Source organism: Flavobacteriales bacterium, assembly GCA_025210295.1.
In the GTDB taxonomy this organism is placed as follows: Bacteria; Bacteroidota; Bacteroidia; order Flavobacteriales_D; family Parvicellaceae; genus S010-51.
Window position 1 is genome coordinate 1 of record JAOASC010000047.1, and the last position, 115,343, is coordinate 115,343.

Below are 115,343 nucleotides of genomic sequence, written 5' to 3' on the forward strand. Positions count from 1 at the left end.
GTGGTTCATATACTTGGACTGATGGAAATACCTATACAGCTTCCAATAATACAGCTACGCAAACCTTAACTTCTATACAAGGGTGTGATTCTGTTGTGACGTTAAACTTAACAATCAACGAATACCCATCTAATTCGGTTAGCCTCAATGGATTAACAATGACATCTGGAGAAATCAGTTCTTCTGATGTAAGCTTCCAGTGGATTGATTGTAATAATAATGCCCCTATTAGCAACGAAACAGAACAAAGCTATGTCGCAGTTGAAAATGGAAATTACGCCGTTATTGTCAACAATAGTCAATGTATAGATACTTCAGAATGTGTAGAAATTAACACTGTTAGTGTTGAAGCATTATATAAAGAGCAATTAATAACGTTTTATCCTAACCCTATAAAAGAGAACTTTACTATTAGGTTTAACAAAACAAGCTCTGGAATAATTAGAGTTTATGATATTTTAGGAGAACAAGTTTTAAGTGAAGTATTTACCAATGTTAGCAGTTGTAATGTAGCACTTAACTTACCCTCTGGAAATTATTTTGTCAAAGTAAAAACTAATGATCAAAACGCTATAATGCAATTCATAAAAAAATAGTGTTCCCCCTTAATTACCGTACATTCATTTTATATGGGAATACAATCAAACCTATATAGATAACCTAAAAAACGGAATTTTAATTCTATTAAATTTAAGAATATGAATGAGCAATTTATTTTATATAAGCCCAGAAGTAAAAAACTAAGGGCTTATATTAAAGACTATTATTTTCATAAAGATTATAATAAAAGTAAGACAAAAAAAATTGTGTATTATCCGACTATATATACAGGGTTAACCATCTATAAATCTTCTAAAGTTCTATTTATTTCTCCCTCTCACTCTATAGCTATACCAGACGAACATACAGATTATTTTTATTGTTTTACATCAGCATATTACCAAGCTGGCACAGCTGAAATTCGACCTCCTTTTCAAAAAATAGGTATTGTATTTGAACCTTTTGGTATTAATCAGTTTATAGAGCATCAATCACTCTTTCAACTAACCAAAGGGAAAAGTATTTGTATGATGAATTATTTTAAACAACAAATGGATATGATAATTGGCGAACTGTTTAGTGAAATAAGTGACCTAAAAAAAATAGAAATTTTAGATGAATATTTTGAACGTCAGTTTTTGTTAAATGATTGTAAAATTATTAAACAAGCTATAGCTTTTATAGAACATTCACCTAGCAAACCAAAAGTCAATGAATTGGCTCAACACCTAAATATACATCGAAGAACATTATTAAGGAATTTTAGAACCCATTTAAACTGCTCTATTCAGAACTATATTAAAGCCTATCAATTCAGAAAAGCGTTTAATTATTACCTAAACGCTATTAAAAAGCCCTCATTAATAGATCTCTCATATCAATTCAATTATTATGATCAAGCTGAATTTAACAAACAATTTAAAACTTTAGCTGGAGCCTCTCCAAAAACTATTTTTAGTAATATACGAAAACTAGCCCAAAACGATTATTTTTGGAAAATAGAATAAGGATATTTAGCATTATGATACTGGTATTAATAGCATACTTTATTTTGCTTTTTTTCAAAGAACTAACAATCCCTTTTTTACTATAAAACATACTTATAACTTAACAACTTATAGTATAACTTAGCCATTAAAAAATCTGAAGATTTTTCTATTTCATTGGGACACAATTCTACGATATCAAAACCTACGACGTTTTTTTCTTTAAACACTTTCTTTAAAAATTGTAGGGTTTCATTCCAATATAAGCCTCCTGGTTCTGGTGTACCAGTAGCTGGAACAATGGCAGGATCAAACGCATCTAAATCTATGGTGATATAAACATTGTTGGTCATTAAATTAACGGCTTTTTCTTGCCAATGTTGATCCGCTCTAAAATTATGAGCAAAAAAGACTTGCTCTTTTTTCATTACAGCCTTTTCCGAACTATCCATACTTCGTATTCCCAATTGAATCAAATTGGTTGTTTGGCTAGCTTCGTATAAAGCACATGCATGATTACAAGTAGAGCCCTCATATTCTTTTCTTAAGTCGGCATGGGCATCCAATTGTAAAACCGTTAAGTTTTCGAATTTTTCATTGTATGCTCTTATAGCCCCTATAGCCACAGAATGCTCCCCTCCTATTACCGTAACCATTTTGTTATTGTTCAAATGTTTTTTAGTTACCTGATATACAGCTTCAACCATTTCTTCTGGAGATGATTTTTCAACTACAGAATCTGCTAAAAAGACACCCTGCTGATACACTTCAGAATCGGTTTCTATATCATAAAGTTCCATGTTTTCAGAGGCTTCTAAAAATGCTTCAGGACCTTTATCTGCACCTTTTTGCCAAGTACTCGTTTCATCATAAGGAACAGGTAAAATAACAACTTTAGAAGTTGTATATCCTGCATACTCATCTGGTATCCCTGCATATCTTCTATTCATACCCTAAAATCTTTAAAAAATCAGCTGCTTTTTGTTCTTCTTTAAACAAATAATCTTGTTGTTTCCCCTCCTTATCTTTATAGATCATGATATGTTGGGGTTGAGGAATTAAACAGTGTTGTAATCCTCCATACCCTCCTATCGTTTCTTGATAAGCTCCCGTATTAAAAAAGCCAAGATAAAGCGGGGCTTCTTTTTTATATTTGGGAAGGTAAATCGCATTAATGTGTTGCTCAGAATTATAGTAATCATCGCTATCGCAAGTTAGCCCTCCCAACAGCACTCTTTCATAATGAGTATCCCAACGGTTGATAGGCAACATAATAAAACGTTTATTGATCGCCCAACTATCAGGTAAGGTGGTAATAAAAGAAGAATTAATCATATTCCATTTCTCTTTATCATTCTGTTGTTTTTGATAAAGTACTTCATAAATAGCACCTGCACTTTCACCAACTGTGTAAGACCCAAATTCCGTAAATATATTAGGTTCCGCAACCCCTTCTTCCTCACAAGTAGCTTTAATTAGCCCAATAATTTCATTAACCATATAAGCATAATCATAATGAAATGCCAGCGAGTTTTTGATTGGAAAGCCTCCTCCTATATTAAGGCTATCTAAGGTCGGGCATATTTTTTTTAATGCGGTATATACTTTTAAACATTTGGTCAATTCATTCCAGTAATAAGCATTATCTTTTATTCCTGTATTGATAAAGAAATGCAACATTTTTAACTCCACTTGTGGATTATTTTCTATTGCACGTTGGTAATAGTCCACAATATTTTTATAGCCTATTCCTAATCTACTGGTATAAAAAGCAAATTTAGGTTCCTCCTCAGAAGCAATTCTAATTCCAACCTTAAAAGGTCGTTTAGTTTCAGATTGAATTAACCCTAACTCTTCATAATTATCAATAACAGGAATACAATTGGTAAAGCCTTCATTAATTAGTCCTGCGATCTTTTGGATGTATAAATCTCTTTTAAAACCATTGCAAATGATATAATCTGATTGTTGTAGTTGATTAGCTTTATATAATTTTAGCACGATATCAATATCAAATGCAGAGGACGTTTCAATATGTGTATCATTTTTTAAAACTTCCTCTATTACAGGTTTAAAATGGGAGCTTTTAGTGCAATAACAATAATAATATTGACCTTGATAATTATGTTGCTCAAATGCTTCCTGAAACCATTTTTTTGCTTGCTGAATATTGGTTGAGATTTTGGGTAAATAACTAAATTTTAGCGGTAGTCCATAACGTTTCACTAGATTCAATAAATCAATTCCATGAAATGAAAGCTCTCCATTATTTACACTAAATTCATCCTGTGGGAAGTCAAATGTTTGTTGTATTAGATCGTTATATTTTGTATTCATTTTTTACACGGCATAAAAAAAGCCCTTAGTTATAAAAATAAGGGCTTTTCTGAAATACAAGTTATTTTATTCTTCTTTATTTTCCTCATCTTGATTGGTTGCCTCTTCTGATTGTTGCGCTTCAACCTCATCAACTGTATTTTCAACTTCAGGATTTTGAAGTTTCACCTCCTCAGCTTCCACTTCTTCTTTTGTTTCCTTTGTTTCAACAGCTTCCTTATCAAATGGTCTCTTTCCAAAAATCAGTTCTAAGTCCTCTTTAAAGATAACCTCTTTTTCAATTAGCTTATCAGCTAATAAATTTAATTTATCCTTATGCTCAGTTAAAATAGCTATTGCTCTTTGATATTGAATATCGGTAATTTTCTTAACCTCTTCATCCATTAAGGCTGCAGTTCGTTCACTAAATGGTTTGGTAAACCCATCTCCCATATTGTAATAAGAGACATTACCGACTTTTTCATTTAGTCCATAGATTGATACCATGGCATGTGCTTGTTTCGTTACTTTTTCAAGATCACTTAACGCTCCTGTAGATACTTTTCCAAACGCTACATACTCAGCTGCTCTACCACCTAATGCAGCGCACATCTCATCTAAAATTTGCTCAGTAGTTGTAATTTGACGTTCTTCTGGTAAGTACCAAGCCGCACCTAAACTTCTTCCCCTTGGGACGATAGTTACCTTTACCAATGGATTAGCATATTCACACATCCAACTCACTGTAGCGTGTCCAGCTTCATGAATGGCAATAGCACGTTTTTCCTCTGGGCTAATAATTTTATTCTTTTTCTCTAATCCACCTATAATACGGTCAACAGCATCTAAGAATTCCTGTTTTTCGATTACTTTTTTCTTTTTACGAGCAGCAATTAATGCGGCTTCATTACAAAGATTTGCAATATCAGCTCCACTAAATCCAGGAGTTTGTCTAGCTAAAAAGTCACGATCTAAATCTGCTGCAATTTTTAATGGTTTAAGGTGTACATCAAATATAGCTCTACGCTCATTTAAATCTGGCATATCAGCAAATATTTGACGATCAAAACGTCCAGCTCTCAATAAGGCTTTATCCAATACATCTACTCTATTGGTTGCAGCCAAAATAATAACTCCACTATTGGTTCCAAAACCATCCATTTCAGTTAACAACTGATTCAATGTATTCTCCCGTTCATCATTAGATCCCATGTTAGGATTCTTCCCTCTTGCTCTACCAATTGCATCAATCTCATCTATAAAAATAATACTTGGAGATTTTTCTTTGGCTTGTTTAAACAAATCACGTACACGTGAGGCTCCAACACCGACAAACATTTCAACAAAATCAGATCCTGAAAGAGAAAAGAAAGGAACTTTAGCTTCTCCTGCAACAGCTTTAGCCAATAATGTTTTTCCTGTACCTGGAGGACCTACAAGTAGTGCACCTTTAGGAATTTTAGCTCCAAGCTCTGTATATTTCTTAGGGTTTTTAAGAAAGTCTACAATTTCTTTAATTTCTTCTTTAGCCCCTTCTAATCCTGCTACATCTTTAAATGTAGTATTGGTACTTTCTCCTTGTGAACCAAACATCTTAGCTCTTGATTTTCCAACGTTGAAAATTTGAGAGCCACCTCCCATTCCTCCGCCAGTAACTCTACGCATGATAAACATCCATATCGCTAACATAATTCCGAAGAAGATTAACCAACTAAAAATTTCTTGTCCTAATTTATTGGTTTCATAAGCATCATACTTAATTCCGTAGCTAGACTCTTGTCCCCATTCTACCAATTGTTTAGAAAAGTTTTCACTATTCAATACTCTAAATTGAAAATGTGGTCCACTATTTCCTCCACCGCCTAATAGCGGTCTTTTCGCTTTAAACTTATTTTGATAAAACTCTTTTTTTAAACTTTCAGGTTTAATTGTTACATGAGCAATTGTTCTATCTACCAGATCAACACGTTCTACATCGTTGCCTTTCAGCATTACTTCTCTGAACTCTTGTTGTGTAGTACTTCTAATCCCTCCATCTGATTGAACAAATGTTAGTGAAATTAAGATTACTGCGATAATCGCATATATCCAATAAAAATTGAATGTCGGTTTTTTTGAATTTTGTTTATTTGCCATTCTATCTATTTCGTCATAAATTAATTATTCATCTTCAGAAATAACTTCTATTTCTGCATCTCCCCACAAGCCCTCAATGTTATAAAATTCTCTTGAATCCTTATAAAATACATGAGCAACCACATCTACATAATCTAATAGTACCCACTCAGCATTTTGTTTTCCTTCTTGGTGCCAAGGCTTCTCTCCAATATCATCTAAAACTACGTCATAAATCGACTTAGAAATAGATTCAACCTGTGTATGCGAATCACCATGACAAACAACAAAAAAGTCAGAAACTGCTCCTGGAATACCTCTCAAATCAATACACACTATATTTTTAGCTTTTAGTTCCTGCATACCTTTAATTACTTCTTCTTTTAGTAATACAGAACTTGCTTCATTATTTACACTCATTAATTCTTTTTTATTTTACAATATATTTACGATGTCAGTTATTGTGCCACAATGTTCAAATGTCAGAACAAAAGACATTATGGCCTAAAGAATCTTAACGTTTGTTAATCCAATAGAAACACATGACACCTTGACAGTTTATAAGCTATACAAAACTAAGAATTCTAACGATTTTTAATTCATAAATTTTATTAAATTTGAAGAAATATTTACTACTTAAATTATGGAATGGTTTGAAACTTGGTTTGATTCTAAGTATTATCATATACTCTATAAAAATAGAGACGATGAAGAAGCGCAAGCTTTTATAGATGTTTTACTTGATGCAATTGGACTTGAAGATGGTTCAAACATATTGGATTTAGCCTGTGGTAAAGGAAGACATTCTATTTATCTCTCGAGTTTAGGTTATCGTGTTAAAGGAGTTGATTTATCCGTTAACAGTATTGAAGCCGCTCAAAGTAATGAACACGAAAACCTCAGCTTTGAAGTAAAAGATATGCGTACTCCTTTTACCGAAGATGAATATGATTTAGTAGCAAATTTATTTACAAGTTTTGGTTATTTTGATGATATCAATGATAATCTAAAAGTCTTGAACAGCATAGAAACCATGATGAATGAGGACGGGCATTTTGTCATTGATTTTATGAATGTCGAAAAAGTTCTTCGTACATTGGTTTCAGCAGAAGAAAAAGAGATTGACGGCGTTTTATTTCAAATCAAACGTCAACACCTTGACGGGTATATTGTTAAAGACATCACTGTAATAGATGGTGATAAAACCTTTGAGTTTCAGGAAAAAGTACAAGCCTTAACTATCGATAATTTTAAAGAATTAATTGCTAAAACCGATTTAATTGTTGATCATTTTTATGGTAGTTATGACCTCACGATATTTGATGCTGATACTTCTGATCGCTTAATTATTGTTGGTACTAAATGGTAAACACTTTTGATCTTTAAAGTTAACATATTAGGTTGTGGTAGTGCTACACCAACATTAAGACGCAATCCTACAGCACAAGTGGTTAATGTGTTGGAACGTCATTTTCTAATTGATTGTGCTGAAGGAACACAATTACAAATGCGAAAATATGGAATCAAATTCCAAAAAATCAATCACATCTTTATCAGTCACCTTCACGGAGATCATTACTTAGGATTAATAGGTTTTATCTCTACACTTCATTTATTAGGCCGAACAAAAGAACTTCACCTGTATGGACCAGAGCCTCTTGGTGAAATTATTTTTAGTCAACTAAGAGCCAGTAAATCTTACCTTAGTTTTCACATAGAGTTTCATCCCTTAACCTCAAAAGAAAGCGAGTTAATATATGAAGATGAAAAAGTAACGATAGAAACCATACCTTTAAAACATCGTATCTATTGTAACGGTTTTTTGATCAAAGAAAAACAACACGACTATAGAATAGACATTAAAGCTGTTCAAGCCCACAATGTTCCTATAGCATGGTATCAACATCTAAAAAAAGGAAAAGATTATGAATTAGAAAATACTAAAATCCCTGTTTCCGAATTAACATTTCCTCCCTATCAACGAAGGAGTTATGCTTATTGTTCTGATACAGCCTATTTAGAAAGTATTATTCCAATCATTGAAAATACACATTTACTTTACCACGAAGCAACTTTTTTAAGTGACCAAAAAGATCGTGCAAAGCAAACGATGCATAGTACAATTGAGGAGGCCTGCTTAATCGCTCAAAAAGCTAAAGTTAAACAGCTACTTGTAGGGCATTATTCTGCTCGTTATAAAACTACAGAAAAGTTTATCGAAGAAGCGACTCCCCTTTTCAAAAATACGATTGCTGTTGAAGATGGAGATGAATTTACAATTCCATTGAAGTAAATTGTTTTTTAATCATTTTTCGATCCAATTTCTTAAACTTTGTTTGATTATCAAAAAAATCGATCCATTCTAATGCCTCAAATTTTTCTGGTTCATTGAGGAAGAAATCATGGTCTTTTTCAAGAAGTACAAAATAATTTCTTTCGTGTAAGATTCCTTGTTTCACTTCAGTCAATAAACCACACCAAGTGATATCTTTGGCTCCAATTTTTATACTTGCTTCTTCCTTTGCTTCTCTTATCATCGAGGCAGTGGGGCGCTCTTTTTTTTCAATGTTTCCCCCAATTAAACTATAACGATCCTGCCCTCTTTTCTTAAAAGCCAAGACAAAAGGATAATTCAGTACTAATAAACGTGCTTTTCTATTAACCAAAATATTGAACGTAGTTTTTATCAGACAAATATAAAAATAAAAAAAGGGATGTAGAAAACTACATCCCCGAAAAAATCAGTTACTTCTAAAAGCAACTATTTATTTGACTACCCCAACACAAATATATAGCATTTTTATATTGCAAATATATTTTTTAGACTAACAATGGTTTTTTAACCCTTCAAAGCAAAATATATCGATAAAACTATTTTTTTAGACATAAAAAAAGGGATGTAGAAACTACATCCCCGAAAAAATCAGTTGCTAAAAGCAACTATTTATTTGACTACCCCAGTGCAAAGTTATAAAAGAAATGTAGTTTTCTAAAAAAAACTATGCTTATAACACTATTTTAACACTTTTAATTAATTACACCACTGCCGATTAATTCTTCTCCTTGATACCAAGCCACAAACTGTCCAGCAGCAACTCCTCTTTGCATTTCTTCAAACTCAATATACAATCCATCTTCTTTTTGGTGCAACGTATAGTTAGAAAGCGCTTGTCTGTATCTAATTCTTCCAGAATAAGCAATGCTTTGGCCAGGCGTTAACTTAAGATCTTCCCTTACCCAATGTATATCTTCATTGAGGACTTTTAATCCTTTTCTATACAACCCTTTATGGTTTGTTCCTTGACCAACATACACATGGTTCAATTGCGTATCAGTACCTATTACAAATAGTGGCTCTTTCATTCCTCCTACAGCTAAACCTTTTCTTTGTCCCTCTGTAAAATAATGTGCTCCCTGATGTTCTCCAACAATTTTCCCTACTCCTTTTTTTAAGTTATAGGGTGCTGCAATCGTAACTAAATCATCGTTGGTGTAATCGAACACAACATCTTCATTATCTAACTCTATTATTTTTCCTGTTTTAGGTTTTAACTGTTGTTGTAAAAATACAGGCAGTTTTACTTTTCCTATAAAACATAATCCTTGTGAATCTTTTTTATTGGCAGTACTTAACCCAATTTGGTTGGCAATTGCTCTAACTTCTGGTTTTTCTAGGTGTCCTATAGGAAATAAAGCTTTACTTAACTGTTCTTGACTTAGTTGACATAAAAAATAACTTTGGTCCTTATTGTTATCTTTCCCCGCTAAAAGTCGATATACTTTTTTTCCTTCTATTTCAAGCTCTTCCTTTCTACAATAATGTCCAGTTGCGACATAATCAGCACCTAGTTCTAGTGCTTTTTCCAGGAAAATATCAAATTTAACTTCTCTATTACAAAGTACATCTGGATTAGGTGTTCTACCAGCTTGATATTCAGAAAACATATAGTCGACTATTCTTTCTTTGTATTCTTTACTGAAATCAATTACCTGAAATGGAATTCCCAAAGACTCAGCAACTTGTAAAGCATCATTACTATCATCTATCCAAGGGCATTCATCGTGCTCTATCACCGAATCATCATGCCAATTACGCATGAACATTCCGATGACTTCATAGCCTTGCTCTTTTAATAAATATGCTGTTACACTAGAATCTACACCTCCAGACAACCCTACAACAACTCTTTTACCTTTACTCATTCCTATAAAATTAATAGTACAAAGGTAAGTATTCCTTTTAAACATAAATTCGCTTCCGATAAATAATCCAACGACAGATTTGATCAATAAAAAATTAGAATTAATTGAAATAATCATTTATTTTTGAAAAACGACGGATAATTGATGCTATAGAATGAGGACTTTTAGAAAAATATTTCACCCCCCTAATACGGTTTACACCACTTTTTATGAAAAGTACAAGTTTAATTTGGTGTGGAAAATATTTTCTATCCTTACTCCTTTTTTCTTCATCCTTTCTTCTGTCCATTTTTTATTAGGGGGCAAAAGCTTTAAAACTACGGCATTGGCTTTTCTAATGTCGCTATTAGTGCTTATTTCCTTAAAATTTTCTAAAAAATACAACATTTCAGTAATTGCTGTATTTATTATTGGAACGGCCATTAATCAATATACGATGTATACGGCATTAAACGTGGAAAGGATTGTTGATTTGTTGTGGATGCTTTCTGTCTCTGTATTTGTCTTTTATATGTTTGGTTCACGTTACGGAATTGGCAGTATGGCGATTAACTTTGTAGGGTTAATTGGAGCAATACTCTATGTCCCTAAAGAAGTCATTATCGAAACCATTCAAAATCAAACATTAAATGTTGAACTCGCTCATATTATAAACATTATTGTTTCTACGGTTATTACGGGGTATTTTATCAAAAAAATAATTGAATACTCTAATTATAATGAAGAAAAACTAAAAGAAGCTAACATTGATCTATTGCAACAACGCGATGAAAAAATTGTAATGCTTCAGGAGATTCATCATAGAGTAAAAAACAACCTTCAAATTGTTTCCAGCCTTTTAAGACTACAATCAAGCCAATTGGATAATGAGGAGATGGTTACTCAATTTAGAGAGGCCATTAATCGAGTTTCTTCAATGGCTTTGATTCATGAAAAAATGTATCAAACGGATGATTTATCTAATGTAGACATTAAAAACTACCTTAATTCTTTAATTAAAGATATTATACGAACCTATTCATTTAAATCGCATATTAGCATAGATATTCAATCTAATATTTATAATTTTAGCTTAGATAGTTTAGTCCCTCTAGCGTTAATTTTTAACGAGTTAATTACAAACTCAATTAAACATGCTTTTAATGAAAGTTCAGATGGAAAAATCACCATATTAATCCAAAAAGAATCTGAAAGTAAAACAACAATTACCTACAAAGACAATGGTCAAGGTTTTAATGAAATTCCTACTGAAAATTTTGGTTCTGTGCTTATTGAAACATTTTCAGAGCAATTAGATGGAGAATATTCAATTAAAGATACTAAAGGTATTGGGGTGGAGTATTATTTTGTTTTTAAAAACCTAAAATAATGACTAGAATATTTCTTTCATTTCTTTTCATTACCTCCGCCTGTTTATTATTCAGCCAAACAGATTCAACAGTTTCCAAATTCACTAAGATAAAACCATACATTGTGCCCAGTTTTCTAATTTCTGGAGGAGTATACATCCATCATACATCCGGTCAACTTAGTCGATATAACCTTCAACAAAAAATACTGACACGATATCCTAACTCTCAAACGCATTTAGACGATTATTTACCTTTTATTCCAATTGGACAAATGTATTTGGGGAAAGCACTTGGAATGAAAAGTAAAAACAATTATTTTAACCAAAGTAAACAATTATTTTTTTCTCAATTCTTTACTTCTATCCTAACCCACACTTTAAAACGTACCACTCAAGTTACACGACCAGATCAAACCCCTCATGCTTTTCCTTCTGGACATACCTCTATGGCTTTTTCTTCTGCCTCAACGTTATTTTATGAATACAAAACACATCATCCTGTTTATGCCTATTCAGGCTTTATTTTTGCAAGTGCTACTGGTGGACTAAGAGTATTGAATAATCGACATTGGGTTTCTGATGTATTGGTTGGCGCAGGTATAGCGATATTAACGACTCATTTAGTCTATCATTTTGAGCCTTTAAAAAATTGGAACCCTTTTAATAAAAATAACAATACATCAACTAGAAACTTTTATTAAAAATGCATTGCTAAACAATCAAAAAGCCCAAATCTCTTGATTTGAGCTTTGAAAAACGATGTTTGATTTATTATTTTTCGTTTCCTATTTCCAGTAAGATTTCTGCAAGCTTTTCAGGCTGAGAAAAATTTGGTGTATGACTAGAATTTAGTGTATACGATTTCTTTACTTTTCCTTTATACATTGCTTGTTGTACACTAATTGGTATTGCTCTATCTTCGGTACACTCAATATAATACTTAGGTATTTTTCCAAAGTTTTCTGCTGTAATTTCCAATTCATACATCAATGGAGTCACTGGCTCTGGGACTATATACGATTTAGCTTTATTAAATGCTTCTTCTGAAATATCATGAGCAAAGGCATTTTGAATTTCATCTTCTTTAACTAATCCATATTTTTGATCTTCTGATAAATAAAAGTTTTCTACAGCCAAAGAGCCCTCTACCCCTTGTACTGCTTTGAAAAACGAACCTCCATTTGGCAATAGAAAAGCCGTTAAATAAACTAAACTTTTGACTTTATTCGGCCTTAACTCTGCTACTCTACTGACAGTAATACCATTAAAACTATGACCTACTAAAATAACAGGTTCTTCTTGATTGTCAATAATATTAATAATTGTATTCACATAATCATCCATAGTAATCGCTTCTGATGGTGTTTGGTCGTTTCCGTGGCCTGGCAAATTAGGGGTAAATACCTTGTGTCCATTTTTTATTAAAACTTCCGCAACATTCCCCCATTGCCAGCCTCCTAACCAAGCTGAATGTACCAAAACATACGTTGCTTTTTGCTTTTGGGCTTTCAATTCTCTATTAACCTCAAAAAAATCTTTGGTAAGCTTCCACTTATCATTTGTTTTCTCCCAGGTTTCATTAATTATCAAACCACTCCCCACGTTCATACTCCAATCAGCAGAAACAATGGCTTTTGTTGAATTAACAACCCTTACTTTTACATTCGTATATTTTAAATTGGAAGCTCCAGATTGAATAAAAGGCTCCCAAAATTGGATAATAGCCTCTTGTCCTTTATAAGTCCCATATGGTTTAGCTTCCATAACCGCATCTTTTGCATAAGCCTTTTTAATTGCTTTAATATTTCCTTTATTAAAATTAGAAATCCATGTTTGACTTGCTTTTAGCACTTCTGCTTCTACCTCTTCTTTGGTTGCATTTTTGCAGCCTATATTAAACAATAAGCATAATAATGGTGCAATTAATAACTGTTTACTTTTGATCATTTTAGATATGAAATTTGTTAATAATTAATGATTAACAAATGTAAAAGCCCCTAAAATGATTTACCTGTACCTTTTGATACAAGTCTTGAAATTAATTGCTATTAAATTATTTTTTCTGGTATAAATAATAGCGATTTAACTTCACTTCATCAAGCAATTCAAAGTTTTCTACTTCCTCTTTTTGCTTTGATAAATAGTAATTTTCGCCTACTGTTTCATCAAATGTTAAACTAACTGAATGGTATCTTGCAAAATACCCCCTCAAGGACCAATCTTGAGAAAGAGATGGAGGAATTGTAATGATGCTCTTGGGTGGTATTACTTCACTTATTTTTTGGATATCTTCAATCATTTCTTGGTCTCTCCCTACTCTATTGAATTGAAATGCTGTAATGATTAAACTTACAAACAACAAAAACAAGCTGATCAATTTTACTCCTTTATATCGTTTAGTATTTAATTCTAATTGCTCAACTCCTTTTTTCCAAAACGGAACGAGTAATAACCCTAATGCCAACGCGAAAAAAGGATAAGTCGACACAATATAAAAATCTCGCTGTTTTAAACTTATAATAATCGGTAAAACTCCACTTAATCCTATAGCAACTAGAAAAAACACTTTCTGTAATCTATTGGTGTCTAGTTTAATCCATTGCTTTCTGTTCAAGAAAAAAGTTAGCAAAACTAGCCCCAATAAAGGTATTAATTGCTGAAAAAGACTACCAAGGATAAAGTAACGATTCGAAATTTCTACTTTATTTAAACTGTGTACGACCTGGGCTTGAAAATAATTATTGAGACTGTCTATAGCTTCGGGGACAAAAAGGTATAAAAAACTAAACGGCAACAATAACCCTATGAGCATGATAAAAGACAACAAGATTCCTGATTTTATTGAAACTTTATGATCAAAAAGACTAATAAAGAAAATACTTGACAATGGAAAAAGTCCAACTAATCCCTTGGTTAAAAAAGCCATAAAAATAAAACCTCCTGCAAGTAAACTTAAGCCTAGTTGGCTCATTGTTCCTTTTTGATTTACTGCTAATAAAGCACTATAAAAAGATAATAATACAAAAAGCGTCATTGTATTTTCCAACATATTATTAGCAACAGCCCAACCAACTACACCAATGATTGAGTGCAATAACAGAGGGATCCAGAAGAATTTTCGATGCGGTCTGTCGACTAACTTTAGCCATATCTTCACTAACAGGTAACTAGAAGCTATAAATAACGTTAATGAATAGAGGTGTTCAACATGAATATGATCTCCAAAAATGCTATAAAACAATGCTTGCATTCCCATTGCCAAAGGTGGATGCCCATGAAAATGCTGGTTGTATGTTTCTGTATAAAATAAATCCCAGAAAGTACCCTCTCCAAAAGCCAAATTTCGACTAATTGTGGAATAGAAAAGTCCATCCATAAACATCCCCTCAGAGAAAAGAGCTGGGGCATTTATTCCTAAGAATAATGCAATAACAATAAGCAGATAAGGCCAACTTTGTTTCATAGGTTACCCTAAAAAATTAATAGCATTTGGCCCTTCATTAAATAATAAATCTAAAATACTGAGGTTGGGGATAAAACCATTTCTATCGGAAAAAACCTGAGTGTATTCTTCTTCTTGATAATTTGAAGTTGCTTCTTTTTTAGGATGTATTAAATCACGAAAATCATTAGTTGCTATTTTTTGATAACTTTCTGTTTTTAAAAATTGACTATCAAGATCTAATAGCTCAACAATTTTATTTTGAATCGCCTCGTTAAACTCTACTAATACTTCATACTTTTCTTCATAAAAAGGTAAAATTTCATCTTCATAATATTCAAAATAAGGAGAAGAACGATAAGCTGATTGAATAGAGCGCCAATGTAGGTTTTGCCAACGTTGAGAATTATCAATTTTAACAGCCTCCATTTTCGTTCTAATTCCTCTTTTAGCTAAAGGAATAATTAAGTTTAAAGCTCCATTTGCCCCATGTATTACACTTCGATTTCGATAAGATTGCTTTTGAAAATGCTCTTTAACATCTATAATGATCTCTGGGTTTTGATTAATGATGGTATAGTAATCTATATTTCCCAAATAAACTGAACTTAGTGTAATACTCATGGTTAAAATTTTAGAAAGGCAAAAATACAACAATTAAATAAAATCTATTGTTTCATTGACTATAGTTTGTAAATGATTGGGTAAAGCTATTTCTTTCCATGGATGTTTGCTACCAAAAGTATGGTTTCCCCCTTTAACAAGCTTTAATACAGCTTTAGGATTCCATAATTTTAAAGCCTCTGCCTCTTTAATTGAAACGGCTTCATCTTGATCTCCATGAATAATCAGTTGTGGTTTATTAAGCTGTTTAATCGCCCCTTTAATGGTTAACCGCTGCTCATTCTCAACAAAATCTGTATAAAAAGAGAAAAAATGAGGCATATCTTGTTTCGTTCTTCCATTTTTGACATAAAAAACGCCTTGGTCTTTCCATGCTTCAAACTTTTCTTTTTTAGGAAAGCGCTTTTTATAATCTGAAACACCTGCCCAAGTTACTAACTTTCTTACGGCCTTGTGCTCTTTTGCCACAATAGAAACAATCCCTCCTCCTCTACTATGTCCAATTAAAGTTATCGAATCTTTTAAAATTGGCAAACCATTATTGGCTTGAGCCCAGTTAATTACAGTATGTAAGTCCTCAACTTCTTTGGTATAGGTGTTTTCTCCAAAAGCTTGTAAATCTGGGAAGTCTATTGGTTGTGCTAAAGTTCCCCCATTATGAGAAAAATTGAACTTTAAAAATACAAAACCAGCTTGTACAAATGCTTCTGCAACTAAATTCCAAGCCCCCCAATCTTTGTAGCCTTTATAACCATGACAAAAGATGACCAATGGTTTATCTTTATCATTGTCTTTATAACTGATATCGGCTAAGATATCTCGTTCTCTCTTGGTAGGTATAATTAGTTGCTTTTTATTCATTTTTTTTAATTGTGTAATAAGGGATTGGATGGAGTTTTCATTCTGTTTTATGCTGATTACGTTTTTCTTTGTCCTATTCTAATCAGCCAATTACCCACCTCTTTTCATCGCCTCCAGAATCATCTCAATTGAAATTTTCTCCATTGCTTGTTGAGCACATTGTTGATCTGCCTCTGATTTTAGTTTTCCATATACAGTACAGGGCCTACATGGCAGCTCTTCTTTTGGTACTTGAACCATATATGCTTCATTGTTATATGGAGAAAAACCTAGATAGGGATGTGTAGCTCCCCAAATGGAAACAACTTTAGTATTTACTAATGCTGCTAAATGCATATTACCACTATCCATAGCTACCATTACTTCCAATTTACTCATCAACATTAACTCTTCTTCAAACTTTAATTTCCCTACAATTGATTCACAATTCGAAAATTGATTCGCTAGCTCTTCTAACAACTGCTGTTCTTGCTCTCCTCCACCAAACAATACAACAAAATTCTCCTCTTCTTGCGTGAGTGCTTGAATTAACGCCTTGATTTTTGGTAATCCTAATTCTTTACTTTTATGGGCGGCAAATGGGGCAATTCCAATTATTTTTTGATATTGTCCTATTGAAGCATTGATAAACTGCTCCACTTTCGAATTAACTTCAATAGTTAAGAAAGCATCTTTTTTTAATTCAACCTGAACACCTGCTTTTTTGAATACCTCAACATATCGTATTTGTGTATGTTTTAACGCTTGGAATGGAATTTTACCAGCGATTAATTCCTGTTTTTCTTTCCTCCCTTTATCTATTACATAAACAGGAACTCCAGCTAATCTAAAAAAGGAACGTAGAATTTTCGTTCTTAATACATCATGTAAATCAAGAACTGCATCAAACTTTTCGACCTTTAATTCTTTATACAATTTTCTCAACCCATTAATCCCTTTATGTTTTCCTTTTAAATCTGCTGATTTAAAAGAAAAACTTGGATAAAGATTAAATAGAGGTTGAAAAAAACCGCGTGATAAGTATTTGATTTCTAAGTGTGGATTTTGCTCCAAAGCAGCATGAATAACTGGAGCTGTAAGCGCAACATCTCCCATTGCTGAGAATCTTATTACAAGAACTTTTTTCATTTACAATTACACAAATCGTTCGTCTACTTCCATTTCAGCTCCACATGAATTACAAGTTCTTAATTCTTGAGAACCATAATATTTTCTAAAAACTGGTAAAAAATCTTTTTCTATGTCTTTTAATTCGAAATATTCCTCAAATAATTTGTTATTGCAGTGATCACAAAACCATAATAAACCATCTTTAAAGCCTTTACCTTTACGTACTCTTTCAATTACTAAACCTATAGACCCTTCACTTCTAATCGGAGAATGTGGAATATTAGCAGGTAATAAAAACATTTCTCCTTCTTTAATTGGGACCTCAACCGCTTTACCCTCTTGTTGTATTTTGACTAAAATATCTCCTTTGAGTTGATAAAATAGCTCTTCTGTTTCATTGAAATGATAATCTTTTCTAGCATTTGGTCCACCAACAACCATAACAATGTAATCCTCCGAAAGTGGATACATATTTTTATTGGCTACAGGTGGCTTTAATTTATCTTGGTTTTCTTCTATCCATTGATGGAAATTAAATGGTAAAGCAATTGACATAATTTTATTTTTTATGAAGTTGCTTAAAGATAAAAATAAAACTGAAAAATAGTATTGTAGTCAACAAAGATTAAGTTGTTTTACTCAAATTCAAGCTTTTATTTCGAATGATACTCTACCAAACCATCAATCGGTTTTTTAATGACTTTTCCTAGTTTCATATCATGTTTAAATGCAACAATATAAAGATACTCTTTAAAATGGTAACCTATAGATCCAACAATATTTAAGTCTATGTTTTTGTAATCTTCATATCGAATGAGATGGGTAATAAAAAATTCATCAAAAGCTCTCAAAACCACTCGTTGTAGGTACTCATCTTCTTTGATATATAGACTAATCCATTCTACAAAACTTGCTAAATAACGATTCGGAAGTGCTTGTTTGTACACATGATCTAAGATGACATTTTTGGATAAATTCAACTCTTCTTTCATCTTTATTGTTATGTGATCAGGGGTTCTTCCGTACAAAAAATCAATTAACAATCTTTTTCCAATATTAGAACCAGCCCCCTCATCTCCTAAAATATATCCCAAAGAGTTCTGTTCTTTAAGTATCTTTTGGCCATCAAACAAACAAGAATTACTTCCTGTCCCCAAGATTGCTACAATACCTTTCTCATTTCCACATGAAGCTATTGCTGCGCCCAATAAATCATGTTTAATGTTGACATCAGCATTGATAAATACCTTTTTAAAATCTTCAGCCAATTGTTGATTTTTACTCTCCGAAGAACAGCCTGCTCCGTAAAAATAAACGGCCAATATCTCTGTCTCATCAGCTAACTGTGTCACCACCTGATATTTGAGCAACTTTATAATTTCTTCACTAGACTTAAAATAGGGATTGATCCCTTCAGTCTCAAATTCAGAAACAACTTCCCCCGCTTCAATTACTCTCCAATCTGTTTTGGTTGACCCACTATCAGCAACTAACTTCATACCCATCAATTTATCCGTTTTCGTAAATTTACAGATAACTATTTAAAACCAAGAATATTCTCTATAAAAAATGATTATTTATAGTTTTAAGATGATGTAAATCTGTTTCCTATTTTCAAATTAGAGTTAACACGTAACCACTCTTCCAAAAAAACAGCTTATCCTTTGACTTCTTCTCTACCATCAGCATGTTTAGCAAATCTTCCTCTTGTTACATCATGTACCTGCTCGTGTTTAGGCCAAGGCCACCCACCAAACTGTGTTTTACGGTAGTCTCGATATGCCGTTCTAATTTCTTCTTGTGTATTCATCACAAATGGACCATATTGAACAACTGGTTCATTAATTGGTTTTCCTTGTAGGATTAAGATATAGCAATCCTCTTCTCCTGCTTGTAATTTTAATTCAACCTGAGATTTCACATGAATTGAATGATAAGATGGTACATTCACTTGATCTATGGTAAGCCAATCTCCTTGATAAAAATACAAGTTACGATTTACCTCTTGATTTGACCCAGCTAAATAAAATGTCCCGCCAGCTTCAATTTTAAGTGTTAAAATCATGACCTCGTGTTCAGCCACTGCCGCCCAAGAGTTTGGTGTTGGCTTTAAAGCTTTTACAGCTCCTAAATTACCTGCAATAATATCTACTGTAGTTTTTTTTCCATTTTTATCTTCTAAAATTTGCTGAGGTATATCCTCTCTCCACAACATTTTAAAATGAGGTTCCACAAATTTATCTTTTTGAGGAAGGTTTAACCATACCTGAAAAATTTCTAAAGGATTGTCTTTATCTTTATTTATAAGTGGAAACATTTCAGAGTGTTGCACACCTTTACCTGCTGTCATCCATTGTACATCTCCAGCACCAAAACGTCCAGATGCACCTAATGAATCTGAATGATCTACAATTCCTTCTTTAGCTATTGTAACCGTTTCAAAGCCTCTATGCGGATGATATGGAAAACCAGGAACACGATTACCATGGTACATCCTCCAGCCATCTTTAACAACAAAATCCTGACCAATATTTCGCCCTTCCAGCGAAACATTAGGTCCTAAATCTTGATTACCATGTGGGTATTCATCTCTATGATGTGCACAAAATAAAAACGGGTCTTGTGTTTCCCAAGGAAATCCTAATGGGTTAACACTTATGATATTGGAAGTGTTCATAAATTACTAATTTTACCTAAAATTAATCGATTTTGAAGTTAGATCTATTAATCAAGATTAAGAAATAAAAGAGAATAAAGAATATTCTGTATTTTCGCCTCATATTGATGCGATTTATTTTTTTTACCATATTGCTCTTGTGCTTTAATGCTTTCTCTGCTCAAGAGAAAACAATTACTGTATCTCATCCATCACAAGTTTGTAAGTCTACAATTACCTTATCTTTTGAGGGGAATTATACCCATTTATATTATACAACTAACGGTTCAATTCCCACACGTAACGCTCGAAAAATAGACTCTTCTATTACCATCAATAAAACTACAGCTTTGTTAATTAAAGCTCAATTTAAAACGGGAGATACCTTAATCGCTCGCTCTTATATTTTTGATACGATATCTCAGTTACCAATAGTTTCTATTACTATTCCAGAGGAAGATTTATGGGACAGTCGCAAAGGTATATACACACGAGGTAGCAATGCTTTTTTTAGCGATAGCACAGGCCATTGGGAAAATTGTAATTTTCAAAAAAAATGGGAAAAAGCAATTCAATTGGTTTATATTGACACTTCCAAGACCGAAGTGATTAACCAAGCTTGTGGACTTCGTATATTTGGAGAATCTACGAGAAGGCAACCTGATAAATCCCTCAAAATAGTTGCTCGAAAACAATATGGAACTAATCGTTTTCATTATCCCTTTTTTAAACAAAAGCCTACTATTTTAGCCTTTAAACAGTTAGTGATTCGAACTTCGGGAAATGATTACAATGGGACCCGTTTTAAAGATGTATTGAACGCTTATTTAGCACGAAATTTAGGTTTAGATTATATGGCCTATCAACCTATTAGAATGTACATCAATGGTACTTATTGGGGCGTATATAATTTAAGAGAAAAAGTAAACAAGCATTATTTATACTATAATCATGGAGCAGCCCTAGATAGTAGTAATATTATTATGGGACGCTGGGTTACCCAACATGGTAGTCGTAAACGTTATAAAGAAATGTATGACTGGTTTTTTAAATTGGATACCATGGATAGTTTGGCTTATGAAAAAGCTAAGGGTTACTTTGATATTCGGAACTATATTAATTATCGTGCTTTTCAAATTTTTATAAACAATGTAGATTCTAGGGGAAACATACGGTATTGGAATGCTTCTAATTTGGATAATAAATTTAGGATGATTTTATACGATACTGATTTAAGTTTTGGAAGTGTTAATAAAGATTATTTGGCTAAATGTTTAAGCCCTAGGCAAACCAACTGGTATAACAATACTTGGAGTACAATTTACTTTAGGAAATTAATGGAGCACCAAGAATTTAAACACGATTTTATTAATCAATACGCCCATATAATGAATACTGCACTACATACAGATACGATTATTGCTGCTGTTAATCATTTTGAAGCTTTTTATAAAGAGGAACTCCCTCGTTCTAAATCAGAACTTCCAAAACATTTTAAAAATGTACCTATTCCTATGGAAAAATGGCTGAATAAAGTGGACCACTTTCGCTCTTTTGCCCAAAAAAGGCCAGCTATTGCGCGTGATGAAATTACCAGAACGCTTTCTAAATCTGGAACTTTTTATTTAAAAATAGAGGGGCAACATGGTACAGTAAATATCAATAATAATTATCCTCTTGAATTGCCCTTTGAAGGGCTCTATTACAAAAACGTTCCACTTCCCATTACTATTTTGAGTAAACAAGGTTTTGGATACCGTCAACAACCGTATCGTATTGATACACTGCTTTATACCTCTAAGGACACCCTAGTCTTAACCTATGATTTTCAGTCCATTAAAAAAGCAGATAAAGCCCCTATTAAACAACAGCAAGAGCAACACCTCGTTCCTCAAGAGAAGAATAGTCTTCTTTGGCTAATTGCTTGGGTTTCGATTGGATTTGGAGGAGTTTTATTGATTGTTTATTTTAAACTTAGGGTTTAATTGCTCTTAGCATTTCTCTTTTTCCAGGAGGTCCTGGTAAGCGTTCTACGATAAAACCAGCTGTTTGTAAATCTCTTCTTACTTGCCCTTTTGCGCAATAAGTAACCAATACCCCTCCATGATGCATATAATGACATAATTTCTTAAACAATTGAATATCCCATACTTCTGCTTGGGAATTGGGTCCAAAGGCATCATAATAAACTAAATCAATCGTTTTATGAGGTGTAAAATCTTCTAATTTTTGCTCTACCTTTTGAAGCGTCATATAATTATTGACAACTCCTATCCCTCCCCATTGACTATCGTGAATGGCATTAAAATGCTTTTGACTTGTTCCTCCAATTAAACCTACATAATTTAACTTTTCGATCAACGCTTTAGCTACAGGAAATGCTTCTAGGCCTATATAATGTATTTGTTGTTTGACTAAATAGGAATAATTAGCAGTCAATAAGGCATTTAATCCAGTCCCCAGCCCCATTTCTAAGAGCGTCAACATTCCTTTCTTCTTAACTAAAGGTGCTAATCCTGTTTGAATAAAAACATGTTCAGCTTCTTGAATTGCTCCATGAATCGAATGATAAGTTTCATCTATATCTGGTCGATATAAAGTATGCGAACCATCATTGGAAATCTTAAGTTCTAGTTTATTCATTTTTTAAAGAGTTGTGTAATTGAGAAGTAAGAATAATTTATTTATGAAGTGTCTCTTCAACGACTTGTCTAACAACACTATGAAAACTACAGGCTATTTCTTCATCAATTTGGTTAGGAGAAATATAAAATTTAAACATCCACATCCAATGATTTTCGGAGTTTATAGAATCATCCAGATGACAACAAAGTTCTAATTGTTTTTGATCATTTTTATAAAGTATAAACTCATGATTTAAATATGTATACCTCGCTATATCTTTATATTCTATTTTTAGATGATTATAATATTCTCCTTTAGGATAAGTATTCCATACTTGGGCAGCTCTTATACGTATTTTTTTATCAGAATTTAATGTATCAAAAATATATAAACTAGGTAATTCACCAGAAAATTCTCCTTTACAATTATCAGGTAAGTATAATACACCATTAGAATTAGGGAAATTTATTTTACTTGAAAGAGTGTCTATTTTTCTATTTCTTTCACAGTTTTTAAATAACTCTGACACTTTATCGGTTTGACTATAATAAACATAATTAAAACTAACCAATATTATTATCATCGTCAAAAATCTCATATACTATATTGCATTAAAATCATTTTATTAAAAAACTAAATATAACCAATCATCTAATCAACCAATTAGCTAATTCTCTAATTCTCTAATCAGCTAATTACTTTTCCCTTTTCTCCTGTTTCGTTCTTTAATAATTAGAGACAATTCTCTACCAGTTTGACCAGAAACAGAGGTATTTTCTTCAGCTCTTCTTATTAAGTATGGTAAAACTTCTCGAATTGGTCCATAAGGGACATATTTCGCGACATTATATCCAGCGTTTGCCAAGTTATAACTAATGTGATCGCTCATTCCTAATAACTGTGCAAAATAAATACGTTTATCATTTTTAGCGATACCATTTTTATCAATTAAACTGGCTAAATGCAAACTACTTTTTTCATTGTGAGTTCCACCACACAGGGCAATATCTTCTACATTTTCAACACAATACGTTAAAGCTAAATCATAATCTTTATCGGAAGCTTCTTTATTCTCTTGAATTGGACTTGGATAGCCTTTTTCCAATGCTCTAGCACGTTCTTTTTCCATATAAGCCCCTCTTACTAACTTAATCCCAAGTTTATAACCGTTTGCTTTAGCCTTAGCATGCGAAGCTTTTAAAAATTCAAGCCGATCCCAGCGATACATTTGAATGGTATTGTATACGTAGACTTCTTCTTGATTGTAACGTAGCATCATTTCATCGACAATTCGGTCTATAGCATCTTGAATCCAACTATCCTCAGCATCAACAAATACTGGTACTTTTAATTCGAACGCTTTCTTACAAATTTTATCAATTCTATCAATAACTTTTTGGTATTCTGCATGATCCTCAGGAGATAATTGTGCTATACCTTCATTAGCCTTCTCTAACAAAGAAAATTTAGATACACCAGTAGGCTTAAAAACTGCAAAGGGAATCCCCTCATTATTTTTAGCCTTTTCTATTGTTTTAATGATCTCATTGGTTGTAGCATCTAAGTCATCATTACTTTCTTTTCCTTCGACAGAATAATCGAGTATAGTTCCAATATTAAATGCAGAAAGTTCTTTTATCGTAGCATCACATTCATTGATATATTCTCCTCCACAAAATTGCTGAAAGATGGTCTTTTTGATAGGGTAATTAATGGGCAGTCTTAAAGTCAGTGCTGTTTTTGTTACTGCACTTCCCACAGCTACCATTGTTTTACTACTTACAATTTTAAATAACCAATATGCTTTTTGCAATTGAAAAGATGATTTTCCTTTAAATGCAACCTCTGTATCGTTAAAATCTATGGGCATTATACCTTGTTATGTTTAGTCAGTAAATAAAATTATTACACAAAAATAACATTCATCTCAAATATAGTGATTCAAAAATCCATTATTTATTTACCTTTTTCTACTTTTGTAGTCAGGAAGATGAATATTTCGGTTGTTATAGCAGATGATAGTGATATTATTCGTACTGGTCTTAGACATATTTTAGATCAGTCGAGTAGTATTCATGTTTGTGCAGATGTTGATAATGCACAAAAATTGATGGATGCAATAGACGAATATAAACCTAATGTTATTCTTCTAGATTATACTGCAAAAGGATTTGATTTAGCGACCATTTCTAATATTAAAATCAAAAATAATTACATCAAACTTATTGGAATTACTCATCACCCTAGTAAAAAGTTAGTTGACGCTGCTCTTTCTAATGGAATCATGAGTCATATCAAAAAGGATTGTCCAGCTCAAGAAATTATTGACGCAGTAATTGACTCTGCCAACAACAAACATTTCTTCTGTGGGGAGGTTTTGGAACTTTTAAAACAAGAAAGTATAGACGCTGAAGTTGAAGATGAGCCATTAAACTGCTCTCCTATTTCTTTGTCTGACCGTGAACTAGATGTCGTTAAGTTAATCTCCGAAGGTTATACCAATGCTCAAATTGCTGTTGTTTTACACATCAGTAATCACACTGTAAACACACACAGAAAAAACATCATGCGTAAATTGGGAATTAGTAATACTGCTGGAATTGTAATGTTTGCAGTAAAAACTAACCTTGTAAGCCCTGATAAATTTGAGTTTTCTCCTTCAGAAAATAATTAAACAATTATGAAAAAAATACTTGCTCTACTTATTGTTGTTCTACTTGTTATTGGTGGAATTATAGCTTATCCTTATTATCAAGTATATCAAGTCAAAGACATTGATAACATCGCATTTGATGAATCATCAAAAAACATTATGTTGTCTGAACCTATTTTATTTAGTGAGCTAGGGACTTTTTTAAAACAGCGTAACATCATTAAAGATCAAGATGCTTTTGATTTAATTGTAGACTTTAAACACTATGATACTATTCGTCTAAATGAGGGAATGATCACTATAAAAAAAGATTGGAATAACAATAAATTAGTGAATCAACTTTATTTAATGCGTAATCAAAAGAAAATTATCACCTTAACGTTTGGTAGTGCTAGAAACCTTGAAGAGTTAGCTGGTAAAATTGCACCTTCTTTAGCATTAGATTCTGTTACATTAGTAACGGCTTTTAAGAATGAAGCTATTCAAAGCAAATATGGGTTTAATCATGCAACATTTATTAGTTTGTTTTTACCGAACACCTATGAAGTCTACTATAATATTACTGCTGATGAATTTATTGCTAAAATGGCTAAAGAATATAAAAAGTTCTGGAATGCTGAACGTTTAAGCAAAGCAAAAGCTTTAAAAATGAGTCAATCTGAAATTACAACTTTGGCTTCTATTGTTTACGAAGAGCAAAAGGTTAAATTTGATGAGCAACCAAAAATTGCTGGTTTATATCTTAATCGTCTAAAAAACAACTGGCTATTACAAGCAGATCCAACGGTTAAATTTGCCCTTGGAGATCCTAGTATAAAACGCCTATTATTTAAACACTTAGAAGTCGAGTCGCCATACAACACCTATAGAAATGCTGGTTTACCTCCTGGGCCAATTTGCTTACCTGAACCAAGAACAATAGATGCTGTTTTAAATTTTGAGAAGCATCAATATTTTTACATGTGTGCAAAACCAGAATATAGCGGTTACCATAACTTCTCAAAAACCTTATCACAACACAATGCTTATGCTAAGGAATATCAAAGCTGGCTAACTAAAGAGGGAATTCGTTAAAAATCTTATTGATCAATAAGGTTCTTTACACAAACATAATTATTGATTTTTTTATAGGTTTCCAATTGGTCATTCAACTGGTCTATCGCTATAGAATCTTTTAATGGCGTGATTTTTAAACCCTCTTTAAACTGATAAATATTACTTCCAAAAAAGACTTTATCATGTATAATAAAACTCGGCATGTCTATGGCTTTAATATTTAATGGAATTACGCGATTTGCTTCAAAATTTAGACTTGTACTCAGGCCATTTCCTAACCAATGATTCTTCTGAGGAACCTCCAACTGATAATTATGCTTTAATAGAGCTAACAAGGATGGTAGCACATCAATATGTGAACAAACTCCTTTAAATTTTGCTGTTTTTCTTAATAATGGGGAATAGATTACAAAAGGAACGTGATAATTTTCAAAAATATTATCAGTTAAATTCAAATCTACTGCATGGTCGCCAGTGATTAAAAAAATTGTGTTTTTAAAATCATCCCTTTGCTTTATACGTTCAAAGAAATGTTTTAAAGCGTCATCTGCATAGCATATAGAAGATAAAATTGCTTTATCAATTTTTTGAACATCATCTAGTGTTAAGTTCAATGCATGCAATCTTGATTGAAGATAATCATCTGTATAATAAATATCATCTGATAAATTATAAGGACTATGATTACTCAAGGTTTGAAAAACACTCAAATAAGGAGCACGAATTGAATCCATGACATCTAATCCCTGATTATACATTGCAGCATCTTTATGTCCCCATGCTTGTTGAGAACGTACATATAAATTCATTGGATATTTTAACGTATCGAATTGATCCATTGTAAAACAATTATCCACTTTATTCTGCTGCATAAAGGCTGAAACATTATCAAAATTACCTGATCCTCCATAAAAATAAGAAGTATAATAATCGTTATCTCTTAAAATCTGAATTAAACTATTATGCTTTGGAAACCTGAGCTTATTCAAGGTGTCTTGTTTCATATTGATAAAACCCCTTGCTCCTATTCCCGATGGTAAAGAAGCTAATAAATTGGGTAACACGCCATAAGAACGTTCAGCATTGGAAAAAAGTTAGTCCAACTAAGACCATTTGCTATTATACTATCTACGAAAGGAGTTAAACTCTTTTTCGTTGCACAATTACTTCCAGAGAATGAAGCAGATAAACTTTCTGATACAATAATTACAATATTGGGTTTTTCATTACACTCAGCAAAATAACTTTGTAAAACATTTTGATATTCTGAATCATTAATCAAAGGGAAATCGGTTGATAAAAAATGCTTATCAGCATATAAGCTGTTTAACTTTAAGACTTCTTTTTTTATTTCTTCCCTTGATTCCAATAAATCAAAGTTTAAATTTTCACTATAAGTTTTTATTAAAAAAACGGGTTTTGAATTCCCTACTAAAAAGTGGTTATAATTCTCAAAAAATGTAATGGGCTTAAAAGTATGCTTCCGATTCACAACCGATACGATACTGATGATTACATAAGTTCCTATAATCCAATAAGCGCTTCTATCATGTTTCCATTTTTTAGATTTAATGAGTAAAAAAAAGAAAATCAATAAAATAATTCCCCCTGAAAAAAGTAATGTTATCCTATTCATTGAGAACTCGGAGAAAATAATATTGACAATTTCCATCAATGAAAATTCAAAAACAGCACTCGACAGCAATGCATTATTGATTAAGAAATACCCTGTTAAGAGTAACCAACACAATTGCAAGAATAAAAAAACAAATCGAACAAGAAATTTTGTAAAATTAAGCTGAACGAAAGCTAGAGCTCCAAATGGAATTAAGCCAACAAGAGAAAATAAAACGATAAATAACGTATCATAATTAATACTTCTACTATACAAAACTGAAAAAGGAATTGCCTCAAGTTTTACCGAATTAATATACCAATACTCTCCTATTCTAAGAATTATATTGACGAATATTGTTAAAAAAACAACAATACTATAATCCAATAAAAAATCTTGAAGTTTTTTTAGCATAATCTATGGCCAATTCTTCTTGTTAAAACTTTGCTTAATTCTATATTTCAATTCCAACTACACACACATCATCTACTTGTTCTATTGCTCCTTTCCAATCGACAAAAGCTTCTTCTATTTTATCTTTTTGCGCTAACATTTCCAATAAATGATTGGTCAACAATAATTTTTTAAACGGTTTATATTTATATTTTTTCCCTTTTATTCCTCCAAATTGATCGGGAAAACCATCGGTAAAAAGATATAATGTATCGTCTTTAAACAAGTTAATTTTAGTTTGTTCAAAACCTTTCATGTTTTCATATAAACCTACAGGTTGTTTATTGGCTTTATATTCTATTAGAGAATATTCTTCTCCTAAAAGTGTAGCCCTTTCTTCACGTTGCTGATCTGTTAAGTATTTTGTTTTTCTAATGATCCACAATGGATTATTGGCTCCAGAAAAATTTATGTACTTCTCACCTTCACAATGTGAACATAAAGCGATGTCCATACCGTCCTTAACTTCCTTACCACTTTGTGCAAATGTTTCGATTACCAATTCTCTTGTTTTATTTAAAATGGCATTAGGGTCGGTTAATGAAAACTCTTTAATGCTTCTATTCAAAGCGTTTGAACACACGACACTAACCAATGCTCCAGGTATTCCATGCCCTGTGCAATCTCCCACAGCAAAATAAGTAAACTTGCCTACTTTTTGTAACCAATAAAAATCTCCACTCACAACGTCTTTAGGTTTAAAGAGTACAAAGTGTTGGTTCAGATGTTTATTTAAAGCTTCTTCTGATGGAAAAATTGCTTGTTGTAAGCGTTCTGAATATTTTATACTGTCACTTATTTCTTTATGAGTTGTCTCTAGTTCTAGGTGTTGTTGCTCAATTTGTTGCTTCTGATTTTCAACTGCTTCTTTTTGATTTTCAATGACTCCTTTTTGTTCTTTTGTTATTTTAAAGCGATTGTATATCACTCCAGCAAAAACCCCAGCGAGTATTAAACCAAAGTATAAAAACCACTTTTGCTTCTTTTGTGAAGCGACTTCTAATAGGGTCTTCTCGTTCTCTAATTGAACCGCTCTTAATTTTGAAGCTTGAATTTTATCAGCTACGGCGTTTTTTACGCTATCTGTTGCTTTCTTTTTTTCATACTCATATTTTGCTTGCTGTTCAATTAAAGCTTTATAATTTTCCTTATTTAAAATCGAGTCCCGCATTTTAACCTCCAACTCATACATTTCAAAAGCTTCTTGGTAATTACCTTGTTTCTTAGCAACTGACCACAATTGTCTGGCACATAATGCTATAACATTTGGATCTCCAATATTATAAGCCAACTGAAGTGCTTTTGTTAAATACTCTTTTGCTTTTTTATATTCTTTCAAATGAATATATAATTCTGCTATGTTAGTGTAGGAAGAAGCAATCCCTCTTTTGTTGTCTAACTCCTCTACAATAGCTATACTAAGTTCCATATATGCTATGGCTTTAGGAGTATCCTTTTGAATATGGTATGTACTTGCTAGATTACTATAGGAAATAGATTCTCCCATTCTATTTCCTAAAGTCTTTTCTATTTCTAAACTTTTTTCATAAAATTTTCTTGCTAAAGAAATTTTATTTTGCATTCTATATACGTTACCAATATTGTTATTTGCCAATCCAATTCCTCTTAAGTTACCCAGCTCTTCTTCTAGCTCTAAACTTCGCTTGTAATAGGTTAAGGCTAACTCCAAGTTGCCTTGTTCACCATATATTACTCCTATATTATTATAAGAAAGCGCTATACCTTTTTTATTCCCTAATTGTTCTTTAAGTTTCAAACTTTCATTATAATATTTCAATGCTAAAGAAACCTTTCCTTGAATTTTATAAATTCCTCCAATATTATTTAAACTAATAGCAATTTCTTTCTTATTGTTTAATTTACGTTCAATTTCTAAACTCTTGTTATAATAATCTAAAGCTTCTGAATAGTTACTCTTTGTATAGTAATAATACCCTTTATTATTAATGACATTAGCTAAACTTTGTCTCAATGTATGGTGCACTTTTGGATCTGATGCATTTTTACCAAAGGTCTCTAACTGATGGTTGATATAAACATATAACCATTCATTATACTTAGGCCAAACGTTTTCATCATAGCTATTCTCTACCAACCTTTCTATTATATGAATTTTAACAGTATCATTTTTAGCTTGATGATATTCGGTCAAAGAACTATCCAGTAATTTTTTTTCAGGTGCTGAAATTTTATTGATTTCTAAACTATCGATAAGATAGAAAGAAGTTACTCCGTATTGTTCCTGCCCTATTAAGTTGGCAATAAAGCAGGATAGCAAAATAAAGGGAAGTATTATTTTTCTTTTCATATTATAATGGAACGAACTGATATTTTCTGTGCTCGATTTAGCAATCTAAACTATAGAATGCGCCTCTATTTTCTTTCCTTTTTTGAGATTGTTTCACGATTAAATAAGCAATAGCATTTAAGTTTCTCAATTCACATAACTGAGGAGATAACGTTGCGGTTTGATAAATATTTTCTGTATCATGATAGATTTCATCTAAACGCTTCAAAGCTTTTGCTAAACGCTCATCTGAACGCACTATAGCAACAAAATCACTCATCACTGTTTGAAGAGCTTTCCGATTATGCTTAATCATAATTAATTCTTTTGGGACTGTTGTTCCATCTGCATCCCATTCGGGTATATTCGAAAAACGGCCATTAACCTCTTCTGAGTGATTAATGATATCAGCTGCGATATTATGCCCATACACTAAGGCTTCTAATAAAGAATTAGAGGCCAAACGATTCGCTCCATGCAACCCTGTTCGAGATGCTTCTCCACACGCGTATAAATTTTTAATTGATGTCTGACCATTTTGATCAACCGCAATACCACCACAAAAATAATGGCAAGCAGGTACAACTGGAATCAAATCTTTTTTTGCGTCAATTCCAACGCGTAAGCATTTCTCGTAAATATTAGGAAAATGTTCTAAAAACTTCTCAAAATCTAAATGACGACAGTCCAAATAAACGCAATCTTCCCCTGTTTTATTCAATTCATTATCAATTGCTCTTGCAACAATATCTCTTGATGCTAACTCTGCTCGGTCATCAATTTCAAACATAAACCGCTCACCTTTTTTGTTTACCAAATAAGCTCCAAAACCTCTAACTGCTTCTGAGACTAAAAAGGCAGGGCTAACACCTGGTTGATATAATGCTGTTGGATGAAATTGAACAAACTCGATATCTTCTATTTGAGCTTTAGCGCGATAAGCCATGGCTATACCATCACCAGTAGCAATTGTTGGATTTGTTGTAGAAGCATAGACTTGTCCAGCGCCACCAGTTGCGATAATAGTCTTATTAGCCACATAAGTATCTATTTCTTGGGTCTGTTGATTTAAGACATAGGCTCCATAACAATTAATCGCCTCTTTTTTAAAGCTTTTAATTTTTTGGTTCACATGATGATCTGTTATCAAATCAATAGCAAAATGATGAGGCAAAGTGGTAATGTTAGATAGTTTTTTGACCTGATTTAGAAGGGTTGTTTCAATTTCAAACCCAGTTATATCTTTGTGATGTATAATTCGATTGGCAGAATGCCCCCCTTCTTTCCCTAAATCATAATCTCCAGTATCATCAAAATCAAATTCTGCTCCCCAAGCTATTAATTCTTTTAGACGATCTGGAGCTTCTTCAATTACCATTCTGACCACCTCTGGATCACTCAATTGATCGCCAGCAATCATCGTATCTTTGATATGGCTCTCAAAGGAATCTAATTTATCCCATACTACTGCAATACCACCTTGGGCATACTTTGTATTAGACTCGTTTTCATAAGATTTTGTAACGACTCCAATTGTATTGTTCGGTAAAGCTTTTGCCAATTTAATTGCAGTACTTAACCCAGCTACTCCCGAACCAAGTATTAATACATCAAAATGAACTAATCCCATTATCTTGCTGATATTTCTAACATTCTTTCAATAGGAATTAAGGCCTTTTTTCTAACCTCTTCATCTACATTCACTTCAGGCAATTCATACTTCATGCATAAATATAACTTCTGCATCGTATTCATTTTCATATAACCACATTCAGAACAAGCACAAGTATTATCCTCTTCTACTGGTACAGGAATTAATTCTTTGCTAGGTGCTTCTTTTTTCATTTCATGCAAAATTCCAGCTTCTGTTCCTACAATATATTTTTGACTATCATCTGTTTTTACAAAATTAATCATCCCAGATGTCGAACCAATGTAATCTGCTACTTTTAAAATATGGGCTTCAGACTCAGGGTGAGCAATAATTTTTGCATCTGGGTGTTCTAAATGTAATTCTACTAACTTATCTAAAGAAAAAGCTTCATGTACTACACAAGCACCATCCCAAAGCACCATATTTCTACCAGTTTCTTTGTTGATAAAAGCTCCTAAGTTTTTATCTGGAGCAAAAATAATGGGTTGATCTTCAGGTATGGAGTCAATAATTTTCTTGGCATTCGAAGAAGTACAAACTAAATCGCTATGTGCTTTTACGCCAGCTGATGCATTGACATAAGTAACTACCACATGGTTAGGATATTGTTTTTTAAACTCCCCCAAATCTTCTGCTGAACACGATTCAGCCAAAGAGCATCCGGCCTTTAAATCTGGTAATAATACCTTTTTTTCTGGGTTAAGGATTTTAGCAGTTTCAGCCATAAAATGAACCCCAGCAAAAACGATAATATCTGCTTCAACATTAGCTGCTTTTTGCGATAACCCCAAGCTATCTCCAACATAATCAGCAATTTCCTGAATTTCAGGTTCTTGATAATAATGTGCTAATATAACCGCATTTTTTTCTTCTTTTAAGCGTTTGATTTCTTCAACAAAATTGACCGTAGGAGGAGTATCTATTTTTAAATAACCAACTTCTTCTAACTCTAATTTTGCTTTATCTAATTCAGTATTCATATTCTTTTGTATTTATTTATAACTATACTGTTACAATAACTATACAAATTTAATGAAAAAAGAGTTGATGCTGTCAATTGGGATGCTAGATTATCGCTTTAGTCCCAAATTATATTTGAGCAACAATTCAAAAGCTGAGGTTATCCCCAATCCACTTTGTAAGTTTGATAATGTATAATCATAGCTTAATCCTATATAATAATTATTATATCTAAATGCTGCATTAATAATTACAGCATCGTTTACTCTCAAGTGACTTCCAACTTTAAAGTTTACATTATTTCCATTAAGCGTATACTTGGATTTCACTTTAATTGGAAAAGAAATAAAGGAACCGATTTGAAACACACTCGAATTGCCCTGAACTGTATAGTAAAAATCCGGAGTCAAAAAAGGCTTATCATTACTGAAAACAGAATTATTTTTTTGTTCTCTAATCTCTACTGTCCCATAAACAGTTAACTTTCTATTCAATTGATTTTCGCTATAAATAGCATAGTAATTGGGCTTCAATAAATGTTTAATGGAAACTCCTGCGGTAGTCTTAATTTTATTGAGATAAACAGCTCCCCAAGTCATTCCTGCAGAAAAATCCAGGTTTAATTTAGTGTATTTATCAAATCTATTCTGATCTTCTGAAAATATATTTTCATCAAAATAAAAACCATTCCATTGCTCTTCCCAAATTGAATTCCCCCCATTGTTCGAAAACTGAACAATACCAGAGCTTATGCCAAAAGATAGTATATCCTGAGTGGGAAGTTTTGATTTCAGATGATAAGCTAAATTAATTTTTGCATTTAAACTTTTTTGAATATTATCTCCTAGATTTTCTTGTAAAAAAAATACACCGACTCCAATTTTTTCTTGTAAAATAGGCATACTAGAAGAAAATAAATTTGAAGTAAAAGGAATACCGATATTTCTCCATTGATTCCTGTATGCCAAAGTACTTCTTAACCCTTTTTCTCTACCTGTTTCAGAAGGAGATAAAAAATTAGCCATTAAATTCATTTGAGAAAAGTGCTGGGTCGTCTGAGCTACAATAAGTTTACCACCACCAATCAAACAGCAGAATAAAACTATTTTAAAATATGTACTCATAATTATCTTTTTAACGCAACATTCCCGTCTAACTGAATTTGTTTTCCTGTTTTTAAAGTTACAACTGCTGTATACTTAAAGACATCTGTATTTAAAGCTTTTCCTTTAAATGTTCCATCCCAACCTAAATTGACATCTTCAGATACAAACATTAAATTACCATAACGATCAAATAGTTGTAGGCTAAAATCTTTTACACGTTCTTTTCCCATTAGTGAAAAAACATCATTTATACCATCGTTATTTGGAGAAAAACTTAATGGAAATCCAACAGGAACAGCTGGAATTTCAATCCCCTCAACATAAACCGTGTAATCTTCAACTTGTCCATCTGTAGGTGAATAACATGGTGAATTAACAGCCGCTAAATCAACAATTACCCTCATTCTTAACGGGGTATTCAAAACGGTATATTCGGGATAGGTGACTGGAATAAAAATACTACTATCATTCGACTGGTCATTTGCAACATGTTCTTCTTCTGTAAAAGCCCCATCATTGTCTAAATCAATATAAACAGCATAATAGGGATTCGTTGTATACGTATATATTTTTAATGTATCAACGCTATCTCTTTGAACAATTGCATATTCTAGGCATTTTTGAGAAAAATCTACATACCCTTGATCCATATTTGCTGTCTTACTAGCAATATTCATATTCTTATACTCCAGTCTTAACACCCCCGAATTTTGATTATTTAAACCTTGACTTTGAGTTTCAGGACTACAAGTATTGGCAATGGGTTTTATCACATCATCAGGAGCACTTTCATCACCATCTGAATTTATCAGACTCTGGCCATAATCTGTATTTTCTATAATATTTCTCGATCTTGTTTTTTGATCTTCTGTAAACCGATCTGAACAATTACAATAGTTCATAATATTTTTAGCGGCATTATCATGATACATATTACCTGTACACGAGTTGACAGTTCCAGATGCACAAGTTCCTAAATTTCTAACATGAGGTTCGGTATCTGAACATCCATCACTATCAGTTCCAACTGTTACATCAGCTGGACAAGTTCCATTATCTTCATCCCCCTCAAATGTATGATATAGGTGTAAAAAATGACCAAACTCATGAATGGAAACCGCTCCACTACCATTAAAATAATTGGTTTCAATAAAAGTTCCATCATAATTAGGATTTCCTGAAATAAAATAAGCATAACCAGCAGCAGCACCATTAATAGAATGGACTAACCATACATTAAAATACCTATCATTAGGCCAGTTCGCCAATGCCCTTAGTGCAGACTCTTCCGCACCGTCTGAACCATCATAAGATAAGCCATGTTCTGTATACCCATCGATGCTAGTCGCATTTATTCGATTAATTCCATTAGTCGGTGTACAATCTGGGGTTTGTTGAGCTAACCGAAACTCTATTTTAAAATCAACTGCTCCTTGAAAATGATTTCCTCTAAAAACTTCATTAATTTTATCTACTTCAGCTAAAATCTCACTTTCTGATATATTGGCTCCACTTCCTTCTGCCTCTCCATTATGTATGACATGAACGACTATTGGAATAATGTATACATTTTCATTGGATTGCTTTTCAAATTGATTAATTGCTCTAGAGGATTTTTGCACTGCTTTTTTATAATTCTGACTACTCAAAATCGTCTTTTTATGCACTTTATCAAACCCACATTGAGCAATAATAAGTTGGTAGTAAAAAATTAAAGTAAAAAGAGAAAGTAATTTATTAAATTTTAGCTTAATCATAATTTTCTTTCGATTTACGTAAAAATACCTCTTTTTTCACACAAAACATATCGTTAAGTAGATTTTTTTTGCAATTAAATTCTATTTTATTCCTATTCACAAAAGCCATACACTTCTTTTTACTTTTGCATTGTTAGTTTATCGTTTCTATATTTTTGTTAATTTTGCATCGCTAATTTTGGTCAAAGTATTATGCAGTTTGAATTAACAAAAGAGTTTTTAGATGATATAAGTACTGCTGTTGCAGAACGGAACTCTGTTTTTGTTGTAGAAAACATAAGCGAACTTCACCCTGTTGATATTGCAGAAATCTTAGATCAGGTCAATTTACAGGAAGCTCAATTTATTTATCGTCAATTAGACGAAGATCAAGCTTCTTCAGTATTAGTGGAGTTAGAAGAGGATATTCGAGAGCAGTTTCTTGCCTCTTTATCAGCTAAGGAGATTGCTACCCAACTGGATAATATAGAATCAGATGATGCAGCAGATATTATTCAAGATCTTCCCGAATACAGAAAGCAACGTGTATTATCTCAAATAGAAGACGAAGAGCATTCTGATGAGATATCTATGCTATTAGAGTATGACGAAGACTCTGCAGGAGGTTTAATGGCTACAGAATACATTGTAACAAACATTAACTGGACAATTGAGCAGAGTCTATTAGAACTTCGTTTACAAGCTGAAGAAACGTCTTATGTTTATACCATATACGTTGTAAATGATGATAATGAACTTCTAGGGACATTATCTCTTAAGAGTTTTCTCTATGCTGATAATAAAACTAAAATAAAGAACCTTTATCGTAAAGAACCTATATCCGTTTCTGTAGAAACGGATTCTGAGGAAGTTGCCCAACTCATGGAAAAATACGATTTGGTTGCAATGCCAGTTGTTGATGCTGAAAATAAACTGGTGGGACGTATCACTATTGATGACATTGTTGATGTTATAAAAGAGGAAGCCGAAAAGGATTTCCAAATGGCCAGTGGTATCTCTGAACGTGTAGATGATAAAGATACAGTTTGGGTACTAACTAGAGCTCGATTACCTTGGCTACTTGTTGGATTGTTTGGTGGAATTTTAGGTTCTTTAGTCATAGGAAGCTTTGACGAGCAATTAAAGATTTTACCTGTATTAGCATTCTTTATCCCTTTAATTGGAGCTATGGGTGGTAATGTAGGGGTACAATCATCTGCCATCATTGTTCAAGGTATAGCTAACAACTCGCTTTCTTTGGATTCTACAACCAAAAAAATTCTTAAAGAATTGGGAGTTGCATTATTAAATGGTACGGTATTAGGTATTTTAATTTTTGCTTATACCATTGTTACTGAAGCTGAATTAAAATTAAGTTTGACCATTGCTACTTCTCTATTTTCGGTCATTGTTTTTGCTGGGATTTTTGGCACCTTAATCCCTTTAATCTTACACAAAAGAAAAATTGATCCGGCTTTAGCTACAGGCCCTTTTATTACAACACTCAACGATATTATTGGACAGTTAATTTACTTTTCAATCGCTTGGTTTTTCTTTTTCTAACAGTGTTACCACTCTAATACTTTTAACGTTATGAAAATTGCAATTCTTGATGATATTCATCCTATTATTGTCGAAACATTGGCACAATACAATTGTGAATTAATTGACCATAAAACGACTTCTTATGAAAGTTTTAAGCGCGTGATATCAGACTATGATGGAATTCTACTCAGAAGCCGCCTTAAAATGAATAAGGATTTATTATCACAAGCTCAACAACTTAAGTTTATTGGACGTCCTGGTGCTGGATTAGAGAACATTGATCTGGACTATTGTACAACTAATAACATCCAAGTATTTCGTTCTCCTGAGGGAAACATGGATGCAGTTGGAGAACACGCTATTGGAATGCTCTTTACTCTATTTAACAACCTGAACAAAGCAATTAATGAAGTAAAACAAGGAGTTTGGTTAAGGGAGGATAATCGCGGGATAGAGCTAAAGGGAAAAACTGTTGGTATTCTTGGCTATGGCTATATGGGAAGTACATTTGCCAAAAAACTTAGCGGTTTTGGAGTAAAAACGATTGCCTATGATAAATACATTTCTGGCTTTGGGTGTGATAATGTTGAAGAAGTAACGCTTGATCAACTATTTGAACAAACAGATATTTTAAGTATCCACACTCCATTAACAGCAGAAACAATTGAAATGGTAAATTCAGATTTTATTACTCAATTCAAAAAGCCTATATATATTATTAATACAGCAAGAGGAAAATCTTTAGTAACCCAAGATGTTGTTGAACTCATTAAAACAGGAAAAGTATTAGGAGTTTGTTTAGATGTATTGGAATACGAAAGCAGCAGCTTTGAATTTTTAGAAGCGAATAACATTCCTGCCCCATTAAACTACTTATTAAATAGCCCAAAAGCTGTTATTACCCCTCACATTGCCGGTTGGACACATGAGGCTAAATATAAAATGGGTAAAGTTCTCGTAGAAAAGATTATCTCAGCCTTTTTCTAGTTATTTAAACCCATTGTACTTTCCTTCAAAGCCTATACGATAACGTAAAAAGAACTCCATTCCTCCCATACCGTTAGTCGCTAATGACAAGGAAGAGATATTAATATCATAAGCAGCTCCAAAAGAAATTCCTGCCCAGTTTAATCCTATTTTTGAATAGAAAGAATCTGAGGAACGATAGTATAGTCCTACTAAGAACGACTTTTCATCATAATATCCTGTATACTTAGAGCTTTCCTTAAACATGTATTTAATATCACTTCCAAGTGCAACAGATTGATTAGGACCTTGTCTCAAAAAATAAGCACTTGGGTCAATATAAATCTTAGAATTAGGTATTCCATATTCTGCAGAAGCATTAACAATATATTTTCTATAAATTTTTTCATCAGGGGTATAGAACCCAACATTAGGTCTTGTAATATGTCCTACAGAACCTCCAAATGTTAACAGCAAGTTATCTTGCACCTGTCCATAGTAATACACTCCTGAATTTAAATCAAATTGAACAATACTTTCTGCAAATGTTGCTTCACCTGATGGTTGTAAGATATTAAATTGCTCTCCTGCCCATTGGTTTCCCCAAGTCATTTGCCCCAGCTCTATAGAACGTTGATAGTAAGTAGGTTGAAAACCGATTGCCAAAAACTGATCTCGATCAATTTCTACACCTGCACTCAGACTTAAATTATAAATCCCTGTCTTCAAAAAACTATCTCCTGCAACATCATTATAGAAGTTAATACCCGCTCCAAAATAATAGTTATCTTTTTGATAGACTTTAGCATCTATACTACCAGAAGTTGTCTTAAACATATTAGGGTTAATAGCGCTCCACTGATTTCTATATCCTAAAAACAACTGTACATCTCCAGGAAATAATCCAGTAGCACCAGGATTTAAAGCCATTGTTGACTCATTAAACATACTATAATGTCGATCCTGTTGTCCCCAAACTATTAACGACACAAACAGTGTTACCATAAAGATTAATAAATACTTTTTCATACAAATATTACTTTACTAATGTTATATTTCCTTTCATTACCCCTGTTTCTCCATTATTTAAAACATATTCTAAGGTATAGGCAAAAACACCTGGATTTTCTTCTTTTCCTTTAAACTTACCATCCCAACCAAAATCTTGATCATTAGACTCAAATACTTTTTGACCATATCGGTTATAAATATTAAAATTCATTTTAGCAATCCCAGCACCTTCAACAAATAAGATATCGTTGACCTGGTCTCCGTTTGGAGAAAAAGCAGATGGAACACCTATCGCTTCAATAGTGACTACAGTAACCAATACCTCAGCTGTAACAGCGCAACCATTATCAGCAATAACACTTACCGTATATAATGTTGTTGAATCGGGTTCTGCAACAGTCGATAAACAATCTTCACATGAAAGCCCTGTTGTAGGAGTCCATACATAACTTACTCCATCAGTTTCGATCGACAATACAGTATTCGTCCCTTGGATAATTGTTACATCATCGCTTATTGTTAATAATGGAGGTTGTGATACTGTTACTGTCTGTATGATAGTATCACTGGTCAAAGAGTTGAATGCAATTAAAGAAATATTAAACACTCCCTCTGTATTAAAACAAATATTTGTTGGGTTTTCGTCTGTAGATCCTCCAGGGAACCCTCCATCAAAAATCCACTCGTAACTATCTGAATTGGTACTGGTGTTAGTAAAATCAATACAGCTACCTAAACAAATGTTATTATTTGAAATTGTAAATGATGGTACTGGTGGATCACACTCAGATACTGTAATTAATCCTGTAATTGTTGTATCGCCAGTTGCATTAGCATCTGTTACAGCTAGTGTAACTTCATAGGTCCCAATATTTGGATAACAAATATTCGTTGGGTTTTGCGATGTACTGGTAGGTGTATTAGCTCCAGGGAAGCTCCAACTATAGGTAGCAGAACCTACTATTCCAAAACTTTGATCGGTAAAGTTTACACAATCATTTTCACATATATTTTGTTGAGATACCGTAAAGTTTACAGTTGGAACAGAGCATGGCTCAACGACAATAGTTACATCTTGAGTCCCTAATGGATTATTACTTGCATCTGCGGCTACTAACGTCACTTGATAAGAACCTGGATTGGCAAAGCATACCTGAGGTGGAGTTACTCCGACAAAAGTTGATGGATTTCCTCCTGGAAAGTTCCAACCAAAATTAGCAATACCAGAACCTGTTGAGTTATTAGTAAATGTAACACATCCTGTTTGACAAATGGTATCATCAGATGGGGTAAAATCTACATTCACTCCCGTACAACTCGATACAGTAATATAACTTGTAATAGTAGTATCATCAGTATTTCCATTATCTGTTACTGTTAAACTTACAGCATAAGTCCCTACAGCAGGATAACAAATATTTGTTGGATGTTGGTCTGTTGAAGATGCAGTCGTAGCTCCAGTAAATGTCCAACTATACGTCGCACTACTTCCTACTCCGGTAGTTTGATTGGTAAAATCAATACAATCATTTTCACACAATACTGTGTTCGATGCAGTAAAACTTGCAACCGGGTTACCACAGCTATTGACTACTACATCAATGGTATTAGTTGATCCACAAGTCAATGTATAAGTAATAGTATGTGTACCAGCTCCTGCTGTCGCTGGATCAAACGTTCCTGCTGTTCCACTCGTTATTCCAGTTCCAGACCAAGTACCTCCAGCTGTCACAGCAGATAAATTACTAGCTAAATCTGTTGTACAAAACGGTCCAAAAGGGTTAATTGTAGAATCACATGGAGGTGTTGATGAGCACGCTTGTAAACTTCCTGCATTAGCAATTTCAAATGTTTGTCCGTTAGCATCTTCTACTTGAATAGGGAAAGATCCTGATGGAGTTATTGTTGCACCATTACCAAATGGCACCCAAGATATTACAGTTACACCATCACAAATATTAGGAATACAGTTTCCTAAAGGACATCCACTACAATCAACAGTTGTTGTTTGGTTAGACCAAGTATATGGTCCAGTACCATTTGAAACAGTAAAATCTCCATTAGACTCTACACAAACTTCTAAACATACATTTACTGTAATATCCAATGTTTCTACATCTCCACAAGGAAGTGTATGTGTAATCGTGTGAGTTCCTGCTCCTGCTGTTGCGGGGTCAAAAGTCCCTGCAGATGCATTCGTAATCCCTGTTCCAGTCCATGTTCCTCCTGATACAAATCCAGTAAAGTTTACAGGAGAATCTGTTGTACATAGGGTTCCATCTCCGCAATAATCAATTGCGGCATTACAGCAGGTACCTGCTGTTAATTCCATATCATCGACATAATAATAAGAACTATTTTCCCCAGAGAAACCGATACCTCCAGGCAGTGTTGAAGCAGGGACATTGGGAGCTGTAGTAGTTCCTCCTGCATTTTCAAAGTTACCAAAAGTCACATATTCCTCTCCTCCTGTTGCGGTATAATCAAATGTTAATAATGTCCAGCAATCAGTGTCGTCTACTTGAGGTCCTGAATAGGAAACATCAGGAGTAAATCCATTATCAGATAAAGCTGTACTACCTATTCCTGTACAAGAAATATTTATTGGAGTTGGAGTAAATTTCACCCCAAAATTTGCTATTGAAAAGTGAGAGTTATCAGCTAAACTTACCCATACAGACAAACAGTAGGTTTGTCCAGCTACTAAAGGAGCTGTTAAATGGTTTTGAACATATTCTCTATAATTTTGCCCTACAGGTTCTCCATAAACAAGAATTCCAGCATAAGCATTGCCTGAATGAGCAGTTTGACTTCCAGCCAAATTGTTAGGAACACTTACAACACCTGCCAAACCACACGTGTTAAATAAGTCTGTTGAACTACAAGTATCCCCTACTACGTTATTATAAGTATTCGACCAATCTGTAGCGTTATCAATACTTCCTAAACCAGCAGGACATGGACTAGAAGGATTTTCGAAACTACCATTGGAAACAGCTTGTCCAAAACTATTTAGAGAAATAACACTAAGAAGTATTACAAAAGCATTCTTTATCATGATGAAATTCTTTAAATCTTATTTAAAAAGACGAATTTAATCAATTAAAGTTGCTTTCAAAAATATTTCGACTTGGAGTTGATTTAAAGTAGAGAACTTATGAATTAAAGTGCAAAAGTCTCTTCTTGATCTGTTACCACAAAATACCTAGGGTCATCAATATCTTTCTCTATTAACTCGGAAAAATGACGATCTCCTTTGATTAATAGGGCTTGACAATCAGGACTTAAATGCTTTAACTTAACTGACTTTCCAGCTTTTTCATATTTTCCAACAATATTAGTAATTGCTTCCATTCCAGAATGATCACTAACTCTTGATTCAATAAAATCTATTTCTATTTTTTCAGGATCATTGGCTACATCAAACTTTTGATTAAAATTTTGAATAGATCCAAAAAACAATGGTCCCCAAATTTCATAAACTTTTGTTCCATCTTCTTTGATTCTTTTTCTTGCTCTAATTTTTACAGCATTTTGCCAAGAGAACACTAAAGCTGAAACAATTACACCTGCAATAACAGCAATTGCTAAATCAAATATAACTGTTAGCGTTGAAACCAAAATAATAACAAATGCATCTGCTCTAGGTATCTTATGTAAAATTCTAAAGCTTGACCATGCAAACGTACCAATAACAACCATAAACATTACCCCTACAAGTGCAGCAATAGGAACTTGTTCGATATATTTAGATGCAAATAAAATAAATATTAATAAGGTTACAGATGCGACAATACCAGATAAACGACCTCTACCACCTGAATTCACATTAATAATTGACTGACCAATCATAGCACAGCCTCCCATTCCTCCGAAAAAGCCATTCAACATATTAGCACTTCCTTGTGCAATACATTCTCTATTCCCATTTCCATGAGTTTCGGTTAATTCATCTACTAAATTTAATGTCATTAATGATTCTATCAAACCTACAGCTGCTAGAATTAATGCAAAAGGGAGGATAAAATAGAACGTTTCCAATGTTAAAGGTACTGCGGTAAACATCTCTACACTAAATGATGGAAATGCTCCTTTTAATCCTTCTCCTCCACCATCTCTAATAAAAGAACCTACTGTTGCAATATCATAATCAGACAAACCAAAAATTGCGATTCCTGCAACTACAATTATTGCTGTTAATGCAGCGGGTATTTTTGTTGTAATTTTAGGTAAAAAGTACATGATAAGCATAGTTAAACCAACCAATGCAGCCATAATATACATAGTTGTACCTGTGAGCCAATGTTTTACATACTCTCCTGTTTCTGGATTAACGACTCTTTTTCCAAACTCATCCCACTCAAAGGTCTTAAACATTCCCAACTGGGATAAAAAGATCACAATTGCTAACCCATTAACGAATCCCATCATTACGGGGTGTGGTATTAACCTTACAAACTTACCTAACTTAAATAACCCTGCGCTAATTTGGATTATTCCTACAAGTAATAGCGTTAAAAATAAATATTGAAGTCCTAAATTTTCTACTGGAACTTCCATATTCATTCCTACCTCATTTCCTCCTTTAATCAACGCAACCATTACAACCGCCATTGCACCTGTTGCTCCAGAAATCATCCCTGGACGACCACCAAACACAGAAGTAATTAATCCCATTATAAAAGCTCCATATAATCCTACTAAAGGATCTACACCAGCAACAAAAGCAAAAGCTACAGCTTCAGGAACTAAAGCCAGAGCTACGGTTAATCCTGATAAAATATCATCTTTAGCGTTGGCTGTTTGTTTCTTTATTAATTCTAACATTTGTGTTTATTTTTAAAAGTTTGCAAAGATAAAGTTGTTTTCTTGAATAGCCGTATTCTTTTTACCTATTTTTTTGATACCTTCGGATTATGTTTCTTTACCAATCATTTTTAGGAATATTTTTGATCATCACTTTACAAAGTTGTAACTCTCCGGCACCAACTCCTTCTGATTCGTTTACAACAACACAACGTAAAAAAACGATTCAAGACACTACTATTATTGCGATTGATAGTATTATTGTCCCCCCTCCTATTTGTGAATGGGAAACTTATTTAGAAAATGAAGGTTTAGTTGATATTCAAACATTGGATTCCTCAATATTAGTTGAATTAAAATACTCATCTGAGGACAACTTTATGAAAAAAGATATGTATGGTTGTTTAGAAAAGTGTTTTTTACAGCCAGATGTTGCTGAAAAATTGCTTCATGCTCAACAGTTTCTGAAAGCCATTAATCCCAAACTTACTTTATTAATTTATGATGGCCTTCGCCCACGCTCCATACAACAATATATGTGGGATATTTTGGATTTGCCTCTGCATGAAAAAGTTAAATTTGTTTCTAATCCAAAAAGAGGTTCTCTTCATAATTTTGGTGCTGCTGTTGACATCACCATCTATAATACCGACTCCTTAAAACCTTTAGACATGGGAGCTCCATACGATTATATTGGTGTTAAAGCTTGGCCTACAAAAGAAAAACTAATGTTGGAACAAGGTGTTATTACCCAACAACATATTGAGAATAGAAAATTATTGCGAAAAGTTATGACTAAGGCCAAATTCTTTAATATACAAACTGAATGGTGGCATTTTAACTCATGTTATCGAAAAAAAGCCTATGAGATTTATCAAATAATTGAAGGTTTCCCAATTGTTGAAACATAAGACATTGTTTTTATCTTTCATTTTTTGTAATTTGTCGATTCTGTATAAATAAATTACATACTATGAAAAGACTATACATCTGCTTAAGCATTTTTGCTTTCCCCCTCTATTCTTTCTCACAATCAAATAACAATGGTAAATTAGATCAAATAGAAGAATTTACTTCCTACACAACTGTCCCTTTTACCATGAATGATGGGACACAATTAATGACAGATGTTTACCTTCCTATTACTTCTGATAGTTTAACTGCTGACATTCCTTTATCTGGCTCTACGTATTCTGTAGAAATTATTCCCAAAGGAATTCAATTATTCGTTTACGACTCTATTAATGGACAGCCTAATCCCAATCCTTATCAACTCCCAATGGTTTTTACTAGAACTCCTTATGGGAAGGGAAGTTATGATGAATTTGGAGTGTTAATGAACATTTTGGGTTATGGATATGCGCTACAAGACATGAGAGGAAGGTATACTTCAGAAGGTGTTTATTTCCCAATGTACAGTGATAGTTGGAAAAAAGATGCTTACCATCCAAATATTTCTCATGTTTTAGATGTCACAGCATTAAATGATGATCATAATGCCATTTATCATGAAGATGGAAAAAATTCTATTCAATTTATCATTGACAGCTTATACAAAGGCTTTGACTTAAACAATGATGGTATTAATGAGACGAATGACAAAATATATAATGGTAGCTTGGCCATGTTTGGAGCTTCGGCATTAGGAAACACTCAATATCAAGGAGCTGCTGCATTAAAAAACAATCCATCTACAGATGGTTTAAAAGGTCTAATGCCTATTGTCTCAACGCTCGAATACTATAACTCTACCGTTCAAAACAATGGAGTATTTAGGAGAGCCTTGATGCAAGGTTGGTTAGAAGGACAAATGGAAGATGTAGTAGATACGATCCCTAGTGACACAAGTATTCATAACAACATTCACTCTATCTATGATTATGGTAATTTATCAGGTGATTCTATTATTAACTTAGCAATTGATCAATTTTCTGTTATTCAAGACCCTAATGGCAATTCTCCAATGCACCCTAATTATATGTACCGATCTGATATGGATGGATCCTTTGCTAGAATTAATAGTTTAGGAGAGTCAGACGCAAACGGTCTGCATAATCGATACGAAAACCTATCACTACCTGTTTACCATTTAACAGGTTGGTGGGATATTTTTATTGATGGTCAAATTGAAACATACCAAAATATCATGGAGCACAACGACTTCACAGTTCAATCGAATCAAAAATTGGTTATTGGACCTTGGACTCATGCTACTATCGGTCAAGATTCTGTTGCTGACATTAACTATCCTTCTAGTGTTTTTGATGTTCAAATAGCTGGTGATGTAGCTAATGTAAGTGCTACCAACCTTAGTGGGGTTGTCCAAGGAGAAGTTGCCAGTTGGTTGCGCTATTTATTAAATTATGAAAATGGTAAAGTTATCGGTGAACCAAAAGTACTTATTCCAGAAAGTGATACATGGCAAAACGTTGGCACTTATGACGTGCGAATTCCTTCAGAAAATTACTATATTGAATATTCGGACTTCCTTAATTTCTTGGGTGGATATCAGGATTTACAAGCTATGCCTACAGAAATCAGACAAGGCACGACTATTATTCCATACCCTTTAGATATACCAACAGATTCGACCAACCAAACTCCTGGGCAAGCTGCCTTAAACACTCCTGCTACTCCTGCTGTAGATTATTCGGCAATCCCCAACATCAGGTATTATGTTCCTGGACCAGTTAATGATGGTATTCCAGGAAATACAACTGTAGGAAACTATTGGACCAGTACAGATGTATTCCCGCTTCAAACAGGTATAGAAGACAAGACTTATTATTTACATTCAAGTGGAGCAATTGACACTATTAGTCCCAATACAACTGAACCTTCTTTAAGTTATAGTCATAACCCTAACGCTCCTGTGATAACAGTTGGAGGTGGAAACCTCGCTGTTCCTACTCCACAATTAGATAGAGTTAGTGCAGGTCCAATGAATTATGCTGACCCCAACTTTTCATCCTACACGATGAACAGGCCAGATGTATTACAGTTTGAAACTGCTTTGATTGAGGACTCATTAACTATTGTAGGTATTCCCAAAGCAAAAATATATGCCCAAACAACACCTAACGGAACAACAAGCGGACTTACCGACACTGATTTCTTTGTACGTATAATTGATGTATATCCTGATGGAAGAGAATACTTTGTTGTAGAGGGAGCTATTAACGCAAGAGCTAGAGACTATGCAAAATCGCTTGCCAATAATAACGAAAATATAAACCTCCCCTTTACCAATATTAATATTGGACAAGTTTATGAATATGAATTTAACTTGCTACCTATAGCCTACAGTTTTGGTCATCAGCACAAGATGAAAGTATTGATTAGTAGCAGTAACTGGCCAAGATATCAAGCCAATTCTAATATTCCAATTGAAGATGGTGCATTTTTTAGAAGAGAGCCTAATGATGGAAAGACTTACTTATTCAACCAGACAACGTATTCTCCCAGAATTGCTGAGCAAGAAATTAAGTTTTCAGCTGCTGAACCTACACAGATTGTACTTCCAGTAAGAAACAATGACTATGTTTCAGATCAATTCGTTGAAAAAAAATATCTATTTAATACCTATCCTAATCCAACAAAAGATGGATTTTATATAGACAATAACAACTCTAACACTTCTTATAATTATACACTTACTAATTTAGTGAATCAAATTGTTAAAAAAGAAAATAACCTTAAGGGAATAAATTACGTAGATTTAGTACATTTGCCAACTGGTGTTTACTTATTATCCATTTCAAATCAAGATGGAATTATTAGTACACAAAAAATTGTAAAACAATAAACTTATGGATCCAATTCGGTTCAACCACAAAGATCGCCCTGATTTTCACAAAGTTCTTAGAAAACGTGTAAACAAACATTTTAAAGACAATAATATTTCTAAGTATGCCAATGCCAATATGGTTTTTAAAACGGTATTCATGATTAGCTTGTACATTATTCCTTTTGTATTAATGTTAACCGTTTTTAACTCCAGTACATGGGGAACATTAGCAATGTGGTTTTTAATGAGCTGGGGATTAGCAGGAATTGGACTATCTGTAATGCATGATGCCAATCATGGAGCCTATTCTAAAAATCAAAATGTCAATAAATCCTTGGGGTATTTGCTAAACATTCTTGGAGGAAGTGACTTAAATTGGCGAATACAACATAATGTACTACACCATACTTATACCAATATTGAACATTATGATGAAGATATTAATACGCAAGTTTTTAGAATGAGTCCAAATCAAGAACGAAAATCTTTACACCGATTTCAGGCCTATTATGCGACTTTCTTTTATGCGTTAATGACGTTTTATTGGTTAGTGAGTAAAGATATAGAAGGGGTTTTTAGGTACCATAAAAAAGACTTATTAAAAGGTCAAGGAACAAACTTAAGAAAAGCCTTAATCACTATTATTCTTCAAAAGGTAGTTTATGTTTTAATCTTCTTAGTATTACCTCTAGTAGTATTAAATGTTAAAGCTTGGATTGTTGTTCTAGGTTTTTTAATGATGCACTTTATAGGAGGAGTGATTTTAGCATATATTTTCCAACCTGCCCATGTTGTTGAAGAGACGGACTTTTATGTCCCTGACGAAAACCTAAGTGTTGAGAGTAACTGGGCTATTCACCAATTGAGAACAACAAGTGATTTTGCGCAAAATAGTAAATTATTTTCATGGTATGTTGGAGGTTTAAATTTTCAAGTTGAGCACCATTTATTTCCAAACATTTGCCATGTTCATTACAAAGACATCTCTAAAATAGTAAAAGAAACTGCCGAAGAATATGGAGTTCCTTATTATTCCCACCCTACTTTTTATACTGCATTAAAAAGTCATTTTTCGCTTTTAAATCGATTAGGAAAAGGAACAATATAACGGTTAAAACAAATTCACAAAGCCAAGATATCAAATATCTTGGCTTTTTTTATAGTATTTTTATGGCCAAGGAAATTGAACGAAAATTTTTAGTTAACGAACAAATAAACAAGTATCTCAGTAATGATGATGCTCATTTTTGTAGCCAAACTTACATTACTAGTGACTCTGAAAAAATAGTAAGAGCTAGAATATTGGGCAACAAAGGTTTTTTGACCATAAAAAGTAAAGTAACAGGAATTACAAGACACGAATTTGAATACGAAATTCCTATAACAGATGCCCAACAACTCATCAAGCTATTTGGGCACAACGTTATCGAAAAAACAAGGTATCTCATTCCATATAAAAATCATACATGGGAAGTAGATGTTTTTTCTGGGTTAAACCAGGGGCTTATTGTTGCTGAAATAGAGCTTGAAAGTGAACAAGAGCAATTTGAACTTCCTGCGTGGATTGATAAAGAGGTTACTGGAGAACTTAAATATTATAATAACAATTTACAAAAACACCCATTTTGTCAATGGTAATTCAGTAAATTAAAAAGCAAACAAATTTTCTTCAACTCCTAACTCTTCTAAAGACTGAGCTGAATTTAAGTTTTTAATTAAGATTTTGAAAACAGCCATCTCATGTTCTGTAGCTACCATAGCTCCTGTTGGTAACTCTTCCCATTTTGCCCAAGTAGCTTCAGTTCCTCCTATAGGTATAATTGAGACCCACATTTTATATTTATAAGGTAAAAAACGCTCATCCAAAAACCATAAATAGGCATCTCCAGGCGTAACACCACCAGACTCATAAGAAACCATTAACCCTTTTTTTCCATCTTCAATAACGATAGAACGTTTAGTTCCGGGGTCGAATACTTTAGCTGGAGCATTTAGCCAAAAAGAATCGTTACAAAAATACTCCCAGGCGTTTACAGCTAATTCTTTACTCTTAATGGGGTCAGTGAGTACTTCTTTACCTTTAAAAATTTGGTACTGAGATCGATTATCTATGTTTAAGCGGACATCAATATCTTCCCATTTTACTTGAACATAATTTAGTTTTTTATCCCAAATATAATGATGTCGATCTTTGAATGACCACTGAACAACACGAGTAGTATCCCAAGCCTCTTTATTAATAGCCCTCAACATTTTTCGCGCCATATTATCAGCTTCTTGAACTGTAGCTTCCTTAATGGAAGGCCGTTCTTCGTTAGTAGAAAAGTAAAAAATCCCTACACCAGCTACAAGTAGTACTGCTCCAACAACTATAACCTTAAGTACCTTGAGTAACATCTTAGTATGCGGTATCTTCCAACTTTAAAACAACATCTAAGATTGAACGCATTAAAGCTTCTTTTTCATCTAGATTTTCTGAAAAATACTCATTTAGAATAAATTGAGCTTCCGTTAATTTTTCATTAGAAAAAGGACCATCTAAATTTTCAATTACTGTTAAAGCCTCTAAAGCAATCATATAGTTTCCAGACTTGGCCGCCTCAACAATTTCAGGAATATAATCAACAGCATTTAAGTTACTGTTCCATAAAGCAAACAATAAAACTTCATTTAACCCTTCAGACCCTGACTTTAGTTTATCTACAATTACTTCTAAAGCATAGGAGTCTTTAATATCAGCTAAGATACTTTTAATTTCAGCTTTGACAGTTGCTTCTTGAGTCTCCTCAAACAAGTCGAATAAAGGCTCTAATATTGTCGTTTTTCCTTTATCCCTTACTTTTTTTAATGCTTTCATTACGACTTCGACATCACTTGATTGAAAGTCTTTAATGATTTGATTCAATACTTTATTTTTTTCTACTGTTGCCACGTTACTTTTTTATATTTTGATCTGTAAAATTAAGGAATAATTACGTTTTTTCTCAAATACTAGACTTAATTAAGCAATGGATTTGGTGGTCCATGCTTCTGGGTTTCCACAAAACTTAGCTTTTGTGGCCTTCCAAATCCCCCCGAAAACTTCCGATTTTCTATAAGCATTTAAGTCATCTTCATGTTTCCAATGACTGTAGGTAAAAAAAATATTAGGATATTTTTGATCTTGTAATAGCTCCACTCCTACACACCCCTTTCTAGCTTTAATATGATGATTATTCTCTTCAAATAATTTAATAAACTCCTCTTGTTTTGCAGGGTCTATCGTTAACTTAACTATTCTTGTAATCATATTTACTCTATTGTAGCAGACAAACCACCATCTAATAATGCCTGACAAATTGGCTTCAAATCCTTAAACTCCCCTCTCTTTATTTGACATTTACCATTGTGGTGAACAATCCATGCGCATTGCTCTGCTTGTAAAGGTTGATGATTACAATACTTGATTAATAACTCTGCAACATAATCAAATGTATTCACATCATCATTGTATAATATAATGTCTTTAATCTCTACGATCTGTTCGTCAGCTTGAACATTCTCCAACGTTTCTACTTGCATCTTTTTCCTTTTTAAGGCGTTTTTACTGCTTTCTAGTACAAATTTAATTCAAAATGGTTCAATAGCGTGAAAAAAATGGTTAAATTATTTAAAATCATATTGAAATTCATTGTACATTTGTTCAACTATAATAAAATCATGGAGCCTTCTATAATTTTAAATCCAGAACAGTTCGAACTGACTATCAATAGGCTTTGTTTTCAACTCATTGAAAACCACAATGACTTTTCCAACTCCGCTATAATAGGACTTCAGCCAAGGGGCATTTATTTAGCCAATAGGTTACAAAAGACATTAGAAAATATTACAGGAGTTTCTCCTCTAACTGGCGCTTTAGACATTACTTTTTTTAGAGATGATTTTAGGCGAAAAAGCCACCCATTGATTCCTAGTGTAACCAATTTAAACTTCTCAATAGAAGACAAACGTATCATCATTGTAGATGATGTACTCTACACAGGAAGAACTGTTCGAGCAGGAATGGAAGCTGCACTAGGGTATGGAAGGCCTTCTGAGATTGAGTTAATGGCATTTATTGATCGACGATTTAGTAGAAACCTACCTATTGAACCAAACTACATTGGTAAATCTATCGATTCTATAGCTACTGAACGTGTAGAAGTTCAATGGAAAGAGACAGACCAACAAGATAAAGTTATTTTATATAATACAGATGAAAGATCTTAGCGTAAATCATTTATTAGGAATTAAGGATTTAACAGAAAATGATATTCAAATTATTTTTGAAACAGCAGATAGTTTCAAAAAAATAATCAATCGACCAATAAAAAAGGTCCCTACGCTTAGAGACATTACCATTGCCAATTTATTTTTCGAAAACTCGACAAGGACTCGACTTTCTTTTGAACTAGCCGAAAAAAGACTTTCAGCTGATGTCGTTAATTTTTCAGCGGCTTCAAGTAGTGTCAAAAAAGGAGAAACGTTAATAGATACTGTGAATAATATTTTGGCAATGAAAGTAGATATGGTTGTTATGAGGCATCCTAATCCAGGCGCACATCTCTTTTTATCCAAACATATTGACGCTAAGATTATCAATGCTGGAGATGGGACACATGAACATCCTACTCAAGCCCTATTAGATAGTTATTCAATTCGAGAAAAATTAGGTACAGTTAAAGGCAAAAAAGTCGTAATTGTTGGAGATATCAAACATTCAAGAGTAGCTCTTTCTAACATCTATGCGTTACAAAAACAAGGAGCAGAAGTCATGGTATGCGGTCCAGCAACTCTAATTCCCAAATATATTTCGTCGTTAGGCGTTAAAGTAGAACACGATTTGAAAAAAGCGCTAGAATGGTGTGACGTTGCTAATATGTTAAGGATTCAACTGGAACGCCAGGACATTAAATATTTTCCATCCATTCGTGAATACTCATTACAATATGGATTAACAAAAGAATTATTAGATAGCCTTTCTAAAAAAATTGTAGTCATGCACCCAGGACCAATTAATCGAGGTGTAGAAATTACAAGTGAAGTTGCAGACTCTGAACAAGCTATTATTTTAGATCAAGTTGAAAATGGAGTCGCAATCAGAATGGCAGTTATTTACCTCTTAGCATCAAAAATTGGACGGAGTTAATAATTATTCCCAAGTACATATTTTTTAACTCCCGCATGTCAAAAAATAAAATTATATTTGCACTTTAATTCATTCTATCATTGAATAACTTATTTAAATATCGTTTTTTTCAAGTTTTATTGGTTATTATATTAACAATAATAGTAACTAGTAAGCCTGTTGTAAAACTTTATAAAACGTATATTGACAATGTTATAGAATTATGTGAAAACTTAGAAGAGGAAAGCTCAGAAGAAAGTGAATTAGAAGATGATGTTGATGAAAAGCACTTTTTAAAACAATTAGTAACTACAACTTCTAATTCTTTTATGTTCTACCATGCTTTTTCGTGTAAGAAAATTCGATTACTTACTTCTTTTCACGACACCCCTCTCCAACCGCCCCAAGTATAATTATTTCTTTTTATCCCCCACTTTCGCTGTATCAATTAAGGTTAAACTTTTAATTGATCGTATCTTGATATATCACAAAAATTAAAATAAATAAAAAATGAATAAAAGTAATATTAGTCCATTAAAAAACCTCAAATATGATATTCCCTCAAGTATCGTTGTATTTTTGGTTGCATTACCGCTATGTTTAGGTATTGCATTAGCCTCTGGAGCACCTCTTTTCTCTGGAATTATAGCAGGAATTGTAGGAGGTATAATTGTGGGAGCAATAAGTGGCTCACCTCTTGGTGTTAGTGGTCCGGCTGCTGGTCTTGCAGTAATAGTTGCGGACTCCATAAAAGAATTAGGAACCAATGCCCAAGGTGATTTTGATATGACTGCTGGTTTTCAAGCATTTTTGGTAGCTGGTTTAATCGCTGGTATTATTCAGCTTGTTTTAGGAGCTTTAAAGGCTGGTATTATTGCTTACTATTTCCCCTCTTCTGTAATAAAAGGGATGTTAGCAGGTATTGGGATCACTTTAATATTGAAACAAATTCCCCATGCTTTTGGATGGGACAAAAATCCAGAAGGAGAATGGGCATTCTTCCAATCAGATGGGCATAACACTTTTTCTGAGATTATGTACTCCATTCAAAACCCTAGTTATGGAGCTATAATCATTACTGTTGTATCTTTAGTACTATTAATCCTCTTCCAACAACAATTCATGAAAAAAAATAAAATCATTGGTCTTATACCTGGACCGCTTGTTGTGGTTGGAATAGGAATAATGATCAATGAAATGTTCGGCATCTACTTCCCTGAACTCGTTTTAGAAAATGAAATGGAAGTCATTAATGATCAGGTAAGACAAAACAATCACTTAGTGAATATTAAAGCTGCCGATAGTGCTTTACCTTATTATGGGTTAATTACTTTTCCAGATTTCAGCATATTAGCTAACCCACGTATTTATTTAATTGGATTTACAATGGCTATTGTAGCAAGTTTAGAAACATTGCTTTGTGTTGAAGCTACTGACAAACTAGATCCTTTAAAAAGGGTAACTCCAACGAATCGTGAATTATTTGCTCAAGGGGCTGGTAATATTGTTTCTTCTTTAATAGGAGGACTACCTGTAACACAAGTAATTGTTAGAAGTTCGGCAAATATCAACTCTGGTGGAAAAACAAAAATGTCTTCTATTTTACATGGTGTTTTTCTAGCTGTTTTTGTTTTATTATTACCTTGGTTACTTAACAAGATTCCTTTATCGTGTTTAGCAGCAATTCTTCTAGTTGTCGGTTATAAATTAGCCAACATCGGTTTATTTAAAATGATGTATAAAGATGGCTGGGGACAATTTATTCCATTCATTGTAACAATAATATTTATCATTGGTATTAATTTACTTTGGGGAATTGCACTAGGACTAGTGGTTTCTATTTTTTATATCCTTAGAAACAACTTTAAAGTCGCTCATCAAATTATCAAAAGTGATGAGGATGGAAATAGAGATATTACTATACAATTGTCTGAGGATGTTACTTTCTTAAATAAAGCTTCTGTTTTAAAAACATTAGAACAAATTCCAGATGATAGTAAAGTAACTATTGATGCATCAAACACCCATTTTATACACTGTGATGTTATTGAAATTCTAGAAGATTTCGAAATCAATGCATCGAGTAGAAATATTGAAGTAAAATTCATAGATTTGAATGAGGATAAGCAAGAAGAACCATTGCAACATTTTAAAATAATTAACAACGATTAAAAACTACACATTATGATCACACAAACTAAAGAGACTCAAAGCGCTTTAACTCCTGATGTAGTATTAGACATGCTAAAAGCAGGAAATGAACGTTACTTAAACAACGAAGCTACCCCTAGAACTCTTCTAGATCAAGTTGAAATTACTAGTAAAGGGCAATATCCTTTTGCTTCAATTTTAGGATGTATTGATTCTAGAGTTCCTATGGAATTGGTATTCGATTTAGGAATTGGTGATATTTTTAGTACTCGAGTAGCAGGAAACATCATTAACGAAGATGTCTTAGGTTCAATGGAGTATGCATGTAAAGTTGCTGGCTCAAAATTAGTCGTAGTTTTAGGACACACTAAATGTGGAGCTGTTACTTCAGCTTGCAAAGGAGTTGAACTTGGAAATATTACAGCTTTATTGTCTAAAATTAAACCTGCAGTTGGTCAACACATCTCTACTGAAGCAGATTTAACTAATGAAAACATTGAAAAAGTAGTGGTATCCAACATCCATAATTCAATCAAAGAATTAAAAGAAAAAAGTCCAATTCTAAAAGAAATGGAAGAGCATGGGGAAATTAAAATTGTTGGTGCAAACTATGACGTTTCATCAGGAAAAGTAACGTTCCTATAAACTCAATTGAATTTTTATTGTTATCTTGTAAGACGAATCTTACAATACTTAAAAGGCTTTAGGTTCTAATCTAAAGCCTTTTTTACTTTTAATAGGATTTACGATAGTAATCACTCACCCATTACTTAATCATTTTATGAAATATATTTTATCTACTTTATCCCTTTTCTTAACCTTATCCTTTTTTGGGCAAATACCTGCTGGGTATTATGATAACGCTTATGGTTTAAATGGTGACGATTTAAGGTTAGCATTATATAATATTATTAAGAATCATAATTCTCAATCATACAGTGCCTTATGGACACATTTTAATACGACTGATAAACGCCCAAGCTCTAACTATATATGGGACATGTATTCAGACAATCCAAATGGCACCAATCCATATAACCATACTTATAATACAGATAAATGTGGTAATTATAGTGGCGAAGGAGACTGTTACAATCGTGAACATTCTATGCCTAAATCTTGGTTTAATGACGTTGCTCCTCTTTATACAGATTTGTTCCATATCTACCCTACAGATGGTTATGTTAATAATAAAAGAGGCAACTATTCTTTTGGTGAAGTTGGTAATGTATCTTGGACTTCTGATAATGGCTCTAAAACTGGAACTTGTAACTATCCTGGCTATTCTAGTTCTTTTAACAACCCTAAAGTCTTTGAACCTATTGATGAATACAAAGGAGATTTTGCTCGTTCCTACTTTTACATGTTAACTCGTTACCGCTTTCAAGCATTTAACAGTAATAATGGGAATAATAACGATATGGTTGTAGGAAGTGGAGGAACCACTGTTGCACAATTTACACCATGGGCAGAAAACATGTTGACTGAATGGGCTGCGAATGATCCTGTAAGTCAAAAAGAAATTGATAGGAATAATCGAGTTTATCAAATTCAAGGAAACAGAAACCCATATATTGACCATCCTGAGTTTGCACCAATGGTTTTTGGGCCGCTTGCAGGAATTAATCAAGAAGCAAAAATAATTTCTAAAGCGTGGTACGCTAATCGTCATTTAAATGTTACTGCTAATATTAAGGTCCCTACTGCTGTAGTCATTTACAATATGATTGGAAAACAAATTATGCAAACCACAATTCATCCCAATGAAAATAAGATTGCTATTGACTTACCAAAAGGAATTTATTTGGTATCCTTAAATCACAAGGTCTCCAATACGCTAAAGTTTATTGTTCAATAATACATTAACTTTTCTCTTTTTATTGTTGAATACCAACCAATGAATAAAATTTATTTTTATGAAAACAACAGTACTCTTTATTAGTTCAATCATACTCTCTACTTTTTTCTCTTATGGTCAATGCAATGATGACGAAAGGAAATTACTTGTTTTAGGAGATAGTTGGGCATTTTTTAGCTGGTCTAATAATTCTTATAATGAAAATTTTAATCGTTTTGGCCTCTCAGATAAAAAAGCATATAGTACTGGTACTTTAAGTGTAAATGGAACACAAGCTGACAACTTTTTTACAGCTAGTAGAATTCAAGAACTTACAGATGCCTTAAACGATAACCCAACCATAGAATATGTTCATTTTAGCTTAGGGGGTAACGATATTTTAGGTACTTATCACGTTAACAACACCCCTGCTCAAAACCAACAAGATTATCATACTTTAATGGTTGATATAAAAGCAGGAATCGATCTTATTCACAACATCAACCCTAACATAAAAATACTTCTTTCTGGTTATGACTATCCTAACTTTGAGGAAACCATTCAAAACTTTATTATTCCCAATCAGCATCCATTCTATGACCAATGGAGTGATATGGGACAACCTGTTGCAAGTCAACTGAATGCTGTATTAATTGAGGTAACCAACCTCTTTATCGATTCTGCAGCTGTATGGAATAATGTTGAATTTGTGAGTAATCTTGGACTCATGCAGAATACGTATGGACAAAACTCTCCTTTAACTGTTGCACCAGGTGGAACTTATGCCGCTGGATCTTTAACTGTTCCTAATGGATTACCCAACTATCCATCTCCTACTGCTTGTTTAAATTTTGGAGGAACAGATTCTTTTCATTTAAATAATAATGCTTACGAGCATTTTATTAAAAGACATTTTCAAGAATACTATTGGGAAGCCATCCGAAATGCAGACGCAACATTATTGGCTAATGACACCACTTTAAATGGAACAGTCACTGCTAATTCTGCGACCTCCGACTCTTTAGCGATAGGAGCAACTAAAGGAGTACTTACATTTAACACTTCATGGTTAGATCCAACCAAAAATATTGCAAGCGCTTCCATCTTTATCAAAAGAGCTGGTTTAAATGGAAGTAATCTAATTGGAGAAGAGTTGACCCTAGCAATTAAATCAGGACACTTTGGAGCTAATTTGCAACTAGAAATTGACGATTTTAATGCCATCCCTGATGCTAGTGCAAACGCTTGTACGTATGGAACAGTTGATGAAAACAATGCTTGGATGAGAATTGATATTCCCGCTAATTTAGTTCAACATATCTCCTCTTCTGGTTTCACTCAATTTAGACTTCATTATGATAATGCCAGTTCGAATAACTACTTTAATTTTTATAATACTAATTCTGTCAATCAACAAGCTATTTTAGATATTAAGTATGATGGCTATGTATCAATTAATGAAAACAAATCAAATACTTCGACACTGCTCTACCCTAACCCTTTTAATACTGTTCTCCACTTAACTGCTGCTAAAGCAATACAACAAATTGAATTGTTCGATCTTAGTGGTAAATTGGTTCATTCACAAAAAAGTATCAATACCCAAAAACACACAATAAACACAGCGACTATTTCCAAAGGAGTATATTCATTAAGAATTACATTTAATGATGGTAATTATGAAACACAAAAAATCATTAAATAAAGCAACCATTGAAAGAGCAACACGTTAAAAAAACACTGATATTACAATAAATTAACAAATGTTTAAATTCACCCTAACATTAAATTTTATTTTATTTAGTCTGCTATTTTTAGCTCAAGACTATCAACTGGTTAGACCTACAGCAATCAATTCTAACAATATTGAAAATAGCACTAAAAACACAGTAAAGGAAAATAGTGTTACCAAAACATATTTAGTAAAGAATGAAGAATACTATACTGAATTCATTAGTGCTTTAAAAGGTAAAAAAGCTTATTTAGAGAGCGACTCCACTTTAAATGCAAAAGCCATTAGCCTAAATTGGTATGATAGAATAGGAAAAGAAATTGAAAAAGCTGAAAAAGAGCTGTTAAAGTTAAAGCAAGATGAAAAATAAGTTTATACTATTCCTCTTTCTTGTTCTTTTTGTCAATTATTATTACACTCAAGGAGGTAACTGTTTAGGAGCTGAACCGTTTTGCTCAGACCAATCCTATACTTTTCCGGCTTCAACTAATACTACCGCTCAAAATGGACCTGATTATAGTTGTTTAAGTACTCAACCTAATCCAGCTTGGTATTATTTACAAATAGGAACAGCAGGAAATATAGATATTACTTTGACCAACTCTCAGAATGAAGATATTGACTTTACCTGCTGGGGGCCTTTCAGTTCTCCTACTGCCCCATGTGTTGCTCAATTAACCTATGATGATGGAAATCCAGGACTTTTCCAAGATCCTTGTGGTGATGGAGGTGGTTTATTTTCCCCTGTTTCCAATTATCCATGTGGTAATACTGTTGATTGTAGTTATGATCCACAAGCAGTTGAAGTTGTTAATATTCCTAATGCTCAGGTTGGCGATTATTATATTTTAATGATTACCAATTACTCTGGAAATGCTACAGATATTACAGCTCAACAAACTGGAGGAAATGGTTCTACAGATTGTAGTATTGTTGACCCCTGTAATATTAGTGCGATTACTACCAATGTTTCATCTTGTGATCCTAATACTAATCAATATTCAGTAAATGGCACAATCTCTTTTACGGATCCACCTGCTAGTGGACAACTAATTGTAGAAGATTGCTCAGGAAATCAATTAACCTATAATGCTCCCTTTGGTACTTCTCAAAATTATAATTTTACCAATTTAAATTCTACTGGAGCGAACTGCTCGATTAACGCTTATTTTACTGATGACCTTACCTGCACTCTAACACAGAACTATAATGCTCCAGCAGGTTGTATGTGTAATGCTGATGTAGGAACCTTTAATATTTCTATTAATGGTAGTAGTACTAATAATTATGTTTTATGCGACGGTGATCAAATAACTATTCAATCGAATAATGATTTTACCAACCCATTAAATGCTGGAATTATCAATGGAGCAACTTATGATCCTAACCTAGGTTTTGCTATCTATTTTTGCCCACCGACTCCTAACACTGCTCCTATTAATGACCCTTGTTTTTCTGGTTTTTTCACAGGAACTCTAGCTAACTTTATCGAAACCAATAATGGAGGAACTTCACCTTTATTGAATACTTTGGCTGCCAATGGTGTTACCTTAACCAATAACACTATCTATTTAGCGCCAATCACCTTATATAACGGTACTACACAAACCTATGATGTTGCTTGTTTTGACATTGGAACTGCTATTGAAATTACTTATTTACAACCTATTACCACTTCTTACACGGAAACATGTAATAGCAACTCTTCACTAGTACAAATCAATGGAGGATACCCTGCATTTGATGGTTCTAATTTTTCAATATCTAACATACAGCCAGCCAATATTAGCCTTTCTTCAACTACACCTACTCACAATGACAATATAACTGTTACTGGTATTAACCCTGGAGATAATTATACTTTTGACATTACAGATAATAATGGCTGTTCTTTCCCTTTTAATGGAGGGCCTTTTGGTGGTATTTCTGTACAATTACTTGATACAACAATTTGTAATGGAGGCTCTGCTACTCTAATTCCAATTGTTAATGGAGGAACCGCTCCGTTAACTTACAGTTGGGATAATGGAACTACAACTAATAGTATTGTTGTTGCTCCTACTGCACCTGAAACACATTGTCTAACAATACTTGATAATGCTGGCTGTTCATCGGGCGCACAATGTGTCACAGTCAATATTCATCCTGATTTAAATCTAACAGTAGCTAACGATACGACCATTTGTCTTGGAGATCAAGCAGTAATCAATGCGAATGCTTCTGGAGGGCTTGGAACACCTTATATTTACACTTGGGATAATGGACTAGGCAATAATTCCTCTCACACTGTATCTCCAGCATCAACCACAACCTATAATGTAATGATAGCTGATGGATGTGAAACTCCTGTACAAAGTGATAATATTACTGTAACAGTACTTCAACCACCTGTATATACTTTTGCAGCTGACAATACAGGAGGATGCCCTCCTTTACCAGTTAATTTTACAGCAAATGATGTTCCTAATGGTTATCAATACAATTGGAATTTTGGGGATGGAGGAACGTCTACAGATGCCACCAATACCGCTCATTTATTTGGGATTCCTGGATGTTGGGATATTGCACTTCAAATTACATCTCCTGAGGGATGTGTAGATAGTCTGGTTTTACCAAGCTATATTTGTATAGACCAGCCACCACTTATTGATTTTGGGTACACCCCCGTACAGCCTACAACTTTTGCTCCTAATGTCGAATTCTTAAACTACACTACTGGTGCTACTACACATGAATGGCAGATAATAGAAGCTTCAGATACGACAACTTATTTAACAGAAGCCTTATCTCATCAATTCCCTTCTGAACAAGGTGGTACTTACAATGTTTGCCTTATTAGTACCAATACGAATGGATGTTCTGATACACTGTGTAAAACAATCATTGTACTCGAAGATTTATTGATGTATGTACCGAACTCATTTACCCCTGACGGAGATGGACTTAATGATGTTTTCATTCCACATATTTCTGGCGAAAAAGAAAACAGCTATCATTTAAAAATCTTTAATCGTTGGGGAAATCTTATCTTTGAAAGTTCTGATAAAAATAATGGTTGGGATGGAACAATTAATAGTGAATATGTAAAGAATGATACTTATATCTGGAAAATTGAAGTTACTGACAACATTAAAAATGAAGAACATCAATATATAGGTTACGTCTCACTTATTAAATAAGTTAATCCCAATCAGGGTCATAATAGTTCTTTTTAAACCACATTCTATAGAGTTCTCCGACTAATAGCTTAGCTCTATATACATATATTGGAGCATTTAGTCCTTTCATTAAATGCTCATCTCTTGAGAAAACAAATCGATACCCAATTCCTACACCTAAAGCAAGCCATCTGGTTATTTTATACTGAGCCGCCCCAGAAGCTACAAAAATAGATGTATTCCCCATAAACAAGGGCTTATTAACATTCATTAAAGTATCTCTGTAGGATAAATTAACTTCTCCTCCTCCTAAATGTATAGGTGTGGACATTTCCCAACGTTTAGTTTTGTACCAAATGTATTCGTAAAATAAACTATTATACCTAAAGTTAAAGAAAAGCGAATCGTTTGAATGAGGATATTTATTTTTGTTCAATTCTTGTTCTAAGATCACAGGTTTTTGCATTCCATACAAGCCTAACCCTAATTTATGTTTATCTTTTAACTGAACACCTATCCTAAGCCCCCAAAATTTAGTGTTATTTTTTAATACAAATGAGCGATTAGCATCCAACCCAAAGATAAATTTTACTTTTTTCTTTTGAGTTAATGTATCGGATGTTTGAGCAAAGACACTAGTCAAACTAACTATTGCTATTACTGTTACAATATATTTTTTAAGCAAGTTGAATGAATCCAAAATTTATTCTAATTCTGTATTTTTGAATAATGAATCTACAAATTCATGCTTATTAAAAACCTGTAAATGATGTATTCCTTCTCCTACACCTATGTATTTTACAGGTATTTTAAACTGATCTGAAATCCCTATTACAACTCCACCTTTAGCAGTTCCATCTAATTTTGTTAAAGCCATAGAAGTTACTTCTGTAGCTTTGGTAAACTGGGTTGCCTGTTCTATTGCGTTTTGACCAGTTGAGCCATCCAAAACCAACATTACATCATGTGGTGCATCTGGAATTACCTTTTTCATTACATTTTTAATTTTCGTCAACTCATTCATTAAGTTGATTTTATTATGTAATCTTCCAGCAGTATCAATAATAACAACATCGGCTCCCTGTGCCTTGGCACTTTGTAATGTATCAAAAGCAACAGATGCTGGATCAGCTCCCATTCCTTGTTGTACTATAGGTACATCTACACGCTCAGCCCATATTTTTAATTGATCTACAGCAGCAGCTCTAAAAGTATCAGAAGCTCCTAAAACAACCTTATAGCCTTTCTCTTTTAATTGATGTGATAATTTACCTATTGTAGTCGTTTTTCCTACACCATTTACCCCTACTACCATGATTACATAAGGATCACCATTTTCGGTTTTTGGGATTGAAAAATCTACTGCATCTACAGTATTATTTTCCTCCATTAGAGCAGCTATTTCTTCTCTAAGCACTTTATACAGTTGCTTCGTTGTTACATAACCGTCTTGTTTAACCCTATCTTCTATCCTATCAATAATTTTTAAGGTAGTGGTTACACTTACATCTGAGGACACTAAAACTTCTTCTAAATTATCTAATACTTCCTCATCAACGGTATTTTTCCCAGCTATTGAAGTAGCTATTTTTGAGAAAAAACTTTTCTGAGTTTTTTCCAATCCCTCATCTAAGTCTTTCTTCTTTTCTTTTGAAAAAAATTGTTTCCACCCCATGTTTAATTGTTTTTATTGAAAGACGAATCAACTACTTTTTCTTAGGGTAAAACTGTATTTTCCCTAATCCATCCAATATTCTTTTTAGCACATCAAAATATAGTGTTGCTATTAAGCCTAATACCATCAACCATATTACGATTACATTGGCTAAAAAAGAATCTAAATAAACACCGAAGATTCTTTTTCTTGGCGCATAAAAATGTGCTTTGAAATAATCATAATCGTACGGGTCTAAATAAACAGGATCTGTTTTTTGAATGACATTATCGTTATTTTCGTCTGTAAATGTTAATGTATTTGCATTAGTTACAAAGTCTTCTAATGCTTTATTTTTATATTTATTTCTAAAAGTTTGAAAACTTTCATCCTTTAATTTACCAAAGAACTTTCTCAATTTTTTATACTCTTTTCCAGTGATTAAGCCCTCTTTCTTTTTAGCTTCTAAAATTGCCTTAAATTCGGCATTTGGACGAGTATATATTTGTTGTACACTATCTTTCTTTGCTTCAAAATAATTATAAATATCTTTATATCGTTCTTTTAAAGTTGTAAAATATTCTACTAGGTTATCGTATGTTTCAACATCAAAGTCGTTGATATTAATCTTGTCAACTCCTTCTAATTGGATGGCATTGACATGTCTCAACTCTTTTTCAACTTCATTCTTAACAATATGGAGCTTTCTTGTAACCTCTGGCCTTTTGTACTCTAAATTATGGGTGCTTTCAATGAATCGTTTAGCATCATCTATTTTCCCTTGTAAATTACTAATCCATTGATCTTTTTTCCAATTAGCAAAAGACATTTCCTTATCGAAACTATAGAAGTTACGCTCGTATTTGTTTTCTTTAAACTGAGTTATTGCTAATCCTTCATAAGCCCATCTTGAAGCCATAACATTTCCAATCCATGGAACGTGGCTTTTCTCTGCAAAAACAGGATTTAACTTATCAAACGAAACTAAAATACCACTAAATAATAACTGTGGTATAATCAGGATAGGAATAAGGATATAGATTACTTTAACAGAATTAAAACTAGCTGAAATATTTAATCCTAAGATATTAGCAAAAGTTGAAACTGAAAATAGAATAGTCCAGTAATAAATATTTAATCCTTCTATTTCCAATACCCAGTTCCCCACTACAACATAGAAGAGCGATTGAATAGCTGAAATAATCAACATAATAGAAATCTTTGAAAACAGATAACTCCCCTTACTCAAATTTAGAAACTTCTCTCGCTTTAATATTTTCAAATTTCCAATAATCTCCTCTGCACTTGTTGTTAACCCAATAAATAAAGATACAATTACAGAGATAAAGATATACTGCGGAACATTACTACTTTCATAAAACACATATACAGACTCTCCATTTGGTGCTATCGTTAGATACTTCATAAAGAAGGCTAACACTAGTCCTAGTGCAGGAGCTTGAAACATGGTAATAATCATGTATTGACGATTCGTCAATTTAGAGAGGACATCTCTCACAAAGAATACGCTAACTTGTTGTAATTTATTAGGAATTTTAAACCCACTTTCAGGCAATTCCGTTTCGTCCTTGATGGTGTTTTTATGCGTTTTTTGGTACTCCTCATAATGTTCATTCCATTCTTTAGGAGAAACCTTTCTATTTTCAGTCAAATTCCCATATTCATCAACTACTTTTGACTCAATAATATTGAAAATTTGCTCTGGATTGACATTACCACAAGTATGACATTCACTCTCTTCTGCGTTGGCGTGATGTGCTAATGTTTTAAAATAAATAACTGCATCTATTGGGTTTCCATTATAGATTGGATAACCACCTTGATCTAAGATCATCAACTTATCAAACATCTTAAAGATATCAGATGACGGTTGATGAATTACAACGAATATCAATTTCCCTTTTAATGCTAATTCTTTTAAAAGGTCCATAATATTTTCTGAATCTCTAGAGGATAATCCAGAAGTTGGTTCATCTACAAACATTACAGCAGGCTCACGAATCAACTCTAATGCAATATTTAGACGTTTTCTTTGACCTCCTGAAATTGTTTTCTCTAGTGGATTACCAACTTTTAAATCTTTGGCTTCATAAAGACCTATTGCTTTTAATGTTTTGACAACAAGTTTAACAATATCTCCATCTTCCAGATTCCCAAAACAAAGTTTAGCATTATAGAATAAGTTTTGGAATACTGTTAATTCCTCAATCAATAAATCATCCTGAGGTACGAAACCAATAACTCCTTCTAACTTTTCCTTTTCATGGTGCAAATCAATGCCATTTATAGTAACCTTACCTATTGTAGGAGTATACCCACCATTTAAGACATTTAACAAGGTGGATTTACCTGCACCTGATCCCCCCATGATTCCAATCAATTTTCCAGACTCCTCTGTAAAATCAATATTATGCAACCCTACTTTTCCACCTTTAAAGTGGTATTGCATTTTCTCTGCCTTAAAGACTATTTTTTGAGCTGCTGCATCGCTTAAATAACGACTGATAATGTCACTATAATAAACAGGCTGCACTTTAGAACTTCTTAGAGATGAACCTTGCGTTAAGATATGTACACGATCTTGAGTCAACAACTGTCCATTAATAGACAACTGATGGGTCCCATAATACTTAACAAAATAAGTTCCAATTGACTGCACCCTCAAAACTCTAGCAAACCCTAACATGGTTTCCGAGTACAGGTGCTTTGAATGTTCAAATCTATTCCCTAAGTTATTATCTACAACTAGATAATTCTCATTATCGATAAAATCGTTTTCTTCTGCTTTAACGAACTCAAGACATTGATCAAACTCAGCTCTAATGATGTTAAATGTTTCTGCTACTGTGGTAACAAACTCTAACTCTTGTTCGGCAATTACATCATTAGCATTCGTAAATTCTAGAATACGAATAAATACAATAATCTTTTGACGTTGCGCTAACTCTTCGTTAATAGAAGTACATATACGAAGTACTTTTACGGAGTTTACAGAAGTACGTTTTCTTCTAGTATTTGTTTTTCTTTTACGTTTACTTGAGTGATGTCCAATTACGTATTCATCAAATACTTCTAAGTATTCCTCCACCAATTCTTGATTCAATTCTTGACTCAAGAACGTTCTCACAATCTGTCTACCCTTAGATTCTAACTGTATTTCTCCAGTTTCCTCATCAATATCAACCTTTGCAATAATTGCAAAGAGTTGCATAAGGGCTTTCAGTATTCTTTCGCTCATCTACTTAGTTATCAGGTTTTACTAATTATTTTTATTTTTGTTTAGCAAACCCAATCATAACTGAAGCACAACCAGATACTTTTTTATCAACATCTAATTTAACTTCTACTGTACAATCTAATGAGTTTTCGACAGCAAAATCCCAGTATGGAGCATACTCGTAATCTTCATTTGAAAACAATAAGTTTCTTTCTTTATCATATACTTCAAAGATGATATAATCATCATCAATCCCTGCAGATGTTGCAATTCTGTATGTAGACCCACCATAAAAAGTAGCTTCAAATTCAGCAGCTTCATCATCGTTTAAAAAAGCTCTATACACTTGTCCATCAGAGATAAACACACGGTTCATCGCTTTATCTTTATCAGTATGTAAATATCCACTTGTAATAGCTGTAATAGAATCACATGTTATTTGAGCATAAGAATTACTTAGCGTAAATAAAGCTACAATTAATACGGTATATTTTATTATATTTTTCATCTATCTTAGTTCTTTAAAAAGTTTATCCAATCATTGAGTTTCTAATCTCTTTCACTCCCTCAACAATTTTTGTCAAAGTTTCATCTGAAATTTCAATAGTATTCTTACTATTAATATTTGTCACTTTCTTAACAGGGTCTGTTACAGGTTCTACATACTCATATTTGAAGTTAATCCCCTCAAAATGTGTTAATAAATCCTCAAGCTCTATTGTTAAATCTTCATATTCTTCAACTTCAGTATAACCTTCTAAAGACTTCAACATTGCAATTAAGTTCGTCAATGCTTGCTTTTGTTCAGCAACACGATTAATCAATTTCTGGTTTTTCGTTTCAACTGCAGATTGAGAAGCGAAATAAACAGCTTCTACCCAACCTCCTACAACAACTAAAGCTGCAATATTTGACTTGTCATTATTCTTTAAATAATCATCTGCATTTTTATACGCTTCATTCACAAAAACCAACATAGAATCTTGATTCTCCATATTGGAACTAAAACGTTCAGCTAATTTATCATTGAATGCTCCAGCTAAATCTAGTTCTCCAGCAATTTTACGTACTGCTTTTAGATATTTCAAACTTAAATCTGTATTCTCGTATAAGGTAATATATCCCATATCTGCACCATATATCCCCATATTCAAAGCTTTTTTAAATGAAGTCGTATAGGTATCTCCATTTTCAGCTTTATTTAATAATTCAGAATTAAATGCAGAACCCTCTTCCTTGATTAAAAACGCTGTTTGTACAGGTGAAGGTATTGTAAAAAACTTCCCACCTATTCTTAAAGTAAGATTGTCCTCTGGTTTTTGAGGCTCTTCAACAACCTTTTTAGTAATATCTTCAATTGCTTTTTCTACATCCTCAGCAGAGTTTGCATCATCAGCACCACCTCCACAACTCGATAAAGAAAATGATACTGAAGCCATAAGCAAAGCAGCGGTAATATTTCTGTATTTATTCTTCATTTTATACTTGATTTCTAAATTTAACTTATCTAATCTCCCAAAGAAAATAAATAAGTAATAAACAACCAAAAAAATAAGCTCGAATTTTTAAGTTATTTTGGTATTATCGTAAATTTGGGAAAATATTAAGTCTATTATGAAGAATAAAATAAAAACAATAGGGATTATCACTTCTGGAGGGGATGCTCCTGGAATGAACGCTTGTATTAGAGCCATCACAAGAAGTGCTCTTCACAATAACATGACTGCTTTAGGCTTTAAAAGAGGCTATAATGGACTTATTGAAAATGATTTTATTGAATTAAATTCAAAAAAAGTTAGTAATATTATCCAAAGAGGAGGCACTATTTTAAAAACTGCTAGAAGTGAACAATTTAGGACAATAGAAGGCAGGAAACAAGCTTATGAGAATTTGAAAAAAAACAATGTTGATGCTTTAATAGCAATAGGTGGAGATGGTACATTTACTGGTGCTTCTATCTTTTTAAAAGAGTTCAACATCCCCATTATTGGAATTCCAGGAACCATAGACAATGATTTGTTTGGAACAGATTATACCATTGGGTATGACACCGCCTTAAACACGGTTGTTGAAGCTGTTGATAAACTAAGGGATACAGCCAGTAGTCATGGTCGTCTTTTTGTAGTAGAAGTAATGGGTAAAGACGCTGGTTTTATTGCGCTTAGAAGTGGTATTGCTACAGGGGCAGAAGCGATTCTAATTCCTGAGACGACAACATACATTGAACACCTCCTGCAAAAGCTCGCTAAAGACAGATCTAAGAACAAACCTAGCAGCATAATATTAGTGGCTGAAGGAGATGACTTTGGAGGTGCTTACAAAGTAGCTGAAGCTGTTAAAGAAAAACATTCAGAATATGATATCCGTGTTACAGTTCTTGGTCATATTCAACGTGGTGGGAGTCCTACTGCATCTGATAGAGTTTTAGCTAGTCAATTGGGTGCAGGAGCAGTCGATTTCCTACTAAAAGGACAACAAGATGTAATGGTTGGAGTCATCAATAAAGAATTGGTTCTTACGCCATTTAGTCAGGCCATAAAACACCATCAAAAAATTAACAAACATTTATTACAACTAGCAGATATTTTAGCAATCTAGAAAGCGAAGTCCATTAATTCGCTTTCTCTAAAGTAAACATCTGGATAAAAACGAATTTGATGATTAGTATCTGCTTCCACAGTACAATATCGGATATGAACTGGCATCTTTTTATTGAACGTTACCACTTTCCTTTTCCTGTTTTTAATGAAAGTTTTTACAGAATCAATTGAATATTTATTGACCGAATCTTTCTCGAGCAAATAGGCAGCTAGTTGTAAAGGCTCATGTACCCTTACACAGCCATGGCTGTATGCTCTCCTACCCTTTTGAAAAAAACGTTTAGAAGGGGTATCATGAAAATAAACTGAATGTTTATTGGGGAAGATAAATTTTACGACCCCCAATGCATTGCTTCTACCTCCCTTTTGTCTAAACTTATAATTACTCCCTTGAGACCAATCTATCGTTTTAGAGTTCACAGCACTTCCTCCTTTAAACAATTCATACCCATTACGAGATAAATAGGTCGAATCTTTTTTCGCTTTAGCTACCAACTCTCCCTCAATAATACTTCTTGGGACATGCCAGTATGGATATGCAATCATGTAATCGAGTTTGCTATCTAATTCAGGTGTCCTTGTTGTATTTGTTCCAACCACGACTCTTTTTTCATGCTCAATTTTATTATTTACATAACATTTCATTTTATAAGTCGCTATGTTTACAAAAATATGACGCTCTTCGAACGGTTTAATCCATCTCCATTTTTCTAGTGCTACTCTTGCTTGCTGGTAAAAGTGGTTGGTACTCTTAGACAGCGTTTTAGCTGTACCTCTACCAATTACCCCATCTGGTTCTAAACCATGTTCATATTGAAACCGCTTGATTCCATCAATCAATAAAGAATCTGATACTGAATCTTTTTTTAAAATCCCATGTAAAACCAAAGCCTTTCTTGCTAAATGATATGTTTTTAACGAATCTTCTCTGTAGCTCTTTATTTTGATTACTGTATCACTCAGTTGAACGCGTTTTAAATAGTTTTCCAATCCCTTTTGCAACCTGATATACTCATCATTTTGAGGTTGTAAGGAAAGTAACTCTCCAATTACATCTTCCTTTTGTATTCCCGCAGACAACACCATCAACCAATTGGTGTCAACCTTTCTTCTCTCAAACTTATAATAATCCTTAACATCTTCGATTTGACCAAAGCTAATTTGCTTTCCAAATTGCGTGTAGTTTTGGGTCAACAACAACTCAGCTTCCTCAACAGTATTTTTTGCAATCTTCTTTTTTATAGTCCCCAGTTTATACTTTGCAGAATCAATACCATAAGCTCCAGCGTTTTCTAATAACAAAATCAGCGCATTAGCTTCACTAGTTAACTCCAATTCTGAATTAAACCAAACATAGTTTTTTCGATTTTGATAAAATTCCAGAAATGATGAATCAACAGCTCCCTGTTTAATCAACGTTTGTAATTCATCCATTTTTTGGGACGGAAATTTCTTAGCTGTAACTTTTTTTTCGTTGTTTGCTTCGACTCCAACGCTATCCTGTGGTTCAGCATGAGTACACCCTATAATCACCAGAGACCATATCAATATTTGCCAAAATTGCTTCATCCCCTGCTTCCAAAGATTGAACTTCCAACTCTTACAATAGTCGCACCTTCTTCAATAGCAATCAAATAATCTCCGCTCATTCCCATCGAAATCTCTTTAAAATCGATTTTATCTGAGAAGTGTTTTGCTTTTAATGTCGTAAAAATGGAATGCAACATTTTGAACTCTTCTCTTACCTGTTCTTGGTCAGTAGTAAATGTTGCCATTCCCATTACTCCAACAATGTTAACATACGGTAATTCTGCTAATGTTTTTTCAGCAATCAATTGCTCAACTTCCTCTAAAGAAAATCCAAACTTAGTACTTTCTTTAGCAATGTGAAATTGCAACAAACAGGCTACAACTTTTTGGTGTTTAGCCGCTTCTTTATTGACTTCTTTTAATAAACGTAAGCTATCAATACTATGAATTAAGGTAGTATGGGGAACGATATATTTGACTTTATTACGTTGCAAGTGACCTATAAAATGCCACTGAATATCTCCATTTAATTCTTGAGCTTTGTCTCTTAATTCTAAAGCTTTATTTTCACCAAAATGGCGTTGTCCCGCATGATAAGCTTCTACAATCATCGACGATGGCTTTGTCTTTGAAACCGCTACCAATTGAACATGATTCGGTATTTGATTTAATACCAAGGATAGATTTTTTTCAATCATTATTGTTTACTTCGTTTTTTCATTTAACCAATTTAAGACCATTTCGTATACTTCAGCTCTGTTGGTTTCATTGAGCATTTCATGGCGACCTGACGCATACATTTTTAAGGTAACATCTTTTATACCAGATTTTTTAAACTTATTGTAAACTTCTTGTGGTCCTTTTCCATAATCTCCAACAGGGTCCATATCTCCAGCAAACAGTAGTATTGGCTTTTCTTTCTCCATTTTACGAATATGATAGGTTTCGTTAATATAGAATACACCTTTTAATAAATCATTGAAAAATTGAGAGGTAAAAACTTGCATACAAAATGGATCTGCCATATATGCATCAACTATAGCCTCATCTTTAGAAAGCCAGTCTTTCTTTGTTCTCTTGTTTTCGTATTTTAAGTTATAATCCCAAAACATTAAAAAATCCATAAAGGGAGTGTTATTTTTTTTCCCCATCAACTTTAGGTTTAAATTGGAAACATGTTTACCAAACCAACCTTTCAATCCAGGGTGTCCTGCTGTTGCTGAAAAAATATACCCATCAATTTCTGGAGGACATAAAATTGCTATATTACGGGAAATAAAAGACCCCATACTATGCCCTAAAATATACAGGGGTAAATTAGGGTATTTTAAATCTAATTCTTTACTTAAATCGATCACATCTCCTACCACTTTATTCCAACCATCTTGCATAGCAAAATTACCTACTTTGTCTAAACTTCCTGCTGTTTTCCCATGTCCTCTTAGATCGCTTGCATACACTAAATAACCATGTTCATTTAGAAACAATGCGAAATCGTTGTAACGTGCTGCATGCTCACTCATTCCATGAACAATATGCACCACCCCTTTGGGCTGTTCACATTCCCAAAAATAAGTCACAAGATTGACCCCATCCTTTGCCTGAAAATTTTGATTTACAAAGTCCATAAAGAAATTTTTACACGAATGTAATGTTTTTTAAACTACAAAACTTCAATCTTGTGAAATTGTTAACTTTTATAAAAAAGTGTACCATATTTTGTAACTTAGTATTCTACTTCAATATCGATCTGTTTTGAGAAATATCTATTTAAAAATATTAGAGTTACCTGAACACGCCACCAGAGCTGAAATAAAAAAAGCATACCGAAAAAAAGCTTTTCAATATCATCCAGACAGAAACAATACTCCTAGGGCAGAAGAAATGTTTATACTTGTTAATCAAGCCTATATTAATTTATCTGAAGAAATCGAACCAGAAAAAATTAAAGAAGATGCTGCCGAATTCTATAGAAAATACAATAAAAACTTCACAAAAGAAGAGCTTGAAAACTATCTAAAAAAAGTACAAAAAGCTAAAGAATATAAAGAGAGAAAAGAAGCTAATATTTTAAAGATTAGTCTTCAAGAATTAAAAACATCTTTTATTTTAAAACTCTCTAACACTATCGCTATTATAAGTATTACTTTTGCTATTTTGTTGGTCCTTGATTTTTATATTTTGAACCCCAATCAAGAGTTTGGTATTGCCAAAAGATTTGAAGAGGCTTATCATGGTCAAATGATTAATTTAAAGCTAAATAACAATGATTTTATAAAAATCAGCACCTCTTTAGATGATCCTAATTTTGATGTTATTCGAGCAAACTATTTGGTTGAGCTTTTTCAGACTCCAATATTCAATCAATTTGCTAGTTTAAGAGTATTTGGACATCGTAAAACACCACCAATGGTGAACTACTCTTCTTTTTACAGTATTATTTTTGTATTGCTTTCCTTATTCCTCCTTCCAATATTTAATTTTATTTCAAAAGGGCCCAACAGTTTTTATATTATTTTTGTACATGTTAGCTTAGGTTTTCCTTTTATAGGGTGGCTTATTTGCTTATCTTTTTAAGACTATGAAACTATTTATTTACGCATTTTTTCTCATATTCCTTTGGGCTTGTTCAAGTAATTCAAACACAGAAACTCCCACAAAAACACTTCCTAAAAAATTAATTTCAAGAGTTGTTGATAGCGCTGCTATACGCGATTCGATTGAAGTGGCTCGACAAATTGCTTTTCAAAAAACGTTGATAACGGAAGAAAACGTGACCGAAAGACTTACTAAATTTGGACAAGAAAACCCTGAAACGAAAATTAAAATTAAAACCAAATATGGTTCGATTAAATTGAGACTCTATGAAGACACTCCACTTCATCGTGCTAATTTTATCATGTTGATCAAAAAAGGCTACTTTGATTCTACGCTTTTTTACAGAGTAATTGAGAACTTTATGATTCAAGGGGGAAACTCTGATTCTGATAACATTGGTGAAAGAATGCGAAATATTGGCTTGTATCATGTTCCCGAAGAAATCAGGCCTCATCACATTCACAAAAGAGGAGCTATTGCCATGGCCGTTCAAGACCAGTCTGATAGAGCTGAAGAGTTGCGCCATAAAAATTCAAGTGCATATAACTTTTATATCATTCAAAAAGGGCCTCTATCAAATGCATATATGGAAAAGCTAGAGAAACGATACAAAATGACTATTCCAGCTAAAAACAGAGCTATTTATAGAAAGTATGGGGGGAACCCTCATTTAGACAATCAATATACCGTTTTTGGAGAAGTCTACAGTGGGTTTAATACACTTGATAAAATTTCAAAAGTATTAGTAGACCATTATGACCGACCTAAAAAAGACATTTTTCTAACTATTGAAATAATAGAGTAAAACCTTTATTTTTTAGACTAAAATTAATATTATTGCCTCTCTAAAATCATTATATACCATGGAACAAATTTTACATCAAATTCTTTCTAACGCCAGTACTGTTATTCTACCACATTTTGGAGCGATAATAAAATTAGGGGAAAGCTATCAATTTAATGAGTTCTTAAAATATAATGACGGGAAGTTAATTGCAGCTGTAGAAACTGCTAAAGGGGTTTCAACTGAAGAAGCTACAGCAATTGTTTCTGATTATATTCGCTCTATAAAAGAAGCTTTACACGCAGATAAAGACTTTAATATTGGGGCAATTGGGATTTTTTCTAAAAAAGCAGATAAAGTAATTATCAAAAAAGGAACGGCCGCTGAAACATCGGCTAAAACTGAATCGACTAAAGCAACAGAAAAGAAAGCTCCCAACAAACCAGCTCCGTCAACCACTTCAGTTGCACCTAAAAAAGAAATCAAGGATACTCCTCCTGTAAAAAAAGAAACTCCAAAAGTTGAACTTTCTAAAACTACAACTAAAAAGACTGAACCAAAGTTAACTTCTGAAGAATTACCTAAAGCCTACACTTCAACCAACTTAGTTGTAGATAAAGCCATTGAAAAAATTAATACGTTAACTACAGCGCAAGAAATTACAGCTTTTGTTAAAGGTGAAAAAAGAGAACAAGTTTTAACAGTCGCTACTGAAAAGAAGAAAGCTTTAACAGCTCCCAAAGTAACTGCTCCTATTACTCCAAAGACTGAAAAGAAAGCAGAAGTTCCGCCTGTTGAATCGGAAAAACCTAAAACAGTTCCCCCAACAACAACGACCTCAACACCGAAAGAAGCGTCCAAAGAAACTAAACCTGTCCCCCCTGTAACGGCAACCAAGGCACCAAAAGAAACGTCAAAAACACCAGTTGCTGCACCTGTAACTGAAACTGAGTCTAAAGAGAAGAAAACTCCTAAAGCTGAGCCTACAACTACAGCAGCTGCCCCTGCTCCAACAACCAAAAACGATGCAAAAGATGACGACGTTAAAGAAGCGTTAAAAGCAGGAGCTATTGTGATTGAAAAGGAAGTTAAAAAACGAAAAAGAAACCGTTTAATCCTTTGGGTTGCCATTCTCTTACTGTTAATAGGCTCTTCAATTATTGGGTATTTAAAGAAAAACGAACTACTTGCTTTGATCAATAAGACAGAGCTTGCTGAACACAAAGATTCTGCACATCCTGAACATGGTGATGATCATAGCGAGGAACAACATGCTACTGCTAATTCAGAACAAGAACACTCTGAAGCAAATGCACATGATGATGAGCACCAAGAAACTACTCAACACGAAGATGAACATAATGCAGCAGCAGAAACTGAGACTGATGCTGAAGAAACAAGCGAAGCTCATGAAGATGCTGTTGTAGAAGAAACTCCTGAAGAAACTGTTGAAGAAGAAGTTACTGTTGAAGAAGAGGAAGAAACAATTGAAGAAGAGCCTGAAGTTATTGAAGAGGTAAAACCTGTAGCTAAAGGAAAATACAATATTGTAGTTGGCTCTTTTTCAGAGGAAAACAATGCCAACAAATTAGTTAAAAAATTAAATGCAGAGGGTTATAGCAATGCTAAAGTATTGGGAAAATATGGAGGCTTACATGCCGTTAGTATCGATAACTTTGAATCGAGAAGCGATGCTAAATCTGCTTTATCTGATATCAAATCGAAAGGATATAGTGGCTGGATTAAAAAGATTTAATCGTACCAATGCAACACAGCTACTGGGAAATAAAACAGTTCTTTGATGCTGTAGATTATACAGTAGTTGGAAGTGGAATAGTTGGAATTAATACAGCCCTAAGATTAAGAGTTCGTTTTCCAAAAGCAAAGATTCTTATCCTTGAAAAGGGGTATCTCCCTGCTGGTGCAAGCAGTAAAAATGCTGGTTTTGCTTGTTTTGGTAGTCCTTCTGAAATTTTAGATGATTTACAACATAGTACAGAAGAAGATGTCTTTCAATTAGTAGAATTACGAAAGAAAGGACTTGATCGACTACTGTTAACCTGTGGAAGCGCAGCAATAGACTATCAAATGAATGGTAGCTATGAAATTTTCACTGAAAAAGAGCACCAACTATTAGAAAAATGTTTGGATCATTTGAGTTATTTAAACCAACTACTCTACCCTATTTTCGGAACTGATACATATATCCCCAGTCCAGAAGCTATTCAACAATTTGGATTTGATGGAGTTCAACAGTTAATTAAGAATCAATTTGAGGGGCAAATAGATACAGGAAAAATGTTTACGCATTTAATTCAAATAGCTAGAGCTAAAGACATCAAGATCCTCAATGGCGTTGGCGTAACTGGCTATGAAGAAAATGGGAATAATTGTACCATACAACTTGAAAACGGCTATACATTCACCTCTCAAAAACTGTTGATCGCTACCAACGGATTTGCTCAACACTTACTTCCTGATTTGGAGGTATCCCCTGCCCGTGCTCAGGTATTAATTACTACCCCTATTAAGAACCTTAAGATTAAAGGAACTTTTCACTTAGAAAAAGGTTATTATTATTTCAGAAACATAGACAATCGAATATTGTTAGGAGGCGGAAGAAACTTAGCTTTTAAAGAAGAAACTACAACCGAACTAAAAACTACAGCTGTCATTCAGGACCGACTAGAATACCTTTTAAAAGAACTAATTTTGCCTCAGCAAGACTTTACTATAGCACATCGCTGGTCTGGGATTATGGGGGTAGGAAATTCTAATAAACGACCAATTATCCAACAATTATCTAATTCTGTATTTTGTGGGGTTAGAATGGGTGGTATGGGCGTTGCAATTGGCGCTTTAATTGGCGAAGACTTAGCTGATTTAATTGAATTATAAAAATCTTCAGCAGGCTATCATCTGTTGATTATTGTTCTTAATTCTTCCTCTATTATTTGAAGCCTAGCACTATTTGAAATATCTTTGAATCTTCATATCTAACCTTGACACCATTACTCAACTTAGAAAAATATATCAGACACAGAAACATGAGAATGTTACATTAGAATTTGAAATTAAACCAATTTCGGAACTATTGAGCTATCCTAAAAGCTATAATGCTCCTCATAAACATGATTTCTACTTTATGCTTTTTCTTTTTGAAGGCGAAAGTACTCAGCAAATTGATTTCGATCAATTTACTTTACACAGTAATCAAATAATGTTCATGTACCCTGGTCAAGTACATGCTTATCAATACCAAAAACATGTAGAGGGATACACGCTATATTTTACAGGAGACTTCATTAATAACAGTAACAGCTGTATCTATACTTTACATCAGTTCTTTTTTAATCAACCACAAGTTATCAATATTAAAAAATCAGATCAGCAAGTATTACGCACGCTTTTAAAACAACTTCTTCAAGAATTTTCAGAGCATAATTTAAATAAAAGGGAAGCGCTTAAAGCCTATACAGAACTTTTACTAACCACCTTTTTAAGAATAGTTTCTTATAATGTTAGTTTTTCAGAAATAACTTCCAATAAAGATTTTTTTAAACTGCTAAAACTCATTGATCAATACGCCAATACTGCTTTAAAAATGCATACCATTGAAAAAGAAGTTGGAATATCTCAGAAACAACTAAATTTACTTACCAAACAATATTTTGGTAAAACATTCTTCCAAGTGCTCAATGAAAAAAAAGTGCTAGAAATAAAAAAACAACTTTCAACGACTACATTAGCAATTAAAGAAATTGCTTATTCAAATGGCTTCTCTGACACCTCTCATTTGAATCACTTTTTTAAAAAGAAAGTGGGAGTTACTCCAATTCAATTTAGAACACTTTATGTCAATAAAAGAAATTGTTTTAAAGGCTAAAACATACAATACTTTGGAAATTTTCTACAATCCAATTTAGTTTTAGGGTTTTAATTTTGTCCCATTATCTTATTGATCATGGACAGAAAACTATTTATCAAACAATCATTACTACTAACAGCTTTTGCTTCTTCTTATCAATACATCCATTCAAAAGACTTCTTGATTCGCCCAAAAAGCAAAGATTTTCATCGCTTTTTCATGAACATTCGTTCTCTTTCTAAACAATACCTTAATCAGCAAATAAACGACTATGAATGGAGAGAAAAAACCAACCTTGAGTATCTAAATTATTTAAACAAAAATGAAATAATGAACTTCATTGATTACATTGACTTTAACCAACTAAAAAAAGAAATAGATTTTAAAGGGCTGGGAAGAGGAAGAGTATTAATGGATAGTCCAATTAACTTCGAGAACGAAAACTACCGACTTAAAACACAAATTATAGGTATACAAAAAGGGTACGCCATCCCTCCTCATGTTCATAACAACATGTCTAGTATTTCCTTAGTCTTATCTGGAGAGCTTCAGGTATCTCATTACAATCGTTTATCATCTCATCAAGATTATTTATTGGTAGAAAAAGACAGCGAAGTATATCAAACCCCAGGTAATTGGTCGATGGTTTCTCCAATAAAAAACAATCTTCATTGGTTTAAAGCCTTAAAAAATGATGCATATCTCTTAAACATCAATGTAGAAGGGTTGGGTAATAAAAAAGCCGAACCAGGAATCCGTGTTGCTATTGAACAGCCCGATCAACGCGCAAACATTTATCGGGCAAAAATTATTACTAATGATGAAGCTCAAAAGCGATACGGGAAATTATAAATTCCTTGATTACTATGTATTCGCTTCTTTAAGTAAATCTATAATTAGATGCGTACTTGTTTTGATTCTTCTAGACCTAAAAAACAATAATAGGAATAAAATCCCACATAATACAGCTAAAACCTCATCAGTATAAGGATGAACGTTATATTTAATTATCATGAAATTCGCTACCATTAATATGATTAATGCTGAAACAAATAATCCTAAAAACCATAAAAGTACAGACTTTAAAGATATTGGGCGTAACTTAAAAACATTAATCACAACTTTATAATGTCCTACTAAAACGTTATTCCTGTATAATCGATATTCAGGAACTTTCATGTTAAGTAGCTTATGAGTTAACTTATATTCATCTCCCTCTGCTGAATGGAATACTGTTTCTTTTTGTATTGTCCAACTTCTCTGTTCAAGGATTAGTGCATTATTGATAAATATTTTTTCTTTTCCAGAAAAGGATGAAGCCCAATATTTAATCATCGTTTGTTTATCAATATCAAAAACCAACCAAATCCCATTTTTCATTGAACCAACACTATGTTTAGGTAGCCCTTTAGTTTGCATCAACTCCATATTACTCTACTACCAACAGCTCTTTTACCCCATTTATTTGAAGAAAATACATCCCTTTAGCTAAAGAAGCTATAGCTATAGTTAAATGGCTGTAATCTCCTTGAAAACTTTGGTTAAAAACCTTTTTACCCGATACTTCATAAATTTCAACTTTGGGATGATGTTGAATACGATTAAAATCGATCTGTATCTGCCCATGAGTTGGGTTAGGATAAATATTCATCGAAAAGTTTATTTGCTCTTCAAGTCCTACTTGAGCTGGATCATAAAGGTTGATATTATCTATATAAACATCATTTCCTCCCCCAGCTGTAAACTCAAACTTTACCATAAATTCCCCAGTATAATAGGTCGATGTAATATTGTTGATGATTACATTTTCCCAGTCGTTTTCTGTAGGTATAAATTCCGTAGGCACTACAGCTGGTACTGTTGCTATATTAGCTGAGGAGATTGTTTTTCGAGCCACCCAATTTACACCACAATTCTTACTAATATAAACCCTCATTTTATCCGTATTAGTAGCATCAGTTTTAGCAAAAGCATAATCAAAGCTTAAAACCAAATCATTGGCATGTGTTAGGTCAATTGGTTTGGAATAGAAGTTGGACTTACGACCAGAAACGTCATCTATATTGGAGAGCATTACACTTCTATTACTATTTTTCCCAACAGATGTGCTTATCTCCCAAGAATCATCAACAGGATCTGTAAACCAATGTGACCCCTCAATTTCATTTTCCCATTCAAATCCTTCTACCAATGCATTTCGTTCCCCTGGCGAAGCAAAAACCTCAATAAAATTCGTTTTAACGATACTATCGCTATGGGTTCCATTGTCCACGACCAACTTAACTTCATATCTACCAGGGGTGGTGTAATTGACCTCCACAACAGAATCATTAGAGGTATTGGGAATTCCTCCTTCAAAAGACCATGTATAAGCGCTAATATTATCTGGAGCTACAGCTGTAAAAGAGACTGTTTCTCCTGCACAAAACTGACGTTGATTAGCATCTATATCAACACTACAAATAGTCGTATTACCATCTATTCCAGTGGCGATTAAATTACTGGGAGACCAAAGGTTATTTCTATGAGCTACAGTAGAGTTCAATGCTGCATGCATTCTTAATTTTTGTCCTTCTGTAAACATACTATTCAAATAAGTGTACTCCATAAAGTTCTGCATATTATCTAACGATCCACAGGTAGAAGTATTAAGGTTTTGTCCAGAATTCCCTATGGTATTTGGAGTATCAGTTACTCCATCATCAAAAGCGCAATTTCCAGCGTCACCAACAGGTAAATAAGGATAATTAGGAACATTATTTCCTCCCCAAACATGTTGTAAGTTTAAATAATGTCCTACTTCATGAACAATCACCCTAGAACGTAGAGTATTTCCTGTACCAATATCCCCCAAATAGGAATGTTGTAAAACTATCCCATCCCATTCTGGAATTGTATCAGCTGCAGACGGGACTAAAGCATGACCTGCTAAACTAGCAGCTTCAGCGGTGATATATATGTTCAAATACTTGGCAGGATCCCAATGCACAATGTCTTTAACGTTATGAAATCCCGAATAAGTGCTAGAATCTACATTTCGAGTTATTCCATTCGTACAATTCCCATCAGGATCTAATTGTGCCAACTTAAAAGCAATTTGACAATCAACAGCAATTTCCTTAAAGGGAGAAATCAATAACGCAGTATCTGGATTTCTCATTTGAAACCCTTCATTTAATACTCTTAAACCATCTAACACCTGAGCATTTGAAACATACTCATCTCCATAATTATGTATAATATGAAAAACAACAGGTATTGTGTATAAAATTCCACTTTTGTTGTGCTGATGACTTTGTGCTTGTTGGATAAATTGCTGGGTAAACTGTTCTAGTTCTTGATGTGTGTTGATTATTTTTTGATGTATTCCTGGATATTGATGATACAATTCTTGATGCATTTCATCTGTTCCACATTGATGGTTTTGAGCTAAATTTTCTACCAATAAGAACATCGTCAACAGCAATAATACCAGACTTTTCATATTTTTTAACTTAAAATTAAGAAAACAAAGATAAACCTTATTTTAAACTTACTCAATAGTATTAATTATTCTCTCAGTTTCATTTTTTAAATCGCTTTGTAAACCTTATATTCGCGAACCAAAACACACACATATCATGTCTGAATCTACTAAAAAACAAAACTTAAAATTCAATAAAAATGAAGATGAGATGAAGCTAAAAGTTTCATCTTTGAGACGAAAAATGTCTAAAATAGCTTTAGGAGGAGGGGAAAAGAAAATTGAGAAACACCACGCTAAAGGAAAGATGACTGCTCGTGAACGTATCGATGCTTTATTAGATGACGATGCAGAGCGTATTGAAATTGGAGGTTTTGCAGGTTATGGGATGTATAAAGAATATGGGGGATGCCCATCTGCAGGTGTTGTTGTTGTTATGGGGTATGTTTCTGGAAAACAATGTATCGTTGTAGCCAACGATGCTACAGTAAAAGCTGGTGCTTGGTTTCCGATTACAGGAAAGAAGAATTTAAGAGCTCAAGAAATTGCCATTGAAAACAAGCTTCCTATCATCTACCTAGTTGATAGTGCTGGCGTATTTTTGCCGATGCAAGATGAAATTTTTCCTGACAAAGAAAATTTTGGAAGAATCTTTAGAAATAATGCCGTAATGAGTAGTCTTGGTATTACTCAAATAGCTGCTGTAATGGGAAGCTGCGTTGCTGGTGGAGCTTATTTACCTATTATGAGTGATGAATCTCTTATTGTTGATAAAACAGGAAGTATTTTCTTAGCTGGTTCTTACCTTGTAAAAGCCGCAATCGGTGAAAATATCGATAATGAAACTTTAGGAGGAGCGACAACACATACAGAAATTAGTGGTGTTTGTGATTATAAGAGTCCTGATGATGCTACTTGCTTAAAAACCATTAGAGACATTATGGACAAAGTTGGTTCTACAGAAAAGGCTGGTTTTGACCGTAAAAAGGCTGTAAAACCAAAATTAGATGAGCAAGAGATCTACGGTATTTTTCCAGAAGATCGTAACACACCTTATAAAACGCTCTCTATCATTGAACGTTTGGTTGATAATTCTGAATTTACAGAATATAAAGAAGGCTATGGACAAACAATTATTTGTGGTTATGCCAGAATTGATGGTTGGGCTGTAGGAATTGTTGCTAACAACCGTGAAGTCATTAAAAGTAAAAAAGGAGAAGTTCAATTTGGAGGTGTTATCTATAGCGATAGTGCTGATAAAGCTGCTCGTTTTATTATGAACTGTAACCAAAAGAAAATTCCTCTAGTCTTTTTACAAGATGTAAGTGGATTTATGGTGGGTTCTCGTTCTGAACATGGTGGAATTATTAAAGATGGAGCTAAACTTGTTAATGCAATGTCTAACTCTGTTGTTCCTAAATTTACGGTTATTTTAGGAAATTCTTATGGAGCAGGAAACTATGCAATGTGTGGAAAAGCTTATGATCCTCGTTTGATTGTTGGATGGCCAACAGCTCAAGTCGCTGTAATGGGTGGAGCACAAGCTGCTAAAGTTTTACTACAGATAGAAGTAGCTAGTAAAAAAGCCAAAGGTGAAGAATTATCTGAAAAGGAAGAGGCTGAGTTGTTCAATAAAGTGAAAGCTAAATACGACGAACAAACAACGCCTCTATATGCAGCTTCTAGAATTTGGTTAGATGATATTATCGACCCACTTGATACACGTAAATGGGTGTCAATGGGAATAGAAGCAGCCAACAACGCTCCTATTGAAAAGCCATACAATGTTGGGGTTATTCAAACTTGATTCAATAAAAGAAGTTAAAAGTATAAAAAAGCGAATAAAATGATTTATTCGCTTTTTGTTTGGGTATAAACTTCTACTCTATTTTCAATTGCTTTCAACCTGTCTAATATCGTTTTAAGCTGTAAAGTATCTGGCTTTTCATTGACCTGATAGTTTTGAATCATTGGTAGAGTAACTACTAACTTTAATAATTGAACCTGATTTTCAAGACGCTCCTTTTCCAAAGCTATTTGATCATTCAAATACAATAAATCTTCTTTGGAAGAACAATACGTTACTTCCGCTTCTTGAAATAGCTCCTTTATTGAATTCCTCAAAGTAGTATCCGAAATTTCAGCAATATAACGATTTGCCGTATTCCAATATTCCTCATTAATTCGAATATACTTATTATAATCAGCCAAACTGTCTACATAATATTGGTGAACTTCATCAATTGATTCCTGAATAGCACCTACCTCAACATTTTTTTCTACAGCTTCATTATACAATCGCTCTACAATATTTTCATAATCTCTCTTATAGCTAGATGAAAAACCAAAATCAGATTGGTCTTCAATTGCCTCTGGAGTTTCACGTTCTAATTCTGCTGGGGTTTGCCGCTGCTGGTTGCAGCTTAACATCCCCATAGCCAAAAGCAATGGTATAACCTTTCTTTTCATACTACTCATAAATTTCGTTATCTATTACAGTTTGAACACGTCCCACTTCTCCTGTTTCTAAACGGACTTTTATTCCTCTTGTATGCTTCGGTGATTTGGTTAAAAGCTTTTCTACAATCCCCTCTGTTAATTCTCCTGAACGTTGGTGTTGTTTTTGGACAATTTCAACAACATAACCTATTTTTATATTAGCTCTAATTGTTCCGTCTTGTTCGTTTGATTTCATATTTTTTGATGTTTATAATTCTCTATTTTCTTATCCATTCTTCTTTTTGTATTGTTATTGTATCGCATATCGTAGATTTAATAAAAAATGGAGTAAACGGTTCTATCTTATCTATTGTTATAGAAGCTGGAGAACTATCAGTTGCACCACATCCAAAACTACGTTTTGCAATTATAATATTCTTATTTTCTTTATTTATAAAAAGTACTTTATCTATACTGTGTTTGCACATATTAGAAAACACCATAAACAGAGAGAAATAAAATGTCACTACTAAAATAATCAGAATAAAGCTAGCTCCTAAAATCCAAGTAATTAAACTTTCACTTATTGACAACAATGATATAATAAACAAAGTTAAAGCAAATGGAACTGAATAATAAACAAACATCATATAGATTAATTCATAATCATCCTTTGCTATTTCTAAATCAAAAAAATATACAAGAGTTATTATTACACACCAGAAAACAATAATAAAAAACCCAAAAACATTTATTTTTTTACACATACTACACCTTGAATATTTTAGAGAAACTCAATTTCACTTCACTAAACTCTTCCCTCAAATACGCTTTACTGACCTTATCGTAAAAACGGGGCAACTTTTTGCCAATAAAAAAAGAGTTTCGATAATACCGATAGTTTTCGGGGAGAATTACAATTCCCAAAAAGAGCACCATATACAGGTAAAGGCTACGTTTCCCATTTCCAAATAATAAAAATTGTAACGCAACTTCTTCTTTTACTGATACACCATAATCGCATAATACATGGAAAACATCGTGCGTCTCATGTTTGGGTAAAAATTCAAACCCATTGGAATGGAGAAACTACCCAACTTGATACCCTAAAGAATGGGGTGGATATTTTAATAAATCCGCTGAACTTAATCCCCAAGCCTTTCGCCTTCGTTTAAAAATTTTAGCATAAGGAACTGCACTCTTTTGAAATAAAAAATGACACAATTTTTCTCGATTATTCATAGTTTGGTCAATTAGATAATTAGCGAATTAGATGATTAGATGATGAAGTATTCTTCTCTGGCAACAGACGAACTTTGTTTGTCTTTCCTTAACAGTTTAATCGTCCAATATATCATATTGAGTAACACTCCAAACAACAAGGTCATGCCCCATGTTCTAGGATGGTCAAATGGATGTATAAAACGATTGGAGATATCATAGAGTAAACCTTGGGGATTATTGAGTACATCCCAACTGTTCCAACGTAAATAACGCCCCAAATAAATTCCAAATGAAGCGACGAATAAAATTAATGAGCTAAAAATTCCGATTTGTTTATTCGATAAATAACTTCGATACAAATCTTCAATTTTTAATAGACTTAAAAAACCCAACAGTAACCCTGTCCATGCATAGGAAATAATTAAAATTAAATCAAACCACTTTGGGAAATCAGTAATCAGTCTTAAATGAAATAAATCGGTAAGAATATATGGAGCATTGGGAAAAAAGAGTAGCCAAATGATGGATACTCCTATAATCTTAAACAATTGCACACGACTTTTTGATTGAGAAGAGATCAATAAAGTGATGCTATACGGTACTGCTGCTAAAAACAAGTTCCAAACTAAAAACAGGAAATAAAATGAGCCAGAAAGGTAAACTCTAAGTATGGAAAGTAGCAGACAGAAACCTGTCATAAGTGCTAAAAGAACATGTACTTTATAATCGGATAAATTAGCTTGTAAATTTTTCATAAAATAAGTGTTAAAATTTTAGGTATAAATATGATGCTTCCTATACAAGCTGCTGCTATTGCGATAACCAACACAGCACCAGCCATAGTATCTTTCACTTTTTTGATCGATGAACTATAATTTTTAGTGACTTCATTAGCTAATGTTTCTATTGCTGTGTTTGTTAACTCAGCTGTAAGCACTAATCCAATGAGAAGGATAACGATTCCCCACTCTATTATAGATATTGACAATAGTATTCCTAGTATTAATACCAAAAGACCTGCAACTGTATGAATCTTAAAATTAGGCTCTGATTGATAAGTATTTTTTACCCCTTCAATAGCATAACCCAGACTTTTTATAAATCGTTTCATAGGTTTAATTTTCTTTGGTGATGGTAAAATCCCTATGAATTACAATTTGCTTACAATTACCATATGGGAGACTTGAAAATGGTATTGTTTTTTCTTTTCCTTCAGCATTGAAAGTCAAAGTCAACCCTTGGTTATTTTGATATGGTTCAAAGGTTATAAAATCGTAATAATGCTTTAAATACAGAACTTCTGCATCATGATTATCGATTGTTTGAGTAACTATTAACTCATTATTCATTAAAACAGAACAATGTAGATCTTGAATTCCTGTTTCGTTCCTAATTTTTAGAAAAAACATTCCCGCTACCGATTTTTGCCAATCTAGGACTATTGCAACAGAGGGAATATTGATTAAGATCACTAGTAATGTAATAAGCATGCTTTTATGGAGGTTTCTTCGATTTAGAATAACATATAACAGCAGTAATATTAGTCCTCCTATTGCGACATAAAAACAAATAATCATCCACATAAAACCTACCATTTCTAAGCGGTAAAAATCACTTGCATTGCTATATCTGCCAATGAGCCAAGTAAAAAAAATGCCCCAACCTCCTAAAAAAGGTATTGCTCCTGTTAAAAAACTGATTTTTAATAAAATTTTTGCTTTCATAATGTATTTTGATTTAGTGGGTTTTCCAGAAGTCTTTTAAGGCTACTGGGGTCTTTGTTCGTTTATTGACAAAAAAGAATTGAATCAACTCAAAGAACCATACTCTTTTTCCAATATTATTATACCAAAACATAGCTTTTCTTAATCTTCTATCTTTATGAAACAACCATCTTTTTATTGCTTTTGGTCGCATTTGCATAATGACTTCTATCAACTTAACTAATATGATAACTACCCAAGGTTTAAGTTTGGGAGTTTCTATAATTTGATGTTTATAATCCCAGTAGCTTTGATCCAATTGAATGACATTCTTCTCTTCTACTTCTTTGAAGTATGGTGTCCATTTATGGGGTGTTACATATAAAAGCTGAACCTGATCGGGGTCGTATGCTAACAATTGTTTTAAACTATTATAAAAATCTTTGAAAGTTTCTTCTCCAAAACCAACAACATAGGTTGCCATAGAAAGAATATTATGCTTCCTCAATAATTCTATAGCCTTTTTATCTTTTACTTTTGAACCAGCTTTCTTTATTTTTTCGAGAACAAGCTCATCATAATTTTCAATACCTAACAGAAAACGTTCGAAACCAGCTTTTTTATATAAATTCAGATGCTTTTCATCTCTAACAATATTATCTGCTCTTATTGACCCTACCAGAATTAAATCTAGCTTTTTGTCAATCAAAGCTTCTAAAAATAATTTCCATTCTCGTTTATTCGTTGAAGGGTTTTCATCTGCAAAATTGATGACTTCAACTCCATATTCCTTATGTAGCATTTCTATTTCATCTGCTAACTTTTGTGGATCTCTATTTCTCCACTTCTTCCAAAAAAAACTCTGCCCACAATAGTTACAAGGATATGGACACCCTCTAGAAAATTGTATAACCACAGCTTTCTTCTTTCCCCAATATGTATAATTATACCCAGCCATTAACTCCCAAGCTATTCTATAGTCGTCCAAACATTGTATAATTTTAGCACTCTTAGTTTTTATTACCTCTTGGCTGTCCCTATAGACAATTCCATCTATACAATTCAGATTACTATGGTTAGTTAATGCGTTTATTAAATCTAAACAAACCTGCTCTCCTTCACCACAGACGATATAATCTATGCAGCTATTCTTATCCATGATTTCTTTCCAATGATAGGTAGGAAAGACACCACCTATTATTATGCTAACCTCCTCGATATTTTTTTTCAGTTCTATTGACAACTGGTTGATTATTGGTTGAGCTGAAGTTGAACCTGAATGTCCCATTAATATAATATCTGGAGCTTTTTCTTGTGCTAACTTAACAATTGTTGGAAAAGACAAATTACTATAATCAGCATCTAATAATTCAACAGCATAATTAGCATCAATTAAAGGCCCTGCAATCGATAATAAACCTAAAGGAGGTAAATGCTCTTTTGCCATTCTACTCCCTATTGATTTATGAGGAGGATTGATTATTAATATCTTCATATAATTAATCTTATTAATTGTTTATTTATTCATAAAATATTGATTCCTGCTGTATTCAGCATAATTCCATGATTTTAAACTCTGTGTTGAATTATATCTAATGTTGCTGATTCTATTATGAAAATATTCTGCAGGAGAAATTCTTTGTCTTCCTATGTATCGCTCCTTATTCCATAAAATTGGATCTAAATATCCCTGGTTTTGAGAAATACTAATGAGTGCATTATCCGACAACTGTACAAGATGTTTGTAATTAACATTTTCTTGTTTGACATATTTTAGGTTATAAACAGCGATTACTCCATCCCAATTAACCATTCCCATCAAAACCAAACTAGTATAAACTGCCCAGCTATTATTAAGCATTAAATAGTATAACGACTTCTTGTTTTTTATTTTTAAATACAAGAAAAAAAGTCCAACTATAGTTAATAATAAAAAGATGTAAACTCCTATCCTTTTATGGGTTAATCCGTATTCTGAAATATAGTTATGATTACGAATAATTACAGATATAATCAATATTCCATTCTGAGCGATCCATGCATAAGCTAACTGTTTTAATCTCCTATTCTTTTTATAAAAATTTTGGTTTTTTCTAAAAACATACAGCATCACTAACATTGAAAGTAAAATACTTAAAATCAACAAATAAGTCCCCTCATGTATCATTTCAGTTAAGTTATGTGTTGATACAATTGCTTTATTAAACCACACAAAAGTGACGTCTATACTATTTATGATCAACAGCAATAAATTAATTAAACTAAGCAACACAATAGCTGAAAATCGCTCATTCTTTAATCCTAAAAATGGTATAGATGGGTATCCCATTCTCGTTTTTTGAACTCCCTCTTCTTTATAGGAATAAAGTACTGTCTTTTTTCTAGTTCTCTTACGAATAATATTTTCATCTTTTGCAACATCTTTATCCACAAAATACATCCGTTTTCCCTTTATTAATAATGTACTCGTTATAAAAAAGCCTATGATAAAAAATAGAAGACTTGGAATTGATAAGTTTTTAAAAAAGCCTGAAAAATGATCCAACAACCAATTTTCTACACTTGTTAAACCTGAATTAAAAATAGGATTAGCAATCCTAAAAATCACCATAAAAACACCTAAAACAAGTAAAGGAATAATGACCAACTTCAAAACTCTTTTGATTTTTGCTAGACTACTACTTGTGAATCTTGCTCCATCTTTTGACTTTAACTTTGGAAGTTGAAAAACTGAAATAATAAACGTCATCAAGTTACTCCATAGATATCGCAACTTTTCATTTTGAGCAAAACCAACAAAAACAATTAAGCTGATTAATGCAGCAAGAATACTGACCGAGGAATTAAAAATAAACGTTGAGCATAAACTGAGCATCAAACCTATCATCGACGCCCACATTTTTGGGTTCCACTTGGTAGCTCTAGTTATGAGGTTTCCCAGAACAATATAGCTACTAAAAAGAACTAAATTAAGTCCTAGCCCCTCCTCCCAAAATAAAAGATGAAATAGAACTGTTCCTACTCCAACTAATGCAATTTTTAAACGATTTTCTTTCATTATTATAATTTTTAAAAAGTACTTTGAATTACAAAGTTTAAAGACAAAAAAATATAGCTACTTCATTTTCAAAAACTTTTCCAATGCTGCTAAATGGTTTTTAAAAGCTTGTTTCCCCAATTTGGTAGCTTGATATGTTGTTTTGGGTTTCTTTCCCACAAACTCTTTTTTTATGGTTATGTATTCATTCTTTTCTAACGCTTTAATATGACTTGCTAAGTTTCCATCAGTTAACGATAATAACTCCTTTAAGGTATTAAAATCTACCCAGTCGTTAACCATCAGCACAGACATCACACCCAATCGAATTCGGCTTTCAAAATGTTTATTTAAACCTTGAATCATGATTAATTATTTTCTATCATATTTTAAATACATCAAAATTCCATAAATAATATGTAAAACACCAAATCCAAGTGCCCAAAATAATATACCATAACCAATAAACCACATATTTATCAACCCTAGCAAAATATTAAAGTAACCAATCTTTCCGATTTCAGAATGCGTCAAATGACTTGCATTAACACAAGCTAAACCATAGAAGATCAGGGTAACAGGAGCTACTAATGCTACTAGGTCATACCCAATTAAAAACAAACAAAATATTCCTCCAACAAATAAAGGGACTGCTAAATTGAGCAACATTTTTTTAGAGGCTTTATTCCACATCGTTTGTCCCTCTCTTTTTGCTTTACGATACGTAAAATAAAATCCAAAAAACAAAGCAGAAAACAGCACCCCTCCCCCAATTAATAGCAACTGGATAAAAATATCAACCCTTACATCTAATACAACTTGACTGTTAAAGTATCTAGCTCCAGAAACATACTTTCCTCCGTAAAGCACCCAATATCCTAATATTGCTCCTATCAAAGCAGAAACTCCTGCCATAATACCAGACAATCCACTTAAAGACAAAAATCGTGTTGAACGATCCATGATTTGCTTAATCTCATTTAAATTTTCTAAATGTTTCTCTGTATTCATTTTAAAAGTGCTTTGAGATTCAAAGTAACATCAAAAAAAAGAGTCCTCAAAATATTTTTGACTTAATTTTCCTAAAAGTTGTTAAACAATGGCATCATACATCAACGATTACACTCAAATTCTAAATGCAGATATTAACTCAATGTTAAATCGTTTATAACTCCTTGCAATTATTAACAAATAAAAGCCATATTAACGCTATTTTTTTGCATTTTTGTTAGCAATAATTAAAAATTCATCGCATAGAATATACTCATGAAAAAAGTACACAACTTTAGTGCAGGGCCATGTATCTTAGCCCCTACAGTTTTCGAACAAGCTTCACAAGCTGTTATTAATTACAACAACACTGGATTATCTCTAATTGAAATGTCACACAGGAGTCCAGAATTTGTTGAGATAATGGAAGAAGCAAGAAGTCTGGTTAAAGAAATTTTGAATGTACCAGCTGGTTATACTGTACTTTTTCTACAAGGTGGAGCTAGTTTAGGATTCTTAGAAATAGCTTACAACATGATGAGAACTCATAAAAGAGGTGGTTACATCACTACTGGTGCTTGGGCTAAAAAAGCATGTAAAGAAGCTAATTTTATGGGAGAAGGTGTAGTCGTTGCATCCTCAGATGATCAAAACAATAACTATATTCCAAAAGGATATACTATTCCTACTGATTTAGATTATTTACACTACACTTCAAACAACACCATTTTTGGAACACAGTTTAAAGCTATACCAGAAACAACTCTTCCTTTAGTTTGTGATATGAGTTCTGATATCTTTTCTAAACCGATCGATGTTTCAAAGTTTGATATTATTTACGCTGGTGCTCAAAAAAACTTAGGTCCAGCAGGTGCTACGTTATTTATTGTAAAAGACAGCATTTTAGGACAATCAAGTGTAGAAATTCCAACAATGTTGGATTTAAAAACACATGCGGATAAAGACTCTATGTTTAATACTCCTCCGGTGTTTTCTATTTATGCTTCTATGTTAACCTTAAGATGGATTAAAAGCTTAGGAGGATTGACTGAAGTTGAAAAACTAAATAACGCTAAAGCGGAATTACTTTATAATGAAATAGACCGTAACCCTTTATTTGAAGGAACGGCGGCAAAAGAAGATAGAAGCTACATGAATGTTACATTTGTACTTACAGATGAAACTAAAAAAGAAGCTTTTGATCAACTTTGGAACGAAGCCAACATTAGTGGAATAAAAGGACACCGTTCTGTTGGTGGCTACAGAGCTTCTATATACAATGCTATGCCTATTGAAAGTGTACAAGCATTGGTTGATGTAATGCAAGCTTTAGAAAGTAAATAATTAAGGCATACGAGCAGGTCATCCACGATATCTTTTGGTCAGTTCGAGTGTTTTTATTTTCATGAAAATAAAAATGTATCGAGAACCCAAAAGGATGTTGATCCTCCCCTTAACGCCAACTAAATAAGAAAATTAGAAGATTCAAGACTAACATTTGAATCAAAAAAATAAAACCATTGTACAAACAACATTGTACGCAATACAAAAAAAAATGAAAGTTTTAGCCAATGATGGTATTGCTCAATCAGGGCAAGTAAAATTAGAGGAAAACGGCTTTACAGTAGTAACTGAAACTGTCGCTCAAGAAAATTTAATCAACGAAATCAACGAAAAGAAATATGAAGTACTCTTAGTTAGAAGTGCTACTAAAGTTCGACAAGACATTATTGACAACTGTCCGTCTTTAAAAATGATTGGACGTGGTGGAGTTGGAATGGACAATATTGATGTCGCTTATGCTCGTGAAAAAGGAATTAATGTTTTTAATACTCCTGCTTCATCTTCTTTAGCTGTAGCAGAATTAGTTACTGCTCAATTATTTTCTTTAGCTCGTTCTGTTTACGATGCTGAACGTCAAATGCCTGTGAATGGGAAAGACAATTTCAAAGGGTTAAAAAAACAATACGGTAAAGGAATTGAGTTAAGAGGTAAAACTCTAGGTATAATTGGATTTGGTCGTATAGGTCAATATACTGCAAAATATGCTTTAGGACTAGGAATGAATGTCGTGGCATACGATCCATTTATGGATAAAGCTAGTATTCCAGTTAATGTTGCTGATCAAACTGTCAATATTGAAATCACAACAAGTTCTCTAGATAATTTATTGGCTAGTGCTGACTTTATTTCATTGCATGTACCTATGCCAGCTGATGGTAAAGCCTTAATCTCTACTGCTGAATTTGAAAAAATGAAAGATGGTGTTAGAATTGTAAACGCTGCTCGTGGTGGGGTAATAGATGAAGACGCTTTAATTAAAGCCTTAGAAAGTGGTAAAGTGAATAGTGTTGCCCTTGATGTATTTGTTAACGAACCTACTCCTAGAGAAGATTTATTGAGCAATAAAAAAATAGCATTAACTCCTCATATTGGTGCTGCTACTGTTGAAGCCCAAGATAGAATTGGAACTGAATTAGCAGATAATATCATTAATTTTTACAATAAATAAGATGAACAGCGATATGATTGATCAAGACTTTGTAAACTTTGAAGATCCTAATTTCAGACCTTGGGGAATGGAATTAAAAACATTTTGTATGTTAATGCACTTAGCTCAGCTTGCATCTGTAATTATTCCATTGGGAGGTTTTGTACTTCCTATCATCATGTGGGCTACCAATAAAGATCAGAGCCCAACTGTTGATCAACACGGAAAAAACATTTTAAACTGGATCATTACTTCAGTTATTGTTGTTGCAATCTGCTTTGCTTTAACATTCGTTTTCATAGGACCATTTTTATTAATGGCTTTTGGTTTGGCATCACTAATTTTTATCATTATGGCTGCCGTTAAAGCAAACGAAGGTATCATCTATGATTACCCTTTTTCTCTTCAATTGATTAAGTAAAAATGAATGACATAACCTATTGTAAGATAATGGCGTACGCATTAATGTGTACGCCATTTATACAATTAGTGATTCTTTTTATTCCTATTCCTTTTCTAATAATAATTGCCGTCATTATAGGAGGATTTTTACCTACTCTAATGTGGTTAAGAAAAAGAAACAAGGCGCTCTTAATCAATATTATTGGAAAGCAACACCTCAATTATAACCTTACTTCTCTCCTACTTATTGCTATTGAATTAACTGTTTTAAACTATTCTCCTGATGGAGCTTTATATAAAATCATAATCGGGTTAATTAACTTCTATCAACTCATAGGTTTCTTTGTAATATGGGCTTCCACCGATGAAATTAGCCAACAAAAAACAAGCGCCATCTTACCTAAACTATCGATTAGATTTATCAGCTAATAAAATTGTTCATTTTATAATTGCTCCACAATAGCTTTAGATAAAGGTTTTACATTACTCATAAAAACGTCTAATAACTTCCCTTCTTCATCAACCAAATATTTTTGAAAATTCCATTTTACTTTACTAGATTTTACTCCATTTTTTTCCCCTGAAGTTAACCAAGTATATAGAGGGTGCTGATGGTCTCCCTTTACATCAATTTTCTCAGTCATTAAGAAATCAACTCCATAGTTTTTTTGACAAAATGATTCTATTTCGTTAGCATTACCTGGTTCTTGCCCTCCAAATTGATTACAAGGCACACCAATGATGACTAGCTTGTCTTGATGTAGTTCGTGTAATTTTTGTAAATCAGCATATTGGGGAGTATAACCACATTTTGAAGCTACATTTACAAAAAGAATTTTCTTCCCTTTAAATTTAGATAATTGAATTGCTTCACCTGCTAAGCTGTTTATCTTTATTGCATATAAATCTTCAATCCCATCGTTAATTTCTGCTTTAGCTTGAGTTTTTTCAACTTTAAACTCGTTAGCGTTGATAGCCGATGTACAAGCTAAAAATACTGTACTGGCCATAAGTAATAAGGCTACTTTCTTTTTCATTTTTTGTTTTTTATTTGATGCCTAAATTAATAAGCAAAAGTTAATATTATGAATAATCTATGCTTGGTTGTTGTGATAAAATTAATTCATTCTAACCAAAGCGAATCACTCATTTTAAATAATTCATCAATTCTTGCTGTTTCTCTACTTTTTTAAATGCTCCCCCAAAAAAAACTGTAGTAGTCGAAGAAGTATCATCCTTTATTCCTCTCATAGATACACATAAATGCTTGGCATCAACAATTACAGCGACATCTTCAGTTTCTAATAAACACTGTAAATCATAACCTATTTGTTGGGTTAACCGCTCTTGAACCTGAGGCCTTGCCGCAAAATATCTTACAATACGATTAAGCTTTGATAGACCTATAACTTTATTATTAGGTATATAAGCAACATGGGCTTTCCCTATAATTGGAACAAAATGATGCTCACAATTGGAATAAAAAGTAATATCTTTTTCTAAGAGTATCTGTTGGTAATCGTACTTATTTTCAAACAACTTAACTACCGGTTTGTTTTTACTAACTAAGCCTGAAAAAATTTCTTCAACATACATTTTAGCTACTCTTTGAGGTGTTTCTTTTAACGAATCATCAGTTAGATCTAATCCCAAGGCATCCATTATTTCAGCAAAATGATAGGCGATTCTTTCCTTTTTCAATTTATCGTCTACAGCTATAGTAGCTTTATTGACAGGGGTTTCTACTTTATTCATATTTCTCATTTATTTAGAAGCTGGAAACTCTACAAAGTTTTTAGACGTCTCATACAGCCTGATTTGTATTTCTAATTTTGAATCTATTTCCTTTCTTAAAAGGTCATAAATTACTCTCGCTATATTTTCTGCTGTCGGATTTAAATATTGAAAATAACTAACTTGTTTGTTCAAATTTTTATGATCAAATTCTTCTAGTACGTACTTTTTAATCAAATTGGACAGCAATTTAGCATCCATAACATAACCTGTTTGAACATCGATTTCTCCAGTAACTTTTACCACTAATTCATAATTGTGCCCGTGGTAATAAAGGTTATTACACTTCCCAAATACCTTTTCATTTTGATCGCTTGACCAATTTGAATTATGTAAGCGATGTGCTGCATTGAAATGCTCTACTCTATAAATTGATGCTATGTTTTTCATGTTTTGTTTAAACTTTTATATCGCAAATTAAACAATATTAATCTTTTTACACTATATTTGTTTAATCTTTTTAACATTTTTTTAAACAAAACTAAAATTATGCATAAAAATTATCTCATTATTGGCGGTTCAACAGGTATAGGTTTAGCCATTGTAAATCAATTAAGTAAGACAGGTGTTAATGTAATCAGTACTTATTATCAAAGTGATCGTTTTCAAAACACCCCCAACTATCATTATCTAAATGTATTAGATAATAATTATGACTTAGACTTTGTCCCTGAGCAACTTGATGGGATAGTTTATTGTCCAGGCAGCATTAATTTAGCTCCTTTTAAGCGAATTACTTCAGAAAGTATGACCGAAGATTTTGAATTGAATGTGCTCGGTGCTTTTAAAGTTATACAACGTTTGATTCCTAATTTGAAAAAGGCTAAACAAGGATCAATCGTACTGTTTTCATCAGTAGCAGCTCAAAATGGTTTTAATTTTCATTCACAGGTTTCTACAATAAAAGGAGCAATTGAGGGCTTTACCAAAGCGCTTGCAGCTGAATTAGCACCATCAATTAGAGTAAATGCAATAGCCCCATCAATTACACAAACACCACTGGCCTCGAAATTACTCAATACTGAAGCTAAAATTGAAGCTAATGCCAATCGACACCCACTTAAAAAAGTTGGAGAAGCAGATGATATAGCACATCTAGCAACGTTTCTATTAACGGAAAAATCCCAATGGATAACAGGGCAAATTCTAACTATTGATGGCGGTATTTCATCATTAAAAATCTAACCGTTATGTTTCATTTTTTCAAAAAGAAAACAAATCTAGAAAAGCTTGAAGTAAAATATAAAAAATGCTTAGAAGAGGCTTTTCTTCTCGCACAGGTTAATCGAACTAAAAGCGATGAAAAATATAAAGAAGCTGAGGAAATTGCCCAGCAAATTGTACAACTAAAAACATCATAACCATGGCTTTTTATCAATTTAAAAGAGAACAAAAAATAAACTGTACTGTTGATGATATTTGGAACTTTATATCTTCCCCGAGAAATCTAAAAGAGATTACCCCAAACTATATGGGCTTTGATATTACCTCCGAAAATACACCTGATAAAATGTATCCTGGTCTTATCATTACCTATAAAGTTAGTCCGCTTCTAGGAATAAAAACAGATTGGATGACTGAGATTACTCAAGTAGTAGACAAACAGTTTTTTATAGATGAACAACGAATAGGACCTTACAACCTTTGGCATCATCAACATCTTATTAAACCTATCGAAAAAGGAGTGTTAATGACTGATATTGTAACTTATTCACCTCCATTTGGAATCTTAGGAGCTATAGCCAACAAGCTATTTATCCAAAATAAATTAAAAGAGATATTTGACTACAGAGTGCATGCAATTGAAAAAAAATATGGAAAATACCAAGAATAGTTTTAGCGAAAGTACCATCGATAGGATTATTGAAATGGCTTGGGAAGACCGCACGCCTTTTGAAGCAATTGACTATCAATTTAACCTTAAGGAACAGGAAGTCATAACCTTAATGCGGAGAAACCTCAAGTCTTCCAGCTTTAAAAGATGGAGAAAAAGGGTAAACAGTAAAGTAAGTTTAAAACACCTCAAAAAGAGAAACAGCGCAATTACGCGTTTTAAATGTTCCAGACAAAAACATATCACGCAAAACAAAATATCCAAAAGATGAGACCATTCCCCACAAAAATAGAAGCTATATACAAATTGATTACTGATATCGATCCTATTCAATATGCCAAGACCAGAAACTTTGTTGATGGGGCAGTGACTTATCTTTCTCCTTATATTTCAAGAGGCGTAATCTCTACTAAGACAATCTATGACAGTCTAATATCCAAAGGATATGTCCCTTCCGAAATGCAAAAGTTTATTCAAGAATTAGCTTGGAGAGAACATTTTCAACATAATTGGAATGCATTAAAATGGAAAATTGACACTGATATTAAACACCAACAAAATCCTGTTCTCAACCACAACATTCCTCAAGCAATAGTCAATGCATCGACTGGCATATCAGCTATAGATCAACAAATAAAGAATTTATATGAAACTGGCTATATACATAACCACATGAGAATGTATATCGCTTCATTGGCTTGTAATTTAGGTAAAAGTCATTGGTTAACCCCAGCTAAATGGATGTATTATCACCTACTTGATGGCGACTGGGCTAGTAATGCACTCAGTTGGCAGTGGGTAGCAGGAACAAACAGCAATAAAAAATATATTGCTAATCAAGAGAATATCAATAAATATTTTTACTCCTCTCAAGCGCAAACATTTTTAGATACCTCCTATGAAGAGCTTGGAAAATTTCCAACACCTAACGAATTGACAGAGACATTGGAAATAACACTTCAAACTCCGTTACCAAAGTCAAAAGAAGTTCAAATCGACACTACTCAACCAACTTTATTATATACTTATTACAATCTTGATCCCAACTGGCACGTAAACGCTCATTATAACCGAATTTTTATCATTGAACCCTCTTTATTTAAAAAATACCCTGTCAGTCAAAAATCTATTGACTTTGCCATTGCTCTAAGCCAAAACATCCCCAATATTCAGGTATATGTAGGTGAATTCGAAACGCTCTATCAAAGAATTAAAGCCCAGCCAATTCGTTTTAAAGAACATCCTACCAACCACCATTTTATAGGAATTAAAGAAACTAGAGCATGGATTTTTTCAACGCAAGGCTATCATAACACCTTTTTCTCCTATTGGAAAAAGTGCAAACCTGAATTGACTCATGGCTAAACAAGTGATAAATATAGTATGGTTAAAAAGAGACTTAAGACTCCAAGATCACCTTCCTTTTTTTAACGCAGAGAATAGTCATCTTCCCTATCTTACTATTTATCTTATGGAACCCTCGATGATCAATTATAAAGATACCTCATTGAGACACCTACAATTCATCTATCACTCTATTCTAGCCATGAATAAAAAGATGCTTCAATTTAATCAGCAAGTAACACTATGTTATGGAGAGGCATTAGCTATATTTCAAACCCTATCGAATCAATTTCAAATCAATACGGTATACAGTTACCAAGAAAGTGGTATCCAACGTACTTGGGATAGAGATAAAAAGGTTAAAACATTTTTCAACGCTAACCAAATACAATGGCTAGAATATCAAAGGGATGGAATTATTAGAGGAATTAACAACAGAACTGGCTGGGATAGTAAATGGAAAACGTTCATTAATTCTCCTCTTATTAAAAATACCTACAAACAACATGCTGTTTTAAATTGGAAGCATCAATTTACTGTTCCAAATGAACTACTTTCATTAATAAATCAATACCCCAAAAGTTATCAACCAGCTGGAGAACAGTTTGCCTGGAAGTATTTAGCCACCTTTACACAAGATAGAGGCAAGAATTATAGCAAATATATTTCTAAACCATTAGAAAGCAGAACATCATGTGGTAGAATCTCTCCTTATTTAGCTTGGGGAAATATATCAATCAAACAAGCTTTTCAATACATTGCAAGCTCCCCCAACTACACCACTAATAAAAAGGCTTTTAATGGTATTCTTACTCGTTTAAAATGGCATTGTCATTTTATTCAAAAATTTGAAGTTGAATGCCGGTATGAAACCCACTGTATCAACAGAGGCTATGAACTTTTAGAACACAACAATAATCTTGATTGGGTAAAAAAATGGGAAGAGGGAAAAACGGGTTATCCTTTGGTTGATGCCTGCATGAGATGTGTAAAAGAAACAGGATGGATTAATTTTAGAATGCGTGCTATGGTCGTTTCTTTTTTATGCTATAACCTTGATCAAGATTGGCGCTTAGGAGTTTATTACCTTGCTCAACAATTCCTTGATTATGAACCAGGAATCCACTACCCTCAATTTCAAATGCAAGCAGGTACAACTGGTATCAATACTATACGAATGTACAATCCCATAAAACAATCACAAGATCACGATCCTGACGGGATTTTTATTAAAAAATGGATTCCCGAGCTTCGAGAATGTCCCAAAGAATTTATCCATGAGCCTTGGAAAATGACACCTTTAGACCAAAAGTTCAACGAAATAAAATTAGACTATCCATCCCCTATTGTCGAGATCGCAAGTAGTAGCAAAAAAGCAAAAGAAAAAGTATGGGGGCATCGAAAAAATAAACTCGTTCAACAAGAAAAGAAACGTTTAATCATAACACATACACGTAATCACAAAAAAAGATAATATGTATTTTTCAAGACAAGATATACTCAATTTAGATCATAAAAAAAGATTAAATATTATTAACTCGTTATCGGGTATTAAATCAGCCAATCTAATTGGAACGGTTAACCAAACTAAGCAAACTAATTTAGCTATTTTTAATTCTTTAATGCATATTGGAAGTAATCCACCTTTAATTGGCTTTATTATGCGCCCCTCTACAGAAGTAAGAAGACACACTTTTGAAAATATTATCGACTCCAATCAATTTACGGTCAACCACGTAAACAGTTCCATTCTACAAAATGCACACTATACTTCTGCTAAATTTTCAGCCGACCAATCTGAATTTAACGAATGTAAGTTAACCGAAGAATACGCCTATAATTTTAACGCGCCCTTTGTAAAAGAATCAATCATTAAAATTGGTGCAACACTAGAAGAGGTTCTACACATTAAATCTAATGATACCCGCTTAATCATTGGTAAAGTTCAACATTTAGTCCTCCCAAGTCATCTCATTAGTGAAAAAGGTTATTTAAACCTAGAGGAAGCAGATTCTGTAGGTGTAGGAGGGCTCAATACTTATTACCAACTAAAAAAAACAACTACATTTCCCTATGCCAGATTAACTGAATTACCATTTTTTGGATAAAGCATATGATCTTAATATTAAAATAATATAATGCTTATTTAGAATCACCTCAAATAATCATCGAGCTGGGTATAAAATATACCAATTAGTATATTATTTGTATTTTTGACAAAATCGATACAAAATACAAGCACTATGTCAACTAAATATCCACACTTATTCGAGCCTTTAGATTTAGGTTTTACAACGCTAAAAAATAGGTTTTTAATGGGTTCTATGCACACTGGACTCGAAGAACATAAAGGAGGGTATGAAAAAATGGCAGCTTATTATGGTGAACGTGCCAAAGGAGGTGTTGGATTAATTGTAACTGGAGGTATTGCGCCCAATGTAGCAGGTTGGGTTGGTCCATTTTCTAGTAAAATGACCAATAAAAAAACAGCATTAAAACATAAAATCGTAACTGATGAAGTCCATAAACATGGTGGAAAAATTTGTATGCAGATATTGCATACAGGACGTTATGGTTACCACCCATTTGCTGTAGCTCCGAGTGCTTTAAAAGCTCCTATTTCTCCTTTTAAGCCTTGGGCTTTAAGTAAGCGAGGAATCAAAAAAACAATTAATGATTTTGCAAAAGCTGCTGAATTAGCTCAACTAGGAGGATATGATGGCGTAGAGATTATGGGTTCTGAAGGTTATTTAATTAACCAGTTTATTGCAGCAAAAACCAATAAAAGAACAGATGAATGGGGTGGTTCTTATGAGAACAGGATTAAATTCCCTTTAGAAATTGTTAGAAAAGTTAGAGCGCGTGTTGGCAAAGATTTTATTATTATTTTCCGTTTATCAATGCTAGACTTAGTTCCTGGAGGTAGTCAATGGGAAGAAGTTGTTTTATTGGCTAAAGAACTCGAAAAAGCAGGAGTGACGATTATCAATACAGGGATTGGATGGCACGAAGCTAGAATCCCAACCATTGCGACAATGGTACCAAGAGCTGCCTTTAGTTGGGTGACTAAAAAGATGATGGGCGAAGTTAATATTCCATTAATTACAACCAACAGAATCAACGATCCAGAAGTTGCTGAACAAGTATTGGCTGACGGTTGTGCAGATATGATTTCTATGGCTAGACCTTTCTTAGCTGATCCTGAATTGGTAAACAAATCAAAAGAAGGACGTGAAGATGAAATTAATACCTGTATTGGTTGTAATCAAGCTTGCTTAGATCATATCTTTAAACGAAAAACAGCTAGTTGTTTAGTAAACCCAAGAGCATGTCACGAAACGGAGTTAAATTATACGCCAACTAAAAAAGCAAAAAACATTGCTGTTGTCGGAGCTGGACCAGCTGGATTAGCAGCTTCAACAGTTGCTGCTCAACGTGGCCATCATGTCACCTTATTTGATGCGGCATCTGAAATTGGAGGACAATTTAATATTGCTAAACAGGTTCCTGGTAAAGAGGAATTCTACGAAACGATTCGTTATTTCAATAAACAAATAGAACTCACAGGAGTCAACCTACAACTCAATACCAAAGTTGGTGCTGAAGATTTAAAAGATTTTGACGAAGTAATTTTAGCTACTGGAATTACACCTAGAACACCTAAAATTGAAGGCATCGACCACCCTAAAGTTCTCAGTTATATTGATGTTTTGAAACACAAGAAAAACGTAGGAGAAAAAGTTGCCATTATTGGTGCAGGAGGTATTGGATTTGATGTAGCAGAATACATTACCCATGAAGGGGAGGCCACTTCTCAAAATGTTAAAGCATTTTGCGAAGAATGGGGAATTGATATCACCAACGAAGCTAGAGGTGGTATTGAAGGGGTAGCAGCTCATGTTCCACCTTCTCCTAGAAGTGTTTATTTATTACAAAGAAAAGAAACTAAAGTTGGAGCTGGTCTTGGTAAGACCACAGGCTGGGTACACCGTTTATCGCTTAAGAACAAGCATGTAAAAATGCTCAATGGTATTCAATACAACAAAATCTCTGATCAAGGTATACACATTGTAAGAAAAGATAAAGAAGAGCTACTTGATGTCGATACAATTATTGTATGTGCTGGTCAGCTCAGTAAAAAAGATTTAGAAGCTCCTTTGCAACAATTGGGTAAAAGTGTTCATTTGATTGGAGGAGCTGATTTAGCAAGCGAATTAGACGCAAAACGAGCGATTAAGCAAGGGAGCGAACTCGCAGCTCAACTGTAAAGATCAGTTAGCATTTTACAAAAAAATACCACATTAATTTTAAACTAAAACTAATGTGGTATTCATCGGAAATCAACCCAATCTATCCTAGTTAATGACCAGTCTAGATTGGTAACGATTTCCTACCCTATCTACTACAATGATGATATAAACTCCTGACCTTAATCCGTTTAATGGGACATTCACTTTTGTGCTATTAACAGCAATTGAACGAACTATTTTTCCATGGATACTGGTTAATTCAATACGTTCCATTTCAATGTGTTCTTTATCATGTCCTATCAATAGTATATTCGTATTTTCGTTTGCCGGATTTGGATATGCTAACACAAACGGTTGGTCGGTATCTGATAAATGCTCACTAATCAAAATCTTGGTATTGTTGGTAATGATGTATTCATTATAATCAAACTGAATAGCTGCTTTATTATATACAGGAGTATATGGAGCTAAATCTTGCTTAGGTAATATGGAGAATGAGACATACCCCATACTTCCTTCTGGATTACTTGCTGAATCTGGTAGTTCTATCTTATAGTTTACCCAAGTGACTACTCCATCCACCAACGATACTGAGAACGGATGTGATGAACTTTCAATTTCAAACGTGTTCCAATCCAAATTGTTCGAAAGTGTATCTATTATTTTTACAATTCTTGCTGCATAATTCCCTATGTTTTGGAATCTAATTTTATAATATAAACGGTCATTTCTATTGGCTATTTTTTGAATTCCCTTATTCATTACAAAAACCATCTTATCGTTTGGATCTAATGACCCTACTACTCCATCTGTCATCGAATAAGCATTATTCTCTGTGCTACATTCTGTATTACTATAACTAACAGTGGCATCAATTGTAACCAATTCTTCTAATGCAGCATTGACATCCACAGAATCGGTTAAATTAAACACAGTATCCGATAGCGCATCTATCCCGGAGAAAGTAAGGGAATAAGTTCGATACCCTCCATTTTCGTTAGACAGAATCCAATTATTATCTAAAATATAGACATTATCTGTCATAACTAAAGCAACTGTAATGTTGTCTGTTGCATCATAAGCTCCCTCATTATTCACTACGACATTCAACATATTGGTTAATCCTTTTCTAAAAGCTGTTGTCCCCAAATGCATCGTTAAATCTGGTGAAGTACAGACTGCATTGTTTCCAAAATCTCTATTTGAATAATGCGTCTCATTTTCTTGATTTACCTCAACAACATATCCTTCCTCATTTGCTGGAGTTGTTTGTGTCCAATTAGCATGCTCAGACTGATTAATGGTATAAGTTCCATTGTCTACATACAATTGATAATAACCATTTTCATCAGTAAAGACTTGGAAATTGCCAGGTGTTACCATTAAGTTATGATTTGGAATTCCTTTCTCTCCTTGATCCTGAACGCCATTACTGTTGGCATCATGATAAACTGTTCCAGAAATTTTAGCTCCACACTCTTCATTGATTGTATGTATTTGATTGATACTAGGTGCCAACATATTGGTTACAACACCTGATGGCCATAATATAATCAGACTATCAATAGCAGTTGCATCTAATATTCCAAATAAAAGAGTAGACGAGTTTTGGCCTCCCATGGCAGACGTTTGTGTAGAAACATGTTTTGTCTGCCATACTGGAGAACCATTAATAGTAGCCTTCACTTTAACCATTGCCCCTATCCCAAATCTGTTAGAGTTACAACCTACTAATTTTACACCGATATGATTGGTACATGACCCCTTTTCATTAATGAAGAAATCATTGGCATTCTCATCTATATTGGACACGAATAAATCGTAGTCACCATCATTATCAAAATCAGACCATGCAGTACCATAAGAATCATTTTCATCTTCAGTAATCGCATTGTTCATTTTTGTAAATGTCTTGTTTCCATTGTTAGCAAATAAATAGTTTTTATTCCCTTGATTATTGGCTACAATTAAATCTAAATCTGCATCGTTATCAAAATCAATCCATGAAGCCCCATGGGAATTAGAAATATTTGTTACCACAATACTATTCGTTATTTTCAAGAACGTTCCATCACCATTATTCTCATAGAAAAAGTTAGGCTCTATTATACTTGAATTGGTTACATATAAATCTAAATCCCCATCATTATCATAATCTCCCCATGCACCTCCTACAGAGTTTCCTCCATCTGTTACAACCGCTCCTGTTAGAATTTCAGTGAATACCCCCGTTTCATTTTTAAACAACTGGTTATTTTCTCCATTTGTATTCGCTATAAATAAATCTAAATCGCCATCATTATCCATATCTCCCCATGCAACACCCACAGCCGAAGTAGCAGATTGAGCGACAACACTTGATGCATCTGGAGTAAACCCTCCTTGTCCATCTCCTTTAAATAAATAATTGAAATGTGTTGAATGGAAGTCTGAAACAACTAAATCTAAGTTTCCATCTTGGTTATAGTCTGCCCATGCCGCTGAATGTGAATAAATCCCTTCATCTACAACTGGATTATTTTGAATAGAAGTAAACGTTCCATCTCCATTGTTATGGTATAATTTATTGGTGGAGTTAACGTTATTGGTTACAAATAAATCCAAATTCCCATCATTATCATAATCTCCCCATGTTCCTGAAATTGATGTCCCTAAATCGGTAACAATAGCTCCTGTTGTAACTTTTGAAAATGTTCCATCTCCATTATTATGATAAAGTATATTCGGTTCAGTAATATCATTAACTGGCACAAACAAATCGTCGTATCCATCATTATCGTAATCTCCCCAAGATGCACTCCAACTATTTCCTATATCTAAATGCAATCCTGCTGTATTATCTTTCTGAAATTTCGAATTTGGATCATAAGCTAAATTCACTGTAGGTACACTTTCTGTACAAGCATTTTTACCATTAATTCGTATTTGTACATAATCTCCTTGTAAAAATTGTTCTCCTAATTTTAAGGCTGTTCTTAAACGATATCTATTGTTAGAAACATCTAATATTCCTGGGATTCCATCTGATTGAAAAGATGCTTCATAATCGTTGATGGCATATTCATAAATTCCATTCGAAAAAGTAGGATCTCCAATCGTATTGTATGAATTTGAGATATTATATTGGAATTGACTCGAATCATCTAAAACAATAATCTTTGTCGTATCAGATGAAATGACTTCTATGGTCATATCATACATGTGCGCAATCTTTACACTCGTTACATCCACCGTTAAGTTCACCTGTTTACTACACGGATCTTCTAATAGCTCAGAGGTTAAACGAGTTTGAAAAGCCGATTGTTTAGGTTCTACATATAGTACCATGCTTTCGTATCCACAAGTAAAACTTGCAAAATCTGTTGGGTAACCTGTACATTCAAACCCTGAATAAACGGTCATCAAAACAGTATCACAATTCGAATAAGTTCCATATATGGTTAAGTTCGCTGTTGCTCCTCCACTTATTGACCCAATTAAATAAATATCGTTTTGTAACGTTAATGTTTGACTGGTATTATCATTTACAATTGAATCAATCACAATATTACTAGGTGGGTTGATATGTACCCATGCATTATCTGCTCCTGCACTTGACGTATTTTTCACCTTATAATCCCATTCAACACTTCTGGTATTCGCATCTTGCCAAGGCGCTTCTGAAGACACCTCTAATGCTGGTGGAGAATACCTAATCCTATCAGGCCCTGAAGCACTAATATACCCCGTCTCTACACCATTAATGGCTGCTGTTTCTTCATAATTAAAGGTCCAATAAATATTTTCATAAACATTCTTTGGAGATGTACAAGCTGGAGCAATTTCAACCGTCAATTTTCCATGAAAGCCATCATCACTCACAACTAATTGCCCAGAATTATAATATTGTTCTAAATCATAATAAAGCGTATCTCCATTAATAGCATCTGGCATAATACCATTTATCGTTTGCGTGGTGGTATAGTTTGTTCTTCTTGTTCTATATTGTTGTATTTTACTTGAGATTACTGAGTAATGCGTTGGAATTACTACTTTAGCTTCTTTTAAGAATCCCCATTGTCTACACTCATAAGGGAATAAATTTCCTCCCCCATAATTACTTGATAAAGGGCCTATAGATAAGCCAAAATTTTGAACGATATTTTTAGTACATGAATTCACCGTAGCATTATTAGCACTATTGTTTCTCCAGCTGTATCCTATCAATGTAATGGATCCATGCTTCGCAATACATGATTCTTTTTGCCCACTTGTCGGATTAGCTACTGCACTTAAATAAAACTCATTAATAAAAAGCGTTTCTTTTATTAATCCTGAAACCGAAGAACTCACACGATAATTCATTTCTACTTTTATCGAATCTTCAGTTGCATATTGATAACCGATCAAACTAGCATTTAATCCAGAAAGGTTAGCAACTGATAAATCAAAATCAAAATCTCTTTGATTCCCAGAGGTAGCCGTTGTAGCTGTTACCCCATTTACAATATGGGAGGTTGTAGCGCTTGCATCATAAATAGTTACAGTAGCATCAATAAATGATAACGAGCTTCCATAGTCTACAGACGAAGTATAATTCGCATAATCCCAAGTAGCTGCTGTCGCTGCTATGACTGCTGTTGCTGTTGCTTTTATTGTATCCCCTACCATGGCTCTGTTTACTTTTACTTTAGAAAAATCTAAGCTCCCAGAGCCATCAGCCAACCCATCAATATTATTATCTGGCGCACCAAAATTAGTACGTTCAATTTGAAAATCTAAAACATTTAATGAGGCACAAGCTCCTAATGGACAATACAGGTATGTTGAAACTTGAGTATTACATTCCATAGGTATTGCACAAGATGGTGAACAAGTAGTATCTGGCACATAATCTAGTGTCATGTCTATCGTTTTCCAGCCAGCCGAACCACAATCACCTGAGATTGATAAGGTCATTTCACTTTTATTAAAATTAAACCCTGTATTTGCAGGAAATATAGCTGTTACAATATTATCATTAGTATTATAATTGACCGAAGTTGCTGCTAGTGAAGCACCATTTAAAGCTAAGTTAATGCCCTCATAAGTGATTCCCTCTTGTAAAGTAAAAGTAGCTGTGTAATTCGCTCCTGGCCCTACTGGAAGGTTGTTTTTATAACTAGAAAATAAAAATGTTACATCTTCTGTTTGATTGGCATATAACTCTAAAGGTGTTTCTGTAAAAAATGTAACGTATTGAGAATTGTCATTTTGACCAACCAATGACTTAGAATAATTTTGACTTCCACAAACATCCGAATAGCTTACATCAGACTCCCATCCTTTAACCGCATCATTACTGCATGTTTGTAAACAACAAGAATAAGAATCCCAATTAATATAAATGGTATCGTCTGGTAATAAATCGGGTAATGTAAACGCTACTTTCCCTATAGGACTATTCCCTAAACAACTGTAATCGCCTGCTGAATTACAGACAGTATTCACAGCGTTGGTTACATTGATAACTTGTCCATTGGCACCTACTTTATAGGTCAATGAGTTTTCATCAATTCTAGAAAAAATATTTTCATTATATCCATTACCTTTCGACTTATAGATATCAATAGCTACATTAGACGCTAGTCCAGAACCGGTATTAATTACAGATAATTGTTGCGCTGAAGCATTACCATTACCAAAACAGGAGTTTAAACTTTCGGAAGCCACTAACTTTAATGATGGTGTTTGAAAATCAATTGTGATATTACTATAACTTGTTGAACTATTAATTTGATCTCCCTCACATCCCCACAAAACATTAAAAGATGTTCGATTTAAAACATCCGAACAGCTTGTTCCGGAAAACGTTTCTACAATTGAAATCGATTCGTTTTGATCTAAAAAGTGATCATTATTTCCAATAGAACTAAAATCGGCACCAGACAATATAATTGTATCCCCACTGATGGTGCCGATGTTGCTCCCCAAGACTGTTAAATTCCCCGTATTTTGTACATCTGTTAAATAAATCCTATCCGTTTTACCATTTCCCCCATTAATAATATTGATTGTTCTAGAAGAAGATGTCCCACTTACTATCGTTTGATTTTTTGGTGTCACACTTAATATACTCAAAACAGGATAAAGTATGTTATAACTATCACTTTGTGTCGATAATGTATCCTCATTACAAAAAAGATCTATCCCATTTCTAAAAATACCTCCTGAATTCTGAAATGCAATTGCATCTTGATTAGCAGTATAAGCTATTGAAAACTGAACACTATCCCCTACATTAATATCATTTACAGAAAAGATCAATGCTGTATCACTCGTCACATTAAACTCTTGAACATTTAAACTCGTCTGTTCTACTACTGAACTTGCTACATAAGCGATCCCTTGAGGCAACTTTATTTTTAAGTTTACGCCTGTTAAGCTTGCTGCTCCGTCATTAATATATTTTACTTGAAAAACACTTGATGATTGACAAACCGTCAATTCTGATTCTGGTGTTAAATTAAACTGAGCTTGAGTAACTAAATAACTTAGTAATAAAAGTAGTGTGTAGTATATTCTCTTCATATTCTTGGGGTTTGCTCCTAAAAGAGAAATAATCACACCAAACAAAAACAACAACTGATTTACAGGTAGTTACAAAAAAAACAGTAAAATTGTTGGTTCATTTTGGGAATGATTTTACAAATTATGGAAAATATTCAACCATATCATCACCAATAAATCCTCTATTTTTTCATAAAAAAAGCCCATAAACATAAAGTTCATGGGCTTCAATAGTTCTATTACAACTGGTTTTATCCTGTTACTTCATCATACAATGTTTTAAAATCAGAATTATCATCCAATAAACAGTCATCTCTTTTTTCATAGAAGAACTGGTGTCCTAAACTAATTGTTTCTTTTGCTCCTACAGGGTCAATTGGTTGTTGAAACTTCGTATATTCAATCAAAGCAAATTTTAAATATGCTTGTTGACTTTCCGTCATGTCACCAAACTCAATATCCGTTCCTATCTTTTTAATTAATTCAAAAGCATCAGCAACTACTTTTTTCCCCTCTGTCTTATTTTTAGATAAAATATAATTTAATCCTTGAATTAACTTAGCTCCATGATCATCTGGATCAAATGTGATAATTTTTTTCATTAAAGAAGCGGTTTTTTTAGCACTTTTTTCTGTACCATCCAACGCATAGTTTTCAATTTCTTCCAATAAAATAAACTTTAACTTTTCAATAAACTCCTCTGCATCTTCCTTATATTCGTATGACTTATCTTTCTTTCTATACTTCCCTAAATAAGACAATGAGTTTTTAAACGCTTTAGGATAATCATCCTTAAACTTATGGTCTCTACTCATTTCATAATAAGACATCGATGCATATAAATAAGGTAAAGGCTCTTTTTTAGTCTTTTCATTGACCATTAATTTCTCACATTTAAATAAGCATTTCTCATATTTTTCATCAGCGATTAAAGCCAATAAATCCATATAGTCTTGTGCTATGAGTTTTTGCGAAAAAAAGAATATCGAAAGTACTATCAGTATGTTTTTCATAATCAAAAAGTTTTGTTTTTAGACAATTTTCCAAAAGTCGTGCCTAAAATACAAAAATGTAAGTTCATTAACATGAATTTAACTTAAAAATTAATTTATTTTGACTTACACATGGATAATTACATATAATAATCTATTTTTGTTAGGTTGACTTTAGTTTATCCCTCCTAAAAAGGCAACTTTTTTATACAAACACCGTCTTTTTGAACGGAAATAATTTTTTTAAACTAAAAAATGAACAAAATATACCTTATAGGATTGTCTCTAATGCTATTTACTAATGTTTGGGGACAATGTACTTTAAACCTTATTTCATCTGTTGATTCTCTTCTTTGTGGAGAATGTGTAACTTTAAGTGCTTTTGGTTCAATGGATGGTAACGTAGCATTCCAAGAAGACTTTAATAGTGGTTCCCCTACAGGCTGGCAGTTTACTCAAAGTGTAACGATAGCCAACAATACCTGTGGTGTTCCTGCGCCTGATGGTTCTGATTTTATGTGGATGGGAGACCAAGCTATAAACCCTAGAGATATGACTACTGTTTCACTAGATTTATCTCCAGGTGGTGTAATTTGTTTTGAAATGCGATTTGCTGTTCAAGGTGATGCATCTCCATGTGAAGGTCCTGATGAAAGTGATGAAGGAGTTGCGCTACAATATTCTATTGACAATGGAGCAACTTGGATAGACATTCAATATTGGGATCCCAATGGAGGAAATGACCCTAATTTAACGGCATGGAACCAATACTGCGTTAACATCCCTCCTGGAGCAATGACCAACAACACTTTAATCCAATGGCACCAAGATGATGTTTCTGGAGCTGAATATGATCACTGGGGTATTGACAATGTTCAAATTACATTAAATGATCCAACCTCTCAAATCAGTTGGTCGCATGATAACTACAATTACCCACAAGGATCTAGTGGAGGAGCCAATCCTACTCCTGTTTGTTTAACAACAGAAACAACATTTACTGCACAAATAACTAACGGTACAAATACCTGTACCGAGACGATAACTGTACCAGTAAAAATTCCTGTATTACAAGTTTATGCCGGAACAGATACAACCATTTGCGCTGGAGATTGCATCACTTTAGATAGTGAAGCTGGAGTCATTGTTAATCATGGAGGAATTAAGCATTATGCGAATAACCAAGCTGAAGATGCTTCTGGTTTCCTTGGTATTACGGCTGAAACGAATATTAATGTTCAAAACATTAACCAACAAACCTTAACAAATGGTACAATTGCAAGTGTCTGTGTAGATGCTTTTCAAGCTAATGGGACTTTTCTTTCTCCACTTGATGAAGATGAGTTTACAGTAACACTAACAACTCCTGATGGTTGTTCAATTGAACTAGTTCCTACTGGTGTTGCTAGTGGCCCATATGGTCAAGTTTGCTTTGTTCCTGCTGGAGGAGGAAACATTAATGGCGGTGGTTTTCCTGCAGCTGGAAACTGGAATCCAAACGAACCTTTCTCTAATCTAAATGGTTGCAGTACTAATGGTACTTGGAAACTTACCTTTGAATCTACAAGTGTTACTCTTGGAGCTTCTGCTGAATTATCTGGTTGGAGCATCACCTTTAACGATATTGACAGCTTAGATTCAGGTATCTACACTTGGGCACCAACGACAAACATGAACAATCCCAATTCTGAAACACCAGAAGTTTGTCCAACAGCCACAACAACTTATACTTTAACTGTAGTAGATTCCAATGCATGTGTTGCACCTATATCTGATGATGTAACCATAACAATAGATAATGCTTGTTGTAATTTTGACATTGCAGCTGTTACTACAGCCCCAACATGTGGAAACAATGATGGTAACATAGACCTAACCATCACCAATGGTTCTGGAAACTATACTTTTGATTGGGGAGCCAATGGGACCACAGAAGACTTAACAATGATAGGGCAAGGAAGTTATACTTGTTCAATTACCGATGTAACAGCTGGATGTAGCAAGGATACCACCTTTGATTTTAGCTCCAATGCTTTTTCTTACACTCTGAATACAACAACTCCTTCATGTGGAGGAGCTGATGGAGCAATCGAATTTGTTGTAACTGGCACAACGCCTCCATATACTTATAGTATTGACAATGGAGCTAACTTTGTGAACACTCCTAACTTTACTACATTAGCAGAAGGTACATACAACTTATCTGTACAAGATGTCAATGGATGTCAAAAAGATACCACTATTGAATTAATGGCTCCATCTTTTGATTATTCATTAACGCTAACTGATCCAAATTGTGGAGGTAGTGATGGTGCCATCGTTTTTTCAACTACAGGAGGACAAGCTCCTTTTGGTTTTAGTATCGATAATGGTGTTAACAATTCATTAGACTCAAATTTTGTAGGATTAAGTGCTGGAACTTATAATTTATTAATCGCTGACGCTACAGGATGTTTAAGAGATTCTACTGTGACATTAAATGATGTTGGTTCAGTAGGAGGAACAGTAAACTCTGTAGATTTGATTTGTAACGGTGATAATAGTGGAAGAATTGTACTTTCTGCAGTGGGGGGAACATCTCCATTTACCTATGACATTGGAAATGGTCCTCAAAATTCAGCTGTATTTAACAATATTGCTGCCGATACATATAATGCTACAATAACTGATGCAGCAGGCTGTACTTTTGATACAACAATAACATTACAAGAACCTCCTGCCATGGTTATTTCATTAAACATCAGTGACCCTACGTGTTATAACACTTGTGATGGAGCTGTTGAAGCAAGTGTAACTGGTGGAACAATATCTAATATGCCGACCTACCAATGGTCTGGAGCACTTTCAACCAATACTGGTAATTCTGTTAGTGATGTTTGTTTAAATAATTATACATTAACTGTAATCGATGATAATGCTTGTGAACAGGATACCACATTTAGTTTTGTAGCACCTGTTGATATTGTTTCCGACTTTAGTGCCTCTCCTCAACCTGCTACAATGTTTAACCCTAATATTACTTTGACAGAAGCTTCGTTAAATGGTTCTGTTTTCACTTGGTACGTTGAAGGTGTAGAGGTAGGAACGGGAAGTCCTTATGTTCATGCTTACCCTAGTGATTCTGCAGGTACATATAATACTTGCTTGTTGGTGGAAGATATTATTGGATGTTCTGATTCAATTTGTAAAGATGTGATTATAGATCCTGACTTTATTGTTTTTGTTCCCAATACATTTACACCAAATGGTGATGGCGACAACGACTACTTTGGAGCGAGTGGATTAGGCTTAGACTTAATTGAATATGAACTAGTAATTTTTGACCGTTGGGGAACGCTAATCTGGACTTCTTCAAAAACCTATCCAATGTGGGATGGTACGCATAAAGGGCAGCCTTGTAAATCGGACACTTATATTTGGAATATTAGAACGCTAGACCAAGGTTCTAAAGATGTTGTTAAAATCGGACACGTCAACTTAATGCGCTAAACTTCATCTAATTCATTAAACTAGAAAAGGGAAATCAATTGATTTCCCTTTTTTTATAAATAAAACACTTATTTACGTGTACCTTTTTATTAACTTTGAGTTCTACGTTATAAAACGGATAATCACATGAATGAAATTTTAGAAATAATAAAGCTAGCCATCCCTTCTATTTTAGTCTTTGGAATTGTTTATTTTATGTTGAAACAATTTTTAAACAGAGAGCTTAGTATCAACAGCCAACAATTAAAGCTGCAACAAGAAGAATTTAAACTACAAGCTAAAAAAGATTTTATTCCTTTAAAAAATCAAGCTTATGAGCGTTCTATTCTATATTTAGAGCGAATTGATCCTAACAACTTAATTATGCGTATTCATAAACCTTATATGAATGCCAATCAATTACACAATAGTTTATTGAATACCATACGAGAAGAATATAACCACAATATGGTTCAACAATTGTATATCTCTAAAAAAAGTTGGGATAAATTGAAGCAAGCCAAGGAAGAAACGGTTAAAATTATCAATATGGCTAAAAGTGAGATGAAAGAAACTTCAACAGGAATAGAATTAAGTGCTGTT

The 115,343-nt window shown here is 33.3% G+C and carries 102 protein-coding genes (1 of these 102 running past the window's edge); 46 read left to right on the top strand and 56 right to left on the bottom strand.

The genetic code is table 11. The features are described 5' to 3' along the window. Together N4A35_15405 and N4A35_15410 are read left to right on the top strand one after the other, a co-directional pair. Window positions 1-596, top strand: a 596-nt coding sequence (locus N4A35_15405) for a T9SS type A sorting domain-containing protein (GenBank protein MCT4582797.1), incomplete at its 5' end; no start/stop codon positions are given. A gap of 102 nt (window positions 597-698) precedes the next feature. Continuing rightward, window positions 699-1,547, top strand: a complete 849-nt coding sequence (locus N4A35_15410) for an AraC family transcriptional regulator (protein MCT4582798.1) — start codon at window positions 699-701, stop codon at window positions 1,545-1,547. An 80-nt stretch (window positions 1,548-1,627) separates the two neighbouring features. On the opposite strand, the gene speB is transcribed toward N4A35_15410, so the two are convergent. The 4 genes from speB to rsfS all read right to left on the bottom strand — a co-directional run bounded on the left by speB (window position 1,628) and on the right by rsfS (window position 6,377). Further along, a complete protein-coding gene (speB, locus tag N4A35_15415) occupies window positions 1,628-2,476 on the bottom strand; it encodes an agmatinase (GenBank protein ID MCT4582799.1) in 849 nt (282 codons plus the stop codon). Continuing rightward, on the bottom strand, window positions 2,469-3,863 hold the full coding sequence (locus N4A35_15420; protein MCT4582800.1) for an arginine decarboxylase: 1,395 nt from the start codon (window positions 3,861-3,863) through the stop codon (window positions 2,469-2,471). Before N4A35_15420 ends, speB begins: the two co-directional genes overlap by 8 nt. 66 nt (window positions 3,864-3,929) lie before the next feature. Next, on the bottom strand, window positions 3,930-5,978 hold the full coding sequence (ftsH, locus tag N4A35_15425; protein MCT4582801.1) for an ATP-dependent zinc metalloprotease FtsH: 2,049 nt from the start codon (window positions 5,976-5,978) through the stop codon (window positions 3,930-3,932). 24 nt (window positions 5,979-6,002) lie between these two features. Then, a complete protein-coding gene (gene rsfS, locus N4A35_15430) occupies window positions 6,003-6,377 on the bottom strand; it encodes a ribosome silencing factor (GenBank protein ID MCT4582802.1) in 375 nt (124 codons plus the stop codon). Window positions 6,378-6,600: 223 nt separating this feature from the next. Here rsfS and N4A35_15435 point away from each other — a divergent pair, with 223 nt between their 5' ends. Together N4A35_15435 and N4A35_15440 are read left to right on the top strand one after the other, a co-directional pair. Then, window positions 6,601-7,326 carry a class I SAM-dependent methyltransferase gene (locus N4A35_15435; GenBank protein ID MCT4582803.1) on the top strand — a complete coding sequence of 242 codons (726 nt, stop codon included), beginning with the start codon at window positions 6,601-6,603 and terminating at the stop codon, window positions 7,324-7,326. A 6-nt stretch (window positions 7,327-7,332) separates the two neighbouring features. Beyond that, a complete protein-coding gene (locus tag N4A35_15440) occupies window positions 7,333-8,250 on the top strand; it encodes a ribonuclease Z (GenBank protein ID MCT4582804.1) in 918 nt (305 codons plus the stop codon). Here the strand turns inward: N4A35_15440 and N4A35_15445 are convergent. Continuing rightward, window positions 8,231-8,623: an NUDIX hydrolase gene (locus N4A35_15445; GenBank protein ID MCT4582805.1), complete on the bottom strand. Its 393-nt coding sequence runs from the start codon at window positions 8,621-8,623 to the stop codon at window positions 8,231-8,233. The genes N4A35_15440 and N4A35_15445 overlap by 20 nt on opposite strands. A 361-nt stretch (window positions 8,624-8,984) precedes the next feature. Then, complete coding sequence (gene mnmA, locus N4A35_15450) at window positions 8,985-10,160, bottom strand: tRNA 2-thiouridine(34) synthase MnmA (protein ID MCT4582806.1); 1,176 nt, start codon at window positions 10,158-10,160, stop codon at window positions 8,985-8,987. A gap of 232 nt (window positions 10,161-10,392) precedes the next feature. Between mnmA and N4A35_15455 the strand changes: the two genes are divergently transcribed. Then, window positions 10,393-11,529, top strand: coding sequence for a sensor histidine kinase (locus N4A35_15455; protein MCT4582807.1), 1,137 nt, complete (start codon window positions 10,393-10,395; stop codon window positions 11,527-11,529). A gap of 104 nt (window positions 11,530-11,633) precedes the next feature. After that, a complete protein-coding gene (locus tag N4A35_15460; protein ID MCT4582808.1) occupies window positions 11,634-12,212 on the top strand; it encodes a phosphatase PAP2 family protein in 579 nt (192 codons plus the stop codon). Between the two features lie 70 nt (window positions 12,213-12,282). Here N4A35_15460 and N4A35_15465 read toward each other — a convergent pair whose 3' ends face one another. The 8 genes from N4A35_15465 to N4A35_15500 all read right to left on the bottom strand — a co-directional run bounded on the left by N4A35_15465 (window position 12,283) and on the right by N4A35_15500 (window position 20,225). Then, window positions 12,283-13,458 carry an alpha/beta fold hydrolase gene (locus N4A35_15465; protein ID MCT4582809.1) on the bottom strand — a complete coding sequence of 392 codons (1,176 nt, stop codon included), beginning with the start codon at window positions 13,456-13,458 and terminating at the stop codon, window positions 12,283-12,285. A 106-nt stretch (window positions 13,459-13,564) separates the two neighbouring features. Continuing rightward, window positions 13,565-14,974 (bottom strand): glycosyltransferase family 39 protein, encoded by a 1,410-nt coding sequence (locus N4A35_15470; protein MCT4582810.1) that lies wholly within the window; start codon window positions 14,972-14,974, stop codon window positions 13,565-13,567. 3 nt (window positions 14,975-14,977) lie between these two features. After that, window positions 14,978-15,577: a WbqC family protein gene (locus tag N4A35_15475; protein ID MCT4582811.1), complete on the bottom strand. Its 600-nt coding sequence runs from the start codon at window positions 15,575-15,577 to the stop codon at window positions 14,978-14,980. A 33-nt stretch (window positions 15,578-15,610) separates the two neighbouring features. Continuing rightward, window positions 15,611-16,438 (bottom strand): alpha/beta hydrolase, encoded by an 828-nt coding sequence (locus N4A35_15480; protein MCT4582812.1) that lies wholly within the window; start codon window positions 16,436-16,438, stop codon window positions 15,611-15,613. Window positions 16,439-16,528: 90 nt separating this feature from the next. Next, window positions 16,529-17,566: a glycosyltransferase family 9 protein gene (locus N4A35_15485; GenBank protein ID MCT4582813.1), complete on the bottom strand. Its 1,038-nt coding sequence runs from the start codon at window positions 17,564-17,566 to the stop codon at window positions 16,529-16,531. Window positions 17,567-17,572: 6 nt separating this feature from the next. After that, window positions 17,573-18,103, bottom strand: a complete 531-nt coding sequence (locus tag N4A35_15490) for a 3-hydroxyanthranilate 3,4-dioxygenase (protein ID MCT4582814.1) — start codon at window positions 18,101-18,103, stop codon at window positions 17,573-17,575. A 98-nt stretch (window positions 18,104-18,201) separates the two neighbouring features. Beyond that, entirely contained in the window at window positions 18,202-19,047 is an 846-nt protein-coding gene (locus tag N4A35_15495; protein ID MCT4582815.1) for a hypothetical protein, read from the bottom strand. 158 nt (window positions 19,048-19,205) lie between these two features. Beyond that, on the bottom strand, window positions 19,206-20,225 hold the full coding sequence (locus tag N4A35_15500) for a pirin family protein (protein ID MCT4582816.1): 1,020 nt from the start codon (window positions 20,223-20,225) through the stop codon (window positions 19,206-19,208). Window positions 20,226-20,332: 107 nt separating this feature from the next. On the opposite strand from N4A35_15500, the gene N4A35_15505 reads away from it, so the two are divergent. Next, the gene (locus N4A35_15505) at window positions 20,333-22,189 is read left to right on the top strand and encodes a CotH kinase family protein (GenBank protein MCT4582817.1); all 1,857 of its coding nucleotides are present in this window, start codon (window positions 20,333-20,335) and stop codon (window positions 22,187-22,189) included. Here N4A35_15505 and mnmD read toward each other — a convergent pair. From mnmD to N4A35_15520, 3 genes are all read right to left on the bottom strand, one after another. Continuing rightward, the gene (mnmD, locus tag N4A35_15510; GenBank protein MCT4582818.1) at window positions 22,179-22,847 is read right to left on the bottom strand and encodes a tRNA (5-methylaminomethyl-2-thiouridine)(34)-methyltransferase MnmD; all 669 of its coding nucleotides are present in this window, start codon (window positions 22,845-22,847) and stop codon (window positions 22,179-22,181) included. The genes N4A35_15505 and mnmD overlap by 11 nt on opposite strands. Window positions 22,848-22,884: 37 nt before the next feature. Then, window positions 22,885-23,412 carry a hypothetical protein gene (locus N4A35_15515; protein MCT4582819.1) on the bottom strand — a complete coding sequence of 176 codons (528 nt, stop codon included), beginning with the start codon at window positions 23,410-23,412 and terminating at the stop codon, window positions 22,885-22,887. Window positions 23,413-23,520: 108 nt separating this feature from the next. Further along, a complete protein-coding gene (locus N4A35_15520) occupies window positions 23,521-24,699 on the bottom strand; it encodes a proline dehydrogenase family protein (protein MCT4582820.1) in 1,179 nt (392 codons plus the stop codon). A gap of 120 nt (window positions 24,700-24,819) precedes the next feature. Here N4A35_15520 and N4A35_15525 point away from each other — a divergent pair, with 120 nt between their 5' ends. Together N4A35_15525 and mltG are read left to right on the top strand one after the other, a co-directional pair. Next, complete coding sequence (locus N4A35_15525; GenBank protein MCT4582821.1) at window positions 24,820-25,503, top strand: response regulator transcription factor; 684 nt, start codon at window positions 24,820-24,822, stop codon at window positions 25,501-25,503. Between the two features lie 6 nt (window positions 25,504-25,509). Further along, window positions 25,510-26,556: an endolytic transglycosylase MltG gene (mltG, locus tag N4A35_15530; GenBank protein MCT4582822.1), complete on the top strand. Its 1,047-nt coding sequence runs from the start codon at window positions 25,510-25,512 to the stop codon at window positions 26,554-26,556. A gap of 5 nt (window positions 26,557-26,561) precedes the next feature. Here mltG and N4A35_15535 read toward each other — a convergent pair whose 3' ends face one another. The 7 genes from N4A35_15535 to N4A35_15565 form a co-directional block, all read right to left on the bottom strand. Beyond that, window positions 26,562-27,542, bottom strand: coding sequence for an LTA synthase family protein (locus N4A35_15535; protein MCT4582823.1), 981 nt, complete (start codon window positions 27,540-27,542; stop codon window positions 26,562-26,564). Between the two features lie 41 nt (window positions 27,543-27,583). Beyond that, window positions 27,584-28,567 carry a hypothetical protein gene (locus tag N4A35_15540; protein MCT4582824.1) on the bottom strand — a complete coding sequence of 328 codons (984 nt, stop codon included), beginning with the start codon at window positions 28,565-28,567 and terminating at the stop codon, window positions 27,584-27,586. A gap of 40 nt (window positions 28,568-28,607) precedes the next feature. Beyond that, on the bottom strand, window positions 28,608-30,935 hold the full coding sequence (locus tag N4A35_15545) for a tetratricopeptide repeat protein (GenBank protein MCT4582825.1): 2,328 nt from the start codon (window positions 30,933-30,935) through the stop codon (window positions 28,608-28,610). 37 nt (window positions 30,936-30,972) lie between these two features. Beyond that, on the bottom strand, window positions 30,973-32,544 hold the full coding sequence (gene nadB / locus N4A35_15550) for an L-aspartate oxidase (GenBank protein ID MCT4582826.1): 1,572 nt from the start codon (window positions 32,542-32,544) through the stop codon (window positions 30,973-30,975). Then, window positions 32,544-33,548 (bottom strand): quinolinate synthase NadA, encoded by a 1,005-nt coding sequence (nadA, locus tag N4A35_15555; protein MCT4582827.1) that lies wholly within the window; start codon window positions 33,546-33,548, stop codon window positions 32,544-32,546. The genes nadB and nadA overlap by 1 nt, the downstream gene beginning before the upstream one ends. 90 nt (window positions 33,549-33,638) lie before the next feature. Continuing rightward, window positions 33,639-34,652, bottom strand: a complete 1,014-nt coding sequence (locus N4A35_15560; GenBank protein ID MCT4582828.1) for a PorP/SprF family type IX secretion system membrane protein — start codon at window positions 34,650-34,652, stop codon at window positions 33,639-33,641. Between the two features lie 2 nt (window positions 34,653-34,654). Further along, a complete protein-coding gene (locus N4A35_15565; protein MCT4582829.1) occupies window positions 34,655-36,391 on the bottom strand; it encodes a T9SS type B sorting domain-containing protein in 1,737 nt (578 codons plus the stop codon). A 192-nt stretch (window positions 36,392-36,583) separates the two neighbouring features. Between N4A35_15565 and mgtE the strand changes: the two genes are divergently transcribed. Then, on the top strand, window positions 36,584-37,933 hold the full coding sequence (gene mgtE / locus N4A35_15570) for a magnesium transporter (GenBank protein MCT4582830.1): 1,350 nt from the start codon (window positions 36,584-36,586) through the stop codon (window positions 37,931-37,933). A 30-nt stretch (window positions 37,934-37,963) separates the two neighbouring features. Then, window positions 37,964-38,902 carry a hydroxyacid dehydrogenase gene (locus tag N4A35_15575; protein ID MCT4582831.1) on the top strand — a complete coding sequence of 313 codons (939 nt, stop codon included), beginning with the start codon at window positions 37,964-37,966 and terminating at the stop codon, window positions 38,900-38,902. Here the strand turns inward: N4A35_15575 and N4A35_15580 are convergent, their stop codons facing one another. From N4A35_15580 to N4A35_15590, 3 genes are all read right to left on the bottom strand, one after another. Then, window positions 38,903-39,910 (bottom strand): PorP/SprF family type IX secretion system membrane protein, encoded by a 1,008-nt coding sequence (locus N4A35_15580; protein MCT4582832.1) that lies wholly within the window; start codon window positions 39,908-39,910, stop codon window positions 38,903-38,905. It lies immediately after the preceding gene. A 7-nt stretch (window positions 39,911-39,917) separates the two neighbouring features. After that, the gene (locus tag N4A35_15585) at window positions 39,918-42,950 is read right to left on the bottom strand and encodes a PKD domain-containing protein (GenBank protein ID MCT4582833.1); all 3,033 of its coding nucleotides are present in this window, start codon (window positions 42,948-42,950) and stop codon (window positions 39,918-39,920) included. A gap of 104 nt (window positions 42,951-43,054) precedes the next feature. Next, window positions 43,055-44,719: a SulP family inorganic anion transporter gene (locus N4A35_15590; protein ID MCT4582834.1), complete on the bottom strand. Its 1,665-nt coding sequence runs from the start codon at window positions 44,717-44,719 to the stop codon at window positions 43,055-43,057. An 89-nt stretch (window positions 44,720-44,808) separates the two neighbouring features. Between N4A35_15590 and N4A35_15595 the strand changes: the two genes are divergently transcribed. The 4 genes from N4A35_15595 (at window position 44,809) to N4A35_15610 (ending at window position 50,123) form a co-directional block, all read left to right on the top strand. Next, the gene (locus N4A35_15595; GenBank protein MCT4582835.1) at window positions 44,809-45,609 is read left to right on the top strand and encodes a M15 family metallopeptidase; all 801 of its coding nucleotides are present in this window, start codon (window positions 44,809-44,811) and stop codon (window positions 45,607-45,609) included. Between the two features lie 62 nt (window positions 45,610-45,671). Next, complete coding sequence (locus tag N4A35_15600; protein ID MCT4582836.1) at window positions 45,672-48,503, top strand: CocE/NonD family hydrolase; 2,832 nt, start codon at window positions 45,672-45,674, stop codon at window positions 48,501-48,503. A gap of 4 nt (window positions 48,504-48,507) precedes the next feature. Further along, a complete protein-coding gene (locus N4A35_15605; GenBank protein ID MCT4582837.1) occupies window positions 48,508-49,593 on the top strand; it encodes an acyl-CoA desaturase in 1,086 nt (361 codons plus the stop codon). 62 nt (window positions 49,594-49,655) lie between these two features. Continuing rightward, complete coding sequence (locus N4A35_15610; protein ID MCT4582838.1) at window positions 49,656-50,123, top strand: CYTH domain-containing protein; 468 nt, start codon at window positions 49,656-49,658, stop codon at window positions 50,121-50,123. Window positions 50,124-50,132: 9 nt separating this feature from the next. On the opposite strand, the gene N4A35_15615 is transcribed toward N4A35_15610, so the two are convergent. From N4A35_15615 to N4A35_15630, 4 genes are all read right to left on the bottom strand, one after another. Further along, on the bottom strand, window positions 50,133-50,882 hold the full coding sequence (locus N4A35_15615) for a hypothetical protein (GenBank protein MCT4582839.1): 750 nt from the start codon (window positions 50,880-50,882) through the stop codon (window positions 50,133-50,135). Window position 50,883: 1 nt separating this feature from the next. Further along, window positions 50,884-51,417: a hypothetical protein gene (locus N4A35_15620; GenBank protein ID MCT4582840.1), complete on the bottom strand. Its 534-nt coding sequence runs from the start codon at window positions 51,415-51,417 to the stop codon at window positions 50,884-50,886. A 69-nt stretch (window positions 51,418-51,486) separates the two neighbouring features. Further along, a complete protein-coding gene (locus N4A35_15625) occupies window positions 51,487-51,774 on the bottom strand; it encodes an antibiotic biosynthesis monooxygenase (GenBank protein ID MCT4582841.1) in 288 nt (95 codons plus the stop codon). Between the two features lie 2 nt (window positions 51,775-51,776). Then, window positions 51,777-52,046 carry an ATP-dependent Clp protease adaptor ClpS gene (locus N4A35_15630; GenBank protein MCT4582842.1) on the bottom strand — a complete coding sequence of 90 codons (270 nt, stop codon included), beginning with the start codon at window positions 52,044-52,046 and terminating at the stop codon, window positions 51,777-51,779. A gap of 138 nt (window positions 52,047-52,184) precedes the next feature. Here N4A35_15630 and pyrR point away from each other — a divergent pair, with 138 nt between their 5' ends. From pyrR to N4A35_15675, 9 genes are all read left to right on the top strand, one after another. Continuing rightward, the gene (gene pyrR, locus N4A35_15635; protein MCT4582843.1) at window positions 52,185-52,733 is read left to right on the top strand and encodes a bifunctional pyr operon transcriptional regulator/uracil phosphoribosyltransferase PyrR; all 549 of its coding nucleotides are present in this window, start codon (window positions 52,185-52,187) and stop codon (window positions 52,731-52,733) included. Continuing rightward, window positions 52,720-53,652: an aspartate carbamoyltransferase catalytic subunit gene (locus N4A35_15640; GenBank protein ID MCT4582844.1), complete on the top strand. Its 933-nt coding sequence runs from the start codon at window positions 52,720-52,722 to the stop codon at window positions 53,650-53,652. Before pyrR ends, N4A35_15640 begins: the two co-directional genes overlap by 14 nt. A gap of 80 nt (window positions 53,653-53,732) precedes the next feature. After that, window positions 53,733-54,044 (top strand): hypothetical protein, encoded by a 312-nt coding sequence (locus tag N4A35_15645; GenBank protein ID MCT4582845.1) that lies wholly within the window; start codon window positions 53,733-53,735, stop codon window positions 54,042-54,044. A 97-nt stretch (window positions 54,045-54,141) separates the two neighbouring features. Next, on the top strand, window positions 54,142-55,803 hold the full coding sequence (locus N4A35_15650; protein ID MCT4582846.1) for a SulP family inorganic anion transporter: 1,662 nt from the start codon (window positions 54,142-54,144) through the stop codon (window positions 55,801-55,803). A 12-nt stretch (window positions 55,804-55,815) separates the two neighbouring features. Next, window positions 55,816-56,427 (top strand): carbonic anhydrase family protein, encoded by a 612-nt coding sequence (locus N4A35_15655; GenBank protein ID MCT4582847.1) that lies wholly within the window; start codon window positions 55,816-55,818, stop codon window positions 56,425-56,427. Window positions 56,428-56,563: 136 nt separating this feature from the next. Then, window positions 56,564-57,640 (top strand): endonuclease, encoded by a 1,077-nt coding sequence (locus N4A35_15660; protein MCT4582848.1) that lies wholly within the window; start codon window positions 56,564-56,566, stop codon window positions 57,638-57,640. 58 nt (window positions 57,641-57,698) lie between these two features. Further along, on the top strand, window positions 57,699-59,324 hold the full coding sequence (locus N4A35_15665) for a T9SS type A sorting domain-containing protein (protein MCT4582849.1): 1,626 nt from the start codon (window positions 57,699-57,701) through the stop codon (window positions 59,322-59,324). A 58-nt stretch (window positions 59,325-59,382) separates the two neighbouring features. After that, window positions 59,383-59,721, top strand: a complete 339-nt coding sequence (locus tag N4A35_15670; GenBank protein ID MCT4582850.1) for a hypothetical protein — start codon at window positions 59,383-59,385, stop codon at window positions 59,719-59,721. Beyond that, a complete protein-coding gene (locus tag N4A35_15675; protein MCT4582851.1) occupies window positions 59,711-62,530 on the top strand; it encodes a gliding motility-associated C-terminal domain-containing protein in 2,820 nt (939 codons plus the stop codon). Before N4A35_15670 ends, N4A35_15675 begins: the two co-directional genes overlap by 11 nt. Window position 62,531: 1 nt before the next feature. On the opposite strand, the gene N4A35_15680 is transcribed toward N4A35_15675, so the two are convergent. The 5 genes from N4A35_15680 to N4A35_15700 are packed head-to-tail and all read right to left on the bottom strand — an operon-like array spanning window position 62,532 to window position 68,879. Beyond that, a complete protein-coding gene (locus N4A35_15680; GenBank protein MCT4582852.1) occupies window positions 62,532-63,209 on the bottom strand; it encodes a hypothetical protein in 678 nt (225 codons plus the stop codon). A gap of 3 nt (window positions 63,210-63,212) precedes the next feature. Beyond that, window positions 63,213-64,184: a signal recognition particle-docking protein FtsY gene (gene ftsY / locus N4A35_15685; protein MCT4582853.1), complete on the bottom strand. Its 972-nt coding sequence runs from the start codon at window positions 64,182-64,184 to the stop codon at window positions 63,213-63,215. A 31-nt stretch (window positions 64,185-64,215) separates the two neighbouring features. After that, window positions 64,216-67,422: an ATP-binding cassette domain-containing protein gene (locus tag N4A35_15690; protein MCT4582854.1), complete on the bottom strand. Its 3,207-nt coding sequence runs from the start codon at window positions 67,420-67,422 to the stop codon at window positions 64,216-64,218. Window positions 67,423-67,453: 31 nt separating this feature from the next. Then, entirely contained in the window at window positions 67,454-67,909 is a 456-nt protein-coding gene (locus N4A35_15695) for a hypothetical protein (protein ID MCT4582855.1), read from the bottom strand. A gap of 22 nt (window positions 67,910-67,931) precedes the next feature. After that, a complete protein-coding gene (locus N4A35_15700) occupies window positions 67,932-68,879 on the bottom strand; it encodes a hypothetical protein (protein MCT4582856.1) in 948 nt (315 codons plus the stop codon). Window positions 68,880-69,015: 136 nt separating this feature from the next. Between N4A35_15700 and pfkA the strand changes: the two genes are divergently transcribed. Then, window positions 69,016-69,999, top strand: coding sequence for a 6-phosphofructokinase (gene pfkA, locus N4A35_15705; GenBank protein ID MCT4582857.1), 984 nt, complete (start codon window positions 69,016-69,018; stop codon window positions 69,997-69,999). On the opposite strand, the gene N4A35_15710 is transcribed toward pfkA, so the two are convergent. From N4A35_15710 to N4A35_15720, 3 genes are read right to left on the bottom strand one after another with little or no spacing between them, the layout of a single operon-like run. After that, complete coding sequence (locus N4A35_15710) at window positions 69,996-71,570, bottom strand: L,D-transpeptidase family protein (protein ID MCT4582858.1); 1,575 nt, start codon at window positions 71,568-71,570, stop codon at window positions 69,996-69,998. The two genes, pfkA and N4A35_15710, sit on opposite strands and share 4 nt — an antisense overlap. Then, window positions 71,567-72,232 carry a YggS family pyridoxal phosphate-dependent enzyme gene (locus N4A35_15715; protein MCT4582859.1) on the bottom strand — a complete coding sequence of 222 codons (666 nt, stop codon included), beginning with the start codon at window positions 72,230-72,232 and terminating at the stop codon, window positions 71,567-71,569. Before N4A35_15715 ends, N4A35_15710 begins: the two co-directional genes overlap by 4 nt. Before the next feature lie 3 nt (window positions 72,233-72,235). Continuing rightward, window positions 72,236-73,159: a lysophospholipase gene (locus tag N4A35_15720; GenBank protein MCT4582860.1), complete on the bottom strand. Its 924-nt coding sequence runs from the start codon at window positions 73,157-73,159 to the stop codon at window positions 72,236-72,238. 127 nt (window positions 73,160-73,286) lie between these two features. Here N4A35_15720 and N4A35_15725 point away from each other — a divergent pair, with 127 nt between their 5' ends. From N4A35_15725 to N4A35_15750, 6 genes are all read left to right on the top strand, one after another. Continuing rightward, complete coding sequence (locus tag N4A35_15725) at window positions 73,287-74,108, top strand: DnaJ domain-containing protein (GenBank protein MCT4582861.1); 822 nt, start codon at window positions 73,287-73,289, stop codon at window positions 74,106-74,108. A gap of 4 nt (window positions 74,109-74,112) precedes the next feature. Continuing rightward, window positions 74,113-74,934, top strand: a complete 822-nt coding sequence (locus N4A35_15730) for a peptidylprolyl isomerase (protein MCT4582862.1) — start codon at window positions 74,113-74,115, stop codon at window positions 74,932-74,934. A gap of 58 nt (window positions 74,935-74,992) precedes the next feature. Beyond that, on the top strand, window positions 74,993-76,669 hold the full coding sequence (locus tag N4A35_15735) for an SPOR domain-containing protein (protein MCT4582863.1): 1,677 nt from the start codon (window positions 74,993-74,995) through the stop codon (window positions 76,667-76,669). Window positions 76,670-76,677: 8 nt separating this feature from the next. Further along, window positions 76,678-77,811 (top strand): FAD-binding oxidoreductase, encoded by a 1,134-nt coding sequence (locus tag N4A35_15740; protein MCT4582864.1) that lies wholly within the window; start codon window positions 76,678-76,680, stop codon window positions 77,809-77,811. Window positions 77,812-78,007: 196 nt separating this feature from the next. After that, window positions 78,008-78,799 carry an AraC family transcriptional regulator gene (locus tag N4A35_15745; protein ID MCT4582865.1) on the top strand — a complete coding sequence of 264 codons (792 nt, stop codon included), beginning with the start codon at window positions 78,008-78,010 and terminating at the stop codon, window positions 78,797-78,799. Window positions 78,800-78,877: 78 nt separating this feature from the next. After that, a complete protein-coding gene (locus tag N4A35_15750) occupies window positions 78,878-79,633 on the top strand; it encodes a hypothetical protein (protein ID MCT4582866.1) in 756 nt (251 codons plus the stop codon). A 12-nt stretch (window positions 79,634-79,645) separates the two neighbouring features. Here N4A35_15750 and N4A35_15755 read toward each other — a convergent pair whose 3' ends face one another. Continuing rightward, the gene (locus N4A35_15755) at window positions 79,646-80,200 is read right to left on the bottom strand and encodes a hypothetical protein (protein ID MCT4582867.1); all 555 of its coding nucleotides are present in this window, start codon (window positions 80,198-80,200) and stop codon (window positions 79,646-79,648) included. A gap of 10 nt (window positions 80,201-80,210) precedes the next feature. Further along, window positions 80,211-82,265, bottom strand: a complete 2,055-nt coding sequence (locus N4A35_15760; protein ID MCT4582868.1) for a M43 family zinc metalloprotease — start codon at window positions 82,263-82,265, stop codon at window positions 80,211-80,213. Window positions 82,266-82,401: 136 nt separating this feature from the next. Between N4A35_15760 and N4A35_15765 the strand changes: the two genes are divergently transcribed. Continuing rightward, complete coding sequence (locus N4A35_15765; protein ID MCT4582869.1) at window positions 82,402-84,051, top strand: acyl-CoA carboxylase subunit beta; 1,650 nt, start codon at window positions 82,402-82,404, stop codon at window positions 84,049-84,051. Between the two features lie 44 nt (window positions 84,052-84,095). Here the strand turns inward: N4A35_15765 and N4A35_15770 are convergent, their stop codons facing one another. The 10 genes from N4A35_15770 to N4A35_15815 form a co-directional block, all read right to left on the bottom strand. Further along, window positions 84,096-84,713 carry a hypothetical protein gene (locus N4A35_15770; protein ID MCT4582870.1) on the bottom strand — a complete coding sequence of 206 codons (618 nt, stop codon included), beginning with the start codon at window positions 84,711-84,713 and terminating at the stop codon, window positions 84,096-84,098. Between the two features lies 1 nt (window position 84,714). Further along, the gene (locus tag N4A35_15775) at window positions 84,715-84,939 is read right to left on the bottom strand and encodes a YwbE family protein (GenBank protein MCT4582871.1); all 225 of its coding nucleotides are present in this window, start codon (window positions 84,937-84,939) and stop codon (window positions 84,715-84,717) included. A 22-nt stretch (window positions 84,940-84,961) separates the two neighbouring features. After that, complete coding sequence (locus tag N4A35_15780) at window positions 84,962-85,450, bottom strand: hypothetical protein (GenBank protein MCT4582872.1); 489 nt, start codon at window positions 85,448-85,450, stop codon at window positions 84,962-84,964. A gap of 510 nt (window positions 85,451-85,960) precedes the next feature. Further along, window positions 85,961-86,662, bottom strand: a complete 702-nt coding sequence (locus N4A35_15785; GenBank protein ID MCT4582873.1) for a DUF1361 domain-containing protein — start codon at window positions 86,660-86,662, stop codon at window positions 85,961-85,963. Beyond that, the gene (locus N4A35_15790; protein ID MCT4582874.1) at window positions 86,659-87,018 is read right to left on the bottom strand and encodes a diacylglycerol kinase family protein; all 360 of its coding nucleotides are present in this window, start codon (window positions 87,016-87,018) and stop codon (window positions 86,659-86,661) included. The genes N4A35_15785 and N4A35_15790 overlap by 4 nt, the downstream gene beginning before the upstream one ends. A 4-nt stretch (window positions 87,019-87,022) precedes the next feature. Beyond that, a complete protein-coding gene (locus N4A35_15795) occupies window positions 87,023-87,631 on the bottom strand; it encodes a hypothetical protein (GenBank protein ID MCT4582875.1) in 609 nt (202 codons plus the stop codon). A 13-nt stretch (window positions 87,632-87,644) separates the two neighbouring features. After that, window positions 87,645-89,105, bottom strand: a complete 1,461-nt coding sequence (gene bchE / locus N4A35_15800) for a magnesium-protoporphyrin IX monomethyl ester anaerobic oxidative cyclase (protein MCT4582876.1) — start codon at window positions 89,103-89,105, stop codon at window positions 87,645-87,647. A 21-nt stretch (window positions 89,106-89,126) separates the two neighbouring features. Next, window positions 89,127-90,668, bottom strand: a complete 1,542-nt coding sequence (locus N4A35_15805) for a DUF4173 domain-containing protein (protein ID MCT4582877.1) — start codon at window positions 90,666-90,668, stop codon at window positions 89,127-89,129. A 57-nt stretch (window positions 90,669-90,725) separates the two neighbouring features. Beyond that, on the bottom strand, window positions 90,726-91,013 hold the full coding sequence (locus N4A35_15810) for a transcriptional regulator (GenBank protein ID MCT4582878.1): 288 nt from the start codon (window positions 91,011-91,013) through the stop codon (window positions 90,726-90,728). Window positions 91,014-91,019: 6 nt separating this feature from the next. Next, entirely contained in the window at window positions 91,020-91,658 is a 639-nt protein-coding gene (locus tag N4A35_15815) for a hypothetical protein (protein MCT4582879.1), read from the bottom strand. 255 nt (window positions 91,659-91,913) lie between these two features. Between N4A35_15815 and serC the strand changes: the two genes are divergently transcribed. From serC to N4A35_15835, 4 genes are all read left to right on the top strand, one after another. Further along, entirely contained in the window at window positions 91,914-92,981 is a 1,068-nt protein-coding gene (serC, locus tag N4A35_15820; protein MCT4582880.1) for a 3-phosphoserine/phosphohydroxythreonine transaminase, read from the top strand. A 211-nt stretch (window positions 92,982-93,192) separates the two neighbouring features. Next, window positions 93,193-94,149, top strand: coding sequence for a D-2-hydroxyacid dehydrogenase (locus N4A35_15825; protein MCT4582881.1), 957 nt, complete (start codon window positions 93,193-93,195; stop codon window positions 94,147-94,149). A gap of 1 nt (window position 94,150) precedes the next feature. After that, on the top strand, window positions 94,151-94,549 hold the full coding sequence (locus tag N4A35_15830) for a DUF4870 domain-containing protein (GenBank protein ID MCT4582882.1): 399 nt from the start codon (window positions 94,151-94,153) through the stop codon (window positions 94,547-94,549). 29 nt (window positions 94,550-94,578) lie between these two features. Continuing rightward, window positions 94,579-94,959, top strand: coding sequence for a hypothetical protein (locus tag N4A35_15835; protein ID MCT4582883.1), 381 nt, complete (start codon window positions 94,579-94,581; stop codon window positions 94,957-94,959). A gap of 14 nt (window positions 94,960-94,973) precedes the next feature. Here N4A35_15835 and N4A35_15840 read toward each other — a convergent pair whose 3' ends face one another. From N4A35_15840 to N4A35_15850, 3 genes are all read right to left on the bottom strand, one after another. Further along, window positions 94,974-95,444, bottom strand: coding sequence for a glutathione peroxidase (locus N4A35_15840; GenBank protein ID MCT4582884.1), 471 nt, complete (start codon window positions 95,442-95,444; stop codon window positions 94,974-94,976). Between the two features lie 232 nt (window positions 95,445-95,676). Continuing rightward, a complete protein-coding gene (gene folE / locus N4A35_15845) occupies window positions 95,677-96,285 on the bottom strand; it encodes a GTP cyclohydrolase I FolE (GenBank protein ID MCT4582885.1) in 609 nt (202 codons plus the stop codon). 9 nt (window positions 96,286-96,294) lie between these two features. Next, window positions 96,295-96,714: a 6-carboxytetrahydropterin synthase gene (locus N4A35_15850; protein MCT4582886.1), complete on the bottom strand. Its 420-nt coding sequence runs from the start codon at window positions 96,712-96,714 to the stop codon at window positions 96,295-96,297. 99 nt (window positions 96,715-96,813) lie between these two features. Between N4A35_15850 and N4A35_15855 the strand changes: the two genes are divergently transcribed. The 8 genes from N4A35_15855 to N4A35_15890 all read left to right on the top strand — a co-directional run bounded on the left by N4A35_15855 (window position 96,814) and on the right by N4A35_15890 (window position 103,770). Beyond that, the gene (locus N4A35_15855; GenBank protein ID MCT4582887.1) at window positions 96,814-97,509 is read left to right on the top strand and encodes an SDR family oxidoreductase; all 696 of its coding nucleotides are present in this window, start codon (window positions 96,814-96,816) and stop codon (window positions 97,507-97,509) included. Between the two features lie 5 nt (window positions 97,510-97,514). Continuing rightward, the gene (locus N4A35_15860) at window positions 97,515-97,685 is read left to right on the top strand and encodes a Lacal_2735 family protein (GenBank protein MCT4582888.1); all 171 of its coding nucleotides are present in this window, start codon (window positions 97,515-97,517) and stop codon (window positions 97,683-97,685) included. 2 nt (window positions 97,686-97,687) lie between these two features. Continuing rightward, a complete protein-coding gene (locus tag N4A35_15865; GenBank protein ID MCT4582889.1) occupies window positions 97,688-98,158 on the top strand; it encodes an SRPBCC family protein in 471 nt (156 codons plus the stop codon). Beyond that, on the top strand, window positions 98,139-98,429 hold the full coding sequence (locus tag N4A35_15870; GenBank protein ID MCT4582890.1) for a TIGR03643 family protein: 291 nt from the start codon (window positions 98,139-98,141) through the stop codon (window positions 98,427-98,429). The genes N4A35_15865 and N4A35_15870 overlap by 20 nt, the downstream gene beginning before the upstream one ends. Further along, window positions 98,426-99,523, top strand: a complete 1,098-nt coding sequence (locus N4A35_15875) for a deoxyribodipyrimidine photolyase (protein ID MCT4582891.1) — start codon at window positions 98,426-98,428, stop codon at window positions 99,521-99,523. The genes N4A35_15870 and N4A35_15875 overlap by 4 nt, the downstream gene beginning before the upstream one ends. After that, window positions 99,516-100,976 (top strand): DNA photolyase family protein, encoded by a 1,461-nt coding sequence (locus tag N4A35_15880; GenBank protein MCT4582892.1) that lies wholly within the window; start codon window positions 99,516-99,518, stop codon window positions 100,974-100,976. The genes N4A35_15875 and N4A35_15880 overlap by 8 nt, the downstream gene beginning before the upstream one ends. Before the next feature lies 1 nt (window position 100,977). Then, window positions 100,978-101,610: a flavin reductase family protein gene (locus N4A35_15885; protein MCT4582893.1), complete on the top strand. Its 633-nt coding sequence runs from the start codon at window positions 100,978-100,980 to the stop codon at window positions 101,608-101,610. A gap of 135 nt (window positions 101,611-101,745) precedes the next feature. Continuing rightward, window positions 101,746-103,770: an NADPH-dependent 2,4-dienoyl-CoA reductase gene (locus N4A35_15890; GenBank protein MCT4582894.1), complete on the top strand. Its 2,025-nt coding sequence runs from the start codon at window positions 101,746-101,748 to the stop codon at window positions 103,768-103,770. A gap of 87 nt (window positions 103,771-103,857) precedes the next feature. On the opposite strand, the gene N4A35_15895 is transcribed toward N4A35_15890, so the two are convergent. Both N4A35_15895 and N4A35_15900 read right to left on the bottom strand, forming a co-directional pair. After that, window positions 103,858-110,301, bottom strand: coding sequence for an FG-GAP-like repeat-containing protein (locus N4A35_15895; GenBank protein MCT4582895.1), 6,444 nt, complete (start codon window positions 110,299-110,301; stop codon window positions 103,858-103,860). 230 nt (window positions 110,302-110,531) lie between these two features. Continuing rightward, on the bottom strand, window positions 110,532-111,293 hold the full coding sequence (locus N4A35_15900; protein MCT4582896.1) for a hypothetical protein: 762 nt from the start codon (window positions 111,291-111,293) through the stop codon (window positions 110,532-110,534). Window positions 111,294-111,527: 234 nt separating this feature from the next. Here N4A35_15900 and N4A35_15905 point away from each other — a divergent pair, with 234 nt between their 5' ends. Continuing rightward, window positions 111,528-114,761, top strand: a complete 3,234-nt coding sequence (locus tag N4A35_15905) for a gliding motility-associated C-terminal domain-containing protein (protein ID MCT4582897.1) — start codon at window positions 111,528-111,530, stop codon at window positions 114,759-114,761. Window positions 114,762-114,887: 126 nt separating this feature from the next. Continuing rightward, on the top strand, window positions 114,888-115,343 hold the 5' portion of the coding sequence (locus N4A35_15910) for a hypothetical protein (protein MCT4582898.1). 90 nt of this gene lie beyond the right edge of the window; the window shows 456 of its 546 coding nt (coding positions 1-456); the start codon lies at window positions 114,888-114,890; its stop codon lies beyond the right edge, outside the window.

What these genes read in the sequence shown, in the direction of transcription:
- speB (MCT4582799.1), bottom strand. Translation starts at nt 2,476, where the DNA reads ATGAATAGAAGATATGCAGGGATACCAGATGAGTATGCAGGATATACA.
- N4A35_15545 (MCT4582825.1), bottom strand. Translation starts at nt 30,935, where the DNA reads ATGAAAAGAAAAATAATACTTCCCTTTATTTTGCTATCCTGCTTTATT.
- N4A35_15540 (MCT4582824.1), bottom strand. Translation starts at nt 28,567, where the DNA reads ATGCTAAAAAAACTTCAAGATTTTTTATTGGATTATAGTATTGTTGTT.
- N4A35_15860 (MCT4582888.1), top strand. Translation starts at nt 97,515, where the DNA reads ATGTTTCATTTTTTCAAAAAGAAAACAAATCTAGAAAAGCTTGAAGTA.
- nadA (MCT4582827.1), bottom strand. Translation starts at nt 33,548, where the DNA reads ATGAATACTGAATTAGATAAAGCAAAATTAGAGTTAGAAGAAGTTGGT.
- N4A35_15640 (MCT4582844.1), top strand. Translation starts at nt 52,720, where the DNA reads ATGAAAGATCTTAGCGTAAATCATTTATTAGGAATTAAGGATTTAACA.
- N4A35_15525 (MCT4582821.1), top strand. Translation starts at nt 24,820, where the DNA reads ATGAATATTTCGGTTGTTATAGCAGATGATAGTGATATTATTCGTACT.
- N4A35_15775 (MCT4582871.1), bottom strand. Translation starts at nt 84,939, where the DNA reads ATGAAATCAAACGAACAAGACGGAACAATTAGAGCTAATATAAAAATA.
- N4A35_15885 (MCT4582893.1), top strand. Translation starts at nt 100,978, where the DNA reads ATGTATTTTTCAAGACAAGATATACTCAATTTAGATCATAAAAAAAGA.
- N4A35_15740 (MCT4582864.1), top strand. Translation starts at nt 76,678, where the DNA reads ATGCAACACAGCTACTGGGAAATAAAACAGTTCTTTGATGCTGTAGAT.
- N4A35_15575 (MCT4582831.1), top strand. Translation starts at nt 37,964, where the DNA reads ATGAAAATTGCAATTCTTGATGATATTCATCCTATTATTGTCGAAACA.
- N4A35_15735 (MCT4582863.1), top strand. Translation starts at nt 74,993, where the DNA reads ATGGAACAAATTTTACATCAAATTCTTTCTAACGCCAGTACTGTTATT.
- N4A35_15825 (MCT4582881.1), top strand. Translation starts at nt 93,193, where the DNA reads ATGAAAGTTTTAGCCAATGATGGTATTGCTCAATCAGGGCAAGTAAAA.
- ftsH (MCT4582801.1), bottom strand. Translation starts at nt 5,978, where the DNA reads ATGGCAAATAAACAAAATTCAAAAAAACCGACATTCAATTTTTATTGG.
- N4A35_15755 (MCT4582867.1), bottom strand. Translation starts at nt 80,200, where the DNA reads ATGCAAACTAAAGGGCTACCTAAACATAGTGTTGGTTCAATGAAAAAT.
- N4A35_15595 (MCT4582835.1), top strand. Translation starts at nt 44,809, where the DNA reads ATGTTTCTTTACCAATCATTTTTAGGAATATTTTTGATCATCACTTTA.
- N4A35_15700 (MCT4582856.1), bottom strand. Translation starts at nt 68,879, where the DNA reads ATGAAGAATAAATACAGAAATATTACCGCTGCTTTGCTTATGGCTTCA.
- pyrR (MCT4582843.1), top strand. Translation starts at nt 52,185, where the DNA reads ATGGAGCCTTCTATAATTTTAAATCCAGAACAGTTCGAACTGACTATC.
- N4A35_15855 (MCT4582887.1), top strand. Translation starts at nt 96,814, where the DNA reads ATGCATAAAAATTATCTCATTATTGGCGGTTCAACAGGTATAGGTTTA.
- N4A35_15500 (MCT4582816.1), bottom strand. Translation starts at nt 20,225, where the DNA reads ATGAACACTTCCAATATCATAAGTGTTAACCCATTAGGATTTCCTTGG.
- N4A35_15750 (MCT4582866.1), top strand. Translation starts at nt 78,878, where the DNA reads ATGGACAGAAAACTATTTATCAAACAATCATTACTACTAACAGCTTTT.
- N4A35_15420 (MCT4582800.1), bottom strand. Translation starts at nt 3,863, where the DNA reads ATGAATACAAAATATAACGATCTAATACAACAAACATTTGACTTCCCA.
- N4A35_15535 (MCT4582823.1), bottom strand. Translation starts at nt 27,542, where the DNA reads ATGAAACAAGACACCTTGAATAAGCTCAGGTTTCCAAAGCATAATAGT.
- N4A35_15765 (MCT4582869.1), top strand. Translation starts at nt 82,402, where the DNA reads ATGTCTGAATCTACTAAAAAACAAAACTTAAAATTCAATAAAAATGAA.
- N4A35_15590 (MCT4582834.1), bottom strand. Translation starts at nt 44,719, where the DNA reads ATGTTAGAATTAATAAAGAAACAAACAGCCAACGCTAAAGATGATATT.
- N4A35_15695 (MCT4582855.1), bottom strand. Translation starts at nt 67,909, where the DNA reads ATGAAAAATATAATAAAATATACCGTATTAATTGTAGCTTTATTTACG.
- N4A35_15770 (MCT4582870.1), bottom strand. Translation starts at nt 84,713, where the DNA reads ATGAAAAGAAAGGTTATACCATTGCTTTTGGCTATGGGGATGTTAAGC.
- N4A35_15880 (MCT4582892.1), top strand. Translation starts at nt 99,516, where the DNA reads ATGGCTAAACAAGTGATAAATATAGTATGGTTAAAAAGAGACTTAAGA.
- N4A35_15605 (MCT4582837.1), top strand. Translation starts at nt 48,508, where the DNA reads ATGGATCCAATTCGGTTCAACCACAAAGATCGCCCTGATTTTCACAAA.
- N4A35_15490 (MCT4582814.1), bottom strand. Translation starts at nt 18,103, where the DNA reads ATGTCAATTGCTTTACCATTTAATTTCCATCAATGGATAGAAGAAAAC.
- N4A35_15485 (MCT4582813.1), bottom strand. Translation starts at nt 17,566, where the DNA reads ATGAAAAAAGTTCTTGTAATAAGATTCTCAGCAATGGGAGATGTTGCG.
- N4A35_15900 (MCT4582896.1), bottom strand. Translation starts at nt 111,293, where the DNA reads ATGAAAAACATACTGATAGTACTTTCGATATTCTTTTTTTCGCAAAAA.
- N4A35_15520 (MCT4582820.1), bottom strand. Translation starts at nt 24,699, where the DNA reads ATGCCCATAGATTTTAACGATACAGAGGTTGCATTTAAAGGAAAATCA.
- N4A35_15615 (MCT4582839.1), bottom strand. Translation starts at nt 50,882, where the DNA reads ATGTTACTCAAGGTACTTAAGGTTATAGTTGTTGGAGCAGTACTACTT.
- N4A35_15665 (MCT4582849.1), top strand. Translation starts at nt 57,699, where the DNA reads ATGAAAACAACAGTACTCTTTATTAGTTCAATCATACTCTCTACTTTT.
- mnmA (MCT4582806.1), bottom strand. Translation starts at nt 10,160, where the DNA reads ATGAGTAAAGGTAAAAGAGTTGTTGTAGGGTTGTCTGGAGGTGTAGAT.
- N4A35_15805 (MCT4582877.1), bottom strand. Translation starts at nt 90,668, where the DNA reads ATGAAAGAAAATCGTTTAAAAATTGCATTAGTTGGAGTAGGAACAGTT.
- N4A35_15795 (MCT4582875.1), bottom strand. Translation starts at nt 87,631, where the DNA reads ATGAAAGCAAAAATTTTATTAAAAATCAGTTTTTTAACAGGAGCAATA.
- N4A35_15875 (MCT4582891.1), top strand. Translation starts at nt 98,426, where the DNA reads ATGAGACCATTCCCCACAAAAATAGAAGCTATATACAAATTGATTACT.
- mgtE (MCT4582830.1), top strand. Translation starts at nt 36,584, where the DNA reads ATGCAGTTTGAATTAACAAAAGAGTTTTTAGATGATATAAGTACTGCT.
- N4A35_15835 (MCT4582883.1), top strand. Translation starts at nt 94,579, where the DNA reads ATGGCGTACGCATTAATGTGTACGCCATTTATACAATTAGTGATTCTT.
- mnmD (MCT4582818.1), bottom strand. Translation starts at nt 22,847, where the DNA reads ATGAATAAACTAGAACTTAAGATTTCCAATGATGGTTCGCATACTTTA.
- N4A35_15470 (MCT4582810.1), bottom strand. Translation starts at nt 14,974, where the DNA reads ATGAAACAAAGTTGGCCTTATCTGCTTATTGTTATTGCATTATTCTTA.
- N4A35_15780 (MCT4582872.1), bottom strand. Translation starts at nt 85,450, where the DNA reads ATGTGTAAAAAAATAAATGTTTTTGGGTTTTTTATTATTGTTTTCTGG.
- N4A35_15625 (MCT4582841.1), bottom strand. Translation starts at nt 51,774, where the DNA reads ATGATTACAAGAATAGTTAAGTTAACGATAGACCCTGCAAAACAAGAG.
- nadB (MCT4582826.1), bottom strand. Translation starts at nt 32,544, where the DNA reads ATGGGATTAGTTCATTTTGATGTATTAATACTTGGTTCGGGAGTAGCT.
- N4A35_15580 (MCT4582832.1), bottom strand. Translation starts at nt 39,910, where the DNA reads ATGAAAAAGTATTTATTAATCTTTATGGTAACACTGTTTGTGTCGTTA.
- N4A35_15890 (MCT4582894.1), top strand. Translation starts at nt 101,746, where the DNA reads ATGTCAACTAAATATCCACACTTATTCGAGCCTTTAGATTTAGGTTTT.
- N4A35_15710 (MCT4582858.1), bottom strand. Translation starts at nt 71,570, where the DNA reads ATGAAGCAATTTTGGCAAATATTGATATGGTCTCTGGTGATTATAGGG.
- N4A35_15495 (MCT4582815.1), bottom strand. Translation starts at nt 19,047, where the DNA reads ATGAAGTTAGTTGCTGATAGTGGGTCAACCAAAACAGATTGGAGAGTA.
- folE (MCT4582885.1), bottom strand. Translation starts at nt 96,285, where the DNA reads ATGAATAAAGTAGAAACCCCTGTCAATAAAGCTACTATAGCTGTAGAC.
- N4A35_15515 (MCT4582819.1), bottom strand. Translation starts at nt 23,412, where the DNA reads ATGATAATAATATTGGTTAGTTTTAATTATGTTTATTATAGTCAAACC.
- N4A35_15435 (MCT4582803.1), top strand. Translation starts at nt 6,601, where the DNA reads ATGGAATGGTTTGAAACTTGGTTTGATTCTAAGTATTATCATATACTC.
- N4A35_15810 (MCT4582878.1), bottom strand. Translation starts at nt 91,013, where the DNA reads ATGATTCAAGGTTTAAATAAACATTTTGAAAGCCGAATTCGATTGGGT.
- ftsY (MCT4582853.1), bottom strand. Translation starts at nt 64,184, where the DNA reads ATGGGGTGGAAACAATTTTTTTCAAAAGAAAAGAAGAAAGACTTAGAT.
- N4A35_15480 (MCT4582812.1), bottom strand. Translation starts at nt 16,438, where the DNA reads ATGAATAAAAAGCAACTAATTATACCTACCAAGAGAGAACGAGATATC.
- N4A35_15870 (MCT4582890.1), top strand. Translation starts at nt 98,139, where the DNA reads ATGGAAAATACCAAGAATAGTTTTAGCGAAAGTACCATCGATAGGATT.
- N4A35_15650 (MCT4582846.1), top strand. Translation starts at nt 54,142, where the DNA reads ATGAATAAAAGTAATATTAGTCCATTAAAAAACCTCAAATATGATATT.
- N4A35_15730 (MCT4582862.1), top strand. Translation starts at nt 74,113, where the DNA reads ATGAAACTATTTATTTACGCATTTTTTCTCATATTCCTTTGGGCTTGT.
- N4A35_15760 (MCT4582868.1), bottom strand. Translation starts at nt 82,265, where the DNA reads ATGAAAAGTCTGGTATTATTGCTGTTGACGATGTTCTTATTGGTAGAA.
- N4A35_15465 (MCT4582809.1), bottom strand. Translation starts at nt 13,458, where the DNA reads ATGATCAAAAGTAAACAGTTATTAATTGCACCATTATTATGCTTATTG.
- bchE (MCT4582876.1), bottom strand. Translation starts at nt 89,105, where the DNA reads ATGAAGATATTAATAATCAATCCTCCTCATAAATCAATAGGGAGTAGA.
- N4A35_15690 (MCT4582854.1), bottom strand. Translation starts at nt 67,422, where the DNA reads ATGAGCGAAAGAATACTGAAAGCCCTTATGCAACTCTTTGCAATTATT.
- N4A35_15630 (MCT4582842.1), bottom strand. Translation starts at nt 52,046, where the DNA reads ATGCAAGTAGAAACGTTGGAGAATGTTCAAGCTGACGAACAGATCGTA.
- N4A35_15610 (MCT4582838.1), top strand. Translation starts at nt 49,656, where the DNA reads ATGGCCAAGGAAATTGAACGAAAATTTTTAGTTAACGAACAAATAAAC.
- N4A35_15675 (MCT4582851.1), top strand. Translation starts at nt 59,711, where the DNA reads ATGAAAAATAAGTTTATACTATTCCTCTTTCTTGTTCTTTTTGTCAAT.
- N4A35_15560 (MCT4582828.1), bottom strand. Translation starts at nt 34,652, where the DNA reads ATGAGTACATATTTTAAAATAGTTTTATTCTGCTGTTTGATTGGTGGT.
- N4A35_15850 (MCT4582886.1), bottom strand. Translation starts at nt 96,714, where the DNA reads ATGAAAAACATAGCATCAATTTATAGAGTAGAGCATTTCAATGCAGCA.
- mltG (MCT4582822.1), top strand. Translation starts at nt 25,510, where the DNA reads ATGAAAAAAATACTTGCTCTACTTATTGTTGTTCTACTTGTTATTGGT.
- N4A35_15410 (MCT4582798.1), top strand. Translation starts at nt 699, where the DNA reads ATGAATGAGCAATTTATTTTATATAAGCCCAGAAGTAAAAAACTAAGG.
- N4A35_15905 (MCT4582897.1), top strand. Translation starts at nt 111,528, where the DNA reads ATGAACAAAATATACCTTATAGGATTGTCTCTAATGCTATTTACTAAT.
- N4A35_15720 (MCT4582860.1), bottom strand. Translation starts at nt 73,159, where the DNA reads ATGGACTTTGTAAATCAAAATTTTCAGGCAAAGGATGGGGTCAATCTT.
- N4A35_15830 (MCT4582882.1), top strand. Translation starts at nt 94,151, where the DNA reads ATGAACAGCGATATGATTGATCAAGACTTTGTAAACTTTGAAGATCCT.
- serC (MCT4582880.1), top strand. Translation starts at nt 91,914, where the DNA reads ATGAAAAAAGTACACAACTTTAGTGCAGGGCCATGTATCTTAGCCCCT.
- N4A35_15505 (MCT4582817.1), top strand. Translation starts at nt 20,333, where the DNA reads ATGCGATTTATTTTTTTTACCATATTGCTCTTGTGCTTTAATGCTTTC.
- N4A35_15655 (MCT4582847.1), top strand. Translation starts at nt 55,816, where the DNA reads ATGATCACACAAACTAAAGAGACTCAAAGCGCTTTAACTCCTGATGTA.
- N4A35_15815 (MCT4582879.1), bottom strand. Translation starts at nt 91,658, where the DNA reads ATGAATACAGAGAAACATTTAGAAAATTTAAATGAGATTAAGCAAATC.
- N4A35_15475 (MCT4582811.1), bottom strand. Translation starts at nt 15,577, where the DNA reads ATGAGTATTACACTAAGTTCAGTTTATTTGGGAAATATAGATTACTAT.
- N4A35_15865 (MCT4582889.1), top strand. Translation starts at nt 97,688, where the DNA reads ATGGCTTTTTATCAATTTAAAAGAGAACAAAAAATAAACTGTACTGTT.
- N4A35_15670 (MCT4582850.1), top strand. Translation starts at nt 59,383, where the DNA reads ATGTTTAAATTCACCCTAACATTAAATTTTATTTTATTTAGTCTGCTA.
- N4A35_15785 (MCT4582873.1), bottom strand. Translation starts at nt 86,662, where the DNA reads ATGAAAAATTTACAAGCTAATTTATCCGATTATAAAGTACATGTTCTT.
- rsfS (MCT4582802.1), bottom strand. Translation starts at nt 6,377, where the DNA reads ATGAGTGTAAATAATGAAGCAAGTTCTGTATTACTAAAAGAAGAAGTA.
- N4A35_15895 (MCT4582895.1), bottom strand. Translation starts at nt 110,301, where the DNA reads ATGAAGAGAATATACTACACACTACTTTTATTACTAAGTTATTTAGTT.
- N4A35_15585 (MCT4582833.1), bottom strand. Translation starts at nt 42,950, where the DNA reads ATGATAAAGAATGCTTTTGTAATACTTCTTAGTGTTATTTCTCTAAAT.
- N4A35_15790 (MCT4582874.1), bottom strand. Translation starts at nt 87,018, where the DNA reads ATGAAACGATTTATAAAAAGTCTGGGTTATGCTATTGAAGGGGTAAAA.
- N4A35_15600 (MCT4582836.1), top strand. Translation starts at nt 45,672, where the DNA reads ATGAAAAGACTATACATCTGCTTAAGCATTTTTGCTTTCCCCCTCTAT.
- N4A35_15660 (MCT4582848.1), top strand. Translation starts at nt 56,564, where the DNA reads ATGAAATATATTTTATCTACTTTATCCCTTTTCTTAACCTTATCCTTT.
- N4A35_15565 (MCT4582829.1), bottom strand. Translation starts at nt 36,391, where the DNA reads ATGATTAAGCTAAAATTTAATAAATTACTTTCTCTTTTTACTTTAATT.
- pfkA (MCT4582857.1), top strand. Translation starts at nt 69,016, where the DNA reads ATGAAGAATAAAATAAAAACAATAGGGATTATCACTTCTGGAGGGGAT.